Genomic DNA, 115343 nt, shown 5'->3' on the forward strand with positions numbered 1-115343 from the left:
GAAATCAGGGAATAGAATAATCACGGCTAACACAGCGGCAACTAAGAGCACAACCACTGAACCGATGAGAGAGATCAATTTCCAGTTGACCCCTGATAAAAAGACCATGACAACGACAATAAACATACATACCGCAGCCGTACCTGCATCTTGCAAAAAGATGAGTCCGACTGGTACAGCAGCTACACCGGCAATTTTTAATAGAAGAAAGATATCATCTTCTAATGTCCGTTTTCCTCTTGGGGTTGCCTTCCCAATGACAGAGGCCAGCATCATAATTAAACCAATTTTCATGAACTCTGAAGGCTGAAATGTTCCAATTCCCGGTAACACAAACCAACTTTTTGCACCATTTTTAATTGGAGCAAAATCATGACCTGCAATTTGTGCAGGGGCAATTTTCAAAAGAATTAAGAGCATAATGCCGCCTATAAAAATATATAAGCTTAACTTTTCTAATTGTTCCAGATCAAAGTAATTAATAGCCACAATACATATGACCCCGACCATGTAGTAAATGATCTGTCTGGTCCATGCATTAGATCCATATTGCCCAAACTGTCCCGCAGCATAAATAGCGATGACACTGATGGCAAAGAAGGCTAAAAATATAAAAATCAAATCTCCCTGATAGTAAGGAGATGTATTCTGCTTGTTCATGAACTAACCACCCTTATTACAAAACATAAAAGCCCTTATTTATATTAGATTGAAATTTTCACAAAAGCAACTCACCTTAAATATGACGGAAGTGACACCTGAAAGGTTCCATTCTATTTTCAAAAAATGAAATACTTTTCATCCTAACAATAGGAAAAAATTCCTTTCCACTCTATCATGACAGCCGATCATAAGTCCTTTAAAAAGATTATTTTACAGATTTTAAGGGGAAAATTCAATGACTTATGTGGCGATATGAAAGGTTAACATCTTGCCAGCATAAGCTTAACTGAGGTATAAGAAAAAAACAATTTCTGCGGAATAAGGCCCATTTTCCAATTATTGAGTTTACTTCAAAGTCAATTGTGGTATAATATTTGTAACAAAATGTTCACAATATCTCCTAAAAACAGACACAATCACATCCTGACCTCTCATTTGAATTTGGACATCAACTTACAAAGGAGTTGGATACGATGGATATGTTCTTTGCGTACCTATGTATTGCAACAGCTACACCCCTGTTTTTATGGTTGGAAAACAGAAAGATTGCATTAGCATCTATTCCACCCATCATGATTATGTGGATTTTCTTCGGCCTTTACATGACAAGCAGTTTATCTCCAGCAGGACATACCTTCATGATCGCTTTCTTTGCCATTAACGTGATTTTGGCTCATATTGCAGCTTTCCTCATCTATGGACTTCCATTCATTCGCAAAAGATTCAGCAGCAGATAGAGATCGCATCATCAATTGGAAGCGTTATCACAATCAGCATAAAAACCACTCATCTATGAAAGATGAGTGGTTTTTTATTATTTCTCTGAATGCTCAGACTGCTTTGGCGCAGATGGTGAATAACCGTCTTTGCTGTTCTCTCCGTGGCTGTAGTGAGCCGCGAAGATCCAAACAGACCCGATGACGAAAATGATCGCACAGAACAGACCAAACAAAGTATTTCCGACTTGAACAGTTCCGTTCTCGCTTTCTGTCATGTGCATAAACATGAATAGCTGCAAGAACGCTTGAATGAAAGCAAAACCAAAGATAATCCATAGTTTTGCGGAACTGCCAATTTCAGCTCCAATAGCAATCCAGAATGCTAAGACGGTTAGCACGATGGATAGAATGAAGCCAACTACGTGTTTCCAAGGGAAGTGTTCGTGCTCTGCTGAGGAATGTGTTTTTCCAGCCATATCACAAAAGCCCCCCTAATCCGATCAAGTAAACAGCTGTGAAGATGAAGATCCATACGACATCAAGGAAATGCCAGTATAGACTTGAGATAAAGATCTTCGCTGCTGTTTGTGGAGTTAATCCACGTTTTTTAATTTGGAACAAGACCCCAGTAATCCAGAAGATACCGATAGATACGTGTAATCCGTGAGTTCCTAAGAGTACAAAGAATGCAGACCAATACGCACTTGTATGGATGCTCGCACCCTCATGTACATAATGGAAGAACTCGTAAATCTCAAAACCAACGAAGCCTGCACCTAGAAGCAGTGTCAGAATCGTCCAAATGACAACCCCTTTTGTACTTCCACGGCGCATTTCATGAACAGCAATCCCACATGTAAATGAACTCACCAATAGCAGGAATGTCATGATCAATACAAGCTTCATATCAAACAGCTCAGCTGGCAAAACGCCGCCAGCTGTTCTGCCATGAAGAACAAAGTAGGTCGCAAAAAGTGTTGAGAATAACACGATTTCCGCGCCAAGGAATATCCAGAAACCAAGGATGTTTAAACGTCCTGTTTCAGACTGATATTCAAGCGGTGCATTTGCATAGCTGCTATCATTATGTCCCATTACTTCTGCGCCTCCTTATTCTTTTTCTCTGTTTCAATCACTTCTTCAACAGGAATATAGTAGCCATCGTCATATTCAAATGAACGTAAAATCATTGTTGCGAATACACCGATTAAGCCGATAACGCCAATCCAGTACCATTCAAATACAAGACCGAATGCACCAAGTCCGAAGAATGCAGACATGATAAGCGGTCTGCCTGAATTGTGCGGCATGTGAATTTTCTTGAATTCTTTCTCGGGATGAACGTCTACATTGTTTTGCTTCCAATGATGGAATGCATCTGGCGTTGTCACTTCTGGAAGTGCTGCAAAGTTATAATGCGGCGGAATTGCAGAAGATGTCGCCCAGTCAAGTGTACGTCCTTCTCCCCAGCTGTCTCCAGACACTTCACGTTTCGCGTGTCTCCAGCTGTAGTAAATGTTATAGCAAAGGATGATGAATCCGATACCCATCATGAATGCACCAATTGTTGAAATAAAGTTTAGTGCAGTCCAGCCATCTTCTGGTCCATACGTATAAATACGTCTTGGCATTCCTTGCAGTCCTAAGAAGTACTGCGGGAAGAAACAGATGTTAAATCCGATCATGAATACCCAGAAGAACCATTTGCCGATTCGTTCGTTTAACTTGTAACCAAACATTTTCGGATACCAGAAAACAAGACCTGCAAAACAAGCAAATACAGTACCTGCGATTAATACATAGTGGAAGTGGGATACAAGGAAGTACGTGTTATGGTACTGGTAATCCGCAGCTGCCATCGCAAGCATAACCCCAGTCACACCACCGATTACGAAGTTCGGGATGAAACCAAGTGCCCAAAGCATTGGGGATGTAAAGCTGATACGGCCTCGATACATTGTAAAGAGCCAGTTAAAGATTTTTACACCTGTTGGTACAGAAATCGCCATTGTTGTGATCGAGAAGAATGAGTTAACCGCTGCACTGTTCCCCATTGTAAAGAAGTGGTGAACCCACACAAGGAAACTAAGAACAGAGATTGCCACAATCGATACAACCATCGCTTTGTAACCAAACAACTGCTTTCTTGAGAACGTCGCAAAGATTTCTGAGAAAATACCGAAAGCCGGCAGGATCACGATATATACCTCAGGATGTCCCCAAATCCAGAAAAGGTTCGCCCAAAGCATTGGCATACCGCCCGCTTCGAGTGTAAAGAATGCTGAACCGAATAAACGATCGAATGTCATAAGTGCTAAAGCAACTGTTAAAACAGGGAATGCGAAAACGATAATGACAGACGTGATCAATGTTGTCCATGTAAACATCGGCATACGCATAAGCGTCATACCTTTTGTACGCATTTTTAAAATGGTCACCATGAAGTTAATACCTGTCATTAGTGTACCAATACCTGCAATTTGGAGCCCGAGCAAGTAGTAGTTCTGTCCAGGTCCTGGTGAGAAATCATTTCCGGCGAGCGGCATGTAACTCGTCCAGCCTGCACTTGGTGATCCCCCAATAACGAAGGAAATGTTAAACAGCATTGCTCCGACCATAAATGTCCAGAAGCTCAAGTTGTTCAAATACGGGAATGCAACGTCACGTGCACCAATTTGAAGAGGAACCACGACGTTGATTAAACCAATTAAGAATGGCATCGCCATGAATAAAATCATGATCGTACCATGCGTTGTGAAAATTTCATTATAGTGGTTTGAATCTAAAAACGTATTATTAGGAAGCGCCAGCTGCGCGCGCATCATCAGTCCGTCTACCCCACCGCGGAAGAACATAATCACAGCAGCAAGGATATACATGATTCCAAGCTTTTTATGATCAACTGATGTCAGCCATTCTTTCCAGAGCCATTTCCACTTTTTGAAGTAGGTTAAAACAAACACGATGGCAATGGAAGTAAGAGCGATAGAAATTTGCGCACCAAGAATTAATGGGTCTCCAGTTACAAAAAACTCATCCCATTTTAAATGCATAACGGCCTCCTCCTTTCCTTAGTCAGTTTATTCGTTTTCTAGTTTTCTTTTATAGTTCTTCACATTCTCGAAAGGATCTGTCTTGGAATGCGGAGAAACTGATTGATAACCTAAACGTTTGCGTGCTTGGAGTGCATATTCAGAATCCTCTCCGTGCTTCGCAAAAGATAAATGTGTTGATGAGAATGTCTGCACATCTGCAGCATCAGGAAGCATCAAGTAGTCATACGTTTTCTTCGTTAACTTTGGTGCTTCTTTTTTCGTTTTATTTACCCATTTATCATAGTCAGACTGCGTCATCGCATTGACTTTGAATTTTTGCTGGGCAAAGCCTTCGCCTGTAAAGTTGGCGTTTCTTCCTTCATACGTGCCTACTTCATCAGCTTGAAGATATTGTTCCATTTCCATTCCAGCCATCGCATACTTCTCCCCGCCTAGCTGAGGAATCCATAGTGATGCCATTGTATCAGCGGAAGTGATTTTGAATAAAACCGGCTGATCTTTTGGAATGTTTAAGTAGTTCACTGTTTCAATATTTTCCTCTGGATAGCTGAAGATCCATTTCCAATCAACTGCTGTAGCATAAACGACAAGTGGATCTTTATGACTTGTTGCTTGAGGCGCCTCTTCCAAAGAGTAAATTGTTTTTACAGTTGGAACTGAAAGGGCAGCAACGATTAATATTGGGATCACTGTCCAGACAACTTCTAGAAGCGTATTCCCGTGTATTTCTGGGTTATAAGAGGCGTTTCCAACGTCCTTACGCTCACGGTATTTAACCAAAATGATGGTAAACAGTACAAATACCGCACCAACGATAAAGAGCATGAATCCAATGGATAAAAGGATTAAGTCTTTTTGTTGTGCTGCGACTGGTCCTTTAGGATCTAAAACAGCGATATTGCTGCAACCTCCTAATACAAAAACACTCACGAGCATCGCTAATAAAAGCATAGGTTTAATGGCTCTGAACAAGAAGATCACCATCCTTCCTTAAATAATGTATAAATTGCTGAATAATTGTGAAAAGCCATCTGCCTTCGAAAACTTTTCTTCCCTTTGTAATGCTATCAAAATCTGTTGGAGTTAGCTCCCCTTTTTTCAAAAGTTCATTTATTTTTCAACAGATTTCTATTGAAATGTCATAAATTCGCCATAAATTTATATTATTGCACACACAATAAATTTCTAGGAATTTGAAAAGTTGAGAGTTGAAGGCAAAGGACAAACAATCAAGAACTTTGTCAAATTTAGGTTTACCACAATAAAAAAGTTTGGTCAAATTTCAATTTAACTTTATGAAATTTTATCTAGGTAAACAATTCTGAAATAGGTATCCCCATATTTAACAAAAACCTTACTCATTTTAACGCAAGTCGACAAGAAAAGAAAGTAGCGATCCTCCGTCTATGCGCTGTAATGATTGGTAATGGTGATAAATGAGTGGAAACTCACTAAAGACTTCCAGCAAAAAACCGGCTCATCGCCGGCTTCTCAATATTCGTCTCTCACCAAAATGTCTGGTCGCCTATAGATGCTTCCTTCATGTTCTATGTCTATATACGTCCACTTGCCTGTATAGGTTAAAAAGCGATTCCCCTCTTTCTCTACGACCATCGTATCCTCTGATTTCAATCCTGGTAAGGAAGGATTCCAAGTGAATACTTGATGAAGCTGGATCTCTTCCACGGATGAAGGAACTGCAATGATCTCTCTAGACACAAATCCAGTCTTCCCTCCTTGGTGAAGCTTTTTCCAGCTATCAGGAAATCCTTCTTTTTCATATTGAGCAATGCCTGCCTTCAATACATCTCCAATGGTGTTCCCTGGACGAGTGGCCGCATTCATGACCGTGTCAATTCGCGCAAGCCTTTCCTTGTTTTCTTCAAGCTCCTTTGGTAGCTGTCCAAAGTAAACGGATCTTGTGACATTTGCCACGAGTCCATGCCGTTCAGCACAAAGGACAACCAATGCATGCTTTTGAAGAGCTTTTTCTGTCGGGATCGGGTGACGATATTGATGAATCCGGTCATCTGTTGCCACGAGCAGCACTTCTATCGTCATCCCCTGCCCGATCGCTCTTTGAGCAACAAGCGAAGCAATTTCATGCTCTGTCTGTCCTGGAACGATTTCTTTACACACACCCTCTACAATAACAGCTGTTTCATGACAAAGGGTTTCATATTGGCTGAGCTGTGGTGTTGAAAGGATCGATCGAACACGAGACAAATCGGGTTCGATCCATTCCACTCCTTCCATTTGAATGTCGGCACCGATTCGTTTGTCTTTTATGAGTGTTTGAATGTAAGGAGTCTCATCCTCAAACCAACCCATTGTGACGACTTGAAAGGGATGGTCGAAATACGCCATTTCTTCTTCAATGATTCGTTTTTCTTCCATTTGATTCACAACTAGGACAATATCGTCTTTCAACACGAGTAGCTGACAAACGCCCTCTGGCGTGTTTAACACAATGTGGTTTCTTCTTCCTCCTGTAAGCCAAGAAAAGTTATTACGCTTTTGAATCAGAACACCGTCGAGTTGTTTTTCTTCCATTAAAGTTCTTACCTGTTCAATCATCAACTCATCACCTGCCTGTATGGAGTGTTTGAATGAAACGTTTAAATGCTGTTTTCCCTTGCTCTGTTCTTTTAAACACACCCGCCTGGGCGAGTATACGAGAAAAAATGAGGCCGATTTCTTTTTGTAAAATGGCTTCTATGTTGTCCTTCGTAAAGGTATTCTCTTCGATCAGGCGCTCTGCCCATGACTCGTGCTTCATAATAGACGGGCAGGCTTTGATTTCTTCAAGAGGGTTTTTGGATAGCAGTGCCGCTTTTAGCTGGCTTAATTCCTCTGCTAATCTCCCAGGAAGGACGGCGAGACCCATGACCTCAATTAATCCGATATTCTCTTTTTTAATATGATGAACTTCTTTGTGCGGGTGGAAGATTCCGCCTGGGTGCTGCTTGTCTGTACGATTATTTCGTAGCACGAGATCTAATTCGTACTCATCCCCATGACGGCGTGCGATTGGTGTAATGGTATTGTGCGGGGTCTCTCCTGTATGTGAGAACAGCCCCGCTTCTGGATCTGAATACATTTTCCACTCATGTAATATAAAATCTGCTGCATCCACAAGCGTCTGCTGGTCGCTGCTTTGAAGCCTGATCACTGACATCGGCCATTTCACAATACCCGCCTTCACCCTCGGAAACTTTTCGAGAGAAAACACTTCTTCCATCTTTGCTTTCGCCATCGGAAATTCATGAGCACCACCTTGAAAGTGGTCATGACTTAATATGCTGCCTCCAACAATGGGAAGATCAGCATTTGATCCTATGAAATAGTGCGGATATATAGATATGAAGGAAAGCAGACGCTCGAAGGTCTTTTTAGATATCTGCATTGGTTCATGCTCGCCCTTGAACACAATACAATGTTCGTTGTAATACACATACGGCGAGAATTGCATAAACCACGACTCATTTGTAAGTGTCACCGGAATAATCCGGTGATTCTGTCTTGCTGGGTGATTGATGCGTCCCCCAAACCCAACGTTTTCTTTACAAAGGAGACAAAGAGGATATTGTTTTTGACTCAGCTTTTTGGCTTCAGCGATCGCTTTTGGGTCCTTTTCCGGTTTCGATAGATTAATCGTGATCTCAAGTTCACCATCTTCTGTCGGTGTAAACCACTGCACATTTTTGGCGATTCTGCCGGTATGAATATAGTGGGCATGCTGCTGCATTTCATAAAACCAGCTTGTCGCTGCCTTTGGTCCGCAATGCTTGCGTTTCTCTTCAAACTTTGCATAGATGACACTCGGAGGCGCCACCAAGCAGCCCATGATTTTGGCATCTAATAAATCACGATACGTATCTGTCCCGTCAGGAATAAGACCTGTTTCAACTGCCCAATCGAGTATCGGCATTAAGATGTCTTCAAGGTCGCTGTCTCCTGAGACTGTTCTTGCCTCAGCATCGTCGAGACCAAGCACCTCTAGTAGCCGGTTCCTTGTATAATCCATATCCAGTGGTGATATTAGCTCTTTATTGATCCCGTATTGAATCAGCTGTTCTAGCTTTTCAAAAATATCAATCGCCATTCCCTTTGTCTCCTCCCCTGCCTGCTACACGTTACTCACTTTGATAGCCATCTGGATGTTTCTGAAACCAATCCCATGCACTTTGAATGATGGTGTGGAGATCTGCATATTGCGGCTTCCATCCTAGTTCTTTCAGCGCTTTTTCTGATGAAGCAATCAGCTTAGCTGGATCACCCGCACGTCTTTCTGCCACCTGTGCTGGAATGGCATGACCTGTCACTTCTCTTGCGGCTTCTACGACCTGCTTTACAGAGAAGCCTGTGCCGTTCCCTAAGTTGTACGTCGCGCTTCCTTTTCCTTCACGCAGACGCTCAACCGCTAGAATGTGCGCCTCTACTAAATCCATGACATGAATGTAGTCTCTAATACATGTGCCATCCTCTGTTTCATAATCCTCACCGTAAATCATGATTTGATCACGCTTTCCTAAAGCCACTTGTAGAATAATCGGGATTAAATGCGTTTCTGGCTGATGATCTTCACCGACAATCCCTTCTGTATGAGCACCGGCTACATTAAAATAGCGAAGCACAACATATTCAATACCATATGCCTGCTCAGACCACTTCAGCATTTTCTCAATCGCGAGCTTCGTTTCCCCATAAGGATTTGTTGGGTTCGTCTCATCCGTTTCAACGATCGGTACACGCTTTGGTTCACCATATGTCGCAGCAGTTGAAGAGAATACAATGCGTTTCACATCAAATTCATTCATCACCTGAAGTAAAGCCGTTGCCCCTCCGACGTTGTTGTCATAGTACTTCAGCGGGTCTGTTACACTTTCTCCAACAAGTGAATCTGCCGCAAAGTGCATGACCGCTTCAATGTCATGCGTTTGAAAAACACGTCTTAAAAAAGCGTGATCCCTTAAATCTCCCTCTTCTAATACGGCACCCTTTACGACTGCCTCTTTATGACCTGTCTGCAAATTATCCACAATCACCACTTGTTCTCCTTTAGCCAAAAGAGCCGCTACCGCATGACTGCCAATAAAACCTGCTCCTCCACATACTAAAATTGTCATCAAATTTCCTCCTTCGTTAATTCTCTAGCGCCTCCCCCAATTCCAGCTGTGTAAAAAGAGGCTTGAATGCCTGTTTTTTCTTGATAAATCGCACCTGTTTCTTCTATAAATGAGTCTAACAGCTCTTCTTTCACAATGCTGACGGTACAGCCCCCAAAGCCAGCACCTGTCATCCGGGAACCAATCGCCCCTGGATGCTGCCATGCGGCTTCGGCCAGTGCATCTAGCTCAAGCCCAGTGACTTCATAATCATTCTTTAAAGAAAGGTGAGACGCCTTCATGAGAGCACCTAGTTCTTCCATTTTATCATCTTTCAGAAAATTTACTGCTTTCATGGTCCTCTCGTTTTCCGTGATGGCATGTCTTGCACGTCTTCTACACGTTTTATCTTGTATCAAATGGTCATGCTTAGCGAATTCATCCTCCGTGAGCTCACATAAATGACCGATATCTAATTCTTTTCTAAGATCGCTTAAAGCAGATTGACATTCCGAACGGCGTTCATTGTATTTGGAATCTGCAAGTGTTCGTTTTTTATTTGTATTGGCAATGACAAGTGCCAGACCCTCTTGCCGAAATGGGCTGTATTCAAAGGAAAGTGTGTCACAATTGAGCAAAATAGCGTGACCATCTTTTCCAAGACTAATTGAAAATTGATCCATGATGCCGCAATTCACACCAATGAACTCATTTTCAGCGCGCTGCGCAAGAAGGGCTAGGTCGATTTGCGTTACGCCGAATGACGACCATTCATTGATCAAGACAGCCGTGACGAGCTCAATAGAGGCAGAGGATGACAGGCCTGCGCCATTTGGGATATTGCCGGCATATACAATATCAAAGCCTTCTTTCACATCCATGCCTGCTTCGATAAACTGTTGGAATACTCCCTTCGGATAGTTCGCCCAGCCGTCCGATTCTGCGAAAGCGATTTCAAAAAGGTCGAACTCTTTCACACCTTCTTCTTCAAAATTCAAGGAATACATTCTAACTCGTCCATCTGATCGCCTTGCACCCGCAGCATATGTACCAAGAGTGAGTGCACATGGAAAGACATGACCCCCATTATAATCTGTGTGTTCACCAATTAGATTGACTCTGCCTGGGGCGAAAAAGTAGCGTAGCTCTTCCTGATCTCCAAATTGCTGGTGAAATGCTGCTCGTAATGTGTCGATCATATCCATTCCCCTTTTCTCTTCTGATAATCTTATTTTAGTTGCCCCGTCAGCTGAAGTTCAATGGTAAAAAAATCGTTAAAAAATACCCTTTTTTTGCTGTGAATGGTACGATGTGATATGAGGTGTAACATGATTCAAAATAGAAAAAGGTTGTTTTTTGCTGTAAGGGAGGGTTTCCAATTTGAAGAAGGAAGCATTTGCATTTCGTTTTCACCATTCTGATGTGACATTGCCGGCCCAAATCTGGTCTGTTGGCTGGGAAGTTCAATCATCTTCGTTATACAGCTGGAATGGCGTAGAGCGGAAGGATCAGGGCAAGTGCATCTTTCAGCTCACACTGTCTGGACACGGCATGATTGAAATCGGACAGAAACGATTCAAAGTATTGCCTGGACAAGCCTTTCTGGTGAAAAGCCCTAGTGCCTACCAATACTATTTTCCAGAAGACAGTGAACATTGGGAATTTCTCTATTTAACACTTTATGGGGAAGCCTGTGACCTTTGCTTTGATCAATTTATCGATCAAGGAAAGCAGGTCATGCGTTTTCATCCGAATTCCAAACCGATCCGCCTGCTAAAGAAGATTTATGATGAAGCCAGTGAAAGACGGATTACCAATCCATTTGAGGGGTCTAGCCTTGCTTATCAATTTGTCATGGAACTGTATTCATATTTGCCAAAGCTTGAGGGACAAATGGAGAAATGGCCTGAGCCCATCGTCCAAGCGGCCTTATTTGCAAGCCACCATTTTCACGAGGAGATTGGGCCTGACGATATGGCAGCTGCGGCACGTTTATCCAAAAGTCATTTTACGAGGGAATTCAAAAAGGCAACTGGCTTCACACCGATTCATTATTTAACCAATATTCGTTTAGAAAAGGCGGAAACGTTACTGAAAACAACGAAATACTCGATTGAAGAAATCGCCACACAGTGCGGCTACCGAAATGCGAATTACTTGAATAAAGTCTTTCGAAAGAAAATCGGCATGTCTCCAAAGCAACTCCGGGAAACAAGCGATGCATAATAAAAAGCAGCCGCTTTTCAATTGGCTGCTTCTTTTACGCTTTCGTCAGGTCAACACGAATTCTCCCTTGTCTTAAAACAATGGTCATTTGCGTATCAGGGGTCATTAAATTTTCTAAAATGTCCGTTGCTGTTTGAAGCGCAATGTCCATCCGGTTGATCTTTTCCTTTTCTTGTTCAGAAAATGCTTCTGGATGTGCGGTCATTTCTTTGACTAGCCTCAACACTTGTTCATGCTGCTTTTCTGTTTGTTGATATATGGCATCATATAATTCGTCTGGCCTGCTGCTCATTTCACATCACCTATCTTTTTCATGTGTTAAATCGCATCTTCTTTTGTTTTCTTGAAGACGAACCATTTACTGGCGACATAATTGACCACGACAATCACAAAGTTAACAAGAATTTTTGCGACGGTTTCGTTGAGCGCCATTTGGCTCACAAATAAAATCATCAGCCCCAGATCTACACCTAGAGACATGAGACGGACACTAAAAAATGAAGAAAGCTCACGCATCAGGCTTTTTGTGTCACGAGCCTTTTGCTTGAAGACATACTTCTTATTGGTGATATAAGCAAAGAGCACAGCAAATACCCATGAAACAACCGTTGCTGTTTTGTAATCCATAGAAAACATCTCAACGAATAAATAGAAGCTGACTATGTTGACAATGGTTGTACACACACCCATGATCAGATACATGACAACTTCTTGATACTTTTGAAAAAGGCTATACATGTCTTTCTTCATTCCTTCTTGGTGAATTCTGTTTCTTTTAGAATACCATCTTAAGAAGAACTTCCCAAACGAACAATATGTGCGTCCTGCAAAGATGAAATTTGTTCTCGCTGATGGCATATGTCAGCCTCATTGGTTTATATGAGTCAAATGATTTAGGTCTTTATCATTATTTTAATTTATAATCTTTTAACTGACTTTACAATTGTTTATTATTAGAAGTAAGAATGGGTTTTTTAGTCATTTTTTTAGGGACGTGGTAGGTGATAGATTTTACAAAATAGGTTAAATGTCATCATTTTTCGACAAAAATCTATTTTTGTACTCCATTCACATACACGTACAGTTACTAGACGGTTTGTTCAAGTCATTGGTTGCAGATGAATATGTCTTATTGAACTGGAGGATATTATGGATACGCAAGTGAAAAGAAGAGTTGACGAAGAGTGGGTTTATTTGATTCAAGAAGCGAAAAAAATTGGACTAGGCATCGAGGAAATACAAGCTTTTTTAACATCCAACGGTGATCAGAAGATGATAAACAAACCGTAAATCAACGCCGTTATCCTTTGTCTTTCAGATTGCTTTGGCTAAAAGTTCTAACCTGTCAATTGACCTTTTAAACATCCTTTCATGACAATACGCTACAATAATTGAACACCTCATCATACTAATCCCTCCCACTCAATGGGGTTCTGTCTTTCTATTTTTAGGAGGACAGTCCGTTCCCTGTTCTTTATATGATCCCTTTTTAGCTGTCATTCATGGAAATTTCCCATTCTCGTTATAAAACCAAGCTCCCCACCCATATATTAAGCATGAGACACAAGAAAAAAGAAAGGTGGGTGGCGCGTGAGTTCAGATTCCCTATCTTATTATCATCAAAAGAAGGATCAATATTATCACGGTGTGAACCCTGTGATTGTCCATCGTATTCGTAAGGAATGGACGTCTATCTTGGATATCGGATGCGGCACAGGCCAGCTTGGCAAAGTCCTAAAACAACAAGACCGTACCATATATGGAATTGAATCTTTTGAAGATGCGGCAAAGCAAGCTGAAAAAGCGCTGGATCATGTTTTATGCGGCAATATTGAACAAATGGCGCTGCCTTATCAGCATGAACAATTTGACTGCATCATTTTCGGAGACGTCCTTGAACATCTATTGGACCCTTGGGCCGTTTTAAAAAAGGTCAAACCTTTTCTTAAAAAGGAAGGGGTCATCTTGTCATCCATTCCGAATATTGGTCATATTTCAACCGTTTTAGAATTACTGGCCGGGAGATTTTCTTATACAGATGCAGGGTTAATGGATCAAACCCATTTACGATTCTTTACCCTTCACGAAATTCATGCCCTCTTTCAATCAGCCGGGTTTCATATTCGTGAGTTTGAAGCCATTCGTGTACAACACCCTTCCTATACGGGCGTCATGAATGATCTACATGAATTACTCGTAAAACATGGCATCCGTTTTGATTTTAACGAGGCAGCGACTGCCTATCAATACGTGGTTGAGGCGGTTCAACTCAATGAGTAGCCCCACCATCTTATTTGTTTTATGTGTAAATGATGAGTCGATGTTTCAAGCTTGCTTCCGGCAGCTTGCTTCACTTCCTGCTCCGCACGGGTATCATGTAGAGGTTTTGCCCATTAGACATGCATCAAGTATGGCCTCTGGATACAATGAAGCTCTCACTCATCCTGCACAGTTTAAAATTTATCTTCATCAAGATACACTCATCGTCAAACAGCATATGCTTCTCGAGCTGATCCCACTTTTCTTGCAAAATCCGTCACTTGGCATGCTTGGGGTAATAGGGGCAGAAAGTGTGCCGGACAATGGAATCTGGTGGGAAAGCCATGATTGCAGAGGGAAAGTCATTGAATATCGGCACGACACCTATCAGCTACTGACGTTTGAATCTGGTCATCCACAGACAGAGCCCCAAGGTTATATCAAAGCTTCTGCTATTGACGGTCTTTTTATGGCAACACAATATGATATCAAGTGGCGTGAGGACCTCTTAGACGGGTTTCATTTTTATGATGTGTCACAGTCTTTTGAATTCGCTCAGCAAGGATATGAGATCGGGATTGCAAGGCAAGAAGAGCCATGGTGTATTCACAAATGCGGAGATCATTTTGATGCAGAAGCATATGAAAAAGCAAGACAAACATTTCTTGCAAATTATCGGTAGAAAGCACCCTTTTCGGGTGCCCAGAATGTAGAGAAACTCATGTTTTTCTACATTCTTTTTTATTTTCCACGTCATGATGTTAGGTGAGAATGAATGAAAAGGCCTTCCACACATGTCTTGAAATGGCCTTTTGGTGCTTTTGAGATCTTGTGCAGCTTTCAAGAAAAGGACACGGTGCTCATGCTTTCGGATCTGATTTGTAGAACCAATAACCTTTCCGATCCGTTATTGTATATGCTTTTCTCTATTATAAAATGGGGAGATGTAAGTTTTAATGGGGACAATAAAGCTGTCGAGATTTTCTCGACAGCCTGACAGACCCTAAAGGTCTGTTTGATTCATCAAGTAGATAATCTAGAATCACGGGTTCCATTCCTCACAGCAAAATCGTTATCTTGTTGAGATAAAGTTATAAGAGGAAAATCCTCAGTAGTAACACTACTGACTGTAGCATTTCTTACAGTCAGATCAGTGGATTCTGGAGAAGTAGCATTTCTTGAATTCACATCAAAATCGACAGCTGATAATGAGATCACACCTAGCAATGCTGAAGCACTCAAAAAACCAGTAAGAACCGTTTTAAAATTCATATGAACAGTCGCCCCTTTGGATTTGTTTTCGGGCGTACATCACTTTTTCATACATTTTTACAGATTCATCCATACGCCCATTCTCATTATAGTACCGAGCCGCTTCGAGCGCTAGGTCTTCCATGTATGGATAACCCCTCTCATTCTCTAATTTTTCCAATGAGCTCAAGACTTCACTTAGGTTTGCTGTTTTTAAAAATAAAATGTCCAATACCATCAGTAACGATAAAAATAGATCATTTTTTCTATTCTTCGCTTCTTCCCAGCCTCTTTTGAAAAATCTTTCACCCTCAATAAATTCCTTTTGACTCAAATGAAATAACGATAATTCATAATAAACCAAAAGCAACTCTGTAGCATTAATAGGCTCTCCTTCTAGAATCACCTGATTAAAATAAGCTAGTGCCCTATTAAAATCACCTACTCCTTTATAACAACAGCCAATATTAAATAATGACTTCACAATCATTGGCTTATTAGACATTGCCTTAGATTTTTCTAAAGCTGACAATAAATGAGGAAGCGCCTCCCCATCTCTTTTTCTTTATTATTCTTACGTTTTTTCATATAAACAGCAAAATAACAAGCACCATTTAACATCATCAATACTGATATTACCGTCATCATAAATTCGCCTCCCAAATAAAAGAACCTAAATTGCGGTCACCGCAACCCAAAAAGAAATTTTCCAATGAATTCCCAAATGCGAATCAATCAATGATAGGATGAAAACATGTCAAAAAAGGAGGGAGCACTATGAATTATTATGCTGTTGTATTTTTTTACGCCGCCACTTAATAAAAGCCACTGAAAAGACAAGAAGTAAAATCGCAATAAGTTTGAAAATAAAGCGAGTGAAGAATGTAGCATCTTCGAACTCCGTTGCAAAGATACAAGCCCCTATGATTATCCCGATCATGCCTACTACCCAATTCCAAAACACATCAATCACTCCCCAATTAACTTTTTTTAAAAGAAAAGCATTTTTTATCCATATGTTTATTATTGCACAAAAAACAAGGGAGAAATATCCAAAATGAAAAAGTTCATAATCGGGGGCTTTTAGGCATGACGCTATTTTTAACAGTTCCATTACAAGCCGTAGCCGCAGTAACCCAACAACCTCAAGAAATTAAAGAATCTTATCAAACAGAGATTGAAGGCAAACTACATACTTTCAATTCTGTAGTTAAAGGCAGCACTCAAACAATAACGATTGATAATGGTGAACAAATAGATACCGTCTCTTTTGATCGGGCAAAAGAAGAACTTCGTATCAACAATGAACTAGTAGACATTAAAGAATTTAAAGAAGCTGGACCAGAATTATTAAGTGAAGACGGCGAATTTAACACAAAATCAAACAAAGATTATCAATGGAGACTTGTAAAAACCTATAAAAACAAATTCAACGTTACTCTTGCTATTGTCGTTCTTGTGACAACAACAATTTTGGCATTACCGACAGGGACCGGTGCTGTAGCTGGCGCAGTCTTGACACTAAAAGTAATAGCCATACTCGCTACAACAGTAACGACAGCTTCAGGATCAACAGGTCAAAAAGTCTTTCATTACACATTCAAAACATACTACAGCCCGAAAAATGGTTACTGGAACAACAAATTTGTCTTATCTGTCTACAAAGATTCCAAGCGTAAAAAGCATGTTAAAACAGTTTCACATACGACACGATATTAAAAGAGAAGCAGGCTCCATCAGCCTGCTTCTCTACATGTTTATGTAATGTAATTCTTGATGTTAATATGCCAACGCATTATGACCTCAAATGTTTCATTTGCTAAATCGAATCTACAGACTATGTGACAATGGTTATCACAGAGTTTTTTTCTTTGATCTTATATTTGATTTCCAGCTTCTTGTGTTTATTTTCATTTTCCCAAAATTGATCAGGCTAAGCACCCTTTTTGGGTGCCTTTTTTATGATATACTGTCATAAACAACCAGATCGTCTCATATGCATTGGAGTACCTTGTCCCTAATTCGTACAAAGGAGGAAACAATGGCAGACAAAAACGTTCATTATAAGAAGGTTGCCGCTTCAAAGGATTTTCGAAAACTTCTTGAGGAAAAACGCAGATTTATCGTACCGATGACGATTTTCTTTTTTCTCTTTTACTTTTCACTTCCGGTTGCTACATCCTACTTCACCTTTTTGAACACGCCAGCAATTGGAGCGATCACGTGGGCTTGGTTATTTGCCCTCACGCAATTTGTGATGACATGGGTTTTATGTGGGCTTTATGCAAAAAAAGCAGCTCAGTTCGACAAATATGTAAGCGCTTTAAAAACTGAATCTAGAGGTGATGACGAATGAGTATGACCGCTTTTATTTTATTCATAGCGATCGTAGGGCTCACATTGGTCATCACGTATTTTGCTGCGAAAAAAACAAGCAATGCGAGTGATTTTTACACCGCAGGCGGCGGACTGACTGGGTTTCAAAATGGCCTTGCCATCGCCGGGGACTATATGTCTGCTGCTTCATTTTTAGGGATCGCCGGCATGATCGCCTTAAATGGATTTGACGGCTTTTTCTATAGTATTGGCTTTCTTGTAGCGTATCTTGTCGTCCTTTATGTCGTGGCTGAACCACTGCGAAATCTAGGAAAATATACGATGGCCGATATGATTGCTGCACGATTCAAACGTCCAGCTATTCGAGGGGTTGCTGCTTTTAACACCATCACAGTATCCACTTTTTATATGATTGCGCAGCTCGTTGGGGCAGGTGCTTTAATTAAACTGCTTCTTGGCATTGATTATTGGATCGCTGTATTAATTGTAGGCGTTTTGATGACCATTTATGTCGTGTTTGGCGGCATGATCGCCACCAGCTGGGTACAGATCACGAAAGCTGTGCTTCTCATGCTGGGCACACTGATTATTTCGCTGCTTGTGTTTGCGAAGTTTGATTTTAGTCTGCTGAAGATGTTTGAGCAGATGAAAACAGCGACACCACTCGGTGAAGCTTTTCTTCACCCGGGAAATAAATATGATGTGCCTTTAGAGACCCTTTCTCTGAACCTTGCCCTTGTGCTTGGAACAGCAGGTTTGCCGCATATTTTGATCCGTTTTTATACGGTAAAGGATGCCATTTCTGCGCGTAAATCTGTTCTATCCGCTACGTGGATCATCGGAATTTTTTATTTAATGACCGTCTTCCTCGGCTTTGGTGCCGCTGCTTTTGTCGGAACAGATGCGATTACAGCAGCCGATGCAGCAGGAAACATGGCAGCACCACTGCTTGCACAGGCCCTAGGGGGAGATTTATTATTTGCCTTTGTTTCCGCTATTGCCTTTGCGACTATACTGGCAGTGGTCACCGGTCTCGTTTTATCCGCCGCGTCTGCCTTTGCTCATGACTTTTATAGCCAGATTATCCGCAAAGGAAAAGCGAGTGAACGTGAACAGGTGAAGGCGGCACGCTTTGCTTCTATCGGCGTGGCCATCCTTTCCATCATTCTTGCATTATTTGCGCAATCTTTAAACGTCGCTTTTCTTGTGTCACTTGCCTTCGCAGTGGCAGCAAGTGCGAATTTACCGTTGATTATCTTCACTGTCTTTTGGAAACGATTTAACTCAACAGGTGCTATCGCAGGAAGCTTAACAGGTCTTCTGAGCGCACTCCTGATCGTGTCACTCAGCCCAAGCGTCTGGGACCCATCAGGGGCAGCCATTTTCACAGGAGAGCCGCTTATCCCACTATCGAACCCTGGGATTATCTCGATCCCGCTCGGATTCCTTGCGGCTTACTTAGGCACCATTTTCTCCTCTGAAAAAGCAGATGAAGACACCTTTACGGAAATTCAAGTAAAAGCACATACAGGTATGCATATGGATACAGATTGATGAGAAAAAGCCGGCTGCTCGCCGGCTTTTTCAGTGTTCTTGCTATTCAAAACTGTACTCAGTATGGGATGAATTGGCCTTTTAATCTCTCTTTATATCTTTCTAACTTGTCACATTTCCTCAAAGTGATCAGCGAACAGCATGTGATGATGATCAAGAGAATTTCATGAACTTCTCCTCTGTTATCAATGATTCTTTTCAACCCTATCACCCCCATAGACTTCGATTCCCCTATTATTCCTATGTTATCATTTTAAACACATACTGGAAATTAACCCCAAAAGAAAGAAGTGAAACATATGTATAAACTGTACTCAGCAAAATTATTATTTGAATCTAGCTCCTCACCAAAGGTGAGACCGGATAAAATCTTTGAAGAACGAATCATTTTAGTGAGAGCAAAAAACAATTGAAAAGTGAAACAAATCGTCAAAGACCATTTTCCAGATGAGACTTTTGAAAATGGAGATCATGGACAAACCATCACAAAACTAGCAGCCATACTAGATATCTTTGAGCTAGTTGAAAACTTAGACGAAGGTCCCCTGCATTTAAGTGAAGTGTACAGCCGATATCTTCTTTTTGATCAAGAAACATCTGCTAAAGAAGCGATTGACGCTTATTCGTTAGACAAATAAAAGAAGCCGGCTGCTCTGCCGGCTTTTTAATATCTCTGAAATAACTCTGGGTTTTTCGGGACGTTTTCTAAATAAACGATCTTTCCTTGATCATCCAGCTCCGCAATATCAATGCCTTCTGCTGTATATACACGACCGTCTGTTAACTTTCCGCAAACAGCCCAGTTTGTTTCATACTTCCCATCTTCACGTTTTACCCAGCCATCCCACATATGCTTAATGTCTTCATGTACGTGGAAAAATGTGTCCAAAAACTGTGTGAACGCTTGGATGCCAGGCTTTTCAGCACCATTTAAGACAATCATGACATCATCTGAAAACAATGCCAGCAATTCGTTCATTTGCTCTTGCCCTTTTCCCGCTTCATCATATCGGCGAAAATACGTATCGAGCACTTCCATCATTCATTCTCCTTTATTTACCTGTCATTTTGAATATAATCGAACAATTAAATTGTACACAATTGTATATTCCCTGTCTATTTTTCACGCAGATAAGAAAAGACATGGATGAGTCAATCCATGTCTTGCACAAGAGCTGCTTTCTCTGACATGACAAGAGATGTTAGTTCTTCCGCAGCTTTTTTCGGATTAGCGCTTTGGCTAATGGCGCTGATGATGCTAATGCCATCGGCTCCCGCCTGGATGACTGGTGCCGCATTTTCATATGTAATGCCGCCGATGCCCACAATTGGAATGTGAAGACCGTGACGACGTACTTCGTTGATTAAAGAAACACCTTGGACACTGCGTGTATCCTTTTTTGTTTCTGTAGGATAGACTGGACCCATCCCAACGTAATCTGCCCCGTCCTTCATTGCTTGTCTCACTTCATCTAGATTGTGCGTGGACACGCCTAATATTTTATTCCCGATTCTTTGCCGTACGTCTTGTGCAAGTGTATCTTCCTGCCCAACATGGACACCATCTGCATCAAGATCGATTGCAAGCTGTACATCATCATTTACGATAAAGGGGATATTCGCTTCTTGGCAAAGCGCTTGAATCTGCCGAGCGATTTTTTCCTTCTCTTCACCTTGCAGAGCACCTTCACCCTTTTCACGAAACTGAAACATCGTAATCCCGCCTTGAATGGCCTCTTTCACCACATCAAGCGGATGCCCACTTGTATTCGCTGTTCCCATAATAAAATAAACCGATAATTGCTGTTTGATTAGCTGCTGATCAACCTTCGTCATGCAAAACTCCCCCTATTTTTCCTAACGTGATCACATCTTGACCATTTGTATTGGACAGCGCGTTTAGCAATTCGATTTGAAAGGTCCCTGGCCCTTTCTCATCTGTCTGCTGAGCTGCCTTTTCTGCAGCGACACCATAAAACAGCAGAGCTGATGCCGACGCATGAACTGGACGTTCCCCTGTTGCACAAAATGCCCCTATGACAGAGGTGAGTAAACAGCCGGTCCCTGTCACCTTGGTTAACCATTCGTGTCCATTATGAATAGACAGAACCTCTTCTCCATCTGACACGACATCCACTTTCCCTGTAATCGCCACAACGGTTTGAAGTGCTTTTGCCGCCTGCTTTGCTAAAGACGATACATCTCCATTTGCCCCTTTTGCATCAACGCCTTTTGACTGCCAGCCCTCCACTCCAATTAAATGAGCCATTTCAGCAGCATTCCCTCTGACAACAGTGATGTCCACTTGCTGTAACAGCTGTTTCGCCGCACTCGTCCGAAACGTTGTCGCACCAACACCAACAGGATCTAATAGAACTGGTACACCTTTTTCATTGGCCGCTTGTCCAGCAATGACCATTGCCTCCACTGTATCCTTTGTTAGTGTACCGATATTCAGCACAAGTGCATCCGCTAATTGCGCCATTTCCGCCACTTCTTCTTTGGCGTTTGCCATGACTGGAGAAGCACCTAAAGCAAGCAGTCCATTCGCTGTAAAGTTCGTCACAACTTGGTTAGTAATATTATGAACAAGGGGATTTTCCGCTCGAACCTTTTCCAATAGATGAGACACGCAGCTTAATTTCATCCGTATCGTCCTCCCTTTTACTCTGCATCCCACACATAGGATTTTGTATGCTTTAACCATTCTCTTGCAGCAAAGGACAAGTAGCGGTCCTTTCGCCAAATGACACCCAAATGCCACGGAATAGACGGATTTAAGGAAATGATCCTCACCTTATCAGGATCTAGATCACGGCAAATCCGTTCAGGCAGAAGCCCAATCCCAAGGTTCTCAGCAACCATTTCACTGATGAAATCCCATTGTGACGTTTCATAAATGACGTTCGGCCTGAATCCCGCATTCATACATTCATTTAAGATTCGGCTGTGCAGAACGAAATCTTCTCGAAAGAAAATAAAAGACTCTTCCTTTAAATCAGCCAAATGAACCTCATCACGTCCTGCCATCGGATGTGATGGATGGGTGACAAGCTTCATATTCTCTTTAATGATGGTGTATGTATGAAAAATTTTATCATTTGCAGGCAGAACAATGACACCAATATCTAATGATCCATCCTCTACCCCTTCCTCTACTTTAATGGAGCCGTGCTCCACCAATTGAAAGGTGACATCTGGATACTGCTGGCGGAATTCCCCCATCACATTTGGGAAAAAGCTTGATCCAATCATGGGCGGCAGTCCTATTCGGATATGTCCTTTTTTCACATTCATTAAATCATTTAATTCACTCGTTAAATTCTGAAACGATTGTGTGATTTCACTCGCTTGTGTATACATGGTTTGTCCAGCATCTGTCATTTCCACCTGTCTGCCATTACGGTAAAACAACTGCACACCCAGCTCATCCTCTAGGTTTTTGACCATCTTGGAAATGGTCGGCTGCGACACATAGAGCGATTGTGATGCTTTCGTAAAACTCTTTAACCGTGCCACTTCTAAGAAATATGTTAAATGTCTGATGTCCACATGGTTCACCCTTTCTATAGACAAAAGGAATACTAACTATTCGATATATGTATTTTACCTATAATAGAACGTGCTGTACACTTTAAAGTAAGCTCACCGATTAGAACGTTGTGTTGTTTTTGTGAAACAGTGAACAATTTATATAGAAAAAGGAGTGAACAGAAAGTGCAATTGCTCAAAACGTCGCTGATTGCTACCCTTCAGATTATGGCTTTATTTGCTTTTGCGAAATTGATGAATGTGCTGGCGGCCTTTTTGCATTTAAGAATTCCGGGCACGATCTTAGGCATTCTTGTCATTTTCTTATTACTTCATTTTAACATCATTAAATTAAAATGGATTGAACTTGGCGCCGTTTGGCTGCTTGGAGAACTGCTGCTCTTCTTTATCCCTTCAGCAGTAGGTGTGATTGATTACGGAACATTACTTTCTCAATCTGGCACAAGTATTGTCCTTGTGGTTTTACTTAGTACCTTTGTGGTCATGCTCTCGACTGGCATGATGACGCAGATGATTGCGAAAAGAAAGGAGCGAAAAAAGCTATGTTAGTTGGTGGACTATTTTTGATCTTAACCATTCTGATCTATCTCGGATCAAAAGCGGTTTATAAACGTCATCCGAAAGTCTATGTCTCCCCTTTACTTGTAACACCGGTTGTTCTTGTGGTCTTGTTGTTAATCGTGAACATTCCTTACGATGCTTACAATCAAGGCGGAAAATGGCTGACAAATATGCTTCAACCTGCGACTGTGGCATTTGCCATTCCTTTATATAAGTATTTTCATATTCTGAAGAAGCATGCAGTAGAAATTATTTTGAATGTGGCTTGCGGTTCTATCGTTGCGATTTTATCAACAGCGTTTATCGCTAAATTGTTTCATTTGGACACGAGTCTGATCGAGAGCCTCGTCCCAAGGTCCGTCACAACACCCGTTGCAATGAGTGTGTCTGAAATGATTGGCGGGATGCCGTCCGTTACGGCTGTATTCGTCATTTTAACAGCATTATTTGGTTCAATCATTGGGCCATTGGTTATCCGTTATTTCCGCATTGATAATGACATTGCAATGGGCGTTCTGCTTGGTACAGGAGCACACGGTGCAGGCACATCGAAGGCCTTTGAACTGAGCTCCGTCTCAGGCACGATCTCAAGTGTGTCCATGATCATTTCGGCCATTATTACATTATGTGCAGCGCCTATCCTGATGTCGTTTGCCTTATAGAAAAAGCCATTTCCCCTTATCGGAAAATGGCTTTTTCTTATACTTGGATGAAGACAACCTTTAAATAGTTCCCCTCAGGATAATTTTTCGTTGTACGGAAGTCCTCGGGGAGTGTATATTCCTCAAGAATACGATACGTTTTCCCAGATTCTTTAAAGGCCTGTGCAATAAATCCTTTAAACTTTTTCATCCCAAATGCACTGCTATTGGTTGACGCCACAATGACGCCGTTCTCAGCTGTGATTTGGATGGCTTCTTTTAATAGTTTTTTATAATCCTTCGCTGCACTGAATGTGTGTTTCTTCGTTCGTGCAAAGGAAGGTGGGTCCAAGATCACGACATCATAGCTCCAGCCTTTTTTCGCCGCAAACGGGAAATATTTAAAGACATCCATGACTTTGATATCCTGCCCGTCTACATCAATGCCATTCACTTCAAACTGCTCAGATGTTTTTTTCAAACTGCGGTTTGCAACATCTACACTTGTCGTACGGCTTGCCCCGCCAAGCGCTGCTGCTACAGAGAAAGCGCCGGTATAAGAGAACGTATTAAGGACGGTCTTTCCTTTTGCATAGCGATCTCGAATTGCTTTTCGCACATGACGCTGATCAAGGAAAATACCTGTCATCGCACCATCATTTAGATAAACCGCCACGTTCACCCCATTTTCTTTGACGATAAGAGGAAATTCACCTTTCTCCCCTTTTACAAAATCGTCATCCTCGATATATTGTCCAGACGTATCAAATCGTTTCTTTTCATAAATGCCTTTATAGTCAGGGTACACCTGCTCAATCGCAACCAATACATCTTCTTTTAATGTATAAACACCTTCGCTATACCATTGGATGAGATAGAATCCATCATAATAATCAATCGTGATTCCACCAATTCCATCCCCCTCTCCATTGAACACACGGAAAGCCGTTGTCTGCGCATCACGAAATAGATGCGTTCTGCTTTTGGATGCCTGTTCAAGTTTAGAAACAAAAAAGGCCTGATCTATTTTTTCGTTGGCGTCAAAGGAAAGCACCCAGCCGATGCCTTTATTTTGCACACCATAATATCCTTTCCCTAAAAAAGAGCCTCTTTCGTCTACCCATTCAATGAGCTCGCCTTCTTGTACACCGTTCACACGCGACACAGCATCTTTTGAAATAAGCGGATATCCCTTTTTCACTTGTTCTGCAAATGTTTGTTTTAATGAGATTTTTTTCATTTGTGTCATCCTTATCCTAAATTGACTCTCTCTATCCTACCATATGAATGTATACGTTACTTCTATTATGATAAGATGAGGAGAAAAATATCAACTCGATATAGAGGAGGCTCTTTTTTGACAACATTACGCTTAGATCATACAGGGATTATGGTGACAAATATTGATCAGTCCATTGATTTTTATGAAAAAGTGGTGGGCATGAAATTAAAAGATCGCATCACTCATACAAACGGAGTCATTGAACTTGCCTTTCTTGGCTTTAAAGACGAAGCGGAAACAGAAATTGAACTCATTCAAGGGTATAGCAGTGACCTTCCATCTGAAGGAAAGGTCCACCATCTCGCCTTCACAACAGATAATATTCACGCTGAATTCAACCGTATTCAAAAGCTGCAAATTGAGCTAATAGATGAAGAAATCACAACATTACCTAATGGCTATTGCTACTTCTTTTTCCGAGGGCCAGACCAAGAATGGATTGAGTTCTTCCAGCGATAATATTTCCTAGGAAATGCATGCGAATCGGTATATTCATTCTCGTCACAAAAGAAAAAGAGTAAGAGCATGTGTACCTGCTCTTACTCTTTTTCTATAGCACCTTACTAAGAAATGATTTGGTTCGCTCATGCTGCGGGTTTCCAAAGAGTGCTTCTGGTTTGTCTTCTTCGACGATATATCCGCCATCCATAAAGATCACGCGGTCTCCCACTTCTCTTGCAAAGCCCATTTCATGTGTGACGACAATCATCGTCATTCCTTCGACTGCTAATTGTTTCATGACAGCTAATACATCCCCAACGACCTCAGGGTCAAGAGCAGATGTCGGCTCATCGAATAATAACACTTTCGGGTCCATTGCCAAGGCTCTTGCGATGGCGACACGCTGTTTTTGTCCACCAGATAATTGGTTAGGGTAACTTTTGGCCTTGTCTTTCAAGCCGACCTTTTCAAGCAAGTCTAATGCTTTATCGACTGCAGCCTTCTTCTCCATCCCTTTTACTTTCACCGGTGCGATCGTGATATTTTCTAACACGGTTTTATGAGGAAATAAATTAAAATGCTGAAACACCATGCCAACTTCTTGTCGTACTTTATTGATATTCACTTTTGGGTCTGTAATCGTATGTCCGTGGACAACGACTTCCCCAGCGGTAATATCCTCTAATTTATTGAGACATCTTAGAAATGTGCTTTTCCCTGATCCTGAAGGACCAATGACACATACAACCTCTTTTTCCTCGATGACTGCATTAATATCCTTTAAGACTTCGTTATCACCAAAAGATTTCTTCAAGTTTTTCACCGTAATCATACTCATTTCACATCAAATCTCCTTTCTGCGTAGCTAGCCAGTAGAGAAAGTAAATAAATGATCACGAAATAAATGACACCGACAATGAGCCAGACATTCAAAGGATCAAATGTAGCCGATGCTTGAACTTGTCCCCGCTGCATAATATCAGCAATACCGATAATCGATAAGAGAGAGGTGTCCTTCAAACTGATGATGGCTTGGTTGGTAATGGCTGGAAGCATACGGCGGAATGCCTGTGGAAGGACGATAAAGCGCATGTTTTGTCCACCTGTGAATCCTAAAGAGCGTGCGGCTTCAGTTTGTCCTTTATCAATGGACTGAATCCCTGCACGAATAATTTCTGAGAAATAAGCTCCTGCGTTAATCGCTACTGTAATAATCCCTGCCGGCACTCGGTCAAGTGAAATGAATTCAAGTGTATTTAGCCCAAAATAAATGAAGAATAGCTGTACGATAAATGGCGTACCTCGAATGGCATTGACAAAAACGAGTGAAATAAAGTTCAAGATTTTAAATGGTGACAGGCGGAATAGCGCCACAATCAACCCGATGATAAAACCTAAAATGATGGCAACAACAAAGATATATAAAGTGGTTTGCAAACCATCCATTAAATACGGAAATGCATTAACAATCGTATCCATGTTTCTCCCTCCCTAATTCACATACGGTTGACACATAAAGAAAGCGCGCTCTGAGCGCGCCTCGCTTGTGTTATGACTTCAAATATTTCTCAATAATTTTGTCATATTCACCGTTTTTCTTTAGGTTTTCAAGCCCTTTATTGATTTTCTTCAATAAGTCCTGATTTTTCCCCTTCATGACTGAGATCCCGTATTGGTCGCCATTCAAGCGGTCTCCAACTGTTTTCAATTTCAAGTCTTGCTGTGCGATCGCATACGTAATGACAGGATAATCCTCAATTAAAGCATCTGCATTTCCGTTAGATACTTCTTGGAACATAGATGGACTGTCATTGAATTGAACTACTTCATACCCATATTTGTCTGCGTTATCTGTTGCAAATTTTGCACCTGTTGTCCCATTTTTAACAGCTAGCTTTTTCCCCTTTAAATCATCAATCGATTTGATGCTGCTGTCCTTTTTCACAACAACTATCAGTCCAGCGTCGAAGTATGGATCTGAGAAATCTACTTTCTTTTTACGCTCATCTGTAATACTCATACCACCCATTCCAACATCAAGCTGACCTGCTTGCATCGCTGGAATAATCCCTGAGAAATCCATTGCTTCAAGCTTTACTTTGAAGTCTTGGTCTTTCGCAATGGCGTTAATCAAATCAACGTCTATTCCCTCATATTTACCGCCCTTTTCAAATTCAAATGGCGGATATGTTACATCTATCCCGATTTTATATGTGCCTTTGCCTTCTCCCGAACCGCTGTCTGATTTTGAACCACAGGCTGCCATGACGAGCACAACAATTAGTCCCATGATGAGTAACATCGATTTCTTCATAAAACACGACCCCCAATTGTCAGTTTTGTCTAAATATTCGCAACAACAATCTTACTATACCACGCTAAAGCTATACTGTGTGATGTTTTTTATCCATACCAAAGATCCATACAATTCTAGATCAATAGTCTCTTTAAATTTTACTTTTTTGCGAATAACTCATTTTATTCTGAAAGAAACAGGTTTCACAATATTTATGTGATATAATCTCACAAAAAACCGCGGATACTCCTTTATAAGTGCCACTTCTTTCTCATTTATGAAAAAAACCTTTTTCACTATCTCTCTTCCTCTATTGATATTCTGATATATTTTTTTCAACATCCTCTTTTTACCTAAAAAATGTAAGCGCATACAAAGTAATCGTCACTCCCTATTTTTTTCACTATTGGTTGAAATTACATCAAAAAACATGTTTTACAAATTGAGATAGACCGCTTAAAATATAAGAAGATACTTAATATGGAAAGATGATTCAGACAAATAAGAATCATCATAATTGAATAGATGAAGAAAGGAGGATACCAATTGGCAGAAACAGGTATTTTGTCATCCGTTGATGTAGCAAATATGCTAAATGACTGGTATGTCATGATGAAAAAAAGAGACATACAAGAAGCAATACAGCTAAAAGAAGAGATTCTTCAGGCATTTGATCGAATGGAAGAGAATCAAGACGTCTTACTCTACTATCAACTTCTAGAATACCGTTTCAAGGATTTAGTCGAAGATACAGCTTCGTTAGATCACAGTCTTTTTGTGGATGAAAATGCGATTCGTACAGATGATATGCTCAGCTACTATTTCTATTTCTTTAAAGGCATGTATGAAATGCGCAGAGGGAATCAAGATACAGCATTTCATCATTTGAAATTGGCTGAGGATAAATTAGATCTCGTACATGATGACATTGAAAAGGCTGAATTCCATTATAAAACAGGATGTCTCTACTATAATATAAGATCCACACTTCTCTCCATCCACCACTTAAAGAAGGCTTCGTCTATTTACGACGCAGATCCATGTTATGTGAAAAAATCAATCAGCTGTCAAATGATGCTTGCTCTGAATTATGCGGATCAAACGAAATATGATGAGGCTGAAACTTTGTTTGGACAGGTGATTCACTCACTAGAACAGTTGGAAGATGCAGATTTACTTGGCCACGCATATTGCAATGCAGCCTTTATTAAAAGTCTAAGAAATGAATACAGTGAAGCTGTGCCGCTCCTAGAAAAAGCTTTATTGATTGAGTCATTCGAAACTTCTTCCCCAGGCGGCTATTTACTGGCATTGTATGCCTACACGAAAGCGCTGTTTAAGCTGAAAAAGCCTGGTTTGTTCCACTATTATGTACAGCTTTCACTTCAAAAAGCAGAAAATTTAAAACAACGAAACATTTCACTGAAATTATCCATTTTAGAAACATTGATGCTCCAGCCAGACAACATGATTGAGCAGATCATTTCTTATTGTGATCAATTAGAATCTATGAATTTCCTTGTTGATCTTGAGGCTATCTGTCAGGATGCAGCCGACTACTTAACTGAAAATGGTCTTCCAAAAGAAGCGATTTATTTTCAGAACAAGGCGTTGTCATTCAAAACTTGTTAAGAAGATGGAGTGATGTATGATGAAAAAATGGCTGATCTCAAGTGCGATTTTTACGCTCTTGATCACAGGTGTTTTGATTGGTACTTCTACACAAAAAGGCAGCCCGTCCGCACAATCGCAAGATGACGGTACGATCATTCAAAAGAGAGATCGAGGCACCAACCCTTAATTAGACGAAAAAGAGTAGCTGTCATTCAAAACAGCTACTCTTTTTGATTGGTTAATCAATTTCGCGTTTGATATTTTGCATTTTCTCATCTAAGTAGTGAGCGATATCTGCCGCTTCCTTAAGTTCATCGGTGAGCTGATGAGGAACATCGTTTTGCAGTTTATAATAGATTTTATGTTCGAGACTCGCCCAGAAATCCATCGCAATGGTCCGCACCTGAATTTCAACCTTCACATGCTCCACACGATTCGTTAGGTAAACAGGAATCTCAACAATTAAATGAAGACTTCGATAGCCATTTGGTTTCGGATGCTGAATGTAATCTTTCACTTCAAGGATCTTTAAATCCTCTCTTTGCCTCAGAACATCAATAATGTTATAGATATCTTGAATAAACGAGCAGATGATGCGGACACCAGCGATATCATGTATGTACTCCTTGGCACATTGTGTGGTGATGTCACATCCTTTTCTCGCTAGTTTATTCACGATGCTTTCAAAGGATTTGATCCGTGATTTTGTATGCTCTATTGGGTTGTGTCCATGGATTAAATTATATTCCTGACTAATAATCGAAAACTTTGTATCCATTTCATCTAATGCAAATTTATATACTAATAATTCATTTTTCCAGTCTTCCATGACACTTTTCAAATCTTCTACGTGAGTTGCTGACATATTCATTTCTTTTTGTCATCTCCTTTTGGCAAACAGCTGTTACACTGCTTTCCGTTTACTAGACGGAGAGAGAACGCAAATGGTTTTAAAAAAATACATCTTAGCCCCGTTGTTTGTAATAAGTCAGCGCGAGTGCCAGTGCAAGCACAGATCCTTTCACGATATCCATTGCATAATACGGGACAGACATCATCACAAGTCCATTTTGCAAAATACCGATGAGCACCGCACCAATAAACGTACCGAATGTGTTTGGTTTACCTGCTCCCATGACTGAAAAACCGATAAAAGCAGCAGCTACCCCATCCATTAAATATGGTGTTCCTGCGTTAATTTCTGCTGTCATCACCCTTGATGCCAGCACGATACCACCGATTGCCGCAAATAAAGCAGACAACAGATATGCTGCGATTTTGTATTTGTTCACATGAATACCAGATAATCGAGCGGCTTCTTTATTGCCACCAATGATATACATCAATCGCCCATGCTTTGTGTAAGTCATAAAAACATGTGCAAAAAGCACAATGGCCGCCATAATCAAAATGATATATGGGACCTGCCCAATCTTGCTGAAAAAGGCGGGGATGGTGCCAGTTGAAAAAGTGCCATCAGGCAGCACCATATTCTCAGAAATGGTCGCACCTTTCGTATAGGTTTGTGCCAGCCCTTGAATGATAAACATCATGGCTAGTGTCATGAGCATATCTGGAATCTTCATTTTGACAATCATCCAAGCATTCAGCAAACCGACAATAAGAGAAGCCGCCAGCGCAGAAAGGATCGCAATGAGTGGGTTTTGCGAGAACCATACAAACATGGAGATCACAATTGCATTTGATAACGTTGCAACTGAGCCTACAGATAAATCAAAGCCATTCACTGCTAGTGAGATCGTCAGCCCTACCGCAATGATGGTTACAATCGAGATCGATCGTAAAATATTGATGATATTTCCTGACTGTAAAAATGCCGGATTGGCTGCCGCAAAGACAACAATCAATACGACAATCGTTAAGATGGTGCCATATTGATAAAAGAAATCAAACAGATGAAAGGATGGCCGCTGTTTCTTGATTTGTTGAACTGGGGCTGAAACTTGTCGTTCACTCATGATTGTCCTCCTGTTGAATGATATAAAAGCTCTTCTTCAGTCATTGGTGCCGTCATTTCCCGGGCAATGCTGCCATCATATAAGACGTATACTCGGTCGGCGATTCCTGCAATTTCTGAAAGCTCACTTGAAGCATAAATAACTGCTTTTCCTCTTTCAGCTAGTTCTGCAATGAGAGAGAAAATGTCCTTTTTTGCTCCAACGTCTACACCTTTGGTTGGTTCATCAAAGAGATAGACATCCGCCTCAGCCAACAGCCATTTTCCAATCGCAATCTTTTGTTGATTTCCACCAGATAGATGCTTCACCTTTGCTTCAAGAGAAGGTGTCTTGACCCCAAGCCGCTTGACGATTTCACCTGCTGCCTTCCGTTCCTTAGAACGATGTAAGAAGCTGAACGACCGTGCAAACGAACGAAGACTTGCAGCTGTTACGTTCCATCCAACAGTCTCTTCTGTTAAAATTCCTTCTTTTCTCCGTTCTTCAGGCACAAGGGCAATACCCGCTCTCACAGCGTGATAAGGTGACTTCATATGAATGGTTTGACCATGTAGCTGCACAGTGCCCGACTTTTTTTCTGAGGCGCCGAATAGGGCTTTGCACAATTCTGTTTTACCAGCACCGACTAGTCCTGCAATCCCGAGAATTTCTCCTTTTTTCACATGAAGATGAATGTTGTTTAATTTATGCTGGTCATGCAACTCTTTCACATCAAGCACAATCGGTGCATCCTCTAGCGTTGTACGAGATGGGAATTGATCCTCTAATGGCGCGCCAAGCATCTCCTCAATGACCTGCTTTGGATCAGTTTCTTTAATGAGGTGCGCCGCCACATCGGTTCCATTCTTCATCACAGTCAGTTCATCACAAATGTTGAAAATTTCCGGCATGCGATGCGAGATAAAAATGATGCCCGTGCCATTCTTTTTCAATTGCTGAATCATTGAGAATAACTTGCTTGTTTCTTTATGACTAAGTGGAGCGGTAGGTTCATCTAAAATTAAAATGTTGCATTTGATCGACACAGCCTTGGCAATGAGCACCATTTGTTTTTCTGCAAGTGTCAAATCACTCACAAGACGCTTTGTCGAGATGTCAATGTCCATCTCTTTTAACAGCTGTGCTGCCTTGCGGTGAATCTCTTTCCAGCGAACGAATGGTTTTTTCTCCATTTCATGAATCATCATATTTTCGCCAACACTTAAATACGGCACTAGAGCTGTATCCACTTCTTGATGGACGGTCTGCACACCGTATGAGGCCGCATCCTTCGGTGTATGAATAGTCACCGCCTCACCATTGATGTGGATGCTTCCTTCAAAATGTGAATGCGCACCAGAGAGAACTTTCATTAACGTGGACTTCCCAGCGCCGTTTGCCCCGATCAGGGCATGGACTGTACCTTTTTTTAATGTGAAATTTGCTTGATCTAACGCTTTGACTCCTGGGAATTCAATCGAAATGTTTTTCATATGAACAAGCGGCGTTTTCATAGGTGTCCTCCTTCTCTCCTGATCGTCAATTGAAAAACGAAACACCCTCTATGAAAAGAGAGTGCACGTTGTTTATTTTGCATAATGCTTCTTCAAGGTCTTCATCCAGTCTTCTTCAAAAGCAGTCGATGATCCGAATCCTTTTACTTCTTCTGCAAGATTGACCATATTGATGGCCTTCCCTGCATCCTGAAGCTGTTTTTGTGAAATGAGAGAGGCCTCAAGGTCATAGGAAGATGGCGTTTTCTCGCCAGCTAGTTTCTTCGCAAGAATCCTTACGTCGATTGCGCCAATGAGCTTCGGATCGACAGCTGCAGTGTACTTCCAAGGGCTGTCTTTCGCAGTCATTTCTTGTAGATCGGCATTAGACACATCAATACCGTAAATCTTCACTTCGGTTCTCCCCGCTTCTTTTAAAGCTCTTGCAGCACCAATAGCAAATGCATCCCACGTGGCAAAAATCGCATCCAATTTGCCCTTTGGATATTTATTCAGCATAGCCGCAACCGCATTTTGTGTTTGAACCGATGTATCAGAAGCCGCCACGCCAAATCGGTCAAGTTCCTTGATCCCTGTATGCTGTTTGAGGGTTTCTTGGTACACCTTGTTTCGTCTCACCATCGGCGGGAATCCATCTACCCAAAGATACGCAATATTTGCTTTTCCTTTAAAATCAGCCACGAGTGCATCTAATGATTTTTTCGCTAATTGCTCGTCATCTTGAGACGTCACTGTGACCCCTTTGATGTCCTTCAGCTTCGGATTTGAATCAAACGCCACAACCGGAATACCTTTTGCTGTGATCTTTTTCACATCAGCGACTGTCGCCTCATCATCCCCATGAGAGATGATAAAGCCATCATAGTTTTCTTCTAGTGCTTGAGAAATGGCATCATGAAACTTCGCCGTATCACCATTTGCTGTATAGACATCTACCGTAAAGCCGAGTGCTTCACCTTCTGCTTTAGTACCTGCTAAAAATTGAGCGGTATGATCGTCCCCGCCAATTTTACGGATAACTTTAATTTTCGCTCCCTGTCCTTTTGCAAATCGCTTCGGGACATTGTCAAAGGAGACCTTTTCGTTTGCATTGGCTTTTGAGCCTGCGCTTGATCCCGTACCGCAACCAGATAATAGCACGGCCAAGACCGTCAATAATACAAGAGATGATGTCCAATATTTACGTTTCATTGCTGTTCCTCCTCAAGTTGTTTTTTCACATCGGAAAACTAGGTAAAAAAGTGGGAATATGCCTGAGAACCCCGTCGTTTGATTCTAAAAAAGAGATCAAAAAAAGCCTCTCTTGATAAAGAGAGGCTTGATCACCGTTGCATGAAACATGTATCGGGAAGTCTTCCTCTCTTATCTGTCAAAGCTGTAACAGCTTTGCAGGAATTAGCACCAATTTCTTAGTTAGAAACGGTTGCTGGGCGTCATAGGGCCAGTCCCTCTGCCTCTCTTGATAAGAGATCCGTATGAAATTTGTTTTAGTTGAAATGTCTTCTTTACTTTAATGTGATGTCTCATTAATGTCAATGACTTTTTTGAATATTTTAAATTTACCACTGTGATCAAAAAGAAAACGGATCGTCAAAAAACCTGATAGCCATTGACTATCAGGAGTAAGATTTGCGTGTTTTTAGGTAGTTTTGGAACTGTCATGAAAAAGAAATGAAATGTGCCGAAATGTTTGATTATGAGCAGACTTTACCTGTGTTTGCATTGATTTTCACGGTTGTCTCTTTTTGAGATTGATCAACGACTTTGATGACATAAATTGTCACATTTCCTTCTTTCTTCAATTGCATATTTTTTACTACACCTGTGGTATTGTTTAATGCAATCTCTTTTGCATGTTGTTTTGTGATTCCCTCTGCTTTTGCAGATACTTTTTGTTTCATCACTGGACCCTTGTCACAATTGATATGATACGTGTAAGCTTTCCCATCCTCACCCAATACTTTTATCACATAAACATAGGCATCTGTATCCTTTTTTAATTGTACTGATTGAATGGCACCTTTTGTTTTAGAGAGTGCAATCGTTTCTGCTTTTGATTTTGAAATACGAATCGTTTGACTGTTAGATTGGTGTGAGATCACCTTTCCATTTTGACAGTTGATTTTGGCTACATGCTGTTTACCATCCTCACCTAGTATCTTAACGACGTAAACATACGTCTGATCCTCTTTTTTCATTTCTAATGACTGAATAACACCATTTACATTTTTTAAAGCAATCTTTTGAGCGGTTTGCTTGTTAATTGCTTTTTCTTTTTTTGTTGTTTCATGCTTGATGATTTTTCCTGTATGACTATTGACTTTCAGCGTGTGCTGTTTACCATCTTCTCCAAGAATTTTCACCACATAGACTGTTACTGACTTTTCAGTTTTTACAGAAGTCGATTGAATGACACCTGAACAATTTTTTAAAGCCATTTTTTGCGCAGTGCCTTCTGTTACAGCCGTTTGTTCTTGCTTAGTTGTTTGTTGGACAACGTCACCTTCCTTATGCAATACAGCAGCATGTGCCGATGTTAATGAGCTAATTGAAATAATTGTTCCTAAAGCAGCTCCCGATAATACTTTAAATGGTCCTTTCATAATGAAATGCCTCCTCAAATTTACTGTTGAGCTTCTCCCAACACTAGCGATTCTACACCCTCAATCTGAGAAGCACTTGAAAGCCACCTGAAAATAAGCTGAAAACTTATACATATTTTTTGGATGTGACATTCTTTGATATTAAGGGATGTTTTTTGCACATTTGAAGCATGGAAAAAATAGCATATCTTTCATTCAACTCATTTTCAGCTGTTTTTCAGGATACTTTCAGCTAAACACAAAATAATAAAGGCATGAGCTTTTTGGAAGGAGTCTTGATCATGAAGTATCAGCATATTAAATTGCTTGTAGTCGATGACGAACCAGCCATTGTCGACTTTTTAACATTGGGACTTGAAAATGAGGGTTTTCAAGTTAAAACAGCCGCTGATGGTCTATCCGCTTTAAACATCGTTAAAACGTTTCAACCACACATATGCATTTTGGATGTGATGATGCCAGGTATGGATGGCTATGAAGTATGTAAATTGATGAAGAGGATATGTCAAACGTCAATTATTATGCTGACTGCAAAAGATGAAGTGGAATACCGAATCAAAGGTTTGTGTGGCGGAGCAGATGATTATATGATGAAGCCATTTAGCTTTGATGAGCTTCTTGCAAGAATTCAAGCGAGACTGCGTAATCAATTCCCTTACTTATTAAGTGATTTATCTATTGGCCCTTTTCAAGTTGATGACAGAAGAAAGGAAATTCGCTTCAACCAAAAGGTATTAAAGCTTTCTGCCACGGAATATGAACTGTTAAAGTTATTCATTGTCAATCATGGTATTGTATTGAGCAAATCAACTATTTTAGAAAAGGTTTGGGGCTATGATTTTAATGGGGAGGACAATATTGTCGAAGTGTATATCCGTTCTTTACGGGATAAAATTGGTGACAAGGATCACAAAATGATACGTACCCTTAGGAGTACAGGCTATAGATTGGATATTCAATGAGCATGCGAATTCGGTCATTACGTATTCAGCTATTGTTTGGTTCTTTTCTCATCCTTTTCTTCCTACTTGTTGCAATTGGTTATTTTCAGTTTATCTTTATGAAGCAGTTTTTATATGAAAACAAAGCACTTAGCCTGCAAAGTCATATTTTATCCGTCCCTGGAGAAACTTGGCTTGAACATAGCGAACCCTCTGCATTAGAAAAATCAAACATCCCAAATGCTTTCTTTCCAGGAGTGAGTGTCGCTTTTGTCTCTACTCATGAAAAAGTCACCGTATTGTCCAAAGATCCTCATGCAGGGTCTGTCCCAACATTAAACAAGAAAACATACCGTCACTTTCTTCAACCGAAAAAAAGACTTAATTATCAACTGTTGAATAAACATTCAGGACAAGAAATTCTTGTCGTTGTTGAACCCATTCGTATAGATGGAAAAGTAGTCGGTGCAATTCAAATGAGCTCCTTCACAGTGGGTCTCACAGATATTCTCTATAAGCAGATGAAAAACTATGCACTCATATCATTTATGGCTTTGTTCATCGGATTTACTATCCTTTATTTTGTCTTATCCATCGCACTGAGACCCTTATTTACAGTCATTCGCTTGATGAAACATATTGATGCAAATAATTTACACCAACAACTCCCTTCATTTCCTAGGCAATATGAGATCCAAGCTCTTTCCGTTTCATTAAATGCTATGCTGAAACGAATTGAAGAAGCATTTGACGCGGAACGGAGAGCAAAAGAACGAATGAGACATTTCATTTCTGATGCTTCTCATGAACTCAGAACACCACTGACATCCATTCGGGGGTTTTTAGAAGTGCTGTTACGAGGAGCGGCCACCACACCAAAACAAATGGACTTGTCTTTAAGAAATATGCATGCTGAATTAACCCGTATTCAGCGTCTTGTGGAAGATTTATTAACACTTGCTAAACTAGATAAAGCGCCTACTCTCCAAAAAGAACCTGTCTATTTAGATCAATTATTACAAGAGATGAAACATCAACTTGATCTTTTGGCAGGCGACGGACATGTTATGTATCATGTTGAGAGCGGCGTATTCACCTGCGTGGATATTGATAAGATCAAACAAGTCATTCTCAATTTGTTTATGAATGCCGTTCAGCATACCAATCATGCCAACAGAATCATTCAAATTAAGTTATACCAAAATGAAACACACATTGTGTTATCTGTTCAAGATAACGGAAGTGGTATTGATAAAGAGAAAATTCCTTTTGTTTTTAATCGATTTTACCGTGAAGAAAACTCCCGTTCTAGAAGGTTTGGTGGCGCAGGGTTAGGATTATCTATTTCCAAATCCATTCTTTCATTACATGGTGGCGATCTGACTGTCCAAAGTGTGAAAGGGGAAGGGAGTATATTTTCAATGATCCTGCCCTTACAATCCGAATGAAATAAAACCCCAAAAATCTTATGATTTTGGGGTTCATCTCAATTTTTCAGATGATTTTCTTAGCAGGTGATGATGCCTTAAGACGGAAATCATATTTTTTCTCATTCACATATTGGGGATTGAGGTGTGCTGATCCTTTATCTTGACCGCTTTTCGAGCGATATGTTTTGTAGCCTTCCATCCATTTCCCGCGCCATACCCACTGTGATGCTTTTGCACCTTTACGATCATCGTAGACATTCTTTTGGAATGTATTCTTCTTGTTCACTTCGTAGAGATTCACGACTAAGTAATGAGAAGCACTAGCAGTCATGATGTTATTCGTGATTCGATTGTTCACCGATTGATATTGCATCAGCAATTGACCGCCTTCTAAGCCGGCTGTGTCATTTTTGTACAAAATGTTATGGGAGATGGTTGTGTTTGTGGTTCCGCCGCGCTTCTTGTCATAGCCGCCAATTGAAATGCCTGTATAACGGTTCAAATAGACCTGATTGTGTTCGATGCGAATGCGCTCAGCCATCTTTCCTTTATGTTCACTTGTGACCTCAATCCCAAGGTCATTGTGATGGGTGATGTTATGATCGATCACGATGTCTTTCCCCCCATCCACATAGATTCCTCCTGCAGAGATGTCCTTGCCGTACGCTGGATTCCCAACACTCGTAATCTCATAAACTTTGTTTCTAGATACGACACCATTTCTCACTTGATCATACTTTTTAGAAGGAGCGACGTTCTCAAAACCAATCATATCGATACCAATATTGTCCGTATGCCGGACGGTATTATGTGTCACGCGGAATTTTTTAACGTTTCCGTTTAGCACAAGAGCTTCACTAAAACCCAGCTTTAATTTTTCCACAGTGTTTCCTTTGATTTCGATATCTTCAATGGCTGCAGGTGCTTTCGTTCCATAGACCGCAATCCCATGGGCATTCCCATTTTGATGGGTCGTCTGAATGTCGTACACACGGTTGTTAAGCAGTTTGACTCCTTTGCCGCTGCCTGTGATGAAAATACCGATGGGTGTCACATCTTCTTTATTCGTTTTAATATGTCCGACTGTCAGGCCTTTCAGGGTGATATAGCTCTTTTGATCAAGCTTCACAAGACCACCGTCTGCTTGATTTCCTTTAAGAGATGCTCCACTAATGACAGGCTTCTCTTTTCCATACGCTTGAAAAACAACTGGTGCTTTCTTTGTTCCAGAATGACGGACAATCAATGTCTCTTTGTATGTACCGCCTCTCATATAAACTGTTGTCCCAGCTTTTGCGATACTTGCCGCTTTTTTCAGCGTACGGAAAGGCTTTTGCTTCGTCCCTGGATGTTTGTCGTTCCCATTTGCTGCGACGTAATAGGCAGTACCTTGCTTCGCACCAGCCTCCTCCGTCATCGCTTGACAGCCAAAACTAATGGCGGTCATCAATAAAATCAATAAGGCGCCTAATATCATTCGTTTCATCTCGTTGTTTGCTCCCTTCCATTCTCTTCTCCCTTTATCGGTTAAAAAAAAGAGGATTAAAATATGGCAATGCCCCTTGCAATGTACTAGTCAAAAGGTGTATGGTTGAAAGAATATCTTACAGGAAAACAAATCGCTTTTAAATTGTCAGATTAATCAGTTAATAATGAAATTGGATTTTATTTCTAAGCGGAAACTTCAGTAAAACCACGACAGAGAGGAGGAAAGCGCTTTAACAGATTTTTCTTGTCTGAATTCCAGAAAACCTATTGCTAATATTTTGTGAAGGTATAGAATAGAATCATAATTATTTCATATTATTAGAATTTTCAAATAATCAAACAGCAAGGAGATTTACGATGCCAAAACAACCCATCCGCGTTGAACTTAGTTCAACAAAAAAACCAAAACCTCAATCTGATCAACTTGAATTCGGAAAAATCTTCACAGACCACATGTTTGTGATGGATTATTCAATTGATAAAGGCTGGTATGATCCGAGAATTATCCCTTATCAGGCGATTCCAATGGACCCAGCTTCTATGGTTTATCATTATGGCCAATCTGTTTTTGAAGGCTTGAAGGCGTATGTGTCTGAGGATCAAAAGATTCTCTTATTCCGTCCCGAAAAAAATATGGAACGCTTAAACAGATCAAATGACCGCCTATGTATCCCACAAATTGATACAGAAACGGTTTTAGAAGGCTTAAATGAACTCATTCGCATTGATAAGGATTGGGTACCTGATGCAGAGGGCACTTCTTTGTATATTCGACCATTCATTATTTCTACTGAGCCCTATTTAGGTGTTGCACCGTCAAGCACCTACAAGCTGATCATCATTTTATCTCCAGTAGGTTCTTATTATAAAGAAGGCATCCATCCGGTCAAAATTGCGGTGGAAAACGAATTTGTCCGCGCTGTTAAAGGCGGAACAGGAAATGCCAAAACAGCTGGAAACTATGCATCGAGCTTGAAAGCACAGCAAGTTGCTGAAACGAAAGGATTTTCACAAGTCCTGTGGCTTGATGGCATCGAGAAAAAGTACATTGAAGAAGTCGGCAGTATGAATATCTTCTTTAAAATCAATGGAGAAATCGTGACGCCTGAACTGAATGGCAGCATTTTAGAAGGGATCACACGGAATTCTGTGCTTGAGCTGTTAAAGCATTGGGAAATCCCTGTGACAGAACGTAAAATTTCAATTGATGAGTTAATCGAAGCACATCAATCCGGTGAACTTGAAGAAATCTTCGGGACAGGAACGGCAGCCGTCATTTCTCCTGTCGGTGAATTAATTTATCACGATCAGCCATACGTCATTCAAAATGGTCAAACAGGCGAAGTATCGAAGAAATTGTACGAAGCGATTACCGGAATCCAAAAAGGAACTCAGCCAGACATCTTCGGCTGGACAGTAGAAGTCGATTCGGTCGTCAAGCAGGCATAAGCAAGCGAAAGAACCTTTCATTTGATGAAGGGTTCTTTTTTTGTTTCTTTATCTCCTCCACTACCTCATAATGGAAAATATGGATCTATTCCACGTTTAAGGAGTGATGGTATGTTTTTTACTTATTTACTTGCGTTCTTTGGGATTTGCATCGGATCAACCATCATAGCTACAGGTTTCGACGATTCACCGTTCTTCACCCGTTTTCTATTTAAGTTTTTCGGGATTTCTATCTTTGTTCTTTCCATTACTTTTGTAAAAGTGAGACGAAAGAGGTTACGCAATAAAAAGGCGAAAAAGACTTAGATGTCAGTCAGCCTCCCATCAAATCGTGCACCAAAACAAGACCGATATCCCCACAATGGACCCTGCATATATCCACTGTTTCCCTTTGATATTCCGCTTTCTTTCGATCAGTAAAAAGATCTCTGGTAAAAAGACGATGATGATTTCTAGGATAAAAACAAGATCATAAACAGGCGGCATCGGCTGGAAATCAAAGTCTCTTTCATCTCCACCAATGGTTGCGAAATACATTAGCAGATTGGTTACTGGAATGGTAAAACAAACGAGCAGGCGGAGAACATACATCCACACATCCTGTCTATGCCGAATCAGACCAATAAATGATGCGATGATTCCATACAAAAACAAGGCCACTGTGCCATAACTCAGTAGAGGTTGAACGATAAAGCCGTAAAGCATTAACCCAATTGCTACCATATTCTAACCGTCCTTTCTTTGAAGCAGTACTTGTTGTTTTTTCTATCATACACTGCTTTCTCCGGTTTCCATATGAAAAAATCATAAAAAACGACCCCATTAAGGGGCCATTTTATTTTAAGTATTCACTGATTTGAAGAACTGCGGTAAATATTCACGGTGCGCTTCCAGCATTTCATCTAAGATTTTCTTTGCAATTTCGTCAGATGGAACGAGTGGATTGATCGTCATGGCGACAAGAGCTGTTTCGTAATCTCCTGTCACAGCAGCTTCAGCTGCCACACGCTCGAAGGACTTGATTTGTTGAACGAGTCCTCTCACAGCCACATGCAGATCACCTGTCGCGATTGGTTTTGGTCCGTCCTTTGTAATGATACAGTTCACTTCAACCGCCGATTCGGCTGGAATGCTCGCAATCGCTCCTCTATTCACTGTATTTACCGGTTGAATGTCATGTTTGTCATTATAAATGGAGCTGATCAAATTACATGCTGCATCGCTGTAATAAGCTCCGCCTCTTTTTTCGAGCTGCGGCGGTTTAATCGATAAATCGGGGTCTTTATATAACTCAAATAGTTCATGCTCGACTTGCTGCACAACCTCTGCTCTTGTTCCTTTTTCTTGAGCCGCTTTTTGTTCTTCCTCCAGCATATCTTTCGTTTTATAGTAATAACGATGATACGGACATGGAATGACCCCTAAGCCTTTGACGAAAGAAGGCTCCCAGTTTTTCGCTTCAATATTCCTCATGGACCACTGGCTATTTGGATTTCCTAATTCATCGAGCACTTGATCCATAATGCTGACCCCGTCTAAATACACATCTAAGCCATAGACCATGTGATTGAGCCCTGCAAACTGTACCTCAATGCGTTCAACATCGACATCCAGCGCTTTTGCAATGCCCATTTTGATTCCAATCGGCACATTGCATAGACCGACCACTTTTTTCAGATTCGTGTAGCGTAACACCGCTTCTGTGACCATGCCTGCTGGATTTGTAAAGTTCACCAGCCAAGCATCTGGACAAAGCTCTTCCATATCCTTCACGATGTCTAGAATGACTGGAATGGTGCGTAGACCTTTAAATAACCCGCCTGGACCATTCGTTTCTTGTCCAATGACGCCATATTTGAGCGGGATTCTCTCATCCTTGGCTCTGGCTTCGAGCAGCCCTACACGAAATTGTGTCGTGACAAAGTCCGCATCTTTCAGAGCTGCCCGGCGGTCAAGAGTAAGGTGCACTTCAATCGGCAAACCTGCTTTTTCGACCATTCGTTTTGCAAGGGCACCCACGATGTTCAACTTTTCCTGACCTGCTTCAATATCCACAAGCCATAATTCTTTCACAGGCAATTCATGATACCGTTTGATAAATCCTTCGACCAGCTCAGGCGTATAGCTTGATCCACCGCCTATTGTGACAATTTTGATTCCATCTTTCATGAATTGACACCTCCGAATTGCTTCATTTTTTTATGGAGCTCAATGATTTCAGCCGCAAGCTCCTTGACAGTCATTGCGTTCATCAAATGATCCTGTGCATGAATCATTAAGAGACTGATGTCGGTTTTCTCTCCTCTGATTTCTCCTTGGATCAACTCTGTCTGTGCGTGATGCGCCTCATTTAACGCGTCTTGTGCTTCCTGCAATTTTTGCTTCGCCTCATCAAAATTGTCTTGCTTTGCACATGTAATGGCCTCCATGGCTGAGCTTCTGCCATTCCCACCGTGCAAGATGAGTTGAAACACAATTTGTTCCATTTCCATCGGCCGCATCCCCCTTGTTCCCTCTATTACATGCTGACGACATTTTCATCTGTTGATGCTTTTGCTTCAAGCTCATTTTCTTCTTTCAATTTCTGCTTATCCCACATTCTAAAGAATGGATAGTATAGCGCAAATGACAAGGCAAGGTTGATCAGCTGCATGACCGCGCCAGAGATTTTTCCGCCTGTTGCGAGATAGCCTGAAATGATTGGCGGCATTGTCCACGGAACAGCGATCCCTGCCGGTTTTGCCACAAGTCCTGTGCTCATTCCGATATATGTGGTGATGATCATCATAATTGGCGTAAGGATAAACGGAATGAGAAGCATTGGGTTCATCACAATCGGCATTCCAAAAATGATCGGTTCGTTGATGTTAAAGATGGCTGGCCCAATCGCAAGACGGCCAAGCTGTTTCATTTGTTTACTTCTCGCACGCAAGATCATGGTCAGTACCAAAGCAAGCGTCGCGCCGCTTCCGCCGACATTGATAAAGATTTCAAAGAACTGCGCTGTGAAAATATTCGGCAGCACTTCTCCTGCTTGGAAGGCAAGACGGTTTTCATCCATCGCACCGAGCCAAATCGGACCCATGACTCCGCCGACAATGGTGGCTCCGTGAATACCACATGCCCAGAGGAGCATTTGTACACCGATGGCAACGATACTTCCGCCTAAGCTTCCACCAAGAATGGATAGTGGTGTGCCGATTAAGACCGTGATGATATTATGAATACTCTCAAAAGGTGTCATCTCAATCAGAAGCCTAGCGACCCAGATCAGCGTGATGACCACAAAACCTGGAATAAGTGCGATAAACGATTTACTAACTGCTGGCGGTACACCATCAGGCATTTTGATGACGATATTCCGCTGTACAATAAAGCGGTAAATTTCGGTGGAAAGCATGGCAATAATCATGGCAACGAATAGCCCTTTACTGCCCATCAGTGTGACGGGAATACCGCCATTCACTAGGATAGCTTCTGTTGATCCTTCAGGTGTGAACGGTACTTGATATGGTGTGGCTAGGAGGAAAGCTGCGACAGCAATTGCACCAGATGACAGTGCATCGACGGCATACTTTTCAGCTAACCTGTACGCGATCCCAAAGGTCGCAACAAGTGCCATAATGTCAAAGGTGGCATTCACAGGATAGGAAAGTTTCGTGGCCCATTCGGCTCCAAAGATACTTGCCATAAAATCGCTGTATCCTGGAATCGGAAGGTTGGCTAAAATGAGAAACAGTGAACCGACGATAATGAGAGGCATGGTTAAAACAATTCCGTCACGCAATGCTTGTAAATGTCTTTGAGCGGCAATCTTTCCTGCAAACGGCATAACCTTCTCTTCTAGAAATCGGTTGAATCCATTCATCCCTTCCGCCCCCTTTATCCGTTCACTAGCTGTTCAGCAGATTTTAAGACCTCAGCACCATTACATATGCCATAATGAACCGTATTAATGACGTCTACTGGAATTCTTTTTTCTTCTCCGAGTTTTTTCATTTGTGGTAATAAATAACGAACTTGAGGTCCTAATAAAAGCACATCGGCTTGATCAATATGATTTTTTGCAGCATCTCCAGATACTGCCCAAATACGATAGTCTTTTCCTTGTTCTTGTGCACTTTTCTCCATTTTTGTGACAAGTAAGCTTGTTGACATACCTGCTGCACAAACCAATAAAATGTTCATTGTAAACGCCCCCTTTTTGAAGTATGAAGCTTTTCTTTACACATTCATCATATTATGAAAACGCTTTCATAAATACCCATATTTTTTCCTTTAGGAAGCGGAAAAAGTTCATATCACACCATTAGTTCTTGTACGAAGGTGCTTTTTTATCCATCACATCCAGCATGTCTTCAAAGGTATCACAGGTGATCAGATGCTGAATAAATTTCACATGATGGACAAGTTCTCCTAGCAGCCGGTACATTCCTTTTAAGTCTTTGGCGTTCTCTTTTTCAACACAAAGCAAGCAGACAAATCGAACTTTTTTCTCTCCCCAAATGATCGGTTTTTCTAATGTACAGATTGCCCAAAACGTCTCTTCTGTCAGTGGGGTCATCGGATGCGGAATCGCTGTATAATGCCCAAATGAAGTCGGTGCAGCCTCTTCTCTTTCCATTACAGATTGTGTAAGTTCTGCTGGCGCTAAGCCCATTTTAATGACCTTTTGCGTGAGAAAGTGTACGACCTCTTCTTTTGTTTGAAAAGCGCATTTTGTAAAGACCAATTCCTTTTTCATAAATTGCGTGGCTAATGTCACTCTTGTTTCACTCGTCAAAGCTTCTTCGATCTTTAAAAAATCACTGCCTCCTAAAATCGTGTTCACTTGAATGACTGGAATCGGTAAATCCATATGAATGGGAATTGTCGTAATAATTAAATCTAGGCCATGTAAAGAGACTTGCGGAAGTGAATAAAGCTCTGCTGTGCCTAAAATGGTCAGCTTCGACCCAAATTGTGACCGCAAACGATCTTGAAGTAGCCTTGCACTCCCTGCACCAGACGCACAGACAATCAGGCATCGCTTCGGTGGTATCTCCATTTTCCTGCGCTCTAAGGCCGCACCAAAATGAAGTGCCATATAGCCGATTTCATTTTCGTGAATGGACAAACCCGTCTCTTCTTCAATGACCCTGCCCGCCACAATCCCTGCTTCAAAGGCAATTGGATAGCCTGCTTTGATCTCATCAAGCATCGGATTTCTTAAGTTCATTCCATACTTACACCGATTGATCGCTGGCTTTAAGTGCAAACTGAGGCCAATCAGCAATTCCGCATCTCCCGCTAAATCCAGCTGCAATTTTTGATCAATGGCTTTCAGCATCAGCTGAACAAGACGGCTCGTGTCATCATCCACAATTTGTTTTTGACCGCCCGTTGAAAAAGACTGTACCATTTTGGCTGTTCCTAGCAAATGGATGGCGATATAAACGATTTCCTCTTGTGGAAATGAGACATCCAGCAGCCCTTCAAGACGCTCAACCATTTTTTTGGCTACCTTGTATTCTTTTGCCCTTGGGATTTCGTTGATTTCTTCAGGCAGCACAGATACATAGTTTCCGTGTCTAATCCGTTTACAGGCAATAGCAATATGAACAATTAAATTATTCATGCAAATGTCTGATAGATTCATTTTTTCCTCGTTGATATAATCAATCATGGTTCTGTGAATCAATTCCAGCTCATGTTTTGGCAAAATCGTAACCGCCGTGTCCAGCATTGTTTGATAGGAACGCCGTTCATTGAATAAATATTCTGACATGCAATAACGGATTTTCATCTCAGATCCTTTAATCCGGCAGCCTTTATTCGGCTTTGCTTCCAGCTTCAGATCAAAGGGTTCGAGCTTACGTTTGACCCATTTCATGTCATTACTCATCGTCGATTTACTAATAAACAGCTGCTCCTGTAAGTCTTCCAGCTTCACATATGATTCCGCTAGAAGCAGCTTTTTCAAAATAAATCGAACTCGTTCTTCTGGAAGAACAGCAAGCGGTTCTTCCTGTTCGACTTCTTCCTTCATAAAACGGCGAAAGGCATTCTCATCGTTGATCAACAGCTCATAGCCAGCGCCTCTAACAGCTGATACAGCTGCTTGATAAGGGGCTAGACGCTCATTCAGTTCCTTGATGTCTGTTCGGATGGTGCGGCTTGTCACTTGTAAACTGACAGAAAGCGCTGCGCTCGTGAGAGGAGTCTCAGCTGCCATCAGCTGACTTAAAATGTGCGCCAGTCTTTTACTCAGCATTAGATCGGCCTCCTTCATTTAGGGTGGAGAATCTGCCTTGTTCGGACAGGTTGTATACGCTTACAGTTCTCTTCATTACTCATATTCTACTGAAAAGAAATAAAAATTGCCAACTCATTTATATGACAAACGCCCCTATTTATACAACCAACCATATCTAATGACCTATGAATCTTCTTCTAAGATGCTGTTGTGGGATTCATGAAAAAAAAGGCGTTACACCTTCGTGTATCCGCCTTTCTATGAGGAAATCAGTTGTGTAAAGACAACCAATCTTTTTTCATGTGTACCGGCTGCATGATCAAAAGTTCCCGTACATGTGATGAAATTGAGATTCCGTGTAAAGGCGTACCCGAAAAAAGCATTTGGTTTCTCTTCGCGCGGATAGCTTTTCACCTTGAGAACCTCAAAGGTTCGCTTTTCACCTGACGAGGATGTCACAATGACTTTGTCTCCCTTTTTTAGCTCCTTTAGTCGATAAAAAACAGCTGGACCCCATTTATGATCAACATGACCATTTATGACAGCATTCCCTTTATCACCAGGCTTCGGACCATCTTCAAACCAAGCTGTGTGATCTGTATTTTGCGGGACACCCATACTGCCATCCTTTGATAATGTCGTTTTCTCCACTTTTGCTTGGACATCAATCGCTGGAATGAAGATGTCAGCGGGAACAATACCCGATGGCTCATCTTTTAACGTGTCGTGTGAATGAGATTGATTCTTGGCTTGTTTTGCTGTCATTGGCTCAGGAGATGATGCAGTTTCAGAGGATGACTTTTCATCTATTGATTGGGATGCGCAGCCCGTGATGATGAAAAGCGTAAGAATACCGAACAGCCATCTTTTCACACAAGTCGACCTCCTTTTGAAGAAAGGAACGGCACGACTGTGCACGTTCCTTCTTGTCTTGATGCTTGTTTAATTTGATGGCTTACGGCGAATGAGGAAGAACGCCCCCACTGCACCTCCGGCTAAGATGAGACTTGCAATCATCCCAGCAAATGCTTCATATGACATACCTAATGGACCGGCTGTGCCTCCCATACCTGTTTTCGGCATCTCATTTGGCATGTTGGATTTGAACATGTCAGGATGCTGATCGACAATAGCTGATGCGACATCTTGACCAACCATGAACATATGGCCGTATGCTTCTCTGACAGTCGGGTACAGCTGATCATATTCGCCATTATGATAAGACGTGTACGTTTTGATGAGCTCATCAATATGCGTTTTCAACCCAGCTTCTAAGTCAGCCGCCTTCAATCGTCCACCTGTCGCTTGATCTAAGAATTTTGCTTGTTTCATACGGTAAACATCTAAATCTTTGACAGCCTTTTCTTTTGCTTGCTCGTCTCCTGATGCATCCGCTTTAACATAATCAACTAAGTAACCGATATGGCTTGACCAGATCGTTTTAAATTGTTTTCCTGCATCTTTTCCGTAAACAGAAGCAATCGCATCTGATAAATCATTTGTATTTTCATTTAAGGCTGCGGCTGCTTGGTCAAAGTCCTTGCTGCCATCATTCCCTTTTTGCATAGCCACTACTGCGAGTGCCAAATGCTCTGAGAACAAGTAGTTTAAATCCTCACGAAGATCTGCGGCTGGAGTATCGACTGATTTTTGATCAAATTTCCCAGGAAATTGGTCTGTAATCGCCCATGATACGCCTTTACCTACTTCAAACATATGATGAATGGATTTTCTGACCGTTTCATAGGTTGTATCAAAATCCTTTTCTGTGTAACTATCAAAAGCTTTTAGCAGTTCATTGACGTGCATTTTTAAACCTTCTTCAAGTTCACTTGCTTTCAATCTTCCACCTGTTGCTTTATCAAGCATATCAGCTTGTTTCATGCGGTATTGATCAAGCTCTTTGACCGCTTTCTTTTTTCCTGCCTCATCTTTTTTCGCTGTCGCTTGTACATAATCAACAAAGTAGCCGATATGGCTTGACCAAATCTCTTTGAATTGTTTCCCTGCTTTTTTTCCATACACAGAGGCGATCGCATCTGATAGATCATTCGTGTTTTCATTTAACGCTGCGGCTGCTTGATCAAAATCTTTACTGCCATCAATTCCCTTTTGCATGGTGATCACTGCTAAATAAGCATGCTCTGAGAAGAGCTGATCAAGCGCTGCGCGAAGATCCGTTGCTTTATTTGACACCTCTTGTGATGATGACGACTTTTTTGCATCCCCATGCATATGTCCTTCGTGTGCACTTGCCATTTGAGCAGTTGGTAATAATAATGCTGCACTAAGTGGGATCGTTAAAAATGCTTTTTTCATTTTCATCTGTTTTGCCTCCTCTTTCCGTTTGTTATGTACTTAACGGAGAGAGAAGTGAAATGGATCATTCACACAGCATATATTTTTTTGTTGCATTCATTTCATAAAAAAAGCCGGATTACCCGGCTGATACGTTACGACTTTTGGATGCTTTTCGTTCTTTGTATATTTTCCTCACCACTGGATAAATCACTGGTGCCCATTTGACAATTTGTTTCAGCCACTTTTTCATTTTCTCCCGCGCCTCCTTATTGTCATTCTTACAAGACGATTCCCGATCTTGTCATGAAATAAACAGGTGCGGGAGAGCAGGAATTAAATGATGCCTTGTGCGATCATGGCATCTGCGACTTTACGAAATCCTGCAATATTTGCGCCTACCATTAAGTTACCAGCGTATCCGTATTCTTCAGCTGTTTCGGTACACTGACGATAAATCGACTGCATCATTTGTTTCAACTGACCATCTACTTCTTCAAAAGTCCAAGACATTCTCGCACTGTTTTGCGCCATTTCTAATGCGGAAACACCCACTCCCCCAGCATTTGCCGCTTTTGCTGGTGCAAACAAAATATCATGTTGTTCAAATACTTTGACGGCCCCAAGTGTGGACGGCATATTGGCCCCTTCTCCTACAGCGATGACACCGTTTGCCACTAGCTGCTGTGCTTGCGACTCTGAAATTTCATTTTGGGTCGCACATGGCAGCGCAATATCACAAGGGAGAGACCAAATTTGTTCGCAATCTTCAATCAATTCAGCATGCGGGTGAATGTCTATGTAGGCACCAATTCGCTGGTTGTCGACTTCCTTCAGCTGCTTCACTGTCTCAAGTGAAATGCCTTGAGGATCGTAAACGGCTCCGCTTGAATCACTACAAGCCACAACCTTTCCGCCTAATTCCAATACTTTTTCCATCGCATAAATCGATACATTTCCTGACCCAGACACAACAACAGATCGCCCTTCAAATTGCATTCCGTGGGCTTTTAACATTTCTTCCATAAAGTACACCAGTCCATAGCCTGTCGCTTCTTTTCTCGCTAAGCTGCCTCCGAAGCCAGGGCTCTTTCCTGTCAGGACACCCGCTTCATACGCACCACGCATTTTTTTGTACTGGCCGAACATATAGCCGATTTCGCGTGCACCTACCCCAATATCTCCTGCCGGCACATCTTGATCAGGTCCAATATAACGACTGAGTTCACTCATAAAGCTTTGAACAAAACGCATGATTTCTCCATCAGATTTCCCTTTAGGGTCAAAATCTGATCCACCTTTTCCTCCGCCGATCGGCAAACCTGTCAGTGCGTTTTTAAAGATTTGTTCAAATCCTAAAAACTTGATGATGCTTGCATTGACCGATGGGTGAAAACGAATGCCCCCCTTATAAGGACCGATAGCACTATTAAATTGAACCCTGAATCCTCTGTTCACCTGTACTTTGCCTTCATCGTCTACCCACGGTACACGAAACATCACAAGCCGCTCAGGCTCAATTAAGCGTTCTAAGATCCCCTGTTTTTCATACTCTGGGTGTTTTGCAAAAACCGGGACGAGGGATTCCAGTATTTCTTTTACGGCTTGCTGGAATTCCGCCTCGCCTGGATTCCGTTTTTCTACATCCTCTAGCACACGGTGGATGTAGCTTTGTGCTGTTTGTGCTGCTCGATCTAAGGTCAACATGTCTCATCTGCCTCCTTGTCAATATCTCACTCTTTAGTTGTTAGATTTTCTAACGCATATTGAGATTAATTTAACACCATTTGTCAAAACTGATCAATATTGATAACAGATGAAAACGATGCCGAAATGAGATAGATCAAGCAGGATCACCTTTCGTCATGAAAATGACCCGCTCAAAGAATGACTATCGTGCTAGAAATGACGAACTGGACGTTCCATATCCCGCTTTCTTTGACACATTCATGAAACTTTCATTTTTTCTAGATGATGATCATTCAAAAAAAAGGTCAAAAGTTTTACAACGTCTTTCAATCTTTTCTGAGCTTATCTCCTCTTTTCCGATCAGGTAAGACAACACACAGCCAATATAAAATAGAAGAAGATGGGAAGTTGATTAATCCAACGATGCCCCAGAACCATTTATAACGCCCTCTTTTCTTGGCATCCATAAATAAGAGAAATCCTTGTGCAAACAGTAACGGCAATGCGCACAACAAGATGATCATTTCAGTCTGACTCATAAGGAAGATCCCCCTTTAATATGTTGATATTCCTTGATGCCGACGACCACACAGAGCGGAACGCTCACCACTTGGAGAAGAATGAAGATGATGGGTAAATGAGTAATGGCAGCTGCAAAAAGTGTCATGATGGTCAGACTGACGATGATGTACGCCAGCACTTCTTGTTTAAAACGTTTTTTCTCTTTTTCCTTTGCCTGCTTTAGCATCAACATCAAAGCTTGTTCACTCGGCTTTTCTACTTCGATTTGTTCATCGAGCTGCTGCAGCTCCTCTTTTAAACGATCGGCGAAACGATCTTCTTTCATCAGTTCCACTCCTTTCGAATTTTCTTGATCCCATGATGAACCCTCGATTTCACCGTACCTTCTCTCACCCCGAGCATCGAAGCGATTTCAGGGTAAGTAAAGCCATAATAATAATGAAGAAGGATCGGTGCTCTCTCCTGAGCCTTTAATTCATTTAAAGCATCCCACATGTCATGCCAAGTATGGCCTTTTTGCTGAACATCCCATTTGAAACGGCGGATGGCTTCTTGATTCACCTTTCCCACTCTCGTTTGTTCACGTTTTCTTTTTTTTTGATGATCTAAAAATTGTCTAGATGCAATGGACATGAGCCATGTTGAAAATAATGAATCTCCTCTAAAAGAAGAAAGTTTCATGTACGCTTTGAGCATCGTTTCTTGCATGATCTCCTCTGTCAGCTCTTGTTGAAGGGTCAATTTCATCAAATAACGGTAAAGAAACGAATAATGATGACGATAAAGGGCGGTAAATGCGGCATCATCCCCCTGTTTTGCCCGCTTGATCCATAAAGTCTCCTCGGTCTGCTCCAAACACGTCCCTCCTTCCTTTCTTTCTCTTAATGATTAGACGACACCGGTGATCGCATCGTTTAAAATAGACCTTCTTTTTTTAAATTGGAGCCTTTTCTACCTGCTGTTCAGCGCATGGATCTATTTGATATCCATTTTTTTCTTATGTAATGATTATGACATTTCTTTGTCTCTAACAAAATGACGCTTTTGTAATCATCTTGATTTTCCTTCAAATGGGGAACGTCCTTTTCATAATCACTAGGTTACCCCAATACCTATCGTCAATGATCCTTGTCTCATTTAGATAAATTGAAATAATCATTGCCTTAGTTTCCTTGAAAATCGTGGAATACTTCGTTCCAATTCTTAGCCGATGATACCTTTTTGCGTGCTATGCTCTTCCTACATTCCGAAAGAGGCGATGCTGGCGAAGGAAGGAGGAGCGGTTGAATCGCAGCTTATTTTGGAAACGTTTACATTAAAACAAAATATAGAATGGAGATGTTCATGTTGAAGAAAAAAGTTCCAATGTTAGCTGGTGTGTTAGCGGTTGGTCTCGTGACTTCATTATTTGCGCCAAATGGAGAGGCAAAAGCAGCAACGAAATATCCAGAAAGCCCTTCGATTATGGCCAATTTTAATCAGCAAGGATTCTCCACATTAAATGGCGGTACAACAGGCGGTGAAGGCGGTAAAACGGTGACGGTGAAAACCGGAAATGAACTATTAGCTGCCCTCAAAAGCAAAGGAACAAATGAAAAATTGAAAATCGTGGTAGACGGAACGATTACTCCTTCTAATACTTCAGCCAATAAAATTGATGTGAAAGATACAAACAATGTCTCCATCGTCGGTAAAGGGACAAACGGCGAATTTAACGGGATTGGTATTAAAGTATGGCGCGCCAATAACGTCATCATCCGCAACCTCAAAATCCATCACAGCAAAATCGGTGATAAAGATGCCATCGGAATCGAAGGCGGCTCTAAAAACGTATGGGTCGACCATAATGAACTCTACAACACTTTGAACTCTGGGAAAGATGACTATGATGGGTTATTCGATGTGAAAAATGACTCCGATTACATTACGTTCTCATGGAACTATGTCCATGACAGCTGGAAAACAATGCTGATGGGCAGCTCCGATAACGATAACTACAACAGAAAAATCACGTTCCACAACAACCGTTTTGAAAACTTGAACTCTCGTGTACCATCTATGCGCTTCGGGGAAGGCCATGTGTATAACAACTATTACAAAAACATCCTAACAACAGCGATTAATTCACGTATGGGCGCGAAAATGAGAATTGAACACAACGTATTTGAAAACACGAAAAATGCCATCGGCAGCTGGGACAGCAGTAAAGTTGGTACTTGGCATGTCATCAACAACTCTTATATTAACAGCACAGGTAGCCTGCCAACGTCTTCAACAGGTACGTACAACCCTCCTTATAACTACTCTTTGCTTAACGTGAACAATGTGAAATCAGAAGTTGTATCAAATGCGGGTGTAGGAAAAGTAAATCCTTAATCTCAAAAAAACGTTCGGGCAGAAATCTTCTGTCCGAACGTTCTTGTCATCCATTTTTTACACGACCGAAAATGGACGGTCCATTTCATACAGCTTTTGATAACGCAGGTTTTCTTTCAGCAAATCTTGATGATGCCCCTCCATCTCAATACGACCACCTTCAATAAACATCATACGATCGCATGCCTCACAGCCAGTGAGATGATGGGTGATCCAAATGACTGTTTTTCCTTTTAACACGCGGAAGATTGTTTCAAGCAATTCACGCTCTGTGCGTGGATCAAGCCCGACGGTGGGCTCATCTAATACAACAATCGGTGTGTTTTGCAGCAAAATCCGAGCTAATGCCATACGCTGTCTTTCTCCACCAGAAAAACGAACCCCTGTCTCTTGTACACCTGTGTGATAACCTTCTGGCAAAGACTCAATGTAATCGTGCAGCTGCACTTGCCGCGCGGCTTCTTTTACTTGCTCTTGTGTCGCTTCTGGTGAGCCTAAACGAATGTTGTTTAAAACAGACGTATCGAATAAATAGGGCTGTTGATTGAGCACAGAAACATAAGAGGAAATCTCCTCTTGAATGCTTTGTACCGGTTTTCCCTGAATGCTGACGACCCCTTGATTTGGCACGACTGCCCCTTCTAACAATTTTAAAATGGTCGATTTGCCTGCACCGCTCTTTCCTAAGAGAGCGAGCGATTCACCTTGCTTCAGGGAAAACGAAAAATGCTTTAATACATGTTGATCTACTTCATATCCGAAGGTGACTTGATCAAAACAGACCGCTTCAGCGCCATAAGAGACGGGTGTCTCGTCTGCTGCCTCCCTCTCCACTAATCCTTCATACGACTGCTTTTCATAATGATTTAATCTGCTGACGGCATGCTGATAAACAGTAATATCGCCTGCTGCATCTGACAGCGGAAGAAAGGCTTCTGTTAATGGAAACAGCACAAGCACAAAGGCTGCGATGAGCGTGTGCGGCATAGAACCTTCCTGAACGACCGAGCCGCTCCAATACACGACAAGGATGACTGCTCCTCCAATGACTAGCTGTGCTAAAAATTGGCGCAGACGGATAAACCGATGCGTTGCCGCTTCGAGTGCTAATAGCTTTGCTTCTTTTCGTTCATAGCCTTCAACAAAATCGTTCTGTCTGCCGCTAAACAACCAGTCACTCACGCCCATGACGGCATCTGTTAAATGGCTGTACAGTTCATTTCTGCCTTTCTTCATTTGAATTTGTCTCGCCCGGTTCACAAGTACTGTGATGTATGGGAATACAAATACGAGCAGCGCCATATAAAGCAGCATCAACCCGGCAAAAGGCCATGAGAAAAGCCCAAGTGCTCCAATCGATGCGGCATATAAAAGCAGCGCACCGATGGATGGAAAGATTGTTTTTAAATACGCATCCTGTAATCTCTCCACATCTTCTGATAACAGCCCAAGCATTTCACCTGTTCCAAGCTTAGTCTGTTTGGCACTTCGTTCAGCCATGTCATAAAGACGTACCCGCATTTTTTCAATCATCGTCAAAATGAGCTGATGACTCGCCAGTCTCTCTGCATAACGAGCCGCTGAGCGTGAAATACCAAAGGTACGTACTGCCACGATTGGGACATAGACCATCAAGATATTCTCAGGTCTTGTGGCAGCTTTTGAAATGAGGAACCCTGACGTATACATGAGCATAGAAGCAGAAAACACCGCAATTGCTCCTAAAAAAAGCACCAAGGCAAACAGCTTTTGATTCTCCTTGATATAAGGTATAAACCAGCCTTTACTGACCATGTGTGACCGCCCCCATTTGTTCCTGTACCAATTGATAGTACACACCTTTTCTTTCCATTAATGATTCATGAGTGCCCATCTCTGCAATCGTTCCATGATCCATCATAATGATTTCATCCATCTCCGGCATCCAATGAAGTCTATGTGTGGCTAAAAACACAAGTTTATCTTCAAACAATGGAAGCATTGTTTTCTTCAATTCATACTCTGTCTCAATATCCAGATGAGCCGTTGGTTCATCTAACAGCATAATCGAACGCTGTCCCAGCACTGTGCGAGCGAGTGCAATCCGCTGCGCTTGTCCGCCGCTCAGCCCTCTGCCCTGTTCGCCAATGACCTCATCCAGTCCATTGGGGAGATCAGCTACGAGTTGAGACAAACCTGCCTCTTGCACCGCTCTTTCGACGTCTTCATCTGTTGCATTCGGTTCATAAAAACGAATGTTTTCTTTCAGTGTCATGTGAAATAAATAAGGATGCTGCGGCATATAAACGACTTCTTTTTGCCATGCCGCCAGCTGTAAATGAGCAAGCGGCTTTCCGTTTAGGATCATTTCACCTGCAGACGGTTCAACAAAACCACCGAGAACATCCGTTAACGTCGATTTCCCCGAACCACTGGCACCGATGATCCCAATTTTTTTCTTTCCTTTCACAGTGAGGTCCACATCCTGGATCGAATATGGTGCATGCTCATCATGCAACACACTGACATCTTGCAATGTGAGCTCAGATTGCTCATTCCACTCGTTCAGCTGCACAGATTTTGTCTCCTGCTCTCGGAAGCCCTTTTCGTCTAAAATCACTTGAATCGCCTCATTCGCTTCTTTACCGTTTAACGTTGCATGATAATCATTACCTACTTCACGGACTGGCAAAAAATACTCTGGCGCGAGCATCAGTGCGATCAAAGCCGGCAATAACAAAAGATCTCCTTCAATTAAGCGCAAGCCGAGAAATACAGCGACGGTCGCAATGGACAGCATAGAAAAGAAATCGAGGGCAAAAGATGAAAGAAAGGCGACTTTCAGCGTGCTCATCGTCGCCTTTCGATAGCGCTTTGAGACCTCTGCAATATTGCGAGAGTGCTTTTTGCTAATCCCTAAATTGCGAAGCGTTTCAAGGCCACGGAGAGAATCAGTAAAATGATTGGATAATTTCTCATACGATCTCCATTGTCTGGCTGCTTTACGCTGAGCGACAAGGCCTAGCAAAATCATAAAAACAATTAAAATCGGCAGCGTGACAATCAGAATGACAGCAGATGTTTCATCTAATGTCCAAACATAGACAAGAACCATCACCGGAATAACTGCCATGTTCACCATTTTCGGCAAAAACAGCTGTAAATACTGACGATATTGGGCAATGCCCTCCATTGCCAATGTCACAAGCTTTCCTGTTCCTTTTTTCTTCGTGAAAGCTGGCCCCAAACGAAAAAGTTGGTCTAACAGCTGCTTTCTGACGTCTGCTCCAATTCGGGAAGAATAGGTGAACATCACCTTCTCCCGCATCAAGGTAAGACCGTGCCGCACCAAAAAGGCAACAAGAAACAGCAGGACATAAGGCGTTGCCTGTGAAAGGCTTTTCCCGTCAAACAGCGTAGTAATGGCATGTGCCAGCCACTGTGCTTGAAAAATAATACTTGCTCCTTGGATGATTGACACAATACCTAAGAGGGCAAGAAGCCCTCTCATTCCTTTTAGTTGAAGCAAACGTTTATCCATTAGTAGGTCATTGGCTCCTTACCGCTTACACGTTTACGGAAGACATAGTAGCTCCAAATTTGATACCCAAGCACAAAAGGCAGCAAAGAAATGGCAACTATCGTCATGACCGTCAGTGAATAAGATCCTGATGCAGCGTTTTGAATGGTGAGGTCGAATGCATGATTGATCGAACTAATCATGACACGCGGGAATAATGCTGTGAAAAGCATGGTCACCGTCACCATAATACCTGCACCTGTGAATAAAAATGTCCATCCATCACGCTCTTTTCTCATAAAGAATAGAGCCGCTACATAACAAACCACAATGAGTACAGTTAAAGGGATCGTAATGATCGGACGCACGGTATAAATGTCTGTTTCAAGAATAGACACACCAACAAATACAACAAGAACCGGCAGTGCAATCAATAAAACACGCTGGCCGAGCTTTCTTGCACGATTTCTTAAATCACCCTCAGTGCGGAGTGTGACGAAAATCAATCCATGCAGAAGGCAAAGAACCGTCACGGCTACCCCGCCGATCACTGAATAAAGATTCACAAAGTCTGTAAATCCAGCGTACATATTCATGCTTTGATCAATGGGCATTCCTCGTAAAATACTTGTGAATAGCACGCCGAGTAAAAATGGCGGAAGCAGGCTGCCAAAGAAGATCACCCAGTCCCACGTTTTGATCCATGAAGCCTTCTCGACCTTCCCTCTAAATTCAAAGGCGACCCCCCGCCCAATGAGCGCTAATAGGAGAACCGTAAACGGAATATAGTATCCGCTGAACATCGTAGCGTACCAGTGAGGAAAAGCGGCGAAAATAGCTCCGCCTGCTGTAATCAACCAGACCTCATTCGCATCCCAGAAAGGTCCAATCGTATTGATTAAAATGCGGCGCTCATGTGCATCTTTTCCAAGAAGCTGCATGGACATCCCGACACCAAAATCAAATCCTTCTAAGAAGAAAAATCCAACAAACAATACTGCGACAAGAATAAACCAAATCTCGTTAAGATATGCCATGATATGCGCCTCCATCAAATGGATCTGTAGACAGGTCCGTTTCATCCTTTTGAACTGTATTCTCTTCAGAATGTGCACCTTTTTTAATTTCTCGAATGAATAAGTAGGCAAGCACGATGGCAAGAATCAGATAAATGGTCGTAAAGCTAATGACTGAGAATAGCAGCATGCCGTACGATACGTTTGGTGAAATGGATTGTGCGGTTGTCATCATACCAAAGACAGTCCACGGCTGACGTCCGATTTCCGTCATGATCCAGCCAGCTGAGTTTGCAATAAACGGGAACGCAATCATCCATACCATGAAGCGTAAATACCATTTGTTTGATTCTAGTTTTTTTCTAAAGCTCAAATACAAACCAATCATACTAGCAAAAATCATCAACATGCCGGCACCAACCATGATTCTAAAGCTCCAGAAGGTTGTTTTGACTGGCGGAATGTAGTCTCCAGGACCAAACTTTGCTTCATATTCTTTTTGAAGAGTCAGCATGCCCGGTACATCTCCACTAAACTTAGAATAAGCCAAGTAACTTAAAGCAAACGGAATATTGATCTCCGCAGAGTTTTCTTTTTTATCTGTGTCAATATTGGCAAATAGTGTCCAAGCCGCTGGATCACCACTATCCTTCCAAAGGGCTTCACTTGCTGCCATCTTCATCGGCTGTGATTCCATTAAGTGCTTCGCTTGATCATGTCCAGAGAACGCCACACCTAAGCCAGAAATGAAAGCAAGCACCATGGCGATCTGGAATGATTTTTTGAAAAAGGCGATTTCTTGTTTTTTGATCATTTTATAGGCACTAACTCCTGCGATAAAGAATGCACCTGTAGCCAGCGCACCAAACAGAACGTGCGGGAATTCAACCCAAAGCTGCGGGTTCGTTACAAGAGCGCCAAAGTCATTCATTTCTGCACGGCCATTTTTAATCACAAATCCGACTGGCTCCTGCATAAATGAGTTGGCGAGTAAAATCCAAAACGCCGAAAAGATCGTCCCAAGGGAAACAAGCCAAATACATAACAAATGAATTTTTTTCGGCAGACGGTCCCAGCCGAATATCCAAAGTCCAATAAATGTAGATTCAAGGAAAAAGGCCAATAGCGCTTCAATGGCAAGCGGTGCACCAAAGACATCACCGACAAACCTTGAATAATCTGACCAGTTCATCCCAAACTGGAATTCTTGCAGAATCCCTGTCACCACACCTACTGCAAAGTTAATTAAGAAAAGATGACCCCAAAATTTCGCCATCTTTTTATAAATCTCTTTTTTCTTGACGACATAAAGGGTTTGCATCAATGCAACGATAAATACCAAACCTATAGACATAGGAACAAAAATAAAATGAAATAATGTCGTTGAGGCAAATTGAAATCTTGCTAAAAACAGCTCACTCACAGCCTTACATCCTCCCTTACTTTCGCATGCCGAATGATTCCAGATATTTATGCTCACCATTTCACAAAAAGTTCACCATTTGTTCAATGATTCACAAACGGAAGTCCAATTGATATAGTTCACTCGGTGAAATTTTACTCTTGATTTTCATTCGGTTAGTTATTTATACCTGTACTTTACACCCATGCGCTTCAAAAATAAAGTAAATTTTACCTAAAATTTGGATAGGATTGTGTCGGTTGTTTGAATACTTTGTCAAAAATATGTGACGGAAAGAGATAACCACAAAAAAAATAGCGCTGCTTCTTCGCTGCAGCGCTTTTGAATATTTAGGCTTTTTTCTGTAAAGCGGGTCTTGTGACTTGCACTTCATAGTACGTGATTTTGTTTTTTAACAGGCCTTCCGGTTTCGCCTTTCCATGAGCATGCGCATCACCAAATGCCTGAGATTTTGTCCAATTCACAAAGTCTTCTTTTCGATTCCAGCGGGTGTGAATGGTCACTTCATCGTAATCAGTTGTCTGCTGAGTGACCCATACTTCCATTCCTAAAAAGCCTTCCATAAATTCTACTTGTCCCTGCTTGTTAAACCGTTTAACAAGGTGGTCTGCACTGCCTTTTTCTACTCTTACTTGGTTGTTTACAATAATCATATTTGGTTCATCTCCCTTTTGTTGTTGAATGGAGGCGATGGGGATAATAAGCGGATGCGGTCCGTCTAATTGAACCTCTGCCTGAATCCCAAAAACCTCCTTGAAAAAGTCTTCTGTTAACACTTCTTTTGGTGAACCAATTTGGTGCACCTGACCTCGCTTCATGGCAATGAGACGGTCACAATATTTTGCGGCCTGCTGCAAGTCATGGAGAACCATTAAAATGGTGATGCCATGTGTTTGATTCAGCTGTTTGAGCAGCTCCAATAATTCAAGCTGATGTGCAATGTCTAAATAAGTGGTTGGCTCATCGAGAATGATGGTTTCTGTTTTCTGAGCCAGTGCCATTGCAATATATGCCTTTTGTCTTTCTCCACCTGACAATGTATGAAGCATTCTGTTTTCATTGATGCGACTATTCGTCACCTCAAGCGCCCACTCAATCGCTTCATGATCTGACGTGGTGCTTTTCTTCCAGATGGAACGATGCGGACTGCGACCAAGTGCGACCAGCTCACGTACTGTCATTGATGGGATGGCGGTTCTCGTTTGCATGAGAACCGCCACCTCCTTGGCGATCTCCTGTGCCGTCATCTCTTTTTGCGGGATGTTGTGAATGTAAATCATACCGCTTTCGATTGAAGTCAGTCGTGCGGCCGCTTTGATGAAAGTCGACTTACCTGACCCATTCGGGCCAATGATTCCCGTCACACTCCCTTTAGGAACAGCTGCTGAAATGGAAGACAGCCGAAAGCCGCCTTGAATGAGACTCACGTCATCCATTGCAATGACATTCAACTTAACCCCTCCCTTTCTTTTTTAATAAATAGAGGAAGAAAGGTGCACCGATGCAGGCAAGCAAGATCCCTACAGGCAATTCAACCGGTGTAAACCAGACCCGTGCCGCTGTATCGGCAAAGACCACAAGCACGCCCCCTCCAAGCATTGAAATCGGCAGCAAATACCGGTAATCATCTCCGATTAAAAGACGGATAAAATGAGGTACAACAAGCCCGACAAATCCGATTAAACCACTGACACTGACAGCCGCTCCAGCTAAAAGAGCAGCCAGCGAAATAAGAAAAAATCGGGTTCGCTCTACTCGAAGACCCAATAGCTGAGCCGATTCATCGCCAAGCAAAAAGAGATTGGACGGTTTAATGGCGAAAAAGCAAAGACATAATCCAGCCAGCGCATATGGCGACACAAAGCTAAGATGATGCCAGCTCCGTCCGTTTAATCCCCCTGATAGAAAAGGCAAAACAGCCTGCACACGCTCACTATAAAGCACCATAAACCCATTCATTACCGCACCAAGCAGCGCATTGACGGCAACACCTGCCAAGATCAATTTAAGCGGAGAAACCCCGTGGTCAAATGACAGCATATACACGACAAGAGCTGCTAATAAGGCACCCAGAAAAGCGGCTGCCGGAAGCAAATACGTGAATTGCGGAAGAACAATCATGCTGAGGACAGCAGCTAACCCGCCGCCCGCAGTCACACCAATGATCCCAGGGTCAGCAAGTGGATTTCGGACAACTCCTTGTAAAATCGCCCCTGATGCCGCGAGACAGGCCCCAACGAGAAAACCAATGAGCACACGGGGAAGCCGTAAATCCATGACAATTTTTTCATGAACAGGCAGACCTGATCCCGTGAACACAGCCATTAGATCCGGCAGCGACAATTGTACAGAACCTACCGCAAGTCCTAGACAGACGCCCACACATAAAGAGAGAAACAATCCTGGTAACAGCCATTTTCGTCTTGACTGCCTTTTTTGAAAATCTAGTTCTGCACTCATCTTCATGATGACAATCGCTTCAATTTCTTCTCTAATTCATCGATCGCTCTAATGACTTCTGCGCCTGGATTTGTCCCAAATAGGTCACTTGGCAAAATCTCAACGTGTCCATTTTTGACCGCTGATACAGCGTGCCACGCCGCATTTTGCTTCATTTCACTCATAAAACCTGCTTTGACATCTTTAGGATTGCTGTGTGTCATCAGCAAAATGAGGTCCGGATCGGCCTCGATTACCTTTTCTGCATTAATTTGTGCATATTGCGGAAACTTTTCGAGTGCTGGTTCATTTTCAGCGATATTCGCACCACCAGCGATCCGCAGCAGATCACCGCTTAAAGATTGCGGAAGTGCCGCCATATATGTGCCGGGCGCACCATACACAACGAGCGTCTTTACTTTTTTCTCAGGCTGCTTCACTTGCTTGATCCGCTGATCGATTTGAGCATTGAGCGCTTTGGCCTTTTGCTGCTTTCCAAGTAAATCACCAAATAAAGTAACTTGACGCTGGATGTCCTTCACTGAGTTGGCACTTGTCAAAAGAAGCTGTGAACCAATTCCTTCTATAGTAGAGATATCCTTGCTGTTTAATGATTCATTCCCAAGCACCACATCGGGCTTTAAACTCGTGATCAGCTCGACATCAAATTGATGGGTTGTGCCAATTGATTGTACGGACTTTGCCTTTTGTAGATTGTCTGGCAATTCGGCAGTTGGCCGGCCGACAACCTGGCCACCTAAGGCATAAATGATGCTCATGTCGCCAGTTGACAACGAGACGATCCGTTCAGGTGATTCATGAAACGATAATGTTCTGCCGGCAAAATCCTGAATGTTGAGCGCACCTTGCTTGCTCCTATTCTCGGCCGGCGCCGCCTGGCTGCATCCGCCGAGGAGAAGCACGACGACGAGTCCTGCCCAAATCACATGTAAACATTTCAACCGTCTGTCTCTCCTTTTCTAGTAAACTTTCTTTAGCTTCGCCTGTACCACGAGACGCTTGTTTTTAGGTGCCAGCACATGATCACAGGTCGATAATGTGAGAATCAAGTCATCGGTGGATACGTCTGTTTTCGTTTGATAGATGGACTTCTTACGCACAGCTTGCAAGTAGTGTGCATATTCACCAAGATCCTGAAAATCAGTCTGAATATAATCAAAGTCGACTGTCGTTTCATACACAGCAAAAATCTCTGCTTCATAGCTTTGGTACAGCGTATCGTACTGAAATGTGCGATGATCTTGGAAGAAATCTTTTTTTAAATAGTTTGTGAGACCAGCAAACATAGACCCATCCCTCATCCGGTGACCGTACACCACTGTATTGGGACTTTCATGCAAGACGTCATTACGATAATCCATAAAGATACTGCCTGCCCGTGTGTCATCCTTTACATAATTACGAGTTAAATAGAATGCATTATCGTTTGACTGAACAATTGGATACTGAATCATCGTGTCCTTCATATCAATCCAACCGACAATGTCTTGATTCACCTTTCGCAAATCATCAAATGACTGACGGATTTCTCCAGGTTTTCGCTGTTTCATTCCATCCTCGTGTGTGTAAAGTGTCTGAGCCTTTGCAAGCACCTGACGATTTTGATAATAGCCAAAGAGCTCCAAGCCAATGGCAGTACCGCTATATAGAAAAACACCTAAACAGACGATCGTCAGCATTCGCTGCCCGATCCTTTTCCCTCGTTTCACACTGTCTCACCTGCTTTTTGCACAACTTATATGCCTACAGGCACGATATACATCCCTGTTTCTGCATCCTGCTTAATTGTGACGGACACATGATAAATGTGCCGCACCATTTCTTCTGTTAACACATCATTTGGCTGTCCTTCGCGGATGATTTGCCCATCTTTCATGGCAATGATGACATCACTATAGCGAATCGCCTGATTCATATCGTGCAGGACCATGACGATGGTTAATCCATGCTCGACATTGAGCTCTCGAATGAGCTCAAGAATGTCAAATTGATAATACATATCCAAATAGGTCGTCGGTTCATCTAAGAAAAGGATCGGTGTTTTTTGGGCTAAAGCCATGGCAATCCATACACGCTGCCGTTCTCCGCCAGACAATGAGGCGAGCGGCACCTTTCGTTTATCGGTCAGCTTTGTACAGGACAGCGCCCACTCAATTGCTTTCTCATCCTCTTCCTTGTCACCGCCTCGCATCGTCTGGTAGGGCGTTCTTCCAAATGCCACGACTCGTTCGATCGTTAAATCGAGTGGCGCTTCATTTTGCTGATGAACGACTGCCAGCTTTCTCGCCAGTTCTCTTGGCTTAAACGCATTCAGCTCTTGCCCATCTAAATGAATCTGTCCTTTGTTTGGACAATGGTTATGTGCCATCAAAGAAAGCAGCGTGGATTTGCCCGAGCCATTAGGACCGATAATGGTCGTAATTTTCCCCTTTTCGATGTTCGTGGTGACTGATTGAACAATGTCCCTCTGTCGATCATAGGAAAACGACACCTCACGAATGTCCATGCAGACGATCCCCCCTTCTTAATAAAAAGATCAGAAACGGCCCGCCAATGACAGCCATGATTGTAGAAGCAGGGATTTCATTTGGTGCCACAAGCGTTCTGCCGAGCGTATCAGCCGTCAAAATGAGCAAGGCCCCGCTTAACGCAGAAAATGGGATCAGTACCCGGTGGTCCGAGCCGACAAGTCTTCTAGAGATATGTGGAATGAGCAAGCCGACAAAGGCAATCACGCCCGCTACCGCAGCAGTCACCGCTGCTAATAACACCGCCGTGATTGAAATCAAAAGGCGCATTCTGGTCACACGCAATCCTAAGTTTTTCGCCGTCTTATCCTGAAGAGCAAGCAAGTTACACCATCTGCTAAAGAAAAGCGCAACCACAAGCCCAATGAGGCCATAGACACCGATTAAACGGACATCTCCCCACGTTTTCATCGTCAGATTTGACTGCCCTGACTGATTAATGGTGATATTGAAATAGCTGCAAATGGTCACAAACGCTTCTGCCATCCCTGTAAACATGGCATTGATGGCGATCCCCACCAAAATCATTCGAATCGGGCTTAAGCCGCCTTTCCAAGACAACACGTATACGAGGAAGCAGGCAATTGCCCCGCCTAAAACTGAAAATAAAGGAGAGTAGAAATAAAATTGAGGAAGCGCTGTAATCGCCATTAAAGAAAAGAAGCTAGCTCCCGATGAAATACCAATAACACCGGCATCTGCTAATGGATTCCTCATTACAGACTGCAGGAGGACACCAGAGACAGATAAAGCCGCCCCTGTAAACATCGCAATGAGCATGCGGGGGATTCTTAAATCTTTAATGATTTCTACCTGTGCATGTTGACCAGTCATAAGCCCTTCCAATAATTCAATCGGTGTGACATGAATGCTCCCAGTAATGGCGGAATAAATAAATACGCCGGCTAGTAAGAGACTGACTATCAGAAATAAAATCCCTGTTTTTTTCATCTTGAACGTCCTTTTATCATTAAGATTCGCCGCTTATGACGGATACAACATACGGGTCAATTCATCTAATGCCTCTGCTGCCTTTAAGTTGCCTGTTGTCCCGAATAAGCTTTCTTCGAGGTCGTACACCCGGTCTTGTTTAACCGCATTAAAATGTTTCCAAATGTCATTTGTTTTAAATTCTTGATCAAACATTTTGACGACTTCATCTGGCATCCCATGTGCGGCTCGAAGAATGATATCTGGATTGGCTTTTTGTAAATACTCCGTATTGGATGCCAAATACTCCATTTTCTCACCTTTTACGATGTTCTTTCCTCCTGCAATACGCACAAGATCACCGATATAGGAATTCTCTGTTGCCACTAAATAACTGCCTGGTACACCAAGCAAAATGAGAACGGATGGCTTCGTCTTTCCCTTCGTTCTCTCTTGTATGTCTTTCTTTTTTTGTTCAAAATCATCCACAATGCGTTTCGCTTGTGTCTTTCTGTCATATTTTTCTCCAAGCTTTGTGATGGCGTTCTCCATCTTGTTCAGGCTCTCAAGGTTGAGGTATGTCGCAGGGACAGAAGCTTGTTGAAAAGGCGTTTCTAAATCATATTGAAGGGTCGTGACAGACAGGACATCTGTCGGTTGAAGTGATTGGATGATTTCCATGTCCGGGCTCATTGGGTTACCGACTGCTGGGAGTCCTTTGTATCGAGCCGGCAAGGATTTTTGACTTGTTGGCACCCCGACAAGATCCACCTCTAGCGCATCCATGATCTCAGCAGCAGCTACAGTCGTTGCCACAATGCGGGCATTTGATGCTTCGCTTTTTTTGCCTTTCGCTGAGCTTTCAGCAGACTGTGAGCAGCCTGCTAGGAGGACGCACACACATAGAGCAGTAATCAGGGTACATAACATTCGATGCTTCAAAAAACAAAAGCCTCCTTTCGAAAAAAGAGAGTAGGTGCGCCGAGATGAATGGCGCACCTCACTTAAAATAGATTCTTTATCTTGTACGAGTTTGATACTTTCTGACGAGCACGAATAGTGACCCGCCGAATAAAAGAATGTACACCCAAAGAAGCGAAGTATCTCCTGTTTTTGGGTTCAGCTGACCTGTCTCAGACTTGGTTTGGTCATCTGATGGCGTAAAGGTCATCTGCTCGGCGCCCGTTTCCTCTGGTGCGAGATTCGCAAGCTGGTTTGTTTGAGAATCGTGATCATTTGGATTTTTTACAAAGCCGATGCTCTCATCGTCTCCGATCACAGTCGCAATTCCGCTTCCTTCACCACTTGCGATGCCTTTCGTATCATAAACAAGTTTGACATCATACTGCTCATGATAATTTGCAGCTGGAATGTCAATTTTCACGCGTGCTGCCTGATCACTGCTTAAACTTTTTGCTTCATATTGAATCACTCTTGTATCTGCTTTTTGATCAGTCTTTGCAACTAGCGTCTCTTCAAATTTACCGCCTGTTCCTACTTGGAACGACGTGATGGCTGAGCTGTTCTTCACTGTGTACGAAACGAAATGGCGGCCATTTTTCACCACCAATGTCGCAGGGCTCACGACGTAATCGTTCATGCGAGAAAGCTCATCTTTATCTGCTTTCTTCATTGAAAAAGGAAGCTTGTACACCCCGTCTTTTAGCTGAGCTGTCTCTTGATTCGCTCCGCCATTCGTTGCTTCTGGTGCTGGTTTATTTGGTGTTGGTGTTTCTGGTGTAGCTGGTGTTTCTTCCTCTATTTGACCGTCCTTCAGTGGAACGATACTTTTTGAATCAAATTGAAAACGAATATCGTACGTTTGATCATAGTGAGCGGCTGCTACCACAATGTGTACTTTTCCGTTAACTGCTTTTTTCAGATCAGACACTTCAAATGAAACCACTCTTGTGTTCTTTGCTTGATCTGTGCTCACGTTTTTCACTTCTTGATAAGAACCGTTTTTCTCTATTTTCAAAGAATCAACAGACGTATGATCCTTCACCGTAAAGGAAACAGTTTGCGTTCCATTTTTAACGGTTAACGATGCTGGATGTGAGAAGTATTGGCTCATCCGAGATGCCTCATCCTCATCGCCCTTCAGCACACTGTAGTTGATACGATACACACCATCTTTTAATTGGTTCTGCGTCGAATCAACTGGTGTTGTGCCGTTTTGATCATCCGGTGTTGTTTCGCTGTCGCCTGGCGTCGTACCATTTTGATCATCTGGTGTTGTTTCACTATCGTCTGGCTTCGTGCCATTTTGATCATCTGGTGTTGTTTCGCTGTCGCCTGGCGTCGTACCGTTTTGATCATCAGGTGTTGTTTCACTATCGTCTGGCTTCGCAGGCGTGACAAGTGTGAGACTGCTCTGATCGAAAGCGAGCTGTACGTCATACGCCTCATCATAAATAAAGCCGCCTAAGTCCCAGTAAATTTTGACCCAGCCATTTAATTTGGCTGATACATCGGCTACATCAAATTTGATGACACGCGTATTTGCTGTCTCATCTTCACTGACCGTTTCAGTAGTAACGAGAGAGCCATTTTGTTCGACCTTGAAATCTGTGATTTCTTTGCTTTGCTTCAGTGTAAGATAGGCAGTCGTCTTGCCATTTTCAATGACGAGCTTAGCTGGCTTTTCTGTATACGTATCCATCATGGATGCTTCAGTGCTGCCATTTTTTAAAATGGTGAATCCGGCCGTATATTCACCATCAGCCAATGATGCCGCCTGAGCCGTTCCTTGAGGCAGCTGAAACGCAGTCAACAAACTAAATAAAACGAGCAGAATAGCTGTCTGTAGATGAAAAAGACGTTTCAAAAGATGACACTTCCTTCCGTTAATGCTTGATGATCCACTTTCTCGCTAAAAACCCGCCTGAACATAAGACAAGCACAAGGAGCCATCCCATCTGGCTTGTATCACCAGTTTGAGGATTTTCTTCTTGTTTTGTTTTGGTGGATGAATCAGTTGTTTTGGTTGTTTCTTTTGATGATTCTTGATGTTTTGCTGCACCTGCTGTTCCTTTTGAACTGTCAGAAGAAAGTGACTTGATGCTGCTTTCATCGAATTTCAGCTGGATGGTATAGTCGTGATCATAATCAGCCGATTTGACTGTGACATGGATTTTTGACTTGATTGGTTTAGACAAGCTCTGTGCTTGGAATTGAACAACCCTTGTATTGGCTTTCTTATTCGTTGATAGAACCGTCGTATCGACATAGCTGCCATTTCCTAGCACTTTAAATTCCGTTACCCAGCTGCTGTTTTTAATGGTCATTTGCACAGTCAGCTTGCCATTTTTCACGATCACTTTTGCCGGCTTCAGCCAGTAATCATTTGCCATCGAAACTGCAGTCCCTTCGGCCTTCATCACAGTGTAATTGACGGAGTATGTACCATCATTTAATGAAGCAGCCTGTGCATTTGAAAAAGGCAGTATAAGTGCCAAAAGCAATGCAGCCATGAAGGCTGGCATCATGATCCATTTTTTCATCAAATGAATTTCCTCCCTTTTTATTGAACAGTTGCTGCATCAAACTTGACGCGAATGTCGTAATTGCCTGTATATCCAATGACCGGTACAGTCACACTCACTTTTGCTGGTACAACATCTGTCAGGCTGTTGACACTGAACTCTACCGTTCTCTTATTGGCAGCTGTGTTTGTACTGATCACCTTCGCATCTTTGTAGACACCTTGATCCAATGTTTTAAAGCTTGTAATCCATGAGCTGTTCGTTAACGTAACTTGCGCTTTGATTTTTCCATCCTTCACAACAAGTTTAGCTGGTTTCTCAAAATACGTATTTGCAGTTGACGTTGAATCACTGTCTGCTTTCCATACCACATATTGTGCTGAATATTGACCATCTGCTAAGCCTGCTGCTGAGGCAGAGCTAACCGGGGCTAGAGCAAACAATAGTACAAAGCTAAAGAATAATAAGGCGTGTGATGCTGAACGAAGTGATTTCATATATATCCTCCTAATTGATATTGATAATTATTCTCAATAGACAATAAAAAAAATAACCTTTATCAGCGTATGAATCACACTCATAAATGATTATGATAATCATTATCAATTGAGTTTAAAAAATAAATCTTTGCTTTCGACAAGTCAAAGATGTCTGTTGCTACATGATGTAGTGATACACGATTTAGGTAATCTGTCCCATCCATGATACCATGGCATAACCTCCCCATTCCATTACAGGGAAAAGAACCCTCTTATCCTTGATATTATATGATGAATGAATTTATTGTCAACATCATTTTTCATACTATTGACTTAGATTTCTGGAAAATCACAAAAAAAAATCGATCAGGGACACTGATCGAAATCGATTAAGAAGGGACATGGTCACCCTTTTCACTATTTTTGCGCTCTAAAGACCAAGCATACATTTCCCGTATGACTGGTTCAATTTTCTTTCCTTGTTCTGTTAGTTCATATTCAATCCGCACGGGAATGTCGGGATATACTTTTTTCTCAACAAGGCCTTCAGCTTCTAAATCTTTCAGCCTTTCTGATAATAACCGTCCGCTAATGTTCATTTCATTTTCAAGCTGACAAAAACGTTTTGGCCCTGTCAAAAGCTGATTGATGATGAGAATCACCCACTTCTTCCCTAAAATCTCCATGGCATCTGTAATTGGGCAGCCATCTACTTGAGCCATACCTTACTCCCTCCTGCTTTTCTCTACTTTTTTTCATTATAACATAATTAATTACTTGAAATAAGTCACTAACTATTATATAGTTTAGTTACTAAAAGTAACAAGGTAACCATTTTTATTAATTTTCAATAAACCATTGAACATACAGATGCATATAACATGAAGGAGATGACCGAGCTTTGAATACAATAGAGCAGGTAAGATTAGGTGTAACAGAATTACATGTGTCCAGCTTTGAGCGTTCTTTGCCTTTTTATACAGACATTTTAGGTTTTACTATATTAGAACAGACGGATTCTACTGTCACGCTTGGCAGCAACGCAAAGGAACCCATCCTTGTACTGAAAGAAGATGTGCAGCTGAAAGAGAAGCCGGATCATGAGCCAGGACTTTATCATTTTGCGGTTTTATTACCTACCAGAAAAAACCTGGGCACATGGCTGGCGCATGTGATCAAAAAAGGCTATCCTTTAATTGGAGCAAGCGATCATTTTTTCAGTGAAGCCATTTATTTAAGTGATCCAGATGGCATCGGCGTCGAGGTTTATGCTGATCGTCCTCAGGACATATGGGTAGGTGAGCATGGAGAGCTGAAAGGTGGCGGAAATGCTCCGCTTGATGGAGATGGTCTCCTGCAAGAAGCTGCTGATTCCACCTGGGAAGGACTCCCGGCTGGTACAGTCATGGGACACTTGCATTTCCATCTCAACCCAGAAGAAGCCGATTCCTTTTATGTGAACACGCTCGGTTTTCATATCCGAATGACTTCCCCAGCAAGCTTATTCATTGCTGCTGGCTTATATCATCACCACCTTGCCTTTAATGCATGGGGACGCGGGAGAAAAGGAGCCATTGATCCACGTTTTTCAGGAATTAGAAGCTATACACTGTTTTTCCCAAAAGAAGAAGATAGAACATCTGTCGTCGAACGTTTGACAAAAGCAGGCGTTCACATCAACACGACAGGAAAAAGTAACGAATTTATTGATCCATTTGGCGTTCTCGTTCGTTTACAGATTGAAGAAACAGACAAAAAAGAAGGTGCAGAATATGGACAAACACACAGAGGTTAAAACAGCCATTTTAAAAGATAAAATCAAACGAGTACAGCAAGAAGACGGATTTATATATATTACTGGACCCATTAAACTGCCTGTGAATTTAGACGGTAGAACGGTCATGTTTAACTGGTATTCATGGTTAAAAGACGATGGGAAAGAACCATTATCAGATGAAGCTTTAATCGAAAGCCTTTCCTCCCGTGAGCTTGCAGATCACCAGCAATCAAGTGTCCTTGTTTACGGAGATTTCGAACATGCTGATGAAGCGCTGATCCGCATGCATTCCATTTGCCATACTGGCGATATTTTCGGAAGCAAACGCTGCGATTGCGGGTTCCAATTGAAACAGTCTATGCGGATGATTGAGGACAATGGAGCAGGCGCACTGTTTTATTTAGCCAACCATGAAGGACGCGGGATCGGTCTTTTCAGTAAAGCCATGGCCTACATCTTGCAAGAAAATGGCTACGATACAGTAGAAGCGAACGAAGCACTAGGCTTTGAAGATGATACACGTCAATATGAAGAAGCAATTGCTGTTCTTCAAACATTGCGCACAAAGCCAGTCAGACTTATCACCAATAATCCGAAAAAGACGGATGCCATCAGCCATGCAGGTCTTTCTCTTTCTGGACGGATTCCACTTTGGGGTGATGTCTCTGAGTTTAATGAAAAATACTTGCAGACAAAAATTAACCGCTCAGGCCATATAAAGGCGGATCAAGAGGTGCGTACGATTGCCACATCATGAGCGATATATGAAACTAGCCCTTGAAAATGCCGAAGCAATGAAAGGTCAGACATCTCCCAATCCGCTCGTCGGGGCTGTGATTGTGCGAGAAAATGAAATTGTTGGGGTCGGGGCGCATATGAAGGCCGGCGAACCTCATGCAGAAATCCATGCGCTCAAAATGGCTGGAGATAAAGCAAAAGGTGCCACGATCTATGTGACACTAGAGCCTTGTTCCCACCATGGCCGCACTGGCCCATGCGCTGAAGCACTTGTGAAAGCTGGCGTAGAAAAAGTCGTCGTTGCTGCACTGGATCCGAATCCGCTTGTTGCCGGGCGCGGGATTGCCATTTTACAAGATGCAGGCATTCAAGTCATCACAGGCGTCATGGAGCAGGAATCCATTCTCATGAATGAAGTGTTCAACCACTTTATTACGGAAAAAACGCCGTTCGTGACACTCAAAGCAGGCATTACGTTAGACGGAAAAATTGCATCTGCTACGTCTGACAGCAAGTGGATTACATCAGAGACGTCCCGTTATGATGCGCATCACATTCGCAGTATCAACGATGCGATTTTGGTCGGGGCCCAAACCGTCATTCACGACGATCCTTCATTAACGGCACGCATTCCAAACGGTCATCATCCGATTCGTATTGTCTTAGACTCTAAGCTGTCTATACCGCTGACTGCAAAGGTGGTCACAGATCAGATGGCACCAACATGGATCTTTACAACAAAACAAGCCGATGAGGAAAAACGAGCCGCTTTAGAAGCAGCTGGCGTCAGCGTCATCATGACGGATAGCGATATCCGGGTGCCCTTACAAGAAGTACTTCAAGTGCTCGGAGAAAGAAATGTCTCCTCCCTTATGATTGAAGGCGGCGGACAAATCAATGCCTCATTTTTGGAGCAGCAGCTTGTCGATAAACTCGTCATCTACATGGCACCCAAGCTCATTGGCGGACGACTCTCTCCTTCCTTTTTCGGAGGCGAAGGCATACGCCTCATGAGTGATGCAATTGAACTGGATCAGCTCTCTCTTGAACCACTCGGAAAAGATATAAAAATAACGGGTTATCCTGTTTATCAATAAACAACAAAGCTTGTAGATTGAGTCTGCAAGCTTTTTTCTCATCATTGAATTTGAGGTGATTAAATTGAACATCAAAGGAATAAACCATTTATTATTTTCTGTTTCTGATTTAGAGACATCTATTGATTTTTACACAAAGGTCTTTAATGCCAAATTGTTAACAAAGGGCAGAACGACAGCTTACTTTGATTTGAACGGCCTGTGGCTTGCCCTCAATGTAGAAAAAGACATTCCTCGTCAAGACATCCATCACTCTTACACACACATCGCTTTTTCTATTGATGAGGAGGATGTAGATCCAATGTATAACAAACTAAAAGATTTGAACGTCAACATCTTACCAAGCCGGCCAAGAGACGAAAGAGATCAGAAGTCGATTTATTTCACAGACCCTGATGGACATAAATTTGAATTTCATACAGGAACCTTGAAAGATCGATTGGATTATTACAAACTAGAGAAAACACATATGGAGTTTTATGAATGAAACGCAAAGAAAAACAGAGAGGAAACAACAAGGTGCTATTCGTCATTAAATAGGAAAGATGGTAAAATATACATAGAAACGTGTTGCAAACGATAGTCCTCCCCCCTTCCATACTAAAGGTATTTTTATGCCTAGAAAGGAGGGGTCAGTTTGAGAACAAAACTTGTGCGTTCACGCGTTGAGAGACGCAAAAACAAAAAGAAAAAAGCTTGTACCTGTAAGTACAAGCTTTGGTTCCTTATCTTAAATTCAATCCGAACTCTAGTCCAGTTCATCATATGGATTTTAGATAAGAGAACGTTCTGAATGAACCCTTAAGATGATAATGAAAAATAAAGCGGCACCTTCATTACCCCTAGTCAAGGTAATGCTGGTTCTATCTCGTTTCTGTTTTTTGGAGGGCTGCTTTATTTTTTCATATTATTTCAGTGTATTCCTCACATTTTAAATTTATACATAGAAAAAGCACACGGTAGTCAGCCGAGTGCCCAAATTAAATTTCTTTTCAGTTGTATGGTGAACGTTCAAGAAATTCACCTTGAAGCTCTCGTGCTTCAGTTTGAAAACTAGTTCAACTTAGTCCGAGTTGAACAAAAAACTTGTGCAACAATATGTTACCATAAGTAACAATTTGTTACCATAGTTAAGCTTATTTTTTAATCTTACTTATTCATTTCAAATGCAGAATTTTCATTATTTCAAATAAATTATACAGCTTTTTGTTATGCAATGAATCAAATATACTGAACAACACTCAAAATAACTTTCAAGTATAATAACCTGTACTTTTCTTCTAAGCCCTCCTACTTTCTATTGGCAATTGTAAGACCTTATTAAGTTAAATAAAAAAGAATCAGTATATAAAAAACTGATTCTTTCTGCATACATTTATCTCAAACAAATCGTATTTAATCCACGAAACGTGTCGTAAAATGTTTCATGTGAAACATCTGTGATCTAATATTGATCAATTTCCCTCTATCAGCCTGCCAAAGCTTTCGGGTGAAAGTCCCGGTGAAATGCGCAGGCGGTGTAAGGACATCATGCCTTGTTCCTTTTTCGCATGTCCTGGTTCAGTGGTCACAGCCATTTCATATCCTGCTTCCTTCGCCAGCTTCAGCGTGTCTTCGTTATAGCGACCGACCGGATAGCTGACCATGATCGTTTGTTGAGAAAACCGCTGGTCAAAGAATACCTTCGATCCTTTTAATTCTTTTTCCTGCTGCTTCTGTGATAAACGATTGAGTTCTAAATGATGAATGGTGTGACTCTCTATTGAAATACCATGCGCCATCATATCATCCATTTGAGCATCGGTTAAATGATGCGGACGACCAATGGACTGCTCGATCATAAAAATCGTGGCTTTCATTCCATATTCCTTTAAAACCGGAAATGCCTTTGTATAGTTATCCGTATAACCATCGTCAAATGTGATAAGAACATACTTTTCACTTGGTGTCGAATTGGTCGCGAGAACTTGATATGCCTCTTTCGGCGACAGCGTGACATAGCCGTTGTCTTTCAGCCATTTCATATGAGCCGCAAATTCGCTTTTTGGCACACGTAACGAATTACCGTTGGAAATACTGTGATACATCAAGATTGGAAGCGCAACGGGTTCCTTTTGCTGAATCCAGTTTTGTTTGTCTATCTCTGTCGCTTCAATTTGCTGCGTTTCTGTTGTTTCTTTCGTTTGTACTTGACCCTTTACCTCTTTGATGGCTTGCTGGTTTCCTTCTGTTTGCTGTTTCGTACCCATACAGCCCGAAATGAGCAGCATGACTAGACCAACTGCAAGCCACATACATGTTTTTTTCATTCACCAATCCTGCTTTCTCTTTATCTACCGAATGATTATAACAGAAATTGGTTAATAGCTGAAATCATCTATTTTGAGAAGGTGTTCATCTTCGACAGTCAATGTATACCCTGCTCCACGTTTCATATGAAGTGTTGCCCCATGTGCTTCTAATATTGATTTAAGCGCTTTCATATCTGTTTGAACTGTTCGTGATGTGACGCCTATCAGGCGGGCAATGTCTTCACCTGTCAGCTCCTGCTCTGCCTGCATTAACCGCCTCAACAGCTCCTCCTGACGTAGAGATAACATAGACTCCCCTCCCTTGTTCAATTTCTTTTGCCTATCATCATAAACGAAAATAGAACTCTTTGCCCAATTTTTCTTTCCGGCTGGAAACTTTGTTATGGCTCAAACGTATGAATATGAAACAAGAGGAGGGATACATCATGTTTGTTATCATGATCATACTAGCTTCTTTAGGCGCCATTGCCGCCCACATGTTTACACCAAAAGATAAGCGTTCATCTTCTAGGCATTCTGCACATCACAGTTCAACAACCAGTAACTATACTGATTCGTATACACATCACGCTTCTGATGCCTCCTGCGGTGGTGATTCAGGTGGTAGCGGCGGATGTGACTAAACCTCAAAAAAACAGCCGCTGTTCAGCCGGCTGTTTCGTTTATTTTATTAAAGAGCTTTCCAGCCCCGTTCGATTAAATGTTTGACATCCTTTGCAAAATCCTCGCCTTTTTCCATCACATCTTGGGCTCTTCCTGCAAAATTACTAGCAACAGCGAGTTCCATCTTTTTCAACTCAAAGTGCATAATTTTTTGGTCTATCTCTGTTATATAGGTTTCATACTCATTGTTCACGATATCGTGCATCACGTGATAGGCTTCTTTCCGATGACGGTGAAAGTCCGTTCCTCTCTCACCTTTCCATGACGAATCTAGAGCAGGCTTCTTGATTTCCTTTATGTCAGACTGCGCAAGATCTTGTTCTGTTCGAATATTACTTTTGGCTGTCTTTAACCGAGAGATCATTTCGTCAAATTCTGCACGTTTGTTTTCAATCCCCATATGCAGATGGTGCAGCATCTCGGATAAACTCATGTCATCCACCTCTATCAGACCTCATAAGAAAGCACGGCGTCAGAGTTTTTGAAACCAAGCAGATCATCTGGTTTTTCCAGTCCTGACATTTCTATCGTTCGCTTTCATTAAGTATAGTATAAGGTGAAAAGCCTTAGGCTTAAATAGGGAAAAGGTGTCCTTTTAACACGTCATTAGGGAAAAAACGGAATAAAACAATGCTATAAATACTGAATTATTTATGAGTCTTTTTTGCTATATTTCACATTGTACTCAGATACGCTATCAATAGAACGATTGGGGCTTATGATTTTGCCGCAATCGCTTCATCCTGTTCTTTTAGCGTCTTCACATTTGAGCGTGTGTCCTGAACGTTTTTGATCAAGGCTTCTTTAAAACTTGAGACCATTTCTCCCACCTCAGCTTCACGTGCCGTCCACTTGGTCACAAATTCAAGGCTGTTTTCACCAGCTTTATCCGCTGCTTTTTTCATTGTTAAAGCTTCAATTGCTTGGGAGACTTCATCTAGTTTATCCATAACTGTTTGGTAGTTTAACTTAATTTGTCCCATTGTGATATCCTCCAGATTTGGTCAGCATGAAGCTCGCTTACAAGCTGCTCCATGCTTTTGAGATCAAGCGTTTCGCGTCTTCTACTGCGTCTTCTCCTTTTTCAGCCAGACGTGCGGCATCTCCAGCTAAAGAGCTGGCAAAGGATAAGGCAGCCTGCTCTGCTTCTAGTGTACTGATTTTGAATTCGATTCGGCTCACGTAGCGTGGGTATTTATCGCTTACGATCGTTTGCAGCGCATCATGCGCTTCATTTCGCTCTGATTTGAAATCTTGGCTCCGCTCACCTTTCCAAGAGGCCCCAAGCTTTGGCTGCTTGATTTGTTTTAGGTCTGTTTCTGCCGCATCTTGTTCACGTTCAACCTTACTTTTTGCCTTTTTGAGTCGAGCAATTTTCTCTTCGATCTCTGCCTTTTTATTTGAAATGCCACCATTAAGGGCAGACAGCATATCCGATAAGCTCATATGGGTTCCTCCTCCTGTCAAAAATAAAAACGCTGCTTAGAGTCCCTCTAAACGAGCGTAATGATGAATCGCACTTTTTCCAATATTGTTATTATAAGGTTCAAAGACTCATGTTTGAATAGGGATTTGTGCCCTTTTTATGGTATAAATATGCTTTCAATCGCCTTCATACCACACCTTAAGACCTCTTTTATAGGGGGTCAAAATACATATCCTTTCTTCTGAAAACACACATAGTCTTACGGTCCTAGGACAAACAAAAGCCACCCAGGGAGGGTGGCTTTTGTAAACGGCTTATGAAGCCGATTCTTCTGAATCTTGTTGATTTTTGACGTACCAAATGAATTTCCCTGTATATCCGTAGATAATAGCAAGACCAATGGCAACAAAGCTCAACCACATAAATGGTAAATAAGAGAATGTCGAGACGCCTAGAATCCCTGCCATGTAAATTCCGTTATCTGACCACGGAACCATACCAGACGTCATTGTTCCACCGACTTCAGCATTTCTAGATAGAACGCGTCTGTCTATTTTCAATTTATCATAGCTTTTTTCCATAATTTTCGGTGTAAGAATTAATGAAACGTACATCGCACAGCCGAAGATATTTGCGAAGAATGCAACAACAAGTGTAGATAGGGTTACATTTCCTGCATTATATAATTTCTTCTCGAAAGTAGCGACAATTACTTTTAAGATGCCAAGATATTCAAGTACGCCACCAAAACCAAGTCCGAGAATAATGACCACTAGAGATCCAAGCATATTCACAATACCGCCACGATTTAACAGCGTATTTAAGAAATCTACATCTGAATTAATAGAGAAGCCATTGTATGCTGAACCAATCGCATCTGCTGGATTCATTCCTTGGAAAGCCATCGCCCAAATGGCTCCTAAAAGTGCACCAATCGCAATAACTGGCATTGAAGGTTTCTTAAATACGAGCAGTAATACAACCACTACTGCTGGGATGACCATCCAAATGTTGATTGTGAATGTATCATGAAGGGCATTTTTCAAAAATTCTACTTTACCTTGATCAATGTTGCGTCCGCCATACATAAAACCTGTAACCGTAAACATAATCGCTGTAATCACAAAGGCTGGTATGGATAAAACCATCATTGCTCGAACATGCGCCAGCACGTCCACTTTTGAAAGAGAGGAAGCGAGCACTGTACTATCTGATAATGGGGATAATTTATCTCCAAAATAAGCACCAGATAAGACGGCCCCTGCTACAATCGGAAGTGGAATTCCAAGACCTTCACCAATTGCGATCATCGCAATCCCTGCCGTTCCAACTGTACCCCAAGAGGTTCCTGTTGCAATGGACATGATTGCACAGATGACCAGTGTAGCTAATAAGAAAATATTAGGATGAATGAATTCTAGACCATAGTAGATGAGCGTAGGAACAACTCCACCTGCAATCCATGTTCCAACAAGTGCACCTACTGCAATTAAGATCAAAATGGCTTCTAACCCATTCGATATCCCTTTTGTGATCGCATTTTGGAGATCCTTATAGGAATGCCCCAATCGAATACCTAATGCGATAACCATAAACCATGAGATGAACAATGCTAGCTGAATATCTAGTTTGAAGTAAAGAGTGAATGATAAAACAATTGCTAAAAATAAGCCAAGTACAGACACGACTTCTAAAATAGACGGTAGACGTGGTGTTTTCATTTTGTTTCCTCCCTTTGTGCGTGCGTTAAGCGTTTTCAAAATATTGTGAAAAAAGTGTGTCAATTCGAAAGAAAGTGAATTGCCTGTTTTTCTCTATTTCACAGGCAATTCCACATATTAATAAAATAAAATTTTTGATATTATTATCGCTCTAGGAGCTCTGCACCCGCAATGCCAGGCTTTGTCATCTCGTAAGGATTCAAAATAATATCAAGTTCTTCTTCTGTTAACACATCATTTTGCAGGCAAAGATCTCTGATCGATTGTCCTGTTAAAATGGCTTCCCTTGCGATTCTAGCCGCGGCTTCATAGCCTAAGTGAGGGTTTACCGCAGTAATGACACCTGCACTTTTTTCGACATATTCTTTCAAACGTTTTTCATTTGCTTCGATGTCCGCTAAACAATGATCTGTGAATGAGCGGAATCCGTTATTCATTATACTAATAGATTGAAGCAAGTTAAAGACCAGAACAGGCTCCATCACATTTAACTCCAGCTGGCCTGCTTCAGAAGCAAGGCAGATGGTGTGGTCGTTCCCAATGACCTGGAATGCGATTTGGTTAATGAGCTCTGCCATGACTGGATTGACTTTCCCAGGCATAATGGATGATCCCGGCTGACGAGCTGGTAATACAATCTCAGCAAGACCTGCACGTGGGCCAGATGCCATTAAACGAAGGTCATTCGCAATTTTAGACATGTTCATCATGCATACTTTTAAGGCAGCAGATACTTCTGTGTATGCATCTGTATTTTGCGTCGCATCTACGAGGTGCTCTGCGCCTACTAATGGCAGTCCAGAAATATCAGCAAGCTTCTTCACTACGATTTCGATGTAGCGAGGATCTGCATTGAGGCCTGTCCCAACAGCTGTCGCACCCATATTTACTTCATATAAATGCTGTTTTGATTGGTTGATTCGTTTAATATCACGGCTGAGCACACGGCTGTATGCTTCAAACTCTTGTCCTAAACGGATCGGAACAGCATCTTGTAAATGAGTACGCCCCATTTTGATCACATGATCGAATTCTTTTGCTTTCTTTTGAAATACGTCCTGCATGGCCTGCATCGTCTCAAGCAAAATGTCTAACTGCTTGAGCACAGCAATATGAATCGCCGTTGGGAACGAATCATTTGTCGATTGCGACATGTTCACATGTGTGTTTGGACTTAAATGAATGTATTCACCTTTTTGATGTCCCATGATCTCGAGGGCTCTGTTTCCAATGACTTCATTGGCATTCATATTCATAGACGTTCCTGCGCCGCCTTGAATCGGGTCTACGATGAAATATTCATGGAGTTTGCCTTCAATCACTTCATCTGAAGCTTGAACGATGGCATTTCCAATTCCTTCATATAGACGTCCAACTTCCATGTTGGCTTGAGCTGCTGCTTTTTTGACGATGGCAAATGCCCGAATGAGTTCTTCATGCATGCGATATCCTGTAATCGGGAAATTTTCTTTTGCACGAAGTGTTTGAACACCATAATACACGTCTGCCGGAATTTCTTTTTCACCTAGAAAATCCTTCTCGTAACGATAAGTTGCTTGAACCATCTCGTATGACCTGCTTTCTATAGAATAGTTAAATCACTAAATCTTCTGCGATTGGCGTTTCCATAATCTTTTTCACTTCTCGTGGATCTGTTGTTTTACCTAATGCCCACATCAACTTCGGCACGATGGCTTCTGTGTTCATGTTTCTTGAACGAGCAACCAGTTCTTGATTGATTTTACGTCCTACTTCATACACACTCATGTCTTCTCCTTCTTCGAGACACTGAGTGGTGATCACAACAGAAATGCCTTCTTCCAGCAATTCGTTGATTTTTTCTAAAAGGTTTCTTCCTTCAAAAGGAATTCCGCCGCTGCCGTAGCTTTCAATAACGACTCCTTTGTACAAACCTTTGATTGAATCTAAAAACTCAGGCTTCAGTCCTGGATGCAGTTTTAATAAACAAACGTCTGTGTTCAAGGATGCATCTAATTTAAGCGGTTTCATTGATGATCTTTTTACTTTGCTATTGTATTCAATTTGATGATTTTCAATCGATGCAATATATGGGTAGTTAATACTTTCAAATGCATCGTAGCTTTTCGTTCTTAGTTTGATTGCGCGAGTTCCTTGAATGACTCTGCCATCAAACACGACGTATACGCCGCCAACACCGTCACATGCAAAACGAATCGCATCTGTAATGTTTTTCTTCGCATCTGTTTTCTTAAATGTAATCGGGATTTGTGACCCTGTAATGACAATTGGCTTATCAGGATTTTGTAGCATATACGATAGTGCTGCTGATGTATAGGCCATTGTGTCCGTACCATGCGTGACGACAAATCCGTCATATTGATCATAATTTTCATAAATGGCTGTTGCGATATCAACCCAGTATTCAGGCTGCATATTGGTACTATCTATACTCATTAGGGACTTTGTGTCCATTGTGTAGTCTGCATTAATTTCGTTTAAATAGCTTAAAAGGTCCTCAGCTTTAACACCTGGAGCTAAACCATTTTCACTCTCTACAGATGCAATCGTCCCACCAGTGGTTAAAAGCAATAATTTCTTCAACAGGTCCACCTCTTTCAGTAAAATTACTTCGTTTGTCACACATATTATAAGCCAGCTTGTGCTATTCTATAATATACGCTTTACGCGTACCTTCATTGCCATTATAGTCACATAACGCGAATTAATCAAGAAATTATTACGCATAACGCGTACACTCTTTGTCAAAATATGATATACTGTTGTTGTATATAAAGGAGCGTTCATGTATGATACTCGATCGTTTAACCACCCTTAGAAAAAAGAAAAAATGGTCTCTCCAGCATACGGCAGATCGCCTAGGTATCGCCAAAAGCACCTATGCCGGTTACGAATCTGGGTACCGACGACCTTCGCTTGAAGCAGTGAAACTGCTGGCTGATTTGTATGATACGTCCATTGATTTTTTACTTGGTAGAACGGACGAGCCAGAGATACAACGCAAAATCTCTGATATCAAAGTTGAACTGACGGAAGCAAAAGAAGGAACCATCCATGTAGACGGCGTTCCACTAACAGATGAAGAAATTAAACAGCTTGTTGCCTTTATTCGGGCGAAAAACACTCTGAAAGTATAAACAACACAAAAAAAGAGAGGTCCCAGTCAATATGGGTACCTCTCTTTTTCTGCTTACGACAGCTCACTCAATTCCTCTAACCGCCGCTTTGCTTCTTCTTTATTAAAGGAACTATAATAGCGATAATTCTCATCATCTAAGATGCGGTAATGCTGGCTTAGCACATTTTGCTGGAGACGAAACGCACCTTTTTCCACAGACGTCCGCCACCAAACCTTTCCACCAATCGTACGTTCAACAGATAAATGCAATTCATCATGGGCGACGACTTCCAAAATCTCAAGCGGATCATCCCCAAGTGTCCCTTTTAAAATGTCACTATCCCTGAATAATGCACATACGGCCGCAGATTGCGTCCAGTTGAGGCGAAGACGATTCTTTTCTACCTGCTGCAAATGCCGCTTGGATAGACCAAGCACCTCAGCCATGCGATCCTGCGTATAGTCTTTTTCTTTTCGAATTCGTGCCATTTGTTCTGTGACGAGGTCGATTACCATTTCTTTGTCCATCTCTCATCACCTCTTGAGTGTTCAGTCTTTACTGACATCATACACGATCTCTTAAAAAAAGTGACGTCTCACCTCATGGAATGATGACGAAAACATCTATTGATTCTGTTCACCATGACCATGCTGCTGTTTCCAATCCTCTTGGGCGGCCTCATGTAAATATGGATAAATGTCTTGTTTCACCGTTTGCTCAAATACTTCTTCATCTAAAATACTGTACGCCGGAATCTTGATCAACTTCCCATCCATTTTCCGAATGAGCACATCCATGAACAGAAATCCCCTAATACTGTAACGATGCCTGCGCATATCAATAGATTGAATGTCTTGAAAAGAGATTGTTTGTTGGCGGTATAAAACAGCCCCATTCTCCCCACGCTGAATGCGGAAAATCACATTTCCCCTCTTCGTAAAAGCTGGCAGAACCATCAAAAAAGAGATCCATCCATAGACAATACCTAATAATCCGCCTAAAAATAAAAACAACGTATAATTCGATTCAAATGTAAGAGCTTCTGAAAACAACCAAATACCAATGATGCCAAAACCGCCCGTTGCTAAGAATGCCCATACTCTTAGAAAGGGTCTGCTCCTCACTTCTATTACTTCACTTGAATTCAAGCGTCATTCTCCTTTTCTCCATTAGAATATAGAACGTAATCCGTCCCTATGAGCCGTCTCTATCCGAAATTCATTTTCCTTCATGCCCGACACTAGCCAAGAATGTCTCTGCCCCGGAATAACAAATATCATAGACTCTACATCCGGCGTATTATTTTTATCATAAGTGACCTTCATCAGAGAATCCATTTTTCCTTTTCTGACCCTTACATCAGAAGCAAATTCCCGCACAAGCTCTTGGTTCTCTGCTTTATTTAGAAAAGAAGGCCACTCTTCATTCGTTTGACTGGCTTGTTCTAACAGCAGTTCAAATTCTTCTGCCTGCAAGTTAATGACTGGTGTAAGGCGTTCACTCATCTGTATGTTCAAAAAGGTTGTCACTTGCTCCACAGTCTGCTGATCGTCTTTTAGTTTGTGAATCTGATGCACTTGTTGATCATAAAGCGTATGATGCGCATACACACCTGCCTGAGTCGTATGAAAGGACGTACTGACCTCTTCATCTAATGCACCAAACCTTGAAGCTTTCACGGTATGTGATGCATCGTTCATGGCTTGAATGAAATGCCGGTATTTTTCTTTATAACGGTATTGTCTATTTCGAAATTCCAGCACGTCTTTTGCCAGCAAAGAGCGACATGCAATTTCAAATAAAAACCCAAGACGTTCATCCTCTACATCTGGATAATAGGCTTCCTTTAAAGACATTCCTTGTTCAAAATAGCCTTCACTGTAAAAACTAAAGATGAGTTCCTCGATACTTAGACTTAGCTGATCCAACTTGATCTCTCCTTATCCAAAAGAAAATGCGCCCTTCAAGAAATCACCTGCACCTTTCAACAGCGAATCTGCGGTTTCTTTTGTTTTTTCTATTCCTTTATGTATCACCTGATTTGCTTGATCAATGGTGTCATTGACTGCTTTAACACCTTGACCTGCCAGTTCAAATGCTTTTTTTCCTTTATCGACAACCGCATGAATTGGGTCTTTTAATTTCACTGCGACCTGTTCTGCAAAACCAGAAGTAAGCTTGGCAACTTTTTCACCAATAAAGCCACCTACGGCTGATCCTATCGCACCGCCGACAACTGTTCCAATTGGTCCAGCAAAACTTCCAAGAGCGCCGCCCACAACGGCACCTGCAACAGATCCGCCTGCAATAAAGACCGTATTATTCACTGCATTTCCAACAGCCTTTGCATTTTCACGCTTGAGCACTTCTGGCTGATCCCCAAATTCCGCATAGTTCTCCGCAATTTTCAGACCGCAGCCAACCGTTTCTGTTGCACCCGTGACGACCGTTGCAATGATGGCATTTCCTTTCGCAAACCTTGCACCATTTTTCAGAACAGACTTGATGCCAGCCGTGTCCTTCCAATTGATACTTCCTTTTGTGAAATCACGTACACTGTTCGTAAACGCCACTGTATCGCTAGGATAAAATTTTGTAAATTTCTTATGGACCAGGTCAGCCATCGACCAATTCGATCGTTTTAATAATTCTTTTTTACTCAGCCAAATCCTTGCCAACCGGTCAAATCTCGTACCTTCTACCCGTCCGGTTACATCAAGAAGGAGCTTTGAATGCTGCGCAGCATAGCGGCCATTTTCTTTCATAAAGGTCGTCATCCCAAGCCCATAGTATTTTGCCTGCATCATCACAATACCAGCTAGGCTCGTGAGTGTACCATATTGATCATACAGACTGTACATTTTCCTTAAAATATCATCAGCTTCGACCATTTTATCCGTTGCATGACGAATGGCAATGTCGTCACTGCTTAATTTGCTCATTAAGGCTTGTCCAGAACCCCATGCATCTCCTACTCCAGAAAAACAGCTTCGATAACGAGGATCACAGCCTAGGATGAGACCATCCAGTTCACTATGTAAATCGTGGTGCTTTGTTTCGATGGCCGAAAGCTCTCCTACAACATCATTCGCCAGCCCTGTCAGCTGATCTGGATCTACTACAATGTCACGCGCCATCACATCATCTCCCTTCTCGATTTCTTTCTCTCCGTTCTTCTCGCCTTTTTCGCTCAAGCTCTTCCATTCTGGCGATTTCAGCTTTACGTTCCTCGATTTTGACAGCAGCATCCCGCAGTTCCTGACTTGTTTCAAGCAAGTCCTTTTCAAATTGATCATAGCGTGCCGCTGTTTCCTCAAAGCTTTGATCAAATTTATCTCTTGCTTCTCCTTGCCAGCCTGATCCAACTGCCTTCAGCCGATTCTCAAGCAGCTGCTTCGACTGCCGAATGCCATCAGCGGCTTCCTGGAACTTTTGAGCGAGTGCAAGTGTTTGACTAGAATCCAACTTTCGCACCCCTTTCTCCCAAATTAACGTACAAATGGATGATTTTATATGTCCTCATTATAAATAAAAAGACACCCAAAAAAATCACCCTAAAGAACCATTCAGCACATTGCAAAATAAAAGTAGGTCTTTTTCCTCTCTAATTGTCAGAGAAAGCCTTTCTTGTTATGAAGCGCATTCAAGACATGATAAAATGAACATATTCTACAAAAGGAGTGACGTATTGATGAAAGAGGAAATGATCCAGCGATTCACAAGTTATGTAAAAGTGGATACACAGTCTGATGCAGACATGGAGAGCTGCCCATCCACTGAAGGACAGCTGAACCTAGCAAGGCAGCTCGTTGAAGAGATGAAATCCATCGGCATTCAAGAAGTGACAATGGATGAAAACGGTTATGTCATGGGCACGATCCCATCTAACACAGACAAAGAAGTGCCGACCATTGGCTTCCTGGCTCATATCGACACAGCCACTGACTTCACTGGCAAGAACGTGAAACCGCAGATTCATGAGAACTATCAAGGCGGGGACATCACGTTAAACGAAGATCTACATATCGTATTATCTCCAGCACAGTTTCCAAATTTACAAAAATACCAAGGACATACGCTCATCACGACTGATGGCACGACCCTGCTTGGTGCAGATAACAAAGCAGGTATCGCAGAAATTATGACCGCCATGCATTACCTGATTGAGCATCCAGAAATCAAGCATGGAAAAATTCGTGTCGCCTTCACACCAGATGAAGAGATCGGCAGAGGACCGCACAAATTCGATGTTGATGCCTTTGGCGCTTCTTATGCTTATACGATTGACGGCGGCCCGCTTGGAGAGCTGCAATATGAAAGCTTCAACGCCGCAGGTGCAAAAGTATCAATTAAAGGAAACAACGTTCATCCAGGGACAGCAAAAGACAAAATGGTCAGTGCTGCAAAGATCGGCATGCTCTTTCACAACAAATTTCCTTCAGATGAATCTCCAGAATACACAGAAGGATACGAAGGCTTTTTCCACCTCACGAGGTTTGTAGGAGAAGTAGAAGAAGCAGAGCTGCAATATATTATTCGTGATTTTGATAAAGAGAAATTCAACAAGCGCAAAGCACTGTTTGAAAAAATCGCAAATGACTTAAAAGCGGTATATGGCGAAAACAGCATCACCCTTAGCATTCAGGATCAATATTACAATATGAGAGAAAAAATTGAGCCAGTCAAACATATCGTAGACATCGCTCATGAAGCCATGGAAAACCGCTCAGTGACACCTATCATTGAACCAATCCGCGGCGGTACAGATGGCTCACAGCTTTCATATAAAGGACTTCCAACGCCAAACATCTTTACTGGTGGCGAAAACTTCCACGGAAAATATGAATTCATCTCTGTAGAGAACATGCTGAAAGCAGCAGAAGTGATCGTGGAAATTGCACGTTTATTTGAAGAAAAAGCATAAACATGTTTACAACCGTTCCTGTTCGGGAACGGTTTTTTAATAAAAGTTTACAATTTTCTGAAACTTTCATGACACTTAATCGTACTAATAGAGACAACCCCAGAAAAATTCTTCTTGACGAGTGAAATAACTGGAAATATAATAGTTAAAAACAACCAGTATTTTAGACCTAAAAAACAGTCTGAATAAACCTTTAGAACTAAACACGATTTGCTAACTATTTTCAGTTATAAACATCACTCACCCTGTCTACACTTAAAGAATAGGATGAATTGGAGGAATGTCATATGATGATTTTATTGATTATCGCTTCACTTTGCTGCTACTTACTATTCTCTTTCAAAAAAGATAACCGCACCCAAAAACGAAAAAGCGCAGAGCTTTCGGAGTTTGAAATCTTTCGTATGCGCCGCCACTACAACGGCAAACGCCGTCACCCACTAAACGATGCACCCAAACAAGTATAAATGTAAAAGAAGAGCCTCATCACTAGGGGCTCTTTTTATGTATAAAAAAACGACCAAATTCATGGCCGTTTCTCTTGTTTATTTATACACCTTCGCAGGTACTTGAATCATAGGAATTCCTACATAGTACGGTGAAATTTCATATGGCTGGAAGACAACAGCGATTCCCTTTTTCGTGAAGTAGTACTGCGTGTCGTAGCCGATTTGAATATCGCTTTTTTTCAGATTCGCATAGAATTTACTTTTATGCTTCTTTGTGTAGTTATAGATATAATCTCTTACTTTTGTACGCTTTTTCTTTGTTTTTACCACATCTGTAAAGTACAATTGCTTTGTTTTTTTCTTTGTTAACACATAGTTCATGCTCGTAACCATCGTATCCCCGTGCATGCTACCGTCATTCATGTAATCATAGTTTAGGATACTTAGTTTCTTCCCATTATTAAATTTCGTTTTAAACGATCTCTCGTATGTGATCTTCCCAATGCCTTCTTTTTTCGCTTCGTCCTTTAAGAACAAATACGTAGAGTAGGAAAATGCGATATCTTCTTTTAAATCATGGTTGATGGTTTTCATATGCGCTTTACTAAGGTTTTTCACCTGTGCATATTTAAACGTTTTTTTCTTTTTATAATAGTGTGTACTTACTTTTGCTTTTTTCACTTGTTTGGCATCCGCAGATCCAACCGGAGCAAACAACGAAACAATCAGCGAAAAAATGAGCAGGCTGATCGTTAGGCCTTTTTTCATTGTCATAGTAAAAACCCCCATTTTTGTCTATTACCAATTGAGTATACCATGACAAAAGAACCAAAAGAAGTGTTTTCTTCCATATTATTCTTTATTTTCGTATGAGGTTTGTTTACCGTTTTCATAAGTTCCTGTATGCTTAAGATAGAATGTTAGATGAAGTGTGGTGTTTATCATAGAAGAGAATATTTTCAGTCATATCCGGACAACATTTCATAGTTTGTCCCCTACCCAGAAAAAGATTGCCAATTACATTTTACAAAACCCTCAGAAAGTTGTGCTTCATTCGATTAGTGCACTCGCTGCTGAATGCAACACAAGTGAAACGACGATCTTTCGTTTTCTGCGAAAAATTGGCTATGAGTCCTATCAAGTGTTTCGTGTCCATGTCGCGCAGGATATTGCGACCAATACGCCTCAATCCATATACGGTGAGATCGAAGCATCTGATAGTGTCGCAGATATTAAACATAAGGTCATAGAATTAACAACCAACTCTATTCAGGATATGAAACATATTTTAGAAGACCAAGCTGTGACACAATTTATTGAGCAAATGAAACAGGCTCATAAAACCGTCTTCTTTGGAGCAGGTGCCTCCAGTTTTATTGCCGGAGATGCCTATCATAAGTTTCTCCAACTTGGCTTTGAAGTGAGTCTATGTAGTGATCCTCATATGATGAATATGATTGCAACACATGCAACGGAACATGATTTTATCGTCGCGATCTCACATTCAGGGGAAAGTAGAGAAATCCTTGATGCCGTGCAATTTGCAAAGGAAAAAGGTGCAACGGTTGCCTCGATTACGAGCTATCCGAAATCAGAGCTCGCCAAGAAATCCGACTTTCATCTGCTCAGTTCATCGAGAGAAACAACCTATCGTTCTGACTCAATGATTTCTCGTATTAATCAGCTTGTGATTATTGATGTTTTGTACGTCGCAGCTGTTTTAGAATTAGGATCAAATGCAATCGACAACGTCAAACGTTCTCGATTAGCTGTAGCTAAAAATAAAACATAATCGACCATAGACCGGAGCTGTTTCCGGTCTTTTTTTTGTGACTTTTCTCATATTTTCCGTTGACACATTCCTATTTCGTCATGTACATTAAATGAACAATAGTTTATTTCCTACTATTAAATTAAATAGATAGTATATATACTAACAAAAAGAAAAGAAAGCGCTTTTTGTAAGGGGTTTCTAAATAGGAGGCGGACAAAATGGCAAAGCAAATTGGATTCATTGGATTAGGCATTATGGGGAAACCTATGGCACTCAATCTATTAAAAGCAGGTCATACTGTGACTGTTTTCGATATTCATACAGAAGCTGTTCTAGCATTAAAAGAAGTGGGCGCAAATGCCGCTGCATCAGCTGCTGAGGCAGCATCTGTAAGCGATATCATAATCACGATGCTTCCAAAAGGTGAGCATGTAGAAGCAGTCGTAGCAGGTGAACAAGGCATATTGGCTACAGCAAAACCTGGCACGATCATTATAGATATGAGCTCTATTTCACCTGTTACTTCAAGAGCATTAGCGGCACTGGCAAAACAGCATGAGGTCGAATTTATCGATGCTCCTGTCAGTGGCGGAGAGCCAAAGGCGATAGACGGGACACTTGCGATTATGGCGGGCGGAGAAGAAGAGATCTTTGAACAAGTAAAGGATGTCCTCTATGCCATGGGCACAGATGTCGTATTAGTTGGATCAAATGGAAGCGGGACAACCGCTAAGCTTGCGAATCAAATCATCGTCAACTTAAATATCGCTGCCATGTCCGAGGCACTCGTCCTTGCCGCTAAGTCTGGCATTGCGATTGATAAAATGTATGAAGCCATCCGAGGTGGACTGGCAGGAAGTGCTGTCCTCGATGCGAAGGTTCCTCTCATTTTAGAACGAAACTTTGAGCCTGGCGGACGTATTGACATCAACTTAAAGGATTTAACCAATGTCATGGAAACCGCCCATGATATCGGCGTTCCTCTCCCGCTTTCTAGTCAGCTGCTGGAAATCTTCCACGCCCTCAAAGCGGACGGAAAGTCTGGACTTGATCACGGCGGAATCGTTCAATATTACGAAAAGATGGCTCATGTTGAAGTGAAGAAAGGATGAGGTTCTATGAAACAAAGCATTGAGTTACTAAATGCCATTCCGAAAGCGGATTCAGACCGCATTCAATCAGTATACGAACAAGCACTAAACCATTTCCACCATAAAGTGATTGTATTAGACGATGACCCAACAGGCATTCAAACCGTACACGGCGTCTCTGTTTTCACCGATTGGTCAGAGAAAAGCATTGAGGCTGGTTTTCTTGAAGACAGCCGTATGTTCTTTATCTTAACCAACTCTCGCAGTATGACAGAGAAAGAAACGGCGGTTCTTCATGAAACGATCGCATCAACGATTGTGAAAACGGCTGAACGGCTTGATCAAGATTTCATCATTGTCAGCCGAGGAGATTCCACCCTGCGTGGACATTTCCCACTGGAGACTGAAATTCTCAGAACGACCATTGAACAGCAAAGCTCCCGCCAATTTGACGGCGAAATTCTTCTTCCCTTTTTTAAAGAAGGCGGCCGCTTTACGATTGGCAATATTCACTACGTACAGGAAGGTCACGAATTAATTCCTGCTGGTGACACAGAATTTGCATTGGATCGTACATTCGGATTTCAATCTTCTCACCTCGGAGAATGGATCGAAGAGAAATCAAACGGATCGTTCACTAAGGAAAACACTACTTATATTTCTTTAGAAGATATCCGGGCTTTACGTATTGAACAAATAAAGGATCAGCTGATGACCGTGAAGGATTTTCAAAAAGTGGTTGTGAATGCAGTGGACTATGACGATGTCAAAGTCTTTGTCGTTGCCCTCATAGATGCCATCAAAGCAGATCAGCACTTTCTATTTAGAAGTGCGGCAGCTCTCACAAAAGTGCTTGGCGGTGTTGAGGATCAAGCACTATTAACTAGACAAGACTTAATACAGGAAGAAAGCAGGCACGGTGGCCTCATCATGGTCGGTTCCCATGTTAAAAAAACAACCGAACAATTGCGAGCGCTGCAGCAAAATGAAGACATCGCATTTATTGAATTTGATACACACCTCGTGTTAGAACCTGAAGCATTTCAAGAGGAAATTGACCGCGTGATTCAACAAACTGAAAGGCTTTTAACAACCGGGCAATCGGTTACCGTTTATACAAGGAGAGAACGACTTGATCTTGGGGACAATCGCCGAGAAGAAGAATTGAAGCTGTCTGTTCAGATTAGTGATGCTGTAACAAGCATTGTCCAGCGCCTCTCCATTCGCCCTAAGTACCTCATTGCTAAAGGTGGGATCACCTCAAGTGATATTGGAACAAGAGGACTCAGCGTCAAACGTGCGACTGTCGCAGGTCAAATCAAACCAGGTATTCCCGTTTGGCAAACAGGAGAAGAAAGCAAATTCCCATTTATGTCTTATGTGATTTTCCCGGGAAATGTTGGCTCAAAGGATACGTTAAAAGAAGCAGTAGACATACTTGAAGGATAAAGCAGAGGGGGTGTTCACGCTCCCTTATGCAGCACAAAGGAGGAAAGATCATGTCGTTAGTTTTTATCGGACTTGGCGTTTTGTTATTACTTTTACTCATGGTTGTCTTTAAGTTAAACGCTTTCATTTCGTTGATTATTGTCTCTTTAATCGTTGCCGTTTTAGAAGGCATGTCACCACTTGAAGCGATTGCTTCAGTCGAAAAAGGGCTTGGAAGTACACTCGGCCATCTGGCGTTGGTTCTTGGCTTTGGAGCGATGCTTGGTAAATTGATGGCTGATTCTGGCGGTGCTCAGCGTATTGCCATGACACTCATCGACCGCTTTGGTATCGGGAAAATTCAATGGGCGACGATGCTGACTGGATTTGTTATCGGAATTGCTCTATTTTATGAAACCGGATTCATTATTCTTATTCCATTAGTCTTTACCATTGCTCAAGCCGCAAGACTCCCTGTGTTGTATGTGGGAATGCCGCTCGTCGCTGCACTCATTACAACACATGGCTTTCTCCCTCCTCACCCAGGGCCGACAGCCATTGCCAATGTATTTCAAGCCAACATGGGACAAACCTTATTGGTTGGAATTATTTTAGCCATTCCTGCTGTTTTAGTAGGCGGACTTCTGTTTACGAAACTATTTAAGAAAGATCAACTGCATGCACACATTCCAAAGGACTTGTTTAATCCAAAGGAATTTACAGAAGAGGAAATGCCAAGCTTCGGCATTAGTATTTTCACCGCTATTTTACCTGTATTGCTCATGACATTCAGAGCATGTTTAGAAATTTTCTTCCCGTCCTCCCCGCTGCTACCGGCGGCTGAGTTTTTAGGTGAGCCGGCGATTGCCCTATTAATCTCTGTGCTGCTTGCCATCTACACATTTGGTCTTGGCAGAGGAAAGAGCATGCAGGACGTCATGAAGTCGATTACGGATTCAATTGGCTCCATTGCGATGATTCTATTGATCATTGCAGGCGGCGGCGCCTTTAAACAGGTGCTCATTGACAGCGGCGTTGATCAATACATTGCAGGGATTATGCAAGGAAGCACACTGTCTCCTCTGCTCCTCACTTGGCTAATTGCAGCTGTCCTTCGTGTCTCTTTAGGGTCAGCGACTGTCGCGGGTCTCACAGCAGCTGGCATTTCTGCACCGCTGATTGGTTTGACGGGAGTCAGCCCAGAATTAATGGTGATTGCAACAGGCGCCGGCAGTATAACATTCTCTCATGTGAATGATGCAGGTTTCTGGATTTACAAAGAATACTTTAATTTGTCGATGGCTCAAACTTTTAAAACTTGGACATTAATGGTGACTGTTCTATCACTTGTTGGATTAGCAGGTGTTCTCGTCGCTGATTTGTTCATGTAGGAAAATAAATTGTAAAAACCATTGACTTTTTCTCGAAAAGATTGAATAATTGTGTTTATTAAGAAAATTGAATCAAAGGTAACCTTATTAAGAGTGGTGGAGGGACTGGCCCTGTGAAACCCGGCAACCGCTGTTCCTAGGAACAGAATGGTGCTAATTCCTTAAGCAAGCTGATGCTTGTTTGAAGATAAGGCAGAGATCTCACAGTATATGATGCTCTTCCTTATCCAAGGAAGAGCTTTTTTATTTGATTTATAACCTGAAGAAAGAAGGGATTCAGCATGACACAAGTACAAACCATTGGTAAGAAAACAACAAAGCCGCCATTTCGCGCAGATCAAGTAGGGAGTTTACTTCGTTCTGAACGCATCAAAAAAGCCCGCAAGCAAAAAGCAGACGGTACACTGACAAAAGAACAGCTCAGACAAATTGAAAACGAAGAAATCACTCGTATTGTAGAGAAGCAAAAGAAAATTGGATTAGAGGTTGTCACAGATGGAGAATTCAGACGTGCATGGTGGCATTTTGACTTTCTAGAAGGGCTTGATGGGGTCGAAGGATTTGAAGCAGACCAAGGCATTCAATTCCACAATACGACGACAAAAGCGAGAGGCATCAAAGTAACAGGTAAGATTGATTTTACTGATCATCCAATGCTGGAGGATTATCGCTTCCTTCACAGCATCGCGGGTGATCATACGGCTAAAATGACGATTCCGAGCCCGAATATGCTCTTTTTCCGTGGAAAGCTTGAAGAGGGTGTGTACGACAGCTTAGATGATTTTCACCATGACGTGGCACAAGCTTATAAAAAAGCCATCCGTGCTTTTTATGATGCAGGCTGCCGTTACTTACAGCTAGATGATACAGCTTGGGCTGTGTTCTTTTCTGAAAAAGGACATGAACAAATCAAAGCTTTTGGCCGCGAGGAAGATGAACTGCGTGAATCGTTTGCGAAAACAATCAATGAAGCGGTTGCCGATCGACCAGATGATTTAGTGATCACCATGCACATTTGCCGTGGTAACTTTAAATCAACATGGGCAGCCGAAGGTGGTTATGAGGCAGCAGCAGAAACGATTTTTGCCGGTCTGGATTTGGATGGTCTCTTTTTAGAATTCGACGATGACCGTTCTGGCGGATTTGAACCTCTTCGCTATGTGAAAAACCCAAATCTCCAAATCGTACTAGGGCTTGTCACTTCAAAATACGGTGAGCTTGAGCCGGCTGAACAGATTAAAAAACGAATCGCGGAAGCGGCTCAATACATCGACATTAACCAGATTTGCTTGAGTCCGCAATGCGGGTTCGCCTCAACAGAGGAGGGCAATTTGTTAACAGAAGAGCAGCAATGGGAAAAGCTGCGTCATGTGATTGAGATTGCGGATCAAGTGTGGACATCATAGGCCATCACAATAAAAAGAGACAAACCGTTTCATCAGCGGTTTGTCTCTCTTTTTTATGCGTCTAAATGCTTTCCATTTGTCGCAATCACTTGTTTATACCAATCAAAGCTTTTCTTTTTCTTTCTATCCAATGTACCGTTGCCTTCATTGTCGCGGTCGACATAAATGAAGCCGTAGCGTTTTTTCATTTCAGCTGTTGATGCACTGACAAGGTCAATTGGGCCCCAGCTTGTATAGCCGATCAGATCAACGCCGTCTGCGATGGCTTCTCTTGCCTCAAGCAAATGACTTCTAAGGTAATCAATTCGGTAATCGTCTTGAATGGAGCCGTCTTCTTCTACTTGATCCACAGCACCCAATCCATTTTCCACGATAAACAATGGTTTTTGGTAGCGGTCATATAGTTGGTTTAGTGTTGTACGAAGTCCTTTTGGATCAATTTGCCAGCCCCAATCACTTGCTTCTAGGTATGGGTTTTTTACGCCAGAAAATAAGTTTCCGCCTTCTGCCTGATCAAGGATTGCAGGGTCTGTACTTGCCACAAAGCTCATATAGTAACTGAACCCGATATAGTCGACTGTATGGTTTCTTAAAATGTCTTCGTCACCGTCTTGGAATTCAATGTTGATGTTATTTTCCAGGAAATAACGTTTCATGTATCCAGGATAGTAGCCTCTTGCCTGCACATCTGAGAAGAACAATGTTTTACGATCTTGTTCAATCGCAGCAAACATATCTTCTGGTCTTGAGCTATACGGATATGTGGTCATCGCTGCAATCATACAGCCTATTTTCGCATCTGGAATGATTTCGTGTCCTGCTTTAACAGCTAGAGCACTTGCAACAAATTGGTGATGCGCCGCTTGATATTGAATGCTTTTTTCGTCTTCACCTTCTTCAAATACAAGTCCGCCGCCGGTGAAAGGCGCATGTAACACGACATTGATTTCATTGAAGGTCATCCAATATTTCACTTTATCTTTAAAGCGAGTGAACAATGTTTTAGCATATGTTTCATAAAGACCCACAAGCTTACGGTTTCTCCATCCGCCATAGTTTTTCACAAGACCTAGCGGCATTTCATAATGAGAGATCGTGACTACTGGCTCAATACCATGCTTGTGCAATTCATCAAATACTTTTTCATAGAAAGCAAGTCCCGCTTCATTTGGTTCAGCATCGTCGCCATTTGGGAAAATACGTGGCCAAGAAATGGATAGTCTAAAGCACTTGAATCCCATTTCTGCAAACAGGGCAATATCTTCTTTATAGCGATGATAGAAGTCGATCGCATCATGATATAAGTTAAGGTCTTTCATTGATTCGTCAAATGGGTGCATAATACCGTGTGGTGATATATCGGCTGTCGACAAGCCTTTTCCATCTTTGTTATAAGCGCCTTCAATTTGGTTGGCGGCTACCGCGCCGCCCCATAAGAAACCTTTAGGAAATGTTTTTTCTAAATTCGTCATGTTGAATGCCCTCCTCATTTTCTTCTACACTGACTGTAAGCAATGTCTCTTTTACTGTAATCGCCCCATCTGTTTTCGCATCAACTTGTGCAAAATCATTTGTGTTGGTGACGATAATTGGCGTTGTTACATCATAGCCATCTTGCTGAATGCCCTTGATATCAAATTCAACTAGCAGATCTCCTGCTTGAACGAGATCACCTGACTGCACATGACTTGTGAAATGTATACCGCCAAGTTTTACTGTATCAATCCCCACATGGATGAGAAGCTCTGTGCCTTGATCACTCTTTAAACCAATGGCATGTTTTGTTTGGAAAATGGTTTCAACCTTGCCATTGAAAGGTGCTACTACACGTCCAACTGTTGGGACAATGGCTGTTCCTTTACCCATGATTTCATTAGAGAATGTTGCATCATTTACTTGATTGAGCGGCTTTAGTTGACCTTCAAGCGGGCTTTGTACCACTTCATTTTGAAGCGCTACTGTGTTTTTCTTTCCTTCTGGTTTGTCTGCTTTTGTATCATCTTTCACTGGTACATCTTTGAATCCTAGAACAAGTGTCATGATGGTTGCTACAACAAAGCCGATCACTAATCCAATGATGGAGTAAACAAATGTCGGTCCAATGAACGTTGGGAGACCTGGGAGACCTGCTGATCCAGATATCACATACGACTTTACTTTGAAGATGGACATGAACACGCCGCCTGCTGCTGCACCAATGAGGGCTGCAAGGAACGGTTTTTTCAATCGCATGTTCACACCATACATAGCAGGTTCAGTAATACCCATTAATGCAGTGATACTTGTAGACATCGCCAATGATTTGAATGTTTTGTTTTTTGATCTTAAGAAGACACCGAATGCTGCGCCTGCTTGTGCCATATTCGCTACAAACATCATTGGAAGAATGAAGTCAAAACCGTTTAATGTAATGTTGTTGATCATGATTGGAAGTAGTGCATAGTGCATGCCCGTAATGATCAATGGTGACATAAAGCCACCGATTAAGAGTCCGGCCAAAATACCTGCATGTTTGAACAATAAATCAATTCCACCTGAAAGGCCATTTCCGATAATCCCACCAAGCGGTCCAACCGCGATGAGCATAATTGGTACCACGACAAGAAGTGTAACTGTTGGAACAAGAATGATTTTTAGTGATTTCGGACTATATTTTTCTGCGAATCTTTCAACATATGAGCCGAGCCAGATAGTGAGTAGAATTGGAATCACCGATGAAGAGTACACAACGGCAACCACTGGCAAGCCTAGAAATTCTGTATTTCCTGCACCTAGTAAAGCCGTGAGCTGCGGGTGCAGTGCGGCTGCTGCAATGGCAGCGGCGATATACTGATTTGTGCCAATTTTTTTGGCTACGCTTACAGCAAGCAGAATCGGTAAGAAGTAAAAGGCTCCGTCTCCGATAGCTGTTAAAATTGCATATGTGCTGCTTTTATCTGATATCCACTGGAACGTAAGCATGAGTGCCAAGATCCCTTTGATCATACCAGCTCCAGCGATGGCTGGAAGAATCGGTGTGAAGACACCAGAGATAAAATCGAAAAGTTTTGAAATCACATTTTGTTTTGAAGCTTCTTCTGAACCGCCTGACTTTACATCTGTTGAAAGGCCTGAATCAGCAATCATCGCTTGATAGACATTTGATACATCATTGCCGATAATAACATGGTATTGACCGCCGCTTTGATTCACGCCCATGACGCCGTCTGTTGATTGCAGCTTCTCTTTATCCGCTTTGCTTTCATCGTATAGGTTGAAGCGGAGCCTTGTCATACAGTGCGTGACATGCTTAACATTCTTTTCACCGCCGACAAGCTCTAGAACTTCTTTTGCTGTTTGTTTGTGGTTCATTGTGTTACCCTCCAATCGTTGATTTCATCTTGATATAGAAAAAACCTAAACATCCATTAATGCCCGAAAAATAGCGATTCAGACATTAATCGATATTTAGGTTTTGCCTGCTTAACCAGTAACAATCCTTCATAGCGATTGATCGTTATTCAATTTTATAAGCCTTTAGATACAAAAAAACCTAAATCATGCCTTATCAAAGATAGGGACAATGATTTAGGTTTTGCCTGCTTGACCAGTAACAATCCTAAAAGATTGTGGGTTATTGAGTTTATATTTATAAATTATCATGTTAATTTTGAGATGTCAACGCTTTCTTTTTGATTTATTTTCTTTTTATGACTCGATCGATGTGCAAAGTTAAGTATAACATCTCATCTTCTATGAGACTTCGGTTGTATTCTTTTTGTACATAGTCATTAATTTTCTCCGTACATTGAAAAGCGGCTGTATTTTTTTCCTTTACCACTTCATACAGAAACTCATTTTGATTTTCCATTTGTGTTTCGTTAAACAGACGCTGTCCAAAAAACTTTAAATGCGTGACAAAACGGAAATAATTTAATGATTCTTCGTCCAAATCAATTTGGAAATGATACTTTACGATGTTCAAAATATCTTGAATCAGTTTTGTAATTTGAATGACATTCGGCATTTCCTCATTCAGTTCTGCATTGACAATATGCATCGCAATAAAGCCTGCTTCATCCTCGGGAAGATGGATGTTGAGCTTGTCCTCGATGATGCGGATGGCTTCTACACCACACATGAATTCCTCTTTGTACAGCCGTTTGATTTCCCAAAGCAAGGCATTTTTAATGTCCATTCCTTTTTGATGACGTTCAATAGCAAAGGTAATATGATCCGTTAACGTGACATAGATGCTGTCATTTAAATTTTTGTTAAGGGTCGTTCTCGCGTGATCAATAATGGCCTCACACACTTGCATATACTCGATCGGAATATCATAAAGCAGGGTTTTGAATTTTTCTGATATATCTTTATTTTGAATGGAAAATACTTTTTCGATACGTTCTTCGTCAATCGGGTCTCCGCTTTTCTTTTGAAACGCAATCCCTCTGCCCATAATGACCAGCTCATGCTGCTCGTCATCATACGCACTGACCACATTATTGTTGATTACTTTCGAAATGATCAATTGATCCCCCCCAGTACATTCCGCTTTTTCAGCATTTCATTGTTGACTGATATGTCATTTTATTATTATTTTCAAAAAAGAGGACTTTAAGATGATTTTACATTTTTTTTTGATACGGTCAACTAGAAAGAATGACATATTGCCTCTCAGAAATGACGATTTAGGGGCAAAAAGGCTAAAAATAGACAAAAAACACTCTTCAAAAAGAGTGTTTTTTACAAAATTAGGAGCAATCCCAATTATAGACGACGTTCTCGAAATGTTTTCGTTTGAGATCTTCTGGTTTGATAAAAAAGTTAGCAATGCCGCAATCTCCCCACAACATGTCCACTTCATCATCTGAGTCAATTTGCAATAACAGTACAGTATGTTCTTGGTCTACATAGGTGCGCGGGTCTTCTTGTGTAAAACCTGGGTATCCGCCTACTTTGTGGCCAAAGCCACTTGCTGTCTCATAAAATTCATCTAGCAAATGATCCGCTTCATCACCATCAATACCAACAGCATCTTCGAATAGATCCCAGCTTTGCTTTCCTGTGATTTTTTCAAAGCGGAAATCTCCTACACTGATCGTTTCGCTTGATAATTCACCTGTAATCGCACCTTCCTTCGTAACTGGAAAATAAAAATCGTCAGGAATTTTCACGAATGAAAAATCAGTCAATAAGTCTTCTTCAGCTAAGAAAGGTTCCTCAATAAATTTGATCCGAAAATCTTTTTGCTCTGTTTTATGGTCAATATTCATCCCATAAAGATCATCATGTACAGAAATAAAAACTTGCAAAAGTCCTGTTTCTGGGTAATCTTTCAGCTTCGGCAGCTGGCCGAAATTGATTTGTGCCAGCAGCTTCATAGGATGGCCTTCTCCGTCAACAGGGTATTCGTCGTTTTTTGGGAAATAAGGATCGCCTGCTATTTTGCTGTCATACGGCCCTGTTTTTCCTTGTTTTATCTGTAATTGAATCAGTGGTTTTTCAGTTTGATCTAACAATGGACGGTAAGGCGCAAGTACTTCTTGCAGCTTTGCTGATTGCGTCACGATGGTCTTCCTCCTTATGAATAGGTCTAATGATCAAAACAGGTCTTTCTTTTTCTATCATACAGAAGTGTAACTTCCCTGTCAGTGAAAAACCGGTCAATATCATGACAAAAAACTCACTTTAACACGTTAAAAAAACCTCCGATATTGCTGGAGGTTTTGTGATTCGTTTATTTATTTCACTTGATAATTCACTAAGTCTGTTGCCAATGTTTTCATCGTTTCGTTCGTTTCGTGCAGCCCCTCAATAATTTTCGTGAAAGTGCCAACGAGTTCTGCTTGATGTTCAGAAGAAGCCACGATTTGTGCTATTTCTTCTTCCATTCCTTTGATAGAGCCTTGCACATCTTTTAGCGCTGTTTCAATATCAGTCGTTGCTTGCTTTGCGTGAGTAGACAGCTTTCTCACTTCCGTAGCAACCACCCCAAAGCCTGCACCTGCTTCACCGACTCTTGCAGCCTCAATGGATGCATTGAGTCCAAGTAAGTTCGTTTGATCAGAGATACCTTTGATGAGATTAGACACTTGATTGATTTTAGAGGAATTTTCGACAGTGGTTTTTGTATTTTGTAGAATTTGTTCACTTGTCGCTTGTAGTTCCTCTGAATGTGCGGCCACTTGCTGTACCATCGCGACGAGTTTTTCGGAAGCTTCGTTACTTTCCGCCATAATGTGTTCTAATCGTTGTTGATTCGTTTGGTCATATGCTACACAGAAGGCAGCGATCACTTGGCCATTGTCATCTTTAATCGGGACGGCGACGATGTCCATAGGAATTCCGTACACCTCTTTAGGAATCTGGATAAATGATGGCTCTCTCCCATTTTTCAACATCGAAAAGTTTTGGAACCCGGGAGCTACAACGTCCCCTGCTTTAAACCCTAAGTCAATGTTCCCGTGCTGCTGATAATAAAGAACCTTCTCTTTCCCTAATACAGAAAAGGTTAGCTGCTCTCTCATAGCTAGTCCAACGATTGGTAAAGCGTCTATTATGTTATCAATTCTCTGTGACATTCGCTCACGTTCATCCTCTCTTTTTCTCAGTACACTCTCTTTATCGGTTCTTTATATGATCCCTTACAGCCTGCAATGTGTACTAATATCAATCAAATGACCTAAGACATATAAAACAGCCACATTCTATCAAGAGAATGTGGCTGTTTTTAAAAGAAGAACATGCATATCAACACACTAATGGCGATGAAAAAAAGATACATGAAGTCGATCCATGAAGTGCTGATGACATGATAATACGTTCTCTCCCTCGTCCCTGTGAAGCCTCTTGCTTCCATCGCAATGGCTAGGCGTTCAGATTTCCGTACGCCTTGCGTGAAAAGGGGGAGTGCATAACGTATAAATGCTTTCCAGCTGTTTTTTTGCTTGTAACCTCTAATTTTATGTGCAGACTTCATTTGCTTTAATTCACTTTGAAACAACGGGATAAACCGGAAGCCTGCCAGCATCCCATATGCCCATTTGGGGGACATTCGGCATTGATGGATTAAGCTCATCATAAAGGCCGTCAAATCAGTTGTTGATGTAAAAAGGAGACCAAATGTCACAAAGCCAAGCATTCTAAAAGAAATGGTCAGCCCATTTCTTAAACTCTCCTCTGTGATATGAAACCATGCCCACTTCCAAACTGTATGATCTCCCTTGCCAAAGGCCGCCATCATCCAAAATACGAGAATGAAAAAGAGCAGATAAGGTACAAGTTTGGTGATGAGATATTTCAAATTCCAGCCGCCTAGGATAAGTCCAATTCCAAGCGCAAACAGCCAGATGATAAACGTCGTTTTAGGATCAGAAATAGCCATTAGACAGCCCATCGCAAGAAGATGAGCGAGTAATTTCATGACTGGATTTACAGTGGATAGAAAGGATTGATTACTTTGCAATCGTCAGCACTTCCTTTCTTTCAGCCATATAGCGATAATGTAACGGCACTCTCAGCCCACAGGAAGTGACAAGTTCTTGATGAGAAAATAAATCAAAAGGCGTCCCCTCATACACGTGCTCCCCTTGATGAAAAACAAGCACCTGATCAGCGCACTCATCAACAAGTTCCATATCATGTGTAACCATGATAATGGTAGTGCCTTGTCGTTGACGTTCTTTTAAACGTCGGATTAACTCTCTGGCTGTTTTCTCATCCTGCCCGAAGGTCGGCTCATCTAAAATGAGAACATCCTGATCAAAAAGAAGCATCGTGGCAACACTTAATCTTCTTTTTTGTCCTAAACTTAAGGTGAAAGGATGCGCGTCTCTATGCTTCTCTAAGCCGAACTCTGCCAGTAGCTGATTCGTTTTTTCTTGCACAACAGGCTCTGGCCAATTTCGCTGTCTCCCACCAAATGCGATTTCATCAAACACTGTGTCCTGTATAAATTGAAGTTCTGGATTTTGAAATACAAAGCCTGCTTTTTCATATAATGTTCGGTCAGACCACTTTTTCAGCTGTTTTCCTTTTAAGAAAATGTGACCTTTCTTTATTGGTTCTAAACGTATGACATGTTTAAGAAACGTACTTTTTCCGCTTCCATTTTCACCGATGATCGCAACCCAATCTCCTGCTTTTATATCAAGGTGCAGGTCATCTATAATGCTTTTTTTCCCGTAGCTTAATTGTAGATGATCTGTGCGAATAATGACCTCTCGATTTGTTGATGTCTCATGACGTTCTTTTCTCGCCTCAAAGGTTTGCAAGAGTGTTTGACTCAGTGGATGAAACGGATCTTGTACGACAGTGGACCATTTCTCGGGAAATATTTTCGGACGCCAAATGCCAGCCTCTTTCATTTCTCCCTCAAATGTGTTCATCACGTCTTCTGGTGTTCCATCTGCTATTATACGGCCTTGATGATCTAATAAGATCACCCGATCCATCCACTCGATGACACCGTCTAACACATGCTCCACAAAAATCATCGTCTGATTCTGTTCAGCCGAAAGCTGCTGAAGCAATTGAAATATCTCCATTCTTCCTGCCGGGTCAAGCTGTGCAGTCGGTTCATCAAAGAACAGGATATCTGGCTCTAATGCTAGTAAACAAGCAAGCGCCAACCGCTGCTTCATGCCGCCAGATAAGGTATGAATATCTGTATTTGGGTCAACATCCAGCTGTACCTTTTTCATGAGATGCTGAATCATGTCATCCATTTGTTCACGAGGGACAGATCGATTCTCTAAGCTAAACGCAATTTCCTCATTGACTCGGTGCATACAAAACTGCGAATCTGGGTCTTGAAACATGACACCTGTATGTCTTTGCAGTATCACTTCTCCCTGTACTTCAGCTTCCATATGCTCTGGAATAATGCCAGCAAGCACAGAAATAAGCGTAGATTTCCCGCTTCCACTTGGTCCTAATATCAGCACCTTTTCCCCCTTTTGAATAGAAAGAGATACTTGATGAAGAACGGGATTCGGCTGTTCATAAAAACGGACAGTGAGATTACTGCACGCGAGAAATGAATCCATGCTGGTCACCCTTACTTCGTTTTTCTTTCATGATGGCATATTGATTCAGCACACCCGTTTTAGATAAAGCATCCACCACAACCTTTGCCAAGCAACCACCGAGTAACATACCGCTGATGACTTGAGTGACAAGTGTCATGAGTAACACTTGAGGCGTGTAATAGCCGAATCCATTGGCAATTAAGCTATATGCCATTGCCCCTACTGCTGCAAAGGCACCAGACAGCATGAGTGTCCACATGCGATATCGCTTATAGCCAAAAAGAGCGAAGGCGATTTCTGCTCCAAGTCCTTGGCATACACCAATCAAAAGCGCAGAAAGACCGAAGTGGCTGCCTGTCAGTAATTCCACGGCAGCGGCAGCTGTTTCTGCGATGAGGGCAGCTCCTGGCTTTTGGATAATGTAAGCAACGATTGGACTGGCAATGACCCAAATTCCGAACATGATGTTGCCTCCTGCTGGACCGACAAGGGCTGTAATCGGTAAATAAAGAGTCGACCACCCTAAATAGATGACTCCGCATGCCACTGATAAAATGACAGCAAGAACGACTTCTTTCATCTTCCATGTCATGAAGAATGCACCTCCATTTGGACAGGCCACTCTTCGACAGTAAAGGCCATTTCCCAGAATTTATACTCAAGCTGACAGCTTAAGATGAAGTGCTGTTTCATTTTCTCCTTTTCCTTCTCACTTGCTCCTTCCGCCCACTGATCAAGCCGTTTGCAAAGCTCCACTGTGACAGAGTCCGTTAACCCGCCATAAAACGTGATCCACTCATAGAATGGATGGGCAGGGTCGGGCTCGACATCTTTGAGCATGCGTTTGCCTATTTCCCAATAGGTCCAAGGGCAAGGGAGCAAGACCGCAATGATTTCTCCTAGCGTCCCTTCCTCGGCGACTTGCAGCATGTGATGAATATAGTGATGAGCACTTGGCGCCAAAGACGCACCTTGCAGTTCATCATAAGTGACACCTGCCACTCGGCAAAGATTTTGATGAGGATGGGTCTCACTATCAAGGACAAAAGCCATTTGTTGATGGAAAAAGGTAATGTCCTCTCTTTCTGTACATCTGCTGATGGCTGCCGCATAAATTTTAATAAAGGCATTTAAATATTCTGCATCCTGCTTGACATAATGAATGATCTGTTCCTTTTCGAGTTCTCCTGCTGCAAGTCCTCTCACAAATGGATGCTGATAAATCGCTTCAAATAATGGCTCTGCTTCTTGCCTTAATTGCGTTGAAAATGTCATAAAAAAAGCCTCCTCTTCTTCAGTTGAATAAATGAAAAAGCCACCCCAAATGGAGCGGCCTTCTTATCGATTCAATCATGAATAAGACAAGGTCCAGCTCCACTTCCCTCCGCTAGTACAAACTAGATCAGGTTCAAAGGGTCCAAGATTTTCTCTTGTCTCAGTCATACATGACTCCCCTAGTGGACTTTTGTCATTTAATTATCTTTACTCTACACATGTGGCGATTTGATGTCAACCGCCGATCTTAATTCAATGTACTAATCGTTGGCAGCTTCTCGATCCCAGCTGCATAGTAGAAATTAAGGACACTGAAGAAATCAATTGGCTTTCCTGTCTTTAAATCAACAGCCAAAATATGATCGCCGTAATTGGTCAGATCATCAATGTCCAAACGCCTTGGCGTTGTCTTTCCGAGAGTATCAACAAAGCTGCTATGGTAGTACTGCCCGCTAGCAAACGATGATTCATGATACATAAATAATGTCTCCACATCTAAGTAGACGAGAATGGCCTCAGAGGAACTCGCGTATGGAGCAGAGTATGACACTGGTGCCGAAATACTCTTCACTTTCACACTGTCAACAGAATGCGTTCTCTGTTGATATTTTCCATCATATGAGAAATAAAACACACGCTCCCATTTATAATCGGCGGTCTTAGATTGTTTGTTATACACTTTTGTACCATTTGCGAAAACATCCCCATTAGCATACGTAGCGACAAAATATTGCAATGTTGATGACAGGGATTCAGCACCTGTGAAATTTGGTGGGTTTTTTGCATTCACTTGTAATGTATATGAGTCTCCAAAGTCTCCACCGCTAGTAATACCAAACGCATAATCACCCGCTGGTAAATTGCTTAACGCAAGGAGGCTGCCTGCTGGTTGAATCAGATCCGTTGGATAAGCTTGTCCTTCTTCATAATCAATAACAAATAACTGAACGAAATAATCAGCATTTGAAGAGGTAATCCGGCTGATGAGTGCCTGAGCGGACGATGTACTTAAGAACCATAAATCAACTGGATCTTCCTCGTTTAAAACTGCCGATTGATTAATGGCTAGTCCATCAATAGAGCGAACGGCAGACGTGCGCATCTTCCCATCTGCAGCCGCTTTTCGTTTAATACTTATTCCTTTTTTCTTATCTACTTTAAATGATTTTTTTACTTGCTTCTGTTGAACCGCAGTTCCTTTATCCTGCTTTTCAAACGACTCTTGCACTTGCTGAATGGCTTTTTCAGTCAGTGGCGATACTTTTTCACTTGATTTTGGTGCATCTTCTGCTTTGATTGCTGGTGAAAATAAACCTGTTGTGACCAATAAAATAGACAGTAAGGCGGCGGTGATTTTGACGTAAAATGCTCTCACAGGAACATCCCCTTTTCCCTAATTTGGGTTTTTTACCCTGTGATCATTTTACCATTTTTCCAATACTTGTTTTGTACTTTTTCAGGAAATTTTTATAACAAAAAACCAGCCGTATGAGTCACGACTGGTTTTTTTGATGATTTATGCAATGGTTTTGACAAATAAGCGTGCTGTTTCTGCACTTGATCCTGGATTTTGTCCAGTAATGATTTGTCCGTCTACAACAGCGAATGGCGCAAATGCATCGCCTTTTTCAAATGCTGCCCCTTGCTCGCGAAGTTTTGTTTCCAATAAAAATGGAACTTTAGATGTCAGCTGAACAGCATCCTCTTCCTCATTTGTGAAGCCTGTTATTTTCTTGCCGTCGATAAATGATTTTCCATCGTGATCCTTCACATCAACAAAGGCAGAAACGCCATGGCAAACTGCCCCAACGGCTCCATTTTTGTCTGAAATCGCTAAAATCGCATCGGCAACCAGTTGATTGGACGCAAAGTCGATCATTGGGCCATGTCCTCCAGCAAAGAAAATGCCATCATACTCAGCTGGGTTTACATCTGTCAGTGCCTTTGTGTCTTGAAGTAATTCATACACATCTTGATATTGTGCTGGAACTCCTTCAGGAATTGAATTTTTATCGATCGGTACTGTTCCACCTTTTATTGAAACAATTTGCACGTTTAGTCCATTTTCTTTAAAAATATGAAACGGCTCGGCCAATTCTTCTAGCCATAAGCCTGTTGGGTGTCCGTTCATTTCTGAGCTGCTTGTTGATACTAATAAAACGTTCTTGCTCAACTTGATCATCCTTTCTAGTTATCATGTGGTTATTTTATATTTTGCACAATTAAATATCAAGCAATCAGACTTAGATACAACTCTTTATGTTATACCCGATTTTTATTAAAATATAGCCTCACTTCAAATCTAATCATTCTGTCACATTCTATTGACAGGGAATTTCATGTAAAATTGTGATGAAATGATATAATATGAGAAACAATTGACAGACCTCTTGCGCTAGAGGGAATTTAAAAGGAGTGGAAAAAGAGATGAAAACCTATTCGATTGTGATGATTATCATCACGCTCTGTATCATATTGGCTGTCTTTTTAATGAATCTTACGGGCGTCATGTATGGAAAAATCATATTGGCTGTCGCTGTTGCCCTTTGTCTTACGTCCATTATTCGTTTGATGGGAATGCGTAAAAGATAAAAGCCGCCCTCTGGGGCGGCTTTACTGTGTAGACAAACCCTCGCATTCGGTGTCAGTCCTGCGCTTCGGTGCTCACCAATGTCAAATTCGCTCCGATGCTCGTCCTTCCTAAACTGCAAAGGTTTTCTATCACGCTGATAGGATTATATAGCCAGGATAAGTGCAATTAATGCAAGAAAAGCTGGTAACCCTTGTTTGATCATAATCGATTTATTAGACGTCACACCGCCAAATACTGCTGCGATGAACACACAAAGAACGAAAAATAGCTGAATCATATATCCTACGGTATTTGAACCAAGAATGAGTCCCCAAATGAGTCCAGCAGCTAGAAAGCCATTGTATAGCCCTTGATTAGCAAACATCACTTTCACATTTGGATCCTTTTGTAAATGTTCAGGCAGACGGAAAGATCTTTTCGCCATTTTTGATTCCATAAAAAACATTTCTAGTAACATGATGACAATGTGCTCTAAAGCGACAATCCCCACCAAAATAATTGCTAAAATATTCAATTTAGTGAATTCCTTTCTGGTATACGGTCTCGTATTTGTATTTTGTCCGTGTATAAATCAAAGTCTTGGATTAGCTCTAACGCCTCATGAAAACGACTTTGTGGGATGTCTTTCATTTTTCTTACACCAAATTCCTTTTTAATAAAAGCCATGATGGTATTGATATGAAGCTTACCGTGGCCATCATACTCTAAATGGCTGCAAAAAGTCTGCATCGTCCCTCGAATCACCTTTAATTGCTTGGCAGTGACACAACTCATTGGTAACGCCCATCCTTTCTTGGTTTTTTAACAGCTAAAAAGAACATTGAATGAAAGAAAAACCTTCCAATCTCTATTATATAATGGTTTCATTCGGATATCAAAATAAAAAAGAACAAACATTCGATCAACAACGAATCATAAGCTAAAAATCCATGTCTTAGCATATCGAAAAGCCGGATTCATGGGTAGAATCCGGCTTTTTGCTTAGTTGCTTTTAGAAATTAATACCTTTCCTACAGAACGGTCTTTACTTTGTCCGACGACTTTAAAGGATAGGCCGTACGTTGGCACATCACGTCCTGCATCCGGGTTATTTGGATTCACATAGTTCTTTTTATCACTAAATGTACGTGTTGGGCGGATATAGCGATCCTCTAAGGTTAAGCCTGTTGTCGCTGTATAATCAATATTCAGCTTCGTGCTCGGATTCAAAGAGAATGCTGCATCATGTACTTGGAAACCTGTCGCTGCAATAGAGCCGTCACTCCATTTCAACACTTGTTGATCTGCATCTACGACTCCAAGGAAGCCGTTCCCTGGATGTTTTCCTACCCAGTTATCACTGTACGATTGATCGACATACCACACGACCAAACCGTTATTATAGCTCATCAGACTTGCTCCTCGTTTGATATGCTTTAATCCTTTATCGACATCAGCATAAGAGCGCCATTCTAGTAAATAATACTGCGCGGCATATTGTTTTCCATTAGATTGAGAGAATCCATTAAAAGTGAACGTGGACGTTCCCTCGGCATCATCTGACCACACTTTTTCTCCATCTGCTGTAATCTTTAGATCATCTACAAATAAACCTGGCAGTGAATATCCTGCATCGGTTGTATAGCGGAATTGCAGATCGATCTTCTTCCCTGCATAAGCAGAAAGATCAAAGGATGCATCTACCCAGCCGTCTGAATTTCCGTCGATGCCATTGCCTTCATTCGCTCCTGCCTCATTTCGATCATTCGTAATATTACCAGCAATGGTTGTCCATTTGTCTGTTCCCGTTTCACGAACTTCTACATACGCATAGTCATAATCTTCTTCGATATCGTACCATGCTTTAAACGTAAGCTCGGCTTTGCTTCCCTTCGACAAATCAATCCCTGATGTCGTCATGGTAGCATTCAAATTGTCACCTGATCCGCTGAAGTATGAATATTGCCCTTGTGCAGGCTGAGTAACTACAATCTCTTTATCTGGCAAATCGACTCGAACCGCATCATGATTGGTTCCTTTTGTTGCTGCTTCATCGATTAAAACTGTTTTGCTTTTTGTTAATGTCTTACCATCAATGGTTTTTCCAGAAAGCCAGTTGCCGCCATGCAAGTTTTGAAGCATTTCTTTTGCATATGGACTAAAACCTGTTGGTTCCGTACCAGGTACTTTACCTGCCCAGCTTCCGCTTGACATGATAGACCAATAGGAAACGGGCTCTCCTCTGCCTGTGTATTGTGTATCATATTCATCAGGTAGACCAAGATCATGTCCAAATTCATGTGTGAACACGCCTGCAGCGCCATCTTCAGGTTCAATCGTATAATCTAGAGCGCCTAACTTTCCTCCTTGACCCACTTCTGATTCAGTGTTTGGAATCTCAAATACATCACCAAGTGACCAGCGATGCGACCAAATCGCATCAGAGCCAAGCTGTCCGCCGCCAGCTTCTTCACCTACGCCAGCATGTACAACCATAAGGTGGTCAATGATACCGTCCGGCTCATTATAAACACCGTCCCCATCCATATCATAGCGGTCCCATTGATCATATTCACCAAGGTCAATGTTTGGGTCCTTTGCCGCTGCTTCGAGGGCTTCTTTCACCAATTCGCGCGGTCTGCCGTCACTGCCAGATTCGTCTGGTACGTTCCCGCCATAATATGCTGCTTCATGCTTGGCTGTATACCATCCAGCCACTGTTCCACTAATCGTGTAGCTCCCACCAGACTGCTTTTCATAATATTGTTTCATAGATACTTTTCTTTTACCATCTGGACCGATGTAGCCATTTTTTCCGAAAAGCATATCTTGGTAATGCTGCTGATCGTACTTGTCATAGTACATATCAGTCTCTTCTTTTTTAATACTATTATGCTTATAATCTTTAAAATCTACTAATAATACCAAGACTTTATCATTACGGACGTCGCCTTTATATTTTTCCTTTTTCACCGGCTTTACTTGATTGCCTTCTTTTCCTTTATGCTTCTTTAACTTTTTCTTTTTGGCTAATTTATTATGTACATTTTGTTTGTATTCTTTTAGGAATTCAGGTTCTTCTGTTAAGGTACTTGCGCTTTGTTTCATCGCTGCTTCTTCTTTTTTCTTTAGGTAGTTCTTTAATGCTTTTTGGGTTTCTGCCTCATTGGCATTCTTTTTGATCTTTCCTTGTTTTTTCAAGGCTTTGATGAGGCGGTCTTCATTGACAACACTTGCGTCGAATGGAATACCTGAATAATGACCGCCATCTGAGGATGTTGACTTTTCTGAGGTGTGGGCAGATAGAGGGGTGCTGAAAGCTGTCAATGTGCCTAAACTGAGGACAGCTGTTAGTGCGATGCTCGTCCATTTCCCTTTTTTCATATTGGTTCCTCCCTAATTTGGTAATAAATAATATCTAATTCTAGCATATTCCAATATACTTAAGTCGAAAAACATTTTATTTTCAGAAATTTTGTGGAAAATGCACAATACGGGATTGAAATGGGTGGAACGAATTGTCGAAAATAATAGAACCCCAGGTGATGAACGGGGGACTGACACCCGTTTTTGATACATGGATCAAAACACCTTAATGAAACAGCAGTTGCCGAAACTTTTTCGGTGACTTTCTAATTTCAAACTGGAGTGGAAGAATTCGATCGGGCATACACTTATGGGACATGCTCATGATAATGCCTTTTTCCTTAATCTCGTTTTGATCAGCATATGAAGTCAGACTGCTCCTTGATTAACCATCGTATAAGTGACTAAATCTTTTATGGTGGGTAGATAAAACATTTTTTGACCAAATGGCAAATACATAATATCGGTCACTCTTTTTATGGATTTATCGTAGAAGAATCCCGTTTCAATTGATTTTCTACATGTAAAACAGATCGTTAAAAAGGCATATTAGGGTGAATTTTATTGAAACTCTCAAATTTATTTCTATTGACATCAACCAAAAGGTGTAACTATAATGGTTACATTTCATCTGGGTGTAACTGAGTTCGTTACATCTTTTTTTCTAAGGCTATCCAGTATGAATCAAATATTCACTTTGTTTCGGGGAGGTTAATGATTGAACAATATCCAATTAATTCGCTAAAGAAATATTTATGTATTGGCTACACTCGTACATAAGACCTGTGTTTTTAGTCATTAATAACATATAGGGTCTTCGTAAAAAATGAAAAAGGAGAATCATCTAATGTTTAAATTAAAATCAGTCATAGGATTTACTTTAGGTCTTTGTTTCGTGTTATTGCTAAGCGCATGTGCTAGCAATGAAGATACAAAAAATACAGCAACCGATAACAAAAACACAGCGGACAAACAAGCTGTAAATCTTAAAATCACAACATTCAACCCTGGTGATAAAGCAGTTTTTGCTGTCACTTCTAGCTTGATTGAAGGACCGAAAGAAGTCATTCTTGTCGATACCCAGTTTGAAAAGGATAATGCAGAGAAGTTAGTAAAAATGATTCGCGATACAGGAAAGAAACTGACAACTGTTTATATCAGTCATAAAGACCCTGATTATTACTTTGGTCTCTCTGCCATTCGTGAAGCATTCCCTGATGTGAAAATTGTGGCAACGCCTGAAACTGTTAAGGGAATTAAAAAAACGATTCAGGCCAAAAATGATTACTGGAATCCAATATTGAAGAAAAATGCACCAACAGCACAGATTATTCCAGATGTTTTAAAGGGAGATAAACTGACCGTTGATGGAAAAAACATCAAAATCATTGGACTTGACGGACCAGACCCATCTCACACTTTTCTTTGGGTTCCATCGAAAAAAACAGTTCTAGGTGGAGTACCTGTTTATGAGAATGAATATGTTTGGACAGCAGACAATCAATCTCAAAAAAGTCGTGATCAATGGCGTGAAATTCTAAATCATATTCTTGATCTGAAACCGGAACGTGTGATTCCAGGTCATTATCTAGGTAAGAGCGCTGAAGATACATCAGCAGTTGTGTTTACCCGTGACTATATTACAAAATTTGAAGCAGCAGCTAAGAGGGCAGACAATTCAGCTCAATTGATTGCTGAAATGAAGAAAGAGTATCCGAACTTTGCGAACACTGGAGACTTAGAATTGAGTGCTAAAGTCATGAAAGGCGAACAACAGTGGCCGTGATGTCATAAATATGATTGACCATTCAGTGTGTTCTCATTTTAGATGGGAGCACCTGAATGATTAGATGAAATATTTCGACTTGATTATTTTACCTCCTTAATTGATTTCATCTTCACTTCAAGTGAATAACTAACTCTTGAACCCATAGAAAGACACCTCCAAATTGATTTCAGGTATTCTATACCCGATTTTCAACTTAAAGGTGTTTTTATTTGTCTCCCTTTATAGGGTCCAGTCCTGAACGTCTAGGGTGTTTGTTGTTTTACTATGAAAGTTGCTGGCCTTGAAAGGCAACAACATCCAGTGGAGCGGCTAAAAATTCTTTTGCCTTTGCGACGAAAGCTTGGAAATGTGCACTTGCATTATGGCTTTGCACTGCTGCTTCATCTTTCCACACTTCTACCATTAAGAAGGTATTTTCCTTATCTGTATCCTTGAAAAGCTTGTAGGACACATTACCTACTTCTTCCTGTGATGCTTTCATTAAACCGTTGATTTCTTCTAGAAATACGTTTTCTTTCTCTGGATGAATGGTCATCCCTGCATGAATAATAATCATATGATCGTCTCCCTTTTTTAAAAAATTATTTCCACTCTGTGATGCGGTCGATCGGTAAACGGTAAGATGCATAACCTGCGTCAGCCGCTTTCCCAATGGATAGAAGCATAACTGGTACATAGCGCTCTTTATCCCAGCCGAATGTTTCAGCGATGACTTCTTTGTCATATCCGCCAATTGGGTTTGTATCATAGCCATGCGCACGAGCAGCAAGCATCAGCTGCATTGACACAAGTCCACCGTCAATTAAGATCGTTTCACGATTCACTTGCTCTGGAAGAGCTTCAAAATGTGCAGTTAATGCAGCAATTTGTCTTTCTTTTACTTCCTGCGGCATGTAGCCATTTTCTACTGCTTTTGAATAAATTTCTTCTAAGTATTCATTGTTTTTCATATCTGCAAACACAGCGATGACAGCTGATGATGTAGCTACTTGTGTTTGGTTGAATTTTGCGAGTGGTGCAAGCTTTTCTTTTCCTTCTGGGCTGTCAATGACCATGAAGCGCCAAGGCTGTGCATTCACTGATGATGGTGCTGTTGTTGCCTCTTCTAAAATCTCCGTCATTTCTTCTTTGCTAATTTTCACTGCTGGATCATAGTTACGAATGGAGCGGCGCCCTTTCATAATATCCATAAAATCGTTTGTTTTTAATGTTGTAGCCATGTGTAACACTCCTTTAGGTTGTTTGAATCTTTTCGATGTTTTGTTGTATACGGATGAGCACATCAGTGAGAAGCTTTTGTTCTTCATCACTTACGTTTTCAAGCATTTCTGAGATAAATCGTTCTTTTTCTTTTTTAGAAGCTTCGATTCTTGTTCTGCCTTCATCTGTCAGACGAACAAGCGTGACGCGATTATCTTCCGGCTTTCTTCTGCGCGTGACCATTCCTTTTGTTTCTAACTGTTTTAAGTGACGCGTCACAGCCGCACTATCAATATTTACTTTTTTCTGTAAATCGGATTGGCTGATTTCGTCGGCTTGGAATAACAGTGATAGCAACTCCAGTCTTGATTGGCTGATGCCCGTGCATGCTTCGAACTTCACACCCATCATACGGTTCACGCACTGCAAACGATATAATACCTCTGCTTCTTCAGAGCAAAATGCAGTCAATGCCATCCCCTCTTTTCTATTCAGATCAATTAGTTGATATATCAATCATTGACTCGTCAACTAATATACACCCATTATTTCATGATTGCAAGAGGTTTGTTTCATAAAGTGAAATTTTTTATTTCAATTAAAAAAGACGAGCTTTTGCTCGTCTCAGACCGTAGACAAAGGGCTAAAATGTAATTTATTTTAGCCCTTTGTCTTCTTTTCAGCGTGAAAGAAAACCTTTGCAGTCTAGGAAGGACGAGCAATGGAGCGGAGCGAATTTGACATTCGTGAGCACCAGCGCGCAGGACTGACACCGAATGCGAGGGTTTGTCTTCACGCTGGGACGAGCTTTTGCTCGTCTTAAGAACTTGGTGTTGTTGTTGGTCCCACATAGTAGCTGATAAATCCAATGATCATCAAGACAACAAAAATAAAGAGAATGAGTTTGAGCATTCTCATGGTTTATCCCCTC

General features: G+C 41.6%; 119 protein-coding genes, 1 pseudogene and 3 riboswitches (1 of these 123 only partly in view). Of the genes and pseudogenes, 33 read left to right on the plus strand and 87 right to left on the minus strand.

The genetic code is table 11. From position 1 onward, the window contains the following. On the minus strand, positions 1–660 hold the 5' portion of the coding sequence (locus NST57_RS18875) for an FtsW/RodA/SpoVE family cell cycle protein (RefSeq protein WP_008345489.1). 552 nt of this gene lie to the left of the window's left edge; 660 of the gene's 1212 nt are visible here — the first part of the coding sequence; it begins with the start codon at positions 658–660; its stop codon lies beyond the left edge, outside the window. 476 nt (positions 661–1136) lie between these two features. On the opposite strand from NST57_RS18875, the gene NST57_RS18880 reads away from it, so the two are divergent. Beyond that, positions 1137–1400 (plus strand): spore morphogenesis/germination protein YwcE, encoded by a 264-nt coding sequence (locus NST57_RS18880; RefSeq protein ID WP_008345491.1) that lies wholly within the window; start codon positions 1137–1139, stop codon positions 1398–1400. A gap of 77 nt (positions 1401–1477) precedes the next feature. Here the strand turns inward: NST57_RS18880 and qoxD are convergent, their stop codons facing one another. The 8 genes from qoxD to NST57_RS18920 all read right to left on the minus strand — a co-directional run bounded on the left by qoxD (position 1478) and on the right by NST57_RS18920 (position 10745). Beyond that, positions 1478–1858 carry a cytochrome aa3 quinol oxidase subunit IV gene (gene qoxD, locus NST57_RS18885; protein WP_012011667.1) on the minus strand — a complete coding sequence of 127 codons (381 nt, stop codon included), beginning with the start codon at positions 1856–1858 and terminating at the stop codon, positions 1478–1480. Position 1859: 1 nt separating this feature from the next. After that, positions 1860–2477 (minus strand): cytochrome aa3 quinol oxidase subunit III, encoded by a 618-nt coding sequence (gene qoxC / locus NST57_RS18890; protein ID WP_099682291.1) that lies wholly within the window; start codon positions 2475–2477, stop codon positions 1860–1862. Continuing rightward, a complete protein-coding gene (gene qoxB, locus NST57_RS18895) occupies positions 2477–4435 on the minus strand; it encodes a cytochrome aa3 quinol oxidase subunit I (RefSeq protein WP_007497822.1) in 1959 nt (652 codons plus the stop codon). Before qoxB ends, qoxC begins: the two co-directional genes overlap by 1 nt. Positions 4436–4462: 27 nt before the next feature. Beyond that, complete coding sequence (gene qoxA / locus NST57_RS18900; RefSeq protein WP_142156129.1) at positions 4463–5419, minus strand: cytochrome aa3 quinol oxidase subunit II; 957 nt, start codon at positions 5417–5419, stop codon at positions 4463–4465. 510 nt (positions 5420–5929) lie between these two features. Continuing rightward, positions 5930–7015 (minus strand): aminopeptidase P family N-terminal domain-containing protein, encoded by a 1086-nt coding sequence (locus tag NST57_RS18905; RefSeq protein ID WP_142153117.1) that lies wholly within the window; start codon positions 7013–7015, stop codon positions 5930–5932. Positions 7016–7022: 7 nt separating this feature from the next. Beyond that, the gene (gene galT, locus NST57_RS18910; protein ID WP_142153119.1) at positions 7023–8543 is read right to left on the minus strand and encodes a UDP-glucose--hexose-1-phosphate uridylyltransferase; all 1521 of its coding nucleotides are present in this window, start codon (positions 8541–8543) and stop codon (positions 7023–7025) included. 31 nt (positions 8544–8574) lie between these two features. Next, positions 8575–9567, minus strand: a complete 993-nt coding sequence (gene galE / locus NST57_RS18915; protein WP_142153121.1) for a UDP-glucose 4-epimerase GalE — start codon at positions 9565–9567, stop codon at positions 8575–8577. After that, on the minus strand, positions 9567–10745 hold the full coding sequence (locus NST57_RS18920) for a galactokinase (protein WP_445818802.1): 1179 nt from the start codon (positions 10743–10745) through the stop codon (positions 9567–9569). The genes galE and NST57_RS18920 overlap by 1 nt, the downstream gene beginning before the upstream one ends. A 181-nt stretch (positions 10746–10926) precedes the next feature. On the opposite strand from NST57_RS18920, the gene NST57_RS18925 reads away from it, so the two are divergent. Continuing rightward, positions 10927–11772 (plus strand): AraC family transcriptional regulator, encoded by an 846-nt coding sequence (locus tag NST57_RS18925; protein ID WP_008345501.1) that lies wholly within the window; start codon positions 10927–10929, stop codon positions 11770–11772. A 34-nt stretch (positions 11773–11806) separates the two neighbouring features. Here NST57_RS18925 and NST57_RS18930 read toward each other — a convergent pair whose 3' ends face one another. Both NST57_RS18930 and NST57_RS18935 read right to left on the minus strand, forming a co-directional pair. Continuing rightward, positions 11807–12064 carry a hypothetical protein gene (locus NST57_RS18930; protein ID WP_008345502.1) on the minus strand — a complete coding sequence of 86 codons (258 nt, stop codon included), beginning with the start codon at positions 12062–12064 and terminating at the stop codon, positions 11807–11809. A 26-nt stretch (positions 12065–12090) separates the two neighbouring features. Next, positions 12091–12474 carry a GtrA family protein gene (locus NST57_RS18935; protein WP_024719496.1) on the minus strand — a complete coding sequence of 128 codons (384 nt, stop codon included), beginning with the start codon at positions 12472–12474 and terminating at the stop codon, positions 12091–12093. Between the two features lie 447 nt (positions 12475–12921). On the opposite strand from NST57_RS18935, the gene NST57_RS18940 reads away from it, so the two are divergent. The 3 genes from NST57_RS18940 (at position 12922) to NST57_RS18950 (ending at position 14713) form a co-directional block, all read left to right on the plus strand. Beyond that, entirely contained in the window at positions 12922–13062 is a 141-nt protein-coding gene (locus tag NST57_RS18940; RefSeq protein ID WP_008345506.1) for an anti-repressor SinI family protein, read from the plus strand. A gap of 300 nt (positions 13063–13362) precedes the next feature. Further along, complete coding sequence (locus tag NST57_RS18945) at positions 13363–14052, plus strand: methyltransferase domain-containing protein (protein WP_142153125.1); 690 nt, start codon at positions 13363–13365, stop codon at positions 14050–14052. Next, positions 14045–14713: a glycosyltransferase family protein gene (locus NST57_RS18950; protein ID WP_035702484.1), complete on the plus strand. Its 669-nt coding sequence runs from the start codon at positions 14045–14047 to the stop codon at positions 14711–14713. The genes NST57_RS18945 and NST57_RS18950 overlap by 8 nt, the downstream gene beginning before the upstream one ends. Before the next feature lie 341 nt (positions 14714–15054). Here the strand turns inward: NST57_RS18950 and NST57_RS18955 are convergent, their stop codons facing one another. The 3 genes from NST57_RS18955 to NST57_RS18965 are packed head-to-tail and all read right to left on the minus strand — an operon-like array spanning position 15055 to position 15927. Continuing rightward, complete coding sequence (locus NST57_RS18955; protein ID WP_142153131.1) at positions 15055–15303, minus strand: hypothetical protein; 249 nt, start codon at positions 15301–15303, stop codon at positions 15055–15057. Beyond that, positions 15293–15814 (minus strand): response regulator aspartate phosphatase E, encoded by a 522-nt coding sequence (locus NST57_RS18960; RefSeq protein WP_142153133.1) that lies wholly within the window; start codon positions 15812–15814, stop codon positions 15293–15295. The genes NST57_RS18955 and NST57_RS18960 overlap by 11 nt, the downstream gene beginning before the upstream one ends. After that, complete coding sequence (locus NST57_RS18965; protein WP_341299064.1) at positions 15802–15927, minus strand: hypothetical protein; 126 nt, start codon at positions 15925–15927, stop codon at positions 15802–15804. Before NST57_RS18965 ends, NST57_RS18960 begins: the two co-directional genes overlap by 13 nt. Positions 15928–16371: 444 nt before the next feature. Here NST57_RS18965 and NST57_RS18970 point away from each other — a divergent pair, with 444 nt between their 5' ends. The 4 genes from NST57_RS18970 (at position 16372) to NST57_RS18985 (ending at position 19811) form a co-directional block, all read left to right on the plus strand. Beyond that, on the plus strand, positions 16372–17001 hold the full coding sequence (locus NST57_RS18970) for a hypothetical protein (protein WP_341299065.1): 630 nt from the start codon (positions 16372–16374) through the stop codon (positions 16999–17001). 322 nt (positions 17002–17323) lie between these two features. Further along, on the plus strand, positions 17324–17638 hold the full coding sequence (locus NST57_RS18975) for a DUF485 domain-containing protein (protein ID WP_025208191.1): 315 nt from the start codon (positions 17324–17326) through the stop codon (positions 17636–17638). After that, positions 17635–19173: a solute symporter family protein gene (locus NST57_RS18980; protein WP_007497838.1), complete on the plus strand. Its 1539-nt coding sequence runs from the start codon at positions 17635–17637 to the stop codon at positions 19171–19173. Before NST57_RS18975 ends, NST57_RS18980 begins: the two co-directional genes overlap by 4 nt. Positions 19174–19589: 416 nt before the next feature. Next, positions 19590–19811, plus strand: a complete 222-nt coding sequence (locus NST57_RS18985) for a hypothetical protein (protein WP_341299066.1) — start codon at positions 19590–19592, stop codon at positions 19809–19811. A 26-nt stretch (positions 19812–19837) separates the two neighbouring features. On the opposite strand, the gene NST57_RS18990 is transcribed toward NST57_RS18985, so the two are convergent. The 4 genes from NST57_RS18990 to cidR all read right to left on the minus strand — a co-directional run bounded on the left by NST57_RS18990 (position 19838) and on the right by cidR (position 22725). Then, entirely contained in the window at positions 19838–20212 is a 375-nt protein-coding gene (locus NST57_RS18990) for a nuclear transport factor 2 family protein (RefSeq protein ID WP_142153139.1), read from the minus strand. 113 nt (positions 20213–20325) lie between these two features. Beyond that, entirely contained in the window at positions 20326–21009 is a 684-nt protein-coding gene (gene thiE / locus NST57_RS18995) for a thiamine phosphate synthase (RefSeq protein WP_341299067.1), read from the minus strand. Next, positions 20996–21820 (minus strand): hydroxyethylthiazole kinase, encoded by an 825-nt coding sequence (thiM, locus tag NST57_RS19000; protein ID WP_341299068.1) that lies wholly within the window; start codon positions 21818–21820, stop codon positions 20996–20998. The genes thiE and thiM overlap by 14 nt, the downstream gene beginning before the upstream one ends. A 17-nt stretch (positions 21821–21837) precedes the next feature. Beyond that, a complete protein-coding gene (gene cidR / locus NST57_RS19005; protein WP_008345526.1) occupies positions 21838–22725 on the minus strand; it encodes a cidABC operon transcriptional activator CidR in 888 nt (295 codons plus the stop codon). A gap of 165 nt (positions 22726–22890) precedes the next feature. Between cidR and NST57_RS19010 the strand changes: the two genes are divergently transcribed. Next, positions 22891–23274, plus strand: a complete 384-nt coding sequence (locus NST57_RS19010; RefSeq protein ID WP_008345527.1) for a CidA/LrgA family holin-like protein — start codon at positions 22891–22893, stop codon at positions 23272–23274. After that, a complete protein-coding gene (locus tag NST57_RS19015; protein ID WP_007497850.1) occupies positions 23268–23948 on the plus strand; it encodes a CidB/LrgB family autolysis modulator in 681 nt (226 codons plus the stop codon). Before NST57_RS19010 ends, NST57_RS19015 begins: the two co-directional genes overlap by 7 nt. A gap of 37 nt (positions 23949–23985) precedes the next feature. Here the strand turns inward: NST57_RS19015 and NST57_RS19020 are convergent, their stop codons facing one another. After that, positions 23986–25167 carry a class I SAM-dependent rRNA methyltransferase gene (locus NST57_RS19020; RefSeq protein ID WP_341299069.1) on the minus strand — a complete coding sequence of 394 codons (1182 nt, stop codon included), beginning with the start codon at positions 25165–25167 and terminating at the stop codon, positions 23986–23988. Positions 25168–25284: 117 nt separating this feature from the next. On the opposite strand from NST57_RS19020, the gene NST57_RS19025 reads away from it, so the two are divergent. After that, positions 25285–25668, plus strand: a complete 384-nt coding sequence (locus NST57_RS19025) for a VOC family protein (protein WP_008345541.1) — start codon at positions 25285–25287, stop codon at positions 25666–25668. 91 nt (positions 25669–25759) lie between these two features. On the opposite strand, the gene NST57_RS19030 is transcribed toward NST57_RS19025, so the two are convergent. The 3 genes from NST57_RS19030 to NST57_RS19040 all read right to left on the minus strand — a co-directional run bounded on the left by NST57_RS19030 (position 25760) and on the right by NST57_RS19040 (position 27964). Further along, on the minus strand, positions 25760–26488 hold the full coding sequence (locus tag NST57_RS19030; RefSeq protein WP_025208197.1) for an amino acid ABC transporter ATP-binding protein: 729 nt from the start codon (positions 26486–26488) through the stop codon (positions 25760–25762). Next, positions 26485–27129: an amino acid ABC transporter permease gene (locus tag NST57_RS19035; protein WP_007497860.1), complete on the minus strand. Its 645-nt coding sequence runs from the start codon at positions 27127–27129 to the stop codon at positions 26485–26487. Before NST57_RS19035 ends, NST57_RS19030 begins: the two co-directional genes overlap by 4 nt. Positions 27130–27199: 70 nt before the next feature. Beyond that, positions 27200–27964 (minus strand): transporter substrate-binding domain-containing protein, encoded by a 765-nt coding sequence (locus tag NST57_RS19040; RefSeq protein ID WP_142153149.1) that lies wholly within the window; start codon positions 27962–27964, stop codon positions 27200–27202. A 528-nt stretch (positions 27965–28492) separates the two neighbouring features. Here NST57_RS19040 and NST57_RS19045 point away from each other — a divergent pair. Both NST57_RS19045 and NST57_RS19050 read left to right on the plus strand, forming a co-directional pair. Next, positions 28493–29578 (plus strand): Rap family tetratricopeptide repeat protein, encoded by a 1086-nt coding sequence (locus tag NST57_RS19045; RefSeq protein WP_341299070.1) that lies wholly within the window; start codon positions 28493–28495, stop codon positions 29576–29578. Between the two features lie 19 nt (positions 29579–29597). Next, positions 29598–29747 carry a hypothetical protein gene (locus NST57_RS19050; protein ID WP_200831198.1) on the plus strand — a complete coding sequence of 50 codons (150 nt, stop codon included), beginning with the start codon at positions 29598–29600 and terminating at the stop codon, positions 29745–29747. A gap of 51 nt (positions 29748–29798) precedes the next feature. Here the strand turns inward: NST57_RS19050 and NST57_RS19055 are convergent, their stop codons facing one another. The 5 genes from NST57_RS19055 to NST57_RS19075 form a co-directional block, all read right to left on the minus strand. Further along, complete coding sequence (locus NST57_RS19055; RefSeq protein WP_007497867.1) at positions 29799–30431, minus strand: GTP pyrophosphokinase; 633 nt, start codon at positions 30429–30431, stop codon at positions 29799–29801. Between the two features lie 94 nt (positions 30432–30525). Continuing rightward, positions 30526–31539 carry an ABC transporter permease gene (locus tag NST57_RS19060; protein ID WP_341299071.1) on the minus strand — a complete coding sequence of 338 codons (1014 nt, stop codon included), beginning with the start codon at positions 31537–31539 and terminating at the stop codon, positions 30526–30528. Continuing rightward, positions 31536–33032, minus strand: a complete 1497-nt coding sequence (locus NST57_RS19065) for an ATP-binding cassette domain-containing protein (protein WP_142153155.1) — start codon at positions 33030–33032, stop codon at positions 31536–31538. The genes NST57_RS19060 and NST57_RS19065 overlap by 4 nt, the downstream gene beginning before the upstream one ends. 72 nt (positions 33033–33104) lie before the next feature. After that, positions 33105–34223, minus strand: a complete 1119-nt coding sequence (locus NST57_RS19070; RefSeq protein ID WP_341299072.1) for a sugar ABC transporter substrate-binding protein — start codon at positions 34221–34223, stop codon at positions 33105–33107. Between the two features lie 168 nt (positions 34224–34391). Further along, a riboswitch (SAM riboswitch) is annotated at positions 34392–34501 on the minus strand. A 225-nt stretch (positions 34502–34726) separates the two neighbouring features. Further along, positions 34727–35635, minus strand: a complete 909-nt coding sequence (locus NST57_RS19075; RefSeq protein WP_341299073.1) for a PepSY domain-containing protein — start codon at positions 35633–35635, stop codon at positions 34727–34729. 281 nt (positions 35636–35916) lie between these two features. On the opposite strand from NST57_RS19075, the gene NST57_RS19080 reads away from it, so the two are divergent. Both NST57_RS19080 and NST57_RS19085 read left to right on the plus strand, forming a co-directional pair. Continuing rightward, positions 35917–36597, plus strand: coding sequence for a response regulator transcription factor (locus NST57_RS19080; RefSeq protein WP_445818803.1), 681 nt, complete (start codon positions 35917–35919; stop codon positions 36595–36597). A 2-nt stretch (positions 36598–36599) separates the two neighbouring features. Further along, positions 36600–38024, plus strand: a complete 1425-nt coding sequence (locus NST57_RS19085; RefSeq protein WP_341299074.1) for a sensor histidine kinase — start codon at positions 36600–36602, stop codon at positions 38022–38024. Positions 38025–38070: 46 nt separating this feature from the next. Here the strand turns inward: NST57_RS19085 and NST57_RS19090 are convergent, their stop codons facing one another. Continuing rightward, entirely contained in the window at positions 38071–39492 is a 1422-nt protein-coding gene (locus NST57_RS19090; protein WP_341299075.1) for a right-handed parallel beta-helix repeat-containing protein, read from the minus strand. A gap of 359 nt (positions 39493–39851) precedes the next feature. Here NST57_RS19090 and NST57_RS19095 point away from each other — a divergent pair, with 359 nt between their 5' ends. Then, a complete protein-coding gene (locus NST57_RS19095; RefSeq protein ID WP_008345553.1) occupies positions 39852–40943 on the plus strand; it encodes a branched-chain amino acid aminotransferase in 1092 nt (363 codons plus the stop codon). Between the two features lie 324 nt (positions 40944–41267). Here the strand turns inward: NST57_RS19095 and NST57_RS19100 are convergent, their stop codons facing one another. From NST57_RS19100 to sigY, 13 genes are all read right to left on the minus strand, one after another. After that, positions 41268–41666, minus strand: a complete 399-nt coding sequence (locus NST57_RS19100) for a hypothetical protein (RefSeq protein WP_142153167.1) — start codon at positions 41664–41666, stop codon at positions 41268–41270. A gap of 117 nt (positions 41667–41783) precedes the next feature. After that, on the minus strand, positions 41784–43112 hold the full coding sequence (locus NST57_RS19105) for a 6-phospho-beta-glucosidase (RefSeq protein WP_341299076.1): 1329 nt from the start codon (positions 43110–43112) through the stop codon (positions 41784–41786). Next, positions 43109–43435, minus strand: a complete 327-nt coding sequence (locus NST57_RS19110) for a PTS lactose/cellobiose transporter subunit IIA (RefSeq protein ID WP_341299077.1) — start codon at positions 43433–43435, stop codon at positions 43109–43111. The genes NST57_RS19105 and NST57_RS19110 overlap by 4 nt, the downstream gene beginning before the upstream one ends. A gap of 26 nt (positions 43436–43461) precedes the next feature. Beyond that, a complete protein-coding gene (gene celB / locus NST57_RS19115; RefSeq protein WP_142153173.1) occupies positions 43462–44811 on the minus strand; it encodes a PTS cellobiose transporter subunit IIC in 1350 nt (449 codons plus the stop codon). Between the two features lie 14 nt (positions 44812–44825). Continuing rightward, on the minus strand, positions 44826–45131 hold the full coding sequence (locus tag NST57_RS19120; RefSeq protein ID WP_341299078.1) for a PTS sugar transporter subunit IIB: 306 nt from the start codon (positions 45129–45131) through the stop codon (positions 44826–44828). Positions 45132–45252: 121 nt separating this feature from the next. Then, positions 45253–47196, minus strand: a complete 1944-nt coding sequence (locus NST57_RS19125; protein WP_341299079.1) for a BglG family transcription antiterminator — start codon at positions 47194–47196, stop codon at positions 45253–45255. Positions 47197–47436: 240 nt separating this feature from the next. Further along, positions 47437–48051: a class F sortase gene (locus NST57_RS19130; protein ID WP_341299080.1), complete on the minus strand. Its 615-nt coding sequence runs from the start codon at positions 48049–48051 to the stop codon at positions 47437–47439. Positions 48052–48120: 69 nt separating this feature from the next. Then, a complete protein-coding gene (locus tag NST57_RS19135) occupies positions 48121–49503 on the minus strand; it encodes a copper amine oxidase (RefSeq protein ID WP_341299081.1) in 1383 nt (460 codons plus the stop codon). 112 nt (positions 49504–49615) lie between these two features. Then, entirely contained in the window at positions 49616–49729 is a 114-nt protein-coding gene (locus tag NST57_RS19140) for a hypothetical protein (RefSeq protein ID WP_008345567.1), read from the minus strand. Between the two features lie 83 nt (positions 49730–49812). Further along, positions 49813–51183: an NADP-specific glutamate dehydrogenase gene (gdhA, locus tag NST57_RS19145; protein ID WP_341299082.1), complete on the minus strand. Its 1371-nt coding sequence runs from the start codon at positions 51181–51183 to the stop codon at positions 49813–49815. Positions 51184–51491: 308 nt separating this feature from the next. Further along, positions 51492–51704, minus strand: a complete 213-nt coding sequence (locus NST57_RS19150; protein ID WP_142153184.1) for a transcriptional regulator — start codon at positions 51702–51704, stop codon at positions 51492–51494. Continuing rightward, entirely contained in the window at positions 51701–52012 is a 312-nt protein-coding gene (locus tag NST57_RS19155; RefSeq protein WP_142153186.1) for a DUF5345 family protein, read from the minus strand. Before NST57_RS19155 ends, NST57_RS19150 begins: the two co-directional genes overlap by 4 nt. Next, positions 52012–52542 carry an RNA polymerase sigma factor SigY gene (gene sigY / locus NST57_RS19160; RefSeq protein ID WP_341299083.1) on the minus strand — a complete coding sequence of 177 codons (531 nt, stop codon included), beginning with the start codon at positions 52540–52542 and terminating at the stop codon, positions 52012–52014. The genes NST57_RS19155 and sigY overlap by 1 nt, the downstream gene beginning before the upstream one ends. A 489-nt stretch (positions 52543–53031) precedes the next feature. On the opposite strand from sigY, the gene NST57_RS19165 reads away from it, so the two are divergent. Beyond that, on the plus strand, positions 53032–54063 hold the full coding sequence (locus tag NST57_RS19165; RefSeq protein ID WP_138826679.1) for a pectate lyase family protein: 1032 nt from the start codon (positions 53032–53034) through the stop codon (positions 54061–54063). A gap of 57 nt (positions 54064–54120) precedes the next feature. Here the strand turns inward: NST57_RS19165 and cydC are convergent, their stop codons facing one another. The 15 genes from cydC to NST57_RS19240 form a co-directional block, all read right to left on the minus strand. Next, positions 54121–55857 carry a thiol reductant ABC exporter subunit CydC gene (cydC, locus tag NST57_RS19170; protein WP_341299084.1) on the minus strand — a complete coding sequence of 579 codons (1737 nt, stop codon included), beginning with the start codon at positions 55855–55857 and terminating at the stop codon, positions 54121–54123. Further along, positions 55847–57583, minus strand: coding sequence for a thiol reductant ABC exporter subunit CydD (gene cydD / locus NST57_RS19175; protein ID WP_341299085.1), 1737 nt, complete (start codon positions 57581–57583; stop codon positions 55847–55849). The genes cydC and cydD overlap by 11 nt, the downstream gene beginning before the upstream one ends. Further along, positions 57583–58599 (minus strand): cytochrome d ubiquinol oxidase subunit II, encoded by a 1017-nt coding sequence (gene cydB, locus NST57_RS19180; protein WP_017368319.1) that lies wholly within the window; start codon positions 58597–58599, stop codon positions 57583–57585. The genes cydD and cydB overlap by 1 nt, the downstream gene beginning before the upstream one ends. Further along, complete coding sequence (locus tag NST57_RS19185) at positions 58586–60001, minus strand: cytochrome ubiquinol oxidase subunit I (RefSeq protein ID WP_142153195.1); 1416 nt, start codon at positions 59999–60001, stop codon at positions 58586–58588. The genes cydB and NST57_RS19185 overlap by 14 nt, the downstream gene beginning before the upstream one ends. 329 nt (positions 60002–60330) lie before the next feature. Next, the gene (isdG, locus tag NST57_RS19190; protein WP_142153197.1) at positions 60331–61452 is read right to left on the minus strand and encodes a heme oxygenase; all 1122 of its coding nucleotides are present in this window, start codon (positions 61450–61452) and stop codon (positions 60331–60333) included. A gap of 1 nt (position 61453) precedes the next feature. Further along, the gene (locus NST57_RS19195; protein ID WP_142153199.1) at positions 61454–62467 is read right to left on the minus strand and encodes an iron chelate uptake ABC transporter family permease subunit; all 1014 of its coding nucleotides are present in this window, start codon (positions 62465–62467) and stop codon (positions 61454–61456) included. After that, the gene (locus NST57_RS19200) at positions 62464–63402 is read right to left on the minus strand and encodes an ABC transporter substrate-binding protein (protein ID WP_341299086.1); all 939 of its coding nucleotides are present in this window, start codon (positions 63400–63402) and stop codon (positions 62464–62466) included. The genes NST57_RS19195 and NST57_RS19200 overlap by 4 nt, the downstream gene beginning before the upstream one ends. An 18-nt stretch (positions 63403–63420) precedes the next feature. Next, complete coding sequence (srtB, locus tag NST57_RS19205) at positions 63421–64170, minus strand: class B sortase (RefSeq protein ID WP_058213457.1); 750 nt, start codon at positions 64168–64170, stop codon at positions 63421–63423. A 26-nt stretch (positions 64171–64196) separates the two neighbouring features. After that, positions 64197–64967 carry an ATP-binding cassette domain-containing protein gene (locus NST57_RS19210; RefSeq protein ID WP_142153203.1) on the minus strand — a complete coding sequence of 257 codons (771 nt, stop codon included), beginning with the start codon at positions 64965–64967 and terminating at the stop codon, positions 64197–64199. Further along, the gene (locus NST57_RS19215) at positions 64954–65940 is read right to left on the minus strand and encodes a FecCD family ABC transporter permease (protein WP_017368325.1); all 987 of its coding nucleotides are present in this window, start codon (positions 65938–65940) and stop codon (positions 64954–64956) included. The genes NST57_RS19210 and NST57_RS19215 overlap by 14 nt, the downstream gene beginning before the upstream one ends. Positions 65941–65973: 33 nt before the next feature. Then, positions 65974–66861, minus strand: a complete 888-nt coding sequence (isdE, locus tag NST57_RS19220; protein WP_142153205.1) for a heme ABC transporter substrate-binding protein IsdE — start codon at positions 66859–66861, stop codon at positions 65974–65976. 76 nt (positions 66862–66937) lie between these two features. After that, complete coding sequence (locus NST57_RS19225) at positions 66938–68746, minus strand: NEAT domain-containing protein (protein WP_341299087.1); 1809 nt, start codon at positions 68744–68746, stop codon at positions 66938–66940. Positions 68747–68765: 19 nt separating this feature from the next. After that, a complete protein-coding gene (gene isdC / locus NST57_RS19230; RefSeq protein WP_341299088.1) occupies positions 68766–69422 on the minus strand; it encodes a heme uptake protein IsdC in 657 nt (218 codons plus the stop codon). Between the two features lie 20 nt (positions 69423–69442). Continuing rightward, complete coding sequence (locus tag NST57_RS19235; RefSeq protein WP_142153211.1) at positions 69443–69901, minus strand: NEAT domain-containing protein; 459 nt, start codon at positions 69899–69901, stop codon at positions 69443–69445. 371 nt (positions 69902–70272) lie between these two features. Further along, positions 70273–70605, minus strand: coding sequence for a winged helix-turn-helix transcriptional regulator (locus NST57_RS19240; RefSeq protein WP_142153213.1), 333 nt, complete (start codon positions 70603–70605; stop codon positions 70273–70275). Between the two features lie 179 nt (positions 70606–70784). On the opposite strand from NST57_RS19240, the gene NST57_RS19245 reads away from it, so the two are divergent. The 4 genes from NST57_RS19245 to fosM all read left to right on the plus strand — a co-directional run bounded on the left by NST57_RS19245 (position 70785) and on the right by fosM (position 73982). Beyond that, positions 70785–71678 carry a VOC family protein gene (locus tag NST57_RS19245; RefSeq protein WP_341299089.1) on the plus strand — a complete coding sequence of 298 codons (894 nt, stop codon included), beginning with the start codon at positions 70785–70787 and terminating at the stop codon, positions 71676–71678. Continuing rightward, positions 71656–72417: a GTP cyclohydrolase II gene (locus NST57_RS19250; RefSeq protein WP_341299090.1), complete on the plus strand. Its 762-nt coding sequence runs from the start codon at positions 71656–71658 to the stop codon at positions 72415–72417. The genes NST57_RS19245 and NST57_RS19250 overlap by 23 nt, the downstream gene beginning before the upstream one ends. After that, a complete protein-coding gene (gene ribD / locus NST57_RS19255) occupies positions 72404–73495 on the plus strand; it encodes a bifunctional diaminohydroxyphosphoribosylaminopyrimidine deaminase/5-amino-6-(5-phosphoribosylamino)uracil reductase RibD (protein ID WP_142153219.1) in 1092 nt (363 codons plus the stop codon). The genes NST57_RS19250 and ribD overlap by 14 nt, the downstream gene beginning before the upstream one ends. Positions 73496–73559: 64 nt before the next feature. Further along, positions 73560–73982 carry a FosM family fosfomycin resistance protein gene (fosM, locus tag NST57_RS19260; protein ID WP_041091552.1) on the plus strand — a complete coding sequence of 141 codons (423 nt, stop codon included), beginning with the start codon at positions 73560–73562 and terminating at the stop codon, positions 73980–73982. A gap of 967 nt (positions 73983–74949) precedes the next feature. On the opposite strand, the gene NST57_RS19265 is transcribed toward fosM, so the two are convergent. Further along, the gene (locus tag NST57_RS19265; protein WP_142153223.1) at positions 74950–75804 is read right to left on the minus strand and encodes a polysaccharide deacetylase family protein; all 855 of its coding nucleotides are present in this window, start codon (positions 75802–75804) and stop codon (positions 74950–74952) included. 51 nt (positions 75805–75855) lie between these two features. Then, positions 75856–76095, minus strand: a complete 240-nt coding sequence (locus tag NST57_RS19270; RefSeq protein ID WP_341299091.1) for a helix-turn-helix domain-containing protein — start codon at positions 76093–76095, stop codon at positions 75856–75858. 137 nt (positions 76096–76232) lie between these two features. Here NST57_RS19270 and NST57_RS19275 point away from each other — a divergent pair, with 137 nt between their 5' ends. After that, positions 76233–76430, plus strand: coding sequence for a hypothetical protein (locus NST57_RS19275; RefSeq protein ID WP_142153225.1), 198 nt, complete (start codon positions 76233–76235; stop codon positions 76428–76430). A gap of 47 nt (positions 76431–76477) precedes the next feature. On the opposite strand, the gene NST57_RS19280 is transcribed toward NST57_RS19275, so the two are convergent. The 6 genes from NST57_RS19280 to NST57_RS19305 form a co-directional block, all read right to left on the minus strand. Continuing rightward, positions 76478–76903, minus strand: coding sequence for a YwqH-like family protein (locus NST57_RS19280; RefSeq protein ID WP_142153227.1), 426 nt, complete (start codon positions 76901–76903; stop codon positions 76478–76480). A 283-nt stretch (positions 76904–77186) separates the two neighbouring features. Beyond that, on the minus strand, positions 77187–77453 hold the full coding sequence (locus NST57_RS19285) for a YwqI/YxiC family protein (protein WP_341299092.1): 267 nt from the start codon (positions 77451–77453) through the stop codon (positions 77187–77189). Positions 77454–77490: 37 nt separating this feature from the next. Next, positions 77491–77916 (minus strand): YwqH-like family protein, encoded by a 426-nt coding sequence (locus NST57_RS19290; protein ID WP_008345637.1) that lies wholly within the window; start codon positions 77914–77916, stop codon positions 77491–77493. A 294-nt stretch (positions 77917–78210) separates the two neighbouring features. Next, positions 78211–79617 carry a Na+/H+ antiporter NhaC gene (nhaC, locus tag NST57_RS19295; protein ID WP_073413177.1) on the minus strand — a complete coding sequence of 469 codons (1407 nt, stop codon included), beginning with the start codon at positions 79615–79617 and terminating at the stop codon, positions 78211–78213. Positions 79618–79760: 143 nt separating this feature from the next. Then, a complete protein-coding gene (gene aspA, locus NST57_RS19300; protein WP_142153231.1) occupies positions 79761–81182 on the minus strand; it encodes an aspartate ammonia-lyase in 1422 nt (473 codons plus the stop codon). A 28-nt stretch (positions 81183–81210) separates the two neighbouring features. Then, positions 81211–82200, minus strand: coding sequence for an asparaginase (locus tag NST57_RS19305; RefSeq protein WP_017358664.1), 990 nt, complete (start codon positions 82198–82200; stop codon positions 81211–81213). 206 nt (positions 82201–82406) lie between these two features. Between NST57_RS19305 and NST57_RS19310 the strand changes: the two genes are divergently transcribed. Next, positions 82407–82754, plus strand: coding sequence for a helix-turn-helix domain-containing protein (locus NST57_RS19310; protein WP_008345648.1), 348 nt, complete (start codon positions 82407–82409; stop codon positions 82752–82754). 53 nt (positions 82755–82807) lie between these two features. On the opposite strand, the gene NST57_RS19315 is transcribed toward NST57_RS19310, so the two are convergent. The 5 genes from NST57_RS19315 to NST57_RS19335 all read right to left on the minus strand — a co-directional run bounded on the left by NST57_RS19315 (position 82808) and on the right by NST57_RS19335 (position 86201). Continuing rightward, on the minus strand, positions 82808–83263 hold the full coding sequence (locus NST57_RS19315) for a helix-turn-helix domain-containing protein (RefSeq protein ID WP_142153233.1): 456 nt from the start codon (positions 83261–83263) through the stop codon (positions 82808–82810). A gap of 96 nt (positions 83264–83359) precedes the next feature. Next, positions 83360–83884: a DUF5381 family protein gene (locus tag NST57_RS19320; RefSeq protein ID WP_142153235.1), complete on the minus strand. Its 525-nt coding sequence runs from the start codon at positions 83882–83884 to the stop codon at positions 83360–83362. Between the two features lie 21 nt (positions 83885–83905). Next, entirely contained in the window at positions 83906–84664 is a 759-nt protein-coding gene (locus NST57_RS19325) for a hypothetical protein (protein WP_341299093.1), read from the minus strand. 12 nt (positions 84665–84676) lie between these two features. After that, a complete protein-coding gene (locus tag NST57_RS19330; RefSeq protein ID WP_341299094.1) occupies positions 84677–85873 on the minus strand; it encodes a DUF6861 domain-containing protein in 1197 nt (398 codons plus the stop codon). A gap of 4 nt (positions 85874–85877) precedes the next feature. Beyond that, positions 85878–86201: a WXG100 family type VII secretion target gene (locus NST57_RS19335; protein ID WP_142153239.1), complete on the minus strand. Its 324-nt coding sequence runs from the start codon at positions 86199–86201 to the stop codon at positions 85878–85880. 226 nt (positions 86202–86427) lie between these two features. Here NST57_RS19335 and pepT point away from each other — a divergent pair, with 226 nt between their 5' ends. Together pepT and NST57_RS19345 are read left to right on the plus strand one after the other, a co-directional pair. Continuing rightward, positions 86428–87660, plus strand: coding sequence for a peptidase T (pepT, locus tag NST57_RS19340; protein WP_341299095.1), 1233 nt, complete (start codon positions 86428–86430; stop codon positions 87658–87660). Between the two features lie 287 nt (positions 87661–87947). Further along, a complete protein-coding gene (locus NST57_RS19345) occupies positions 87948–88127 on the plus strand; it encodes a hypothetical protein (protein ID WP_008345664.1) in 180 nt (59 codons plus the stop codon). 78 nt (positions 88128–88205) lie between these two features. Here the strand turns inward: NST57_RS19345 and NST57_RS19350 are convergent, their stop codons facing one another. Next, positions 88206–88883 (minus strand): DUF3298 and DUF4163 domain-containing protein, encoded by a 678-nt coding sequence (locus NST57_RS19350; protein ID WP_017368341.1) that lies wholly within the window; start codon positions 88881–88883, stop codon positions 88206–88208. Positions 88884–89043: 160 nt separating this feature from the next. Between NST57_RS19350 and NST57_RS19355 the strand changes: the two genes are divergently transcribed. The 5 genes from NST57_RS19355 (at position 89044) to NST57_RS19375 (ending at position 95199) form a co-directional block, all read left to right on the plus strand. Beyond that, entirely contained in the window at positions 89044–89901 is an 858-nt protein-coding gene (locus tag NST57_RS19355) for a MurR/RpiR family transcriptional regulator (RefSeq protein WP_017368342.1), read from the plus strand. Positions 89902–90101: 200 nt separating this feature from the next. Further along, on the plus strand, positions 90102–90995 hold the full coding sequence (garR, locus tag NST57_RS19360) for a 2-hydroxy-3-oxopropionate reductase (protein ID WP_341299096.1): 894 nt from the start codon (positions 90102–90104) through the stop codon (positions 90993–90995). 6 nt (positions 90996–91001) lie between these two features. Next, positions 91002–92423, plus strand: coding sequence for a four-carbon acid sugar kinase family protein (locus NST57_RS19365; protein WP_142153245.1), 1422 nt, complete (start codon positions 91002–91004; stop codon positions 92421–92423). Between the two features lie 50 nt (positions 92424–92473). Next, positions 92474–93793, plus strand: a complete 1320-nt coding sequence (locus NST57_RS19370; RefSeq protein WP_008345676.1) for a gluconate:H+ symporter — start codon at positions 92474–92476, stop codon at positions 93791–93793. 81 nt (positions 93794–93874) lie between these two features. Beyond that, a riboswitch (SAM riboswitch) is annotated at positions 93875–93987 on the plus strand. An 87-nt stretch (positions 93988–94074) separates the two neighbouring features. Next, positions 94075–95199 carry a 5-methyltetrahydropteroyltriglutamate--homocysteine S-methyltransferase gene (locus NST57_RS19375; RefSeq protein ID WP_341299097.1) on the plus strand — a complete coding sequence of 375 codons (1125 nt, stop codon included), beginning with the start codon at positions 94075–94077 and terminating at the stop codon, positions 95197–95199. A gap of 53 nt (positions 95200–95252) precedes the next feature. Here the strand turns inward: NST57_RS19375 and NST57_RS19380 are convergent, their stop codons facing one another. From NST57_RS19380 to NST57_RS19430, 11 genes are all read right to left on the minus strand, one after another. Beyond that, complete coding sequence (locus tag NST57_RS19380) at positions 95253–96671, minus strand: 6-phospho-beta-glucosidase (protein WP_142153251.1); 1419 nt, start codon at positions 96669–96671, stop codon at positions 95253–95255. Then, a complete protein-coding gene (locus tag NST57_RS19385) occupies positions 96643–98550 on the minus strand; it encodes a beta-glucoside-specific PTS transporter subunit IIABC (RefSeq protein ID WP_341299098.1) in 1908 nt (635 codons plus the stop codon). The genes NST57_RS19380 and NST57_RS19385 overlap by 29 nt, the downstream gene beginning before the upstream one ends. Before the next feature lie 325 nt (positions 98551–98875). Next, a complete protein-coding gene (gene licT / locus NST57_RS19390; RefSeq protein WP_142153255.1) occupies positions 98876–99709 on the minus strand; it encodes a BglG family transcription antiterminator LicT in 834 nt (277 codons plus the stop codon). Between the two features lie 223 nt (positions 99710–99932). After that, on the minus strand, positions 99933–100748 hold the full coding sequence (locus NST57_RS19395; protein ID WP_142153257.1) for a DUF1963 domain-containing protein: 816 nt from the start codon (positions 100746–100748) through the stop codon (positions 99933–99935). A gap of 174 nt (positions 100749–100922) precedes the next feature. Beyond that, positions 100923–101762, minus strand: a complete 840-nt coding sequence (locus NST57_RS19400; RefSeq protein ID WP_142153259.1) for a methyl-accepting chemotaxis protein — start codon at positions 101760–101762, stop codon at positions 100923–100925. A gap of 149 nt (positions 101763–101911) precedes the next feature. Then, positions 101912–102646, minus strand: a complete 735-nt coding sequence (locus NST57_RS19405; protein WP_142153261.1) for a CbiQ family ECF transporter T component — start codon at positions 102644–102646, stop codon at positions 101912–101914. Continuing rightward, positions 102636–104228 carry an ABC transporter ATP-binding protein gene (locus NST57_RS19410; protein ID WP_341299099.1) on the minus strand — a complete coding sequence of 531 codons (1593 nt, stop codon included), beginning with the start codon at positions 104226–104228 and terminating at the stop codon, positions 102636–102638. Before NST57_RS19410 ends, NST57_RS19405 begins: the two co-directional genes overlap by 11 nt. Next, positions 104203–104802 carry an ECF transporter S component gene (locus NST57_RS19415; RefSeq protein ID WP_019743666.1) on the minus strand — a complete coding sequence of 200 codons (600 nt, stop codon included), beginning with the start codon at positions 104800–104802 and terminating at the stop codon, positions 104203–104205. Before NST57_RS19415 ends, NST57_RS19410 begins: the two co-directional genes overlap by 26 nt. Continuing rightward, positions 104799–105485, minus strand: coding sequence for a thiaminase II (tenA, locus tag NST57_RS19420; protein ID WP_341299100.1), 687 nt, complete (start codon positions 105483–105485; stop codon positions 104799–104801). Before tenA ends, NST57_RS19415 begins: the two co-directional genes overlap by 4 nt. An 87-nt stretch (positions 105486–105572) precedes the next feature. Then, a riboswitch (TPP riboswitch) is annotated at positions 105573–105676 on the minus strand. Between the two features lie 56 nt (positions 105677–105732). Further along, the gene (locus NST57_RS19425; RefSeq protein ID WP_341299101.1) at positions 105733–106860 is read right to left on the minus strand and encodes a hypothetical protein; all 1128 of its coding nucleotides are present in this window, start codon (positions 106858–106860) and stop codon (positions 105733–105735) included. Between the two features lie 141 nt (positions 106861–107001). Then, on the minus strand, positions 107002–107658 hold the full coding sequence (locus NST57_RS19430) for a type 1 glutamine amidotransferase domain-containing protein (protein ID WP_341299102.1): 657 nt from the start codon (positions 107656–107658) through the stop codon (positions 107002–107004). Between the two features lie 227 nt (positions 107659–107885). Between NST57_RS19430 and NST57_RS19435 the strand changes: the two are divergent. Beyond that, a pseudogene (locus tag NST57_RS19435) lies at positions 107886–108077 on the plus strand (hypothetical protein); the annotation flags it as partial. Positions 108078–108220: 143 nt separating this feature from the next. Here NST57_RS19435 and NST57_RS19440 read toward each other — a convergent pair. The 3 genes from NST57_RS19440 to NST57_RS19450 form a co-directional block, all read right to left on the minus strand. Further along, on the minus strand, positions 108221–108592 hold the full coding sequence (locus NST57_RS19440; protein WP_341299103.1) for a DUF1304 domain-containing protein: 372 nt from the start codon (positions 108590–108592) through the stop codon (positions 108221–108223). Then, positions 108589–108852 (minus strand): ORF6C domain-containing protein, encoded by a 264-nt coding sequence (locus NST57_RS19445; RefSeq protein WP_341299104.1) that lies wholly within the window; start codon positions 108850–108852, stop codon positions 108589–108591. The genes NST57_RS19440 and NST57_RS19445 overlap by 4 nt, the downstream gene beginning before the upstream one ends. A gap of 207 nt (positions 108853–109059) precedes the next feature. Next, a complete protein-coding gene (locus NST57_RS19450) occupies positions 109060–111441 on the minus strand; it encodes an immune inhibitor A domain-containing protein (protein ID WP_341299105.1) in 2382 nt (793 codons plus the stop codon). Positions 111442–112270: 829 nt separating this feature from the next. Between NST57_RS19450 and NST57_RS19455 the strand changes: the two genes are divergently transcribed. Further along, positions 112271–113209, plus strand: a complete 939-nt coding sequence (locus tag NST57_RS19455) for an MBL fold metallo-hydrolase (RefSeq protein WP_341299106.1) — start codon at positions 112271–112273, stop codon at positions 113207–113209. Positions 113210–113474: 265 nt separating this feature from the next. On the opposite strand, the gene NST57_RS19460 is transcribed toward NST57_RS19455, so the two are convergent. Genes NST57_RS19460 through NST57_RS19470 form a run of 3 tightly spaced genes read right to left on the minus strand, consistent with a single transcriptional unit; the run spans position 113475 to position 114889 of the window. Continuing rightward, positions 113475–113768 (minus strand): putative quinol monooxygenase, encoded by a 294-nt coding sequence (locus NST57_RS19460; protein ID WP_341299107.1) that lies wholly within the window; start codon positions 113766–113768, stop codon positions 113475–113477. 25 nt (positions 113769–113793) lie between these two features. Then, entirely contained in the window at positions 113794–114432 is a 639-nt protein-coding gene (locus tag NST57_RS19465; RefSeq protein ID WP_341299108.1) for a nitroreductase family protein, read from the minus strand. 13 nt (positions 114433–114445) lie between these two features. Then, positions 114446–114889, minus strand: a complete 444-nt coding sequence (locus NST57_RS19470) for a MarR family transcriptional regulator (protein WP_142156130.1) — start codon at positions 114887–114889, stop codon at positions 114446–114448. Between the last annotated feature and the right edge of the window lie 454 nt (positions 114890–115343).

It is taken from the genome of Bacillus sp. FSL M8-0077 (genome assembly GCF_038050255.1).
In the GTDB taxonomy this organism is placed as follows: Bacteria; Bacillota; Bacilli; order Bacillales; family Bacillaceae; genus Bacillus; species Bacillus altitudinis.

Excerpts from the sequence above, each read along its gene's own strand:
- NST57_RS18880 (WP_008345491.1), top strand. The coding sequence starts at position 1,137 with ATGGATATGTTCTTTGCGTACCTATGTATTGCAACAGCTACACCCCTG.
- qoxD (WP_012011667.1), bottom strand. The coding sequence starts at position 1,858 with ATGGCTGGAAAAACACATTCCTCAGCAGAGCACGAACACTTCCCTTGG.
- qoxC (WP_099682291.1), bottom strand. The coding sequence starts at position 2,477 with ATGGGACATAATGATAGCAGCTATGCAAATGCACCGCTTGAATATCAG.
- qoxB (WP_007497822.1), bottom strand. The coding sequence starts at position 4,435 with ATGCATTTAAAATGGGATGAGTTTTTTGTAACTGGAGACCCATTAATT.
- NST57_RS18905 (WP_142153117.1), bottom strand. The coding sequence starts at position 7,015 with ATGATTGAACAGGTAAGAACTTTAATGGAAGAAAAACAACTCGACGGT.
- galT (WP_142153119.1), bottom strand. The coding sequence starts at position 8,543 with ATGGCGATTGATATTTTTGAAAAGCTAGAACAGCTGATTCAATACGGG.
- galE (WP_142153121.1), bottom strand. The coding sequence starts at position 9,567 with ATGACAATTTTAGTATGTGGAGGAGCAGGTTTTATTGGCAGTCATGCG.
- NST57_RS18920 (WP_445818802.1), bottom strand. The coding sequence starts at position 10,745 with ATGATCGACACATTACGAGCAGCATTTCACCAGCAATTTGGAGATCAG.
- NST57_RS18930 (WP_008345502.1), bottom strand. The coding sequence starts at position 12,064 with ATGAGCAGCAGGCCAGACGAATTATATGATGCCATATATCAACAAACA.
- NST57_RS18935 (WP_024719496.1), bottom strand. The coding sequence starts at position 12,474 with ATGTATCTGATCATGGGTGTGTGTACAACCATTGTCAACATAGTCAGC.
- NST57_RS18940 (WP_008345506.1), top strand. The coding sequence starts at position 12,922 with ATGGATACGCAAGTGAAAAGAAGAGTTGACGAAGAGTGGGTTTATTTG.
- NST57_RS18950 (WP_035702484.1), top strand. The coding sequence starts at position 14,045 with ATGAGTAGCCCCACCATCTTATTTGTTTTATGTGTAAATGATGAGTCG.
- NST57_RS18955 (WP_142153131.1), bottom strand. The coding sequence starts at position 15,303 with ATGAATTTTAAAACGGTTCTTACTGGTTTTTTGAGTGCTTCAGCATTG.
- NST57_RS18965 (WP_341299064.1), bottom strand. The coding sequence starts at position 15,927 with ATGACGGTAATATCAGTATTGATGATGTTAAATGGTGCTTGTTATTTT.
- NST57_RS18970 (WP_341299065.1), top strand. The coding sequence starts at position 16,372 with ATGACGCTATTTTTAACAGTTCCATTACAAGCCGTAGCCGCAGTAACC.
- NST57_RS18975 (WP_025208191.1), top strand. The coding sequence starts at position 17,324 with ATGGCAGACAAAAACGTTCATTATAAGAAGGTTGCCGCTTCAAAGGAT.
- NST57_RS18980 (WP_007497838.1), top strand. The coding sequence starts at position 17,635 with ATGAGTATGACCGCTTTTATTTTATTCATAGCGATCGTAGGGCTCACA.
- NST57_RS18990 (WP_142153139.1), bottom strand. The coding sequence starts at position 20,212 with ATGGAAGTGCTCGATACGTATTTTCGCCGATATGATGAAGCGGGAAAA.
- thiE (WP_341299067.1), bottom strand. The coding sequence starts at position 21,009 with ATGACGAAGGTTGATCAGCAGCTAATCAAACAGCAATTATCGGTTTAT.
- thiM (WP_341299068.1), bottom strand. The coding sequence starts at position 21,820 with ATGAAATTAAGCTGCGTGTCTCATCTATTGGAAAAGGTTCGAGCGGAA.
- NST57_RS19015 (WP_007497850.1), top strand. The coding sequence starts at position 23,268 with ATGTTAGTTGGTGGACTATTTTTGATCTTAACCATTCTGATCTATCTC.
- NST57_RS19020 (WP_341299069.1), bottom strand. The coding sequence starts at position 25,167 with ATGAAAAAAATCTCATTAAAACAAACATTTGCAGAACAAGTGAAAAAG.
- NST57_RS19030 (WP_025208197.1), bottom strand. The coding sequence starts at position 26,488 with ATGAGTATGATTACGGTGAAAAACTTGAAGAAATCTTTTGGTGATAAC.
- NST57_RS19035 (WP_007497860.1), bottom strand. The coding sequence starts at position 27,129 with ATGGATACGATTGTTAATGCATTTCCGTATTTAATGGATGGTTTGCAA.
- NST57_RS19040 (WP_142153149.1), bottom strand. The coding sequence starts at position 27,964 with ATGAAGAAATCGATGTTACTCATCATGGGACTAATTGTTGTGCTCGTC.
- NST57_RS19050 (WP_200831198.1), top strand. The coding sequence starts at position 29,598 with ATGAAAAAATGGCTGATCTCAAGTGCGATTTTTACGCTCTTGATCACA.
- NST57_RS19055 (WP_007497867.1), bottom strand. The coding sequence starts at position 30,431 with ATGAATATGTCAGCAACTCACGTAGAAGATTTGAAAAGTGTCATGGAA.
- NST57_RS19060 (WP_341299071.1), bottom strand. The coding sequence starts at position 31,539 with ATGAGTGAACGACAAGTTTCAGCCCCAGTTCAACAAATCAAGAAACAG.
- NST57_RS19065 (WP_142153155.1), bottom strand. The coding sequence starts at position 33,032 with ATGAAAACGCCGCTTGTTCATATGAAAAACATTTCGATTGAATTCCCA.
- NST57_RS19070 (WP_341299072.1), bottom strand. The coding sequence starts at position 34,223 with ATGAAACGTAAATATTGGACATCATCTCTTGTATTATTGACGGTCTTG.
- NST57_RS19075 (WP_341299073.1), bottom strand. The coding sequence starts at position 35,635 with ATGAAAGGACCATTTAAAGTATTATCGGGAGCTGCTTTAGGAACAATT.
- NST57_RS19080 (WP_445818803.1), top strand. The coding sequence starts at position 35,917 with ATGAAGTATCAGCATATTAAATTGCTTGTAGTCGATGACGAACCAGCC.
- NST57_RS19085 (WP_341299074.1), top strand. The coding sequence starts at position 36,600 with ATGCGAATTCGGTCATTACGTATTCAGCTATTGTTTGGTTCTTTTCTC.
- NST57_RS19090 (WP_341299075.1), bottom strand. The coding sequence starts at position 39,492 with ATGAAACGAATGATATTAGGCGCCTTATTGATTTTATTGATGACCGCC.
- NST57_RS19095 (WP_008345553.1), top strand. The coding sequence starts at position 39,852 with ATGCCAAAACAACCCATCCGCGTTGAACTTAGTTCAACAAAAAAACCA.
- NST57_RS19100 (WP_142153167.1), bottom strand. The coding sequence starts at position 41,666 with ATGGTAGCAATTGGGTTAATGCTTTACGGCTTTATCGTTCAACCTCTA.
- NST57_RS19105 (WP_341299076.1), bottom strand. The coding sequence starts at position 43,112 with ATGAAAGATGGAATCAAAATTGTCACAATAGGCGGTGGATCAAGCTAT.
- NST57_RS19110 (WP_341299077.1), bottom strand. The coding sequence starts at position 43,435 with ATGGAAATGGAACAAATTGTGTTTCAACTCATCTTGCACGGTGGGAAT.
- celB (WP_142153173.1), bottom strand. The coding sequence starts at position 44,811 with ATGAATGGATTCAACCGATTTCTAGAAGAGAAGGTTATGCCGTTTGCA.
- NST57_RS19120 (WP_341299078.1), bottom strand. The coding sequence starts at position 45,131 with ATGAACATTTTATTGGTTTGTGCAGCAGGTATGTCAACAAGCTTACTT.
- NST57_RS19125 (WP_341299079.1), bottom strand. The coding sequence starts at position 47,196 with ATGCTGAGTAAAAGACTGGCGCACATTTTAAGTCAGCTGATGGCAGCT.
- NST57_RS19135 (WP_341299081.1), bottom strand. The coding sequence starts at position 49,503 with ATGAAAATGAAAAAAGCATTTTTAACGATCCCACTTAGTGCAGCATTA.
- NST57_RS19140 (WP_008345567.1), bottom strand. The coding sequence starts at position 49,729 with ATGAAAAAGTGGCTGAAACAAATTGTCAAATGGGCACCAGTGATTTAT.
- gdhA (WP_341299082.1), bottom strand. The coding sequence starts at position 51,183 with ATGTTGACCTTAGATCGAGCAGCACAAACAGCACAAAGCTACATCCAC.
- NST57_RS19150 (WP_142153184.1), bottom strand. The coding sequence starts at position 51,704 with ATGAGTCAGACTGAAATGATCATCTTGTTGTGCGCATTGCCGTTACTG.
- NST57_RS19155 (WP_142153186.1), bottom strand. The coding sequence starts at position 52,012 with ATGAAAGAAGATCGTTTCGCCGATCGTTTAAAAGAGGAGCTGCAGCAG.
- NST57_RS19165 (WP_138826679.1), top strand. The coding sequence starts at position 53,032 with ATGTTGAAGAAAAAAGTTCCAATGTTAGCTGGTGTGTTAGCGGTTGGT.
- cydC (WP_341299084.1), bottom strand. The coding sequence starts at position 55,857 with ATGGTCAGTAAAGGCTGGTTTATACCTTATATCAAGGAGAATCAAAAG.
- cydD (WP_341299085.1), bottom strand. The coding sequence starts at position 57,583 with ATGGATAAACGTTTGCTTCAACTAAAAGGAATGAGAGGGCTTCTTGCC.
- cydB (WP_017368319.1), bottom strand. The coding sequence starts at position 58,599 with ATGGCATATCTTAACGAGATTTGGTTTATTCTTGTCGCAGTATTGTTT.
- NST57_RS19195 (WP_142153199.1), bottom strand. The coding sequence starts at position 62,467 with ATGAAGATGAGTGCAGAACTAGATTTTCAAAAAAGGCAGTCAAGACGA.
- NST57_RS19210 (WP_142153203.1), bottom strand. The coding sequence starts at position 64,967 with ATGGACATTCGTGAGGTGTCGTTTTCCTATGATCGACAGAGGGACATT.
- NST57_RS19215 (WP_017368325.1), bottom strand. The coding sequence starts at position 65,940 with ATGAAAAAAACAGGGATTTTATTTCTGATAGTCAGTCTCTTACTAGCC.
- isdC (WP_341299088.1), bottom strand. The coding sequence starts at position 69,422 with ATGAAAAAATGGATCATGATGCCAGCCTTCATGGCTGCATTGCTTTTG.
- NST57_RS19235 (WP_142153211.1), bottom strand. The coding sequence starts at position 69,901 with ATGAAATCACTTCGTTCAGCATCACACGCCTTATTATTCTTTAGCTTT.
- NST57_RS19240 (WP_142153213.1), bottom strand. The coding sequence starts at position 70,605 with ATGGCTCAAGTAGATGGCTGCCCAATTACAGATGCCATGGAGATTTTA.
- NST57_RS19250 (WP_341299090.1), top strand. The coding sequence starts at position 71,656 with ATGGACAAACACACAGAGGTTAAAACAGCCATTTTAAAAGATAAAATC.
- NST57_RS19265 (WP_142153223.1), bottom strand. The coding sequence starts at position 75,804 with ATGAAAAAAACATGTATGTGGCTTGCAGTTGGTCTAGTCATGCTGCTC.
- NST57_RS19270 (WP_341299091.1), bottom strand. The coding sequence starts at position 76,095 with ATGTTATCTCTACGTCAGGAGGAGCTGTTGAGGCGGTTAATGCAGGCA.
- NST57_RS19275 (WP_142153225.1), top strand. The coding sequence starts at position 76,233 with ATGTTTGTTATCATGATCATACTAGCTTCTTTAGGCGCCATTGCCGCC.
- NST57_RS19280 (WP_142153227.1), bottom strand. The coding sequence starts at position 76,903 with ATGAGTTTATCCGAGATGCTGCACCATCTGCATATGGGGATTGAAAAC.
- NST57_RS19285 (WP_341299092.1), bottom strand. The coding sequence starts at position 77,453 with ATGGGACAAATTAAGTTAAACTACCAAACAGTTATGGATAAACTAGAT.
- NST57_RS19290 (WP_008345637.1), bottom strand. The coding sequence starts at position 77,916 with ATGAGCTTATCGGATATGCTGTCTGCCCTTAATGGTGGCATTTCAAAT.
- nhaC (WP_073413177.1), bottom strand. The coding sequence starts at position 79,617 with ATGAAAACACCACGTCTACCGTCTATTTTAGAAGTCGTGTCTGTACTT.
- aspA (WP_142153231.1), bottom strand. The coding sequence starts at position 81,182 with ATGGTTCAAGCAACTTATCGTTACGAGAAGGATTTTCTAGGTGAAAAA.
- NST57_RS19310 (WP_008345648.1), top strand. The coding sequence starts at position 82,407 with ATGATACTCGATCGTTTAACCACCCTTAGAAAAAAGAAAAAATGGTCT.
- NST57_RS19315 (WP_142153233.1), bottom strand. The coding sequence starts at position 83,263 with ATGGACAAAGAAATGGTAATCGACCTCGTCACAGAACAAATGGCACGA.
- NST57_RS19330 (WP_341299094.1), bottom strand. The coding sequence starts at position 85,873 with ATGGCGCGTGACATTGTAGTAGATCCAGATCAGCTGACAGGGCTGGCG.
- pepT (WP_341299095.1), top strand. The coding sequence starts at position 86,428 with ATGAAAGAGGAAATGATCCAGCGATTCACAAGTTATGTAAAAGTGGAT.
- NST57_RS19345 (WP_008345664.1), top strand. The coding sequence starts at position 87,948 with ATGATGATTTTATTGATTATCGCTTCACTTTGCTGCTACTTACTATTC.
- NST57_RS19350 (WP_017368341.1), bottom strand. The coding sequence starts at position 88,883 with ATGACAATGAAAAAAGGCCTAACGATCAGCCTGCTCATTTTTTCGCTG.
- garR (WP_341299096.1), top strand. The coding sequence starts at position 90,102 with ATGGCAAAGCAAATTGGATTCATTGGATTAGGCATTATGGGGAAACCT.
- NST57_RS19365 (WP_142153245.1), top strand. The coding sequence starts at position 91,002 with ATGAAACAAAGCATTGAGTTACTAAATGCCATTCCGAAAGCGGATTCA.
- NST57_RS19370 (WP_008345676.1), top strand. The coding sequence starts at position 92,474 with ATGTCGTTAGTTTTTATCGGACTTGGCGTTTTGTTATTACTTTTACTC.
- NST57_RS19375 (WP_341299097.1), top strand. The coding sequence starts at position 94,075 with ATGACACAAGTACAAACCATTGGTAAGAAAACAACAAAGCCGCCATTT.
- NST57_RS19380 (WP_142153251.1), bottom strand. The coding sequence starts at position 96,671 with ATGACGAATTTAGAAAAAACATTTCCTAAAGGTTTCTTATGGGGCGGC.
- NST57_RS19385 (WP_341299098.1), bottom strand. The coding sequence starts at position 98,550 with ATGAACCACAAACAAACAGCAAAAGAAGTTCTAGAGCTTGTCGGCGGT.
- NST57_RS19400 (WP_142153259.1), bottom strand. The coding sequence starts at position 101,762 with ATGTCACAGAGAATTGATAACATAATAGACGCTTTACCAATCGTTGGA.
- NST57_RS19410 (WP_341299099.1), bottom strand. The coding sequence starts at position 104,228 with ATGGATTCATTTCTCGCGTGCAGTAATCTCACTGTCCGTTTTTATGAA.
- NST57_RS19415 (WP_019743666.1), bottom strand. The coding sequence starts at position 104,802 with ATGACATGGAAGATGAAAGAAGTCGTTCTTGCTGTCATTTTATCAGTG.
- tenA (WP_341299100.1), bottom strand. The coding sequence starts at position 105,485 with ATGACATTTTCAACGCAATTAAGGCAAGAAGCAGAGCCATTATTTGAA.
- NST57_RS19445 (WP_341299104.1), bottom strand. The coding sequence starts at position 108,852 with ATGAGTTGTGTCACTGCCAAGCAATTAAAGGTGATTCGAGGGACGATG.
- NST57_RS19450 (WP_341299105.1), bottom strand. The coding sequence starts at position 111,441 with ATGAAAAAAGGGAAATGGACGAGCATCGCACTAACAGCTGTCCTCAGT.
- NST57_RS19455 (WP_341299106.1), top strand. The coding sequence starts at position 112,271 with ATGTTTAAATTAAAATCAGTCATAGGATTTACTTTAGGTCTTTGTTTC.
- NST57_RS19460 (WP_341299107.1), bottom strand. The coding sequence starts at position 113,768 with ATGATTATTATTCATGCAGGGATGACCATTCATCCAGAGAAAGAAAAC.
- NST57_RS19465 (WP_341299108.1), bottom strand. The coding sequence starts at position 114,432 with ATGGCTACAACATTAAAAACAAACGATTTTATGGATATTATGAAAGGG.
- NST57_RS19470 (WP_142156130.1), bottom strand. The coding sequence starts at position 114,889 with ATGGCATTGACTGCATTTTGCTCTGAAGAAGCAGAGGTATTATATCGT.